This window comes from Mangrovivirga halotolerans (assembly GCF_026241165.1).
Lineage (GTDB): Bacteria > Bacteroidota > Bacteroidia > Cytophagales > Cyclobacteriaceae > Mangrovivirga > Mangrovivirga halotolerans.
Genome location: NZ_JAPFQN010000003.1, coordinates 1 through 115343, shown reverse-complemented (window position 1 = coordinate 115343; position 115343 = coordinate 1). Strand labels below are relative to the sequence as shown.

Annotated in this window: 94 protein-coding genes, 1 tRNA gene and 1 riboswitch (1 of these 96 running past the window's edge); of the genes, 39 read left to right on the top strand and 56 right to left on the bottom strand. The window is 35.5% G+C overall.

The window, feature by feature from the left end; all coding sequences use genetic code 11:
• The 5 genes from OO013_RS04345 to OO013_RS04325 form a co-directional block, all read right to left on the bottom strand.
• Nucleotides 1-1038, bottom strand: partial view of a sensor histidine kinase gene (locus tag OO013_RS04345; protein WP_266055451.1) — the 5' end (the start) only. Its footprint begins 2199 nt before the window's first position; the window shows 1038 of its 3237 coding nt (coding positions 1-1038); the start codon lies at nucleotides 1036-1038; its stop codon lies off the left edge, out of view.
• Between the two features lie 155 nt (nucleotides 1039-1193).
• Nucleotides 1194-1631: a hypothetical protein gene (locus tag OO013_RS04340; protein ID WP_266055450.1), complete on the bottom strand. Its 438-nt coding sequence runs from the start codon at nucleotides 1629-1631 to the stop codon at nucleotides 1194-1196.
• A gap of 47 nt (nucleotides 1632-1678) precedes the next feature.
• On the bottom strand, nucleotides 1679-9139 hold the full coding sequence (locus tag OO013_RS04335) for a S8 family serine peptidase (protein ID WP_266055449.1): 7461 nt from the start codon (nucleotides 9137-9139) through the stop codon (nucleotides 1679-1681).
• 18 nt (nucleotides 9140-9157) lie between these two features.
• Complete coding sequence (locus OO013_RS04330; protein WP_266055448.1) at nucleotides 9158-9307, bottom strand: hypothetical protein; 150 nt, start codon at nucleotides 9305-9307, stop codon at nucleotides 9158-9160.
• 299 nt (nucleotides 9308-9606) lie between these two features.
• Nucleotides 9607-11277: a tetratricopeptide repeat protein gene (locus OO013_RS04325; RefSeq protein WP_266055447.1), complete on the bottom strand. Its 1671-nt coding sequence runs from the start codon at nucleotides 11275-11277 to the stop codon at nucleotides 9607-9609.
• A 90-nt stretch (nucleotides 11278-11367) separates the two neighbouring features.
• On the opposite strand from OO013_RS04325, the gene OO013_RS04320 reads away from it, so the two are divergent.
• Nucleotides 11368-13416, top strand: a complete 2049-nt coding sequence (locus OO013_RS04320) for a TonB-dependent receptor family protein (RefSeq protein WP_266055446.1) — start codon at nucleotides 11368-11370, stop codon at nucleotides 13414-13416.
• Here OO013_RS04320 and OO013_RS04315 read toward each other — a convergent pair whose 3' ends face one another.
• Nucleotides 13417-14193: a hypothetical protein gene (locus tag OO013_RS04315; protein ID WP_266055445.1), complete on the bottom strand. Its 777-nt coding sequence runs from the start codon at nucleotides 14191-14193 to the stop codon at nucleotides 13417-13419. It lies immediately after the preceding gene.
• Nucleotides 14194-14357: 164 nt separating this feature from the next.
• Between OO013_RS04315 and OO013_RS04310 the strand changes: the two genes are divergently transcribed.
• From OO013_RS04310 to OO013_RS04290, 5 genes are all read left to right on the top strand, one after another.
• Nucleotides 14358-15125, top strand: a complete 768-nt coding sequence (locus OO013_RS04310; RefSeq protein WP_266055444.1) for an SDR family NAD(P)-dependent oxidoreductase — start codon at nucleotides 14358-14360, stop codon at nucleotides 15123-15125.
• Nucleotides 15126-15136: 11 nt separating this feature from the next.
• Nucleotides 15137-16342: an acyl-CoA dehydrogenase family protein gene (locus OO013_RS04305; RefSeq protein WP_266055443.1), complete on the top strand. Its 1206-nt coding sequence runs from the start codon at nucleotides 15137-15139 to the stop codon at nucleotides 16340-16342.
• Between the two features lies 1 nt (nucleotide 16343).
• The gene (locus OO013_RS04300; RefSeq protein WP_266055442.1) at nucleotides 16344-17405 is read left to right on the top strand and encodes a phosphotransferase family protein; all 1062 of its coding nucleotides are present in this window, start codon (nucleotides 16344-16346) and stop codon (nucleotides 17403-17405) included.
• A gap of 41 nt (nucleotides 17406-17446) precedes the next feature.
• Nucleotides 17447-18400 carry a YihY/virulence factor BrkB family protein gene (locus OO013_RS04295; RefSeq protein ID WP_266055441.1) on the top strand — a complete coding sequence of 318 codons (954 nt, stop codon included), beginning with the start codon at nucleotides 17447-17449 and terminating at the stop codon, nucleotides 18398-18400.
• A gap of 174 nt (nucleotides 18401-18574) precedes the next feature.
• Nucleotides 18575-19813: a hypothetical protein gene (locus tag OO013_RS04290; protein WP_266055440.1), complete on the top strand. Its 1239-nt coding sequence runs from the start codon at nucleotides 18575-18577 to the stop codon at nucleotides 19811-19813.
• A 90-nt stretch (nucleotides 19814-19903) separates the two neighbouring features.
• Here the strand turns inward: OO013_RS04290 and OO013_RS04285 are convergent, their stop codons facing one another.
• Nucleotides 19904-20095: a CsbD family protein gene (locus OO013_RS04285; protein WP_266055439.1), complete on the bottom strand. Its 192-nt coding sequence runs from the start codon at nucleotides 20093-20095 to the stop codon at nucleotides 19904-19906.
• Nucleotides 20096-20151: 56 nt separating this feature from the next.
• Nucleotides 20152-20715 (bottom strand): type 1 glutamine amidotransferase domain-containing protein, encoded by a 564-nt coding sequence (locus tag OO013_RS04280; protein ID WP_266055438.1) that lies wholly within the window; start codon nucleotides 20713-20715, stop codon nucleotides 20152-20154.
• 263 nt (nucleotides 20716-20978) lie between these two features.
• Between OO013_RS04280 and OO013_RS04275 the strand changes: the two genes are divergently transcribed.
• On the top strand, nucleotides 20979-21908 hold the full coding sequence (locus tag OO013_RS04275; protein WP_266055437.1) for a mechanosensitive ion channel family protein: 930 nt from the start codon (nucleotides 20979-20981) through the stop codon (nucleotides 21906-21908).
• Nucleotide 21909: 1 nt separating this feature from the next.
• Here OO013_RS04275 and OO013_RS04270 read toward each other — a convergent pair whose 3' ends face one another.
• The 5 genes from OO013_RS04270 to OO013_RS04250 form a co-directional block, all read right to left on the bottom strand.
• Nucleotides 21910-22869 (bottom strand): MlaD family protein, encoded by a 960-nt coding sequence (locus OO013_RS04270; RefSeq protein WP_266055436.1) that lies wholly within the window; start codon nucleotides 22867-22869, stop codon nucleotides 21910-21912.
• Nucleotide 22870: 1 nt separating this feature from the next.
• Nucleotides 22871-23623 (bottom strand): ABC transporter ATP-binding protein, encoded by a 753-nt coding sequence (locus tag OO013_RS04265; RefSeq protein ID WP_266055435.1) that lies wholly within the window; start codon nucleotides 23621-23623, stop codon nucleotides 22871-22873.
• A gap of 2 nt (nucleotides 23624-23625) precedes the next feature.
• Complete coding sequence (locus OO013_RS04260; protein ID WP_266055434.1) at nucleotides 23626-24417, bottom strand: MlaE family ABC transporter permease; 792 nt, start codon at nucleotides 24415-24417, stop codon at nucleotides 23626-23628.
• 88 nt (nucleotides 24418-24505) lie between these two features.
• The gene (locus OO013_RS04255; protein WP_266055433.1) at nucleotides 24506-24745 is read right to left on the bottom strand and encodes a hypothetical protein; all 240 of its coding nucleotides are present in this window, start codon (nucleotides 24743-24745) and stop codon (nucleotides 24506-24508) included.
• 16 nt (nucleotides 24746-24761) lie between these two features.
• Nucleotides 24762-25550: a DUF1206 domain-containing protein gene (locus OO013_RS04250; RefSeq protein WP_266055432.1), complete on the bottom strand. Its 789-nt coding sequence runs from the start codon at nucleotides 25548-25550 to the stop codon at nucleotides 24762-24764.
• A gap of 209 nt (nucleotides 25551-25759) precedes the next feature.
• Between OO013_RS04250 and OO013_RS04245 the strand changes: the two genes are divergently transcribed.
• From OO013_RS04245 to OO013_RS04205, 9 genes are all read left to right on the top strand, one after another.
• The gene (locus OO013_RS04245; RefSeq protein WP_266055431.1) at nucleotides 25760-26128 is read left to right on the top strand and encodes a hypothetical protein; all 369 of its coding nucleotides are present in this window, start codon (nucleotides 25760-25762) and stop codon (nucleotides 26126-26128) included.
• A 95-nt stretch (nucleotides 26129-26223) separates the two neighbouring features.
• Complete coding sequence (locus tag OO013_RS04240) at nucleotides 26224-27237, top strand: hypothetical protein (protein WP_266055430.1); 1014 nt, start codon at nucleotides 26224-26226, stop codon at nucleotides 27235-27237.
• Between the two features lie 78 nt (nucleotides 27238-27315).
• Complete coding sequence (locus tag OO013_RS04235) at nucleotides 27316-28230, top strand: carbon-nitrogen hydrolase family protein (protein ID WP_266055429.1); 915 nt, start codon at nucleotides 27316-27318, stop codon at nucleotides 28228-28230.
• 90 nt (nucleotides 28231-28320) lie between these two features.
• Nucleotides 28321-28905 (top strand): hypothetical protein, encoded by a 585-nt coding sequence (locus OO013_RS04230; RefSeq protein ID WP_266055428.1) that lies wholly within the window; start codon nucleotides 28321-28323, stop codon nucleotides 28903-28905.
• A 2-nt stretch (nucleotides 28906-28907) separates the two neighbouring features.
• Nucleotides 28908-29885 (top strand): glycosyltransferase family 2 protein, encoded by a 978-nt coding sequence (locus OO013_RS04225; RefSeq protein ID WP_266055427.1) that lies wholly within the window; start codon nucleotides 28908-28910, stop codon nucleotides 29883-29885.
• 135 nt (nucleotides 29886-30020) lie between these two features.
• Complete coding sequence (locus OO013_RS04220) at nucleotides 30021-30437, top strand: hypothetical protein (protein ID WP_266055426.1); 417 nt, start codon at nucleotides 30021-30023, stop codon at nucleotides 30435-30437.
• Nucleotides 30438-30501: 64 nt separating this feature from the next.
• Nucleotides 30502-31632, top strand: coding sequence for a chromate efflux transporter (chrA, locus tag OO013_RS04215; protein WP_266055425.1), 1131 nt, complete (start codon nucleotides 30502-30504; stop codon nucleotides 31630-31632).
• Nucleotides 31633-31674: 42 nt separating this feature from the next.
• A complete protein-coding gene (locus OO013_RS04210) occupies nucleotides 31675-32112 on the top strand; it encodes a hypothetical protein (RefSeq protein WP_266055424.1) in 438 nt (145 codons plus the stop codon).
• A 31-nt stretch (nucleotides 32113-32143) separates the two neighbouring features.
• A complete protein-coding gene (locus OO013_RS04205) occupies nucleotides 32144-32527 on the top strand; it encodes a VOC family protein (protein WP_266055423.1) in 384 nt (127 codons plus the stop codon).
• A gap of 2 nt (nucleotides 32528-32529) precedes the next feature.
• Here the strand turns inward: OO013_RS04205 and OO013_RS04200 are convergent, their stop codons facing one another.
• Nucleotides 32530-33873, bottom strand: a complete 1344-nt coding sequence (locus OO013_RS04200) for an adenylate/guanylate cyclase domain-containing protein (RefSeq protein ID WP_266055422.1) — start codon at nucleotides 33871-33873, stop codon at nucleotides 32530-32532.
• Between the two features lie 161 nt (nucleotides 33874-34034).
• A complete protein-coding gene (locus tag OO013_RS04195; RefSeq protein ID WP_266055421.1) occupies nucleotides 34035-36371 on the bottom strand; it encodes a TonB-dependent receptor in 2337 nt (778 codons plus the stop codon).
• A 344-nt stretch (nucleotides 36372-36715) separates the two neighbouring features.
• Here OO013_RS04195 and OO013_RS04190 point away from each other — a divergent pair, with 344 nt between their 5' ends.
• The gene (locus OO013_RS04190) at nucleotides 36716-37225 is read left to right on the top strand and encodes a hypothetical protein (protein ID WP_266055420.1); all 510 of its coding nucleotides are present in this window, start codon (nucleotides 36716-36718) and stop codon (nucleotides 37223-37225) included.
• Between the two features lie 4 nt (nucleotides 37226-37229).
• Here the strand turns inward: OO013_RS04190 and OO013_RS04185 are convergent, their stop codons facing one another.
• The 3 genes from OO013_RS04185 to OO013_RS04175 form a co-directional block, all read right to left on the bottom strand.
• Nucleotides 37230-38645, bottom strand: a complete 1416-nt coding sequence (locus OO013_RS04185; RefSeq protein ID WP_266055419.1) for an MBOAT family O-acyltransferase — start codon at nucleotides 38643-38645, stop codon at nucleotides 37230-37232.
• A 3-nt stretch (nucleotides 38646-38648) separates the two neighbouring features.
• Nucleotides 38649-39653 (bottom strand): hypothetical protein, encoded by a 1005-nt coding sequence (locus OO013_RS04180; RefSeq protein ID WP_266055418.1) that lies wholly within the window; start codon nucleotides 39651-39653, stop codon nucleotides 38649-38651.
• Nucleotides 39654-39841: 188 nt separating this feature from the next.
• Nucleotides 39842-40594, bottom strand: a complete 753-nt coding sequence (locus OO013_RS04175) for a PepSY domain-containing protein (protein ID WP_266055416.1) — start codon at nucleotides 40592-40594, stop codon at nucleotides 39842-39844.
• Nucleotides 40595-40911: 317 nt separating this feature from the next.
• Here OO013_RS04175 and OO013_RS04170 point away from each other — a divergent pair, with 317 nt between their 5' ends.
• The gene (locus OO013_RS04170) at nucleotides 40912-41592 is read left to right on the top strand and encodes a hypothetical protein (RefSeq protein WP_266055415.1); all 681 of its coding nucleotides are present in this window, start codon (nucleotides 40912-40914) and stop codon (nucleotides 41590-41592) included.
• Nucleotides 41593-41750: 158 nt separating this feature from the next.
• Here OO013_RS04170 and OO013_RS04165 read toward each other — a convergent pair whose 3' ends face one another.
• Entirely contained in the window at nucleotides 41751-42983 is a 1233-nt protein-coding gene (locus OO013_RS04165; RefSeq protein WP_266055414.1) for an APC family permease, read from the bottom strand.
• Nucleotides 42984-43262: 279 nt separating this feature from the next.
• On the opposite strand from OO013_RS04165, the gene OO013_RS04160 reads away from it, so the two are divergent.
• Entirely contained in the window at nucleotides 43263-44045 is a 783-nt protein-coding gene (locus tag OO013_RS04160; RefSeq protein WP_266055413.1) for a response regulator transcription factor, read from the top strand.
• A gap of 50 nt (nucleotides 44046-44095) precedes the next feature.
• Here the strand turns inward: OO013_RS04160 and OO013_RS04155 are convergent, their stop codons facing one another.
• The 4 genes from OO013_RS04155 to OO013_RS04140 all read right to left on the bottom strand — a co-directional run bounded on the left by OO013_RS04155 (nucleotide 44096) and on the right by OO013_RS04140 (nucleotide 51450).
• On the bottom strand, nucleotides 44096-45562 hold the full coding sequence (locus tag OO013_RS04155; protein ID WP_266055412.1) for a vWA domain-containing protein: 1467 nt from the start codon (nucleotides 45560-45562) through the stop codon (nucleotides 44096-44098).
• 160 nt (nucleotides 45563-45722) lie between these two features.
• The gene (gene thrA, locus OO013_RS04150) at nucleotides 45723-49127 is read right to left on the bottom strand and encodes a bifunctional aspartate kinase/homoserine dehydrogenase I (protein WP_266055411.1); all 3405 of its coding nucleotides are present in this window, start codon (nucleotides 49125-49127) and stop codon (nucleotides 45723-45725) included.
• Between the two features lie 106 nt (nucleotides 49128-49233).
• A riboswitch (SAM riboswitch) is annotated at nucleotides 49234-49335 on the bottom strand.
• A 108-nt stretch (nucleotides 49336-49443) separates the two neighbouring features.
• On the bottom strand, nucleotides 49444-50535 hold the full coding sequence (locus tag OO013_RS04145) for a chorismate mutase (protein ID WP_266055410.1): 1092 nt from the start codon (nucleotides 50533-50535) through the stop codon (nucleotides 49444-49446).
• Between the two features lie 300 nt (nucleotides 50536-50835).
• The gene (locus tag OO013_RS04140) at nucleotides 50836-51450 is read right to left on the bottom strand and encodes a hypothetical protein (RefSeq protein ID WP_266055409.1); all 615 of its coding nucleotides are present in this window, start codon (nucleotides 51448-51450) and stop codon (nucleotides 50836-50838) included.
• Between the two features lie 235 nt (nucleotides 51451-51685).
• Between OO013_RS04140 and OO013_RS04135 the strand changes: the two genes are divergently transcribed.
• From OO013_RS04135 to OO013_RS04125, 3 genes are all read left to right on the top strand, one after another.
• Nucleotides 51686-53464 (top strand): serine hydrolase, encoded by a 1779-nt coding sequence (locus OO013_RS04135; RefSeq protein WP_266055408.1) that lies wholly within the window; start codon nucleotides 51686-51688, stop codon nucleotides 53462-53464.
• A gap of 221 nt (nucleotides 53465-53685) precedes the next feature.
• Nucleotides 53686-54558: a glycosyltransferase family 2 protein gene (locus OO013_RS04130; RefSeq protein ID WP_266055407.1), complete on the top strand. Its 873-nt coding sequence runs from the start codon at nucleotides 53686-53688 to the stop codon at nucleotides 54556-54558.
• Nucleotides 54558-56012, top strand: coding sequence for a lipopolysaccharide biosynthesis protein (locus tag OO013_RS04125; protein WP_266055406.1), 1455 nt, complete (start codon nucleotides 54558-54560; stop codon nucleotides 56010-56012). Before OO013_RS04130 ends, OO013_RS04125 begins: the two co-directional genes overlap by 1 nt.
• A 762-nt stretch (nucleotides 56013-56774) precedes the next feature.
• Here the strand turns inward: OO013_RS04125 and OO013_RS04120 are convergent.
• Together OO013_RS04120 and OO013_RS04115 are read right to left on the bottom strand one after the other, a co-directional pair.
• A tRNA-Pro gene (locus tag OO013_RS04120) sits at nucleotides 56775-56849 on the bottom strand.
• A gap of 80 nt (nucleotides 56850-56929) precedes the next feature.
• The gene (locus OO013_RS04115; RefSeq protein WP_266055405.1) at nucleotides 56930-57391 is read right to left on the bottom strand and encodes a hypothetical protein; all 462 of its coding nucleotides are present in this window, start codon (nucleotides 57389-57391) and stop codon (nucleotides 56930-56932) included.
• 236 nt (nucleotides 57392-57627) lie between these two features.
• Here OO013_RS04115 and OO013_RS04110 point away from each other — a divergent pair, with 236 nt between their 5' ends.
• A complete protein-coding gene (locus OO013_RS04110; protein ID WP_266055404.1) occupies nucleotides 57628-58116 on the top strand; it encodes a DUF5683 domain-containing protein in 489 nt (162 codons plus the stop codon).
• Between the two features lie 83 nt (nucleotides 58117-58199).
• Here the strand turns inward: OO013_RS04110 and OO013_RS04105 are convergent, their stop codons facing one another.
• The 3 genes from OO013_RS04105 to OO013_RS04095 all read right to left on the bottom strand — a co-directional run bounded on the left by OO013_RS04105 (nucleotide 58200) and on the right by OO013_RS04095 (nucleotide 59838).
• A complete protein-coding gene (locus OO013_RS04105; RefSeq protein WP_266055403.1) occupies nucleotides 58200-58808 on the bottom strand; it encodes a hypothetical protein in 609 nt (202 codons plus the stop codon).
• 20 nt (nucleotides 58809-58828) lie between these two features.
• Complete coding sequence (locus OO013_RS04100) at nucleotides 58829-59215, bottom strand: nuclear transport factor 2 family protein (RefSeq protein WP_266055401.1); 387 nt, start codon at nucleotides 59213-59215, stop codon at nucleotides 58829-58831.
• An 89-nt stretch (nucleotides 59216-59304) separates the two neighbouring features.
• Nucleotides 59305-59838, bottom strand: coding sequence for a hypothetical protein (locus tag OO013_RS04095; protein WP_266055400.1), 534 nt, complete (start codon nucleotides 59836-59838; stop codon nucleotides 59305-59307).
• Between the two features lie 50 nt (nucleotides 59839-59888).
• On the opposite strand from OO013_RS04095, the gene OO013_RS04090 reads away from it, so the two are divergent.
• On the top strand, nucleotides 59889-62717 hold the full coding sequence (locus OO013_RS04090; protein WP_266055398.1) for a TonB-dependent receptor: 2829 nt from the start codon (nucleotides 59889-59891) through the stop codon (nucleotides 62715-62717).
• A gap of 39 nt (nucleotides 62718-62756) precedes the next feature.
• Here OO013_RS04090 and OO013_RS04085 read toward each other — a convergent pair whose 3' ends face one another.
• Nucleotides 62757-63296 (bottom strand): DUF1697 domain-containing protein, encoded by a 540-nt coding sequence (locus OO013_RS04085; RefSeq protein ID WP_266055397.1) that lies wholly within the window; start codon nucleotides 63294-63296, stop codon nucleotides 62757-62759.
• A 110-nt stretch (nucleotides 63297-63406) separates the two neighbouring features.
• On the opposite strand from OO013_RS04085, the gene OO013_RS04080 reads away from it, so the two are divergent.
• From OO013_RS04080 to OO013_RS04030, 11 genes are all read left to right on the top strand, one after another.
• Nucleotides 63407-64540, top strand: a complete 1134-nt coding sequence (locus OO013_RS04080) for an efflux RND transporter periplasmic adaptor subunit (RefSeq protein ID WP_266055396.1) — start codon at nucleotides 63407-63409, stop codon at nucleotides 64538-64540.
• Nucleotides 64541-64548: 8 nt separating this feature from the next.
• Nucleotides 64549-67725, top strand: coding sequence for an efflux RND transporter permease subunit (locus tag OO013_RS04075; protein WP_266055395.1), 3177 nt, complete (start codon nucleotides 64549-64551; stop codon nucleotides 67723-67725).
• Nucleotides 67718-69136, top strand: a complete 1419-nt coding sequence (locus OO013_RS04070; RefSeq protein ID WP_266055394.1) for an efflux transporter outer membrane subunit — start codon at nucleotides 67718-67720, stop codon at nucleotides 69134-69136. The genes OO013_RS04075 and OO013_RS04070 overlap by 8 nt, the downstream gene beginning before the upstream one ends.
• A gap of 179 nt (nucleotides 69137-69315) precedes the next feature.
• Entirely contained in the window at nucleotides 69316-70056 is a 741-nt protein-coding gene (gene fabG, locus OO013_RS04065) for a 3-oxoacyl-ACP reductase FabG (RefSeq protein ID WP_266055392.1), read from the top strand.
• A 12-nt stretch (nucleotides 70057-70068) separates the two neighbouring features.
• Nucleotides 70069-71058 carry a 3-oxoacyl-ACP synthase III family protein gene (locus OO013_RS04060; protein WP_266055390.1) on the top strand — a complete coding sequence of 330 codons (990 nt, stop codon included), beginning with the start codon at nucleotides 70069-70071 and terminating at the stop codon, nucleotides 71056-71058.
• Between the two features lie 4 nt (nucleotides 71059-71062).
• Entirely contained in the window at nucleotides 71063-72595 is a 1533-nt protein-coding gene (locus OO013_RS04055; RefSeq protein ID WP_266055389.1) for a sodium/pantothenate symporter, read from the top strand.
• Nucleotides 72552-74045: a class I adenylate-forming enzyme family protein gene (locus tag OO013_RS04050; protein ID WP_266055388.1), complete on the top strand. Its 1494-nt coding sequence runs from the start codon at nucleotides 72552-72554 to the stop codon at nucleotides 74043-74045. The genes OO013_RS04055 and OO013_RS04050 overlap by 44 nt, the downstream gene beginning before the upstream one ends.
• A gap of 73 nt (nucleotides 74046-74118) precedes the next feature.
• On the top strand, nucleotides 74119-75522 hold the full coding sequence (locus OO013_RS04045; protein ID WP_266055386.1) for a hypothetical protein: 1404 nt from the start codon (nucleotides 74119-74121) through the stop codon (nucleotides 75520-75522).
• A gap of 221 nt (nucleotides 75523-75743) precedes the next feature.
• Nucleotides 75744-76622 (top strand): alpha/beta fold hydrolase, encoded by an 879-nt coding sequence (locus OO013_RS04040; protein ID WP_266055385.1) that lies wholly within the window; start codon nucleotides 75744-75746, stop codon nucleotides 76620-76622.
• 41 nt (nucleotides 76623-76663) lie between these two features.
• Nucleotides 76664-79174 (top strand): TonB-dependent receptor, encoded by a 2511-nt coding sequence (locus tag OO013_RS04035; RefSeq protein WP_266055384.1) that lies wholly within the window; start codon nucleotides 76664-76666, stop codon nucleotides 79172-79174.
• 128 nt (nucleotides 79175-79302) lie between these two features.
• On the top strand, nucleotides 79303-80181 hold the full coding sequence (locus OO013_RS04030; RefSeq protein WP_266055383.1) for a PPK2 family polyphosphate kinase: 879 nt from the start codon (nucleotides 79303-79305) through the stop codon (nucleotides 80179-80181).
• Between the two features lie 3 nt (nucleotides 80182-80184).
• Here OO013_RS04030 and OO013_RS04025 read toward each other — a convergent pair whose 3' ends face one another.
• The 6 genes from OO013_RS04025 to OO013_RS04000 form a co-directional block, all read right to left on the bottom strand.
• A complete protein-coding gene (locus OO013_RS04025; protein ID WP_266055382.1) occupies nucleotides 80185-80706 on the bottom strand; it encodes a hypothetical protein in 522 nt (173 codons plus the stop codon).
• A gap of 73 nt (nucleotides 80707-80779) precedes the next feature.
• Nucleotides 80780-81829: an outer membrane beta-barrel protein gene (locus tag OO013_RS04020; protein WP_266055381.1), complete on the bottom strand. Its 1050-nt coding sequence runs from the start codon at nucleotides 81827-81829 to the stop codon at nucleotides 80780-80782.
• A 118-nt stretch (nucleotides 81830-81947) separates the two neighbouring features.
• Nucleotides 81948-83243 carry an ammonium transporter gene (locus OO013_RS04015; RefSeq protein WP_439651823.1) on the bottom strand — a complete coding sequence of 432 codons (1296 nt, stop codon included), beginning with the start codon at nucleotides 83241-83243 and terminating at the stop codon, nucleotides 81948-81950.
• A gap of 654 nt (nucleotides 83244-83897) precedes the next feature.
• On the bottom strand, nucleotides 83898-84362 hold the full coding sequence (locus OO013_RS04010) for a MaoC family dehydratase (RefSeq protein WP_266055379.1): 465 nt from the start codon (nucleotides 84360-84362) through the stop codon (nucleotides 83898-83900).
• Between the two features lie 664 nt (nucleotides 84363-85026).
• On the bottom strand, nucleotides 85027-85473 hold the full coding sequence (locus OO013_RS04005) for a hypothetical protein (RefSeq protein WP_266055378.1): 447 nt from the start codon (nucleotides 85471-85473) through the stop codon (nucleotides 85027-85029).
• Between the two features lie 104 nt (nucleotides 85474-85577).
• Nucleotides 85578-86915: an eCIS core domain-containing protein gene (locus tag OO013_RS04000; protein WP_266055377.1), complete on the bottom strand. Its 1338-nt coding sequence runs from the start codon at nucleotides 86913-86915 to the stop codon at nucleotides 85578-85580.
• Between the two features lie 209 nt (nucleotides 86916-87124).
• On the opposite strand from OO013_RS04000, the gene OO013_RS03995 reads away from it, so the two are divergent.
• Nucleotides 87125-88465, top strand: coding sequence for an ATP-binding protein (locus OO013_RS03995; RefSeq protein ID WP_266055376.1), 1341 nt, complete (start codon nucleotides 87125-87127; stop codon nucleotides 88463-88465).
• A 38-nt stretch (nucleotides 88466-88503) separates the two neighbouring features.
• On the opposite strand, the gene OO013_RS03990 is transcribed toward OO013_RS03995, so the two are convergent.
• The gene (locus OO013_RS03990) at nucleotides 88504-89250 is read right to left on the bottom strand and encodes a hypothetical protein (protein WP_266055375.1); all 747 of its coding nucleotides are present in this window, start codon (nucleotides 89248-89250) and stop codon (nucleotides 88504-88506) included.
• Between the two features lie 219 nt (nucleotides 89251-89469).
• Here OO013_RS03990 and OO013_RS03985 point away from each other — a divergent pair, with 219 nt between their 5' ends.
• Nucleotides 89470-91305: a DUF3857 domain-containing protein gene (locus OO013_RS03985; RefSeq protein ID WP_266055374.1), complete on the top strand. Its 1836-nt coding sequence runs from the start codon at nucleotides 89470-89472 to the stop codon at nucleotides 91303-91305.
• A complete protein-coding gene (locus OO013_RS03980; RefSeq protein ID WP_266055373.1) occupies nucleotides 91302-93293 on the top strand; it encodes a DUF3858 domain-containing protein in 1992 nt (663 codons plus the stop codon). Before OO013_RS03985 ends, OO013_RS03980 begins: the two co-directional genes overlap by 4 nt.
• Nucleotides 93294-93373: 80 nt before the next feature.
• Here the strand turns inward: OO013_RS03980 and OO013_RS03975 are convergent, their stop codons facing one another.
• From OO013_RS03975 to OO013_RS03920, 12 genes are all read right to left on the bottom strand, one after another.
• Nucleotides 93374-94036: a hypothetical protein gene (locus OO013_RS03975; RefSeq protein WP_266055371.1), complete on the bottom strand. Its 663-nt coding sequence runs from the start codon at nucleotides 94034-94036 to the stop codon at nucleotides 93374-93376.
• Nucleotides 94033-95181: a serine hydrolase domain-containing protein gene (locus OO013_RS03970; protein ID WP_266055370.1), complete on the bottom strand. Its 1149-nt coding sequence runs from the start codon at nucleotides 95179-95181 to the stop codon at nucleotides 94033-94035. Before OO013_RS03970 ends, OO013_RS03975 begins: the two co-directional genes overlap by 4 nt.
• 93 nt (nucleotides 95182-95274) lie before the next feature.
• The gene (locus tag OO013_RS03965) at nucleotides 95275-96033 is read right to left on the bottom strand and encodes a LytTR family DNA-binding domain-containing protein (RefSeq protein ID WP_266055369.1); all 759 of its coding nucleotides are present in this window, start codon (nucleotides 96031-96033) and stop codon (nucleotides 95275-95277) included.
• Nucleotides 96034-96042: 9 nt separating this feature from the next.
• Nucleotides 96043-96492, bottom strand: a complete 450-nt coding sequence (locus OO013_RS03960) for a hypothetical protein (RefSeq protein WP_266055368.1) — start codon at nucleotides 96490-96492, stop codon at nucleotides 96043-96045.
• 7 nt (nucleotides 96493-96499) lie between these two features.
• A complete protein-coding gene (locus tag OO013_RS03955) occupies nucleotides 96500-97210 on the bottom strand; it encodes a flavodoxin family protein (protein WP_266055367.1) in 711 nt (236 codons plus the stop codon).
• A gap of 247 nt (nucleotides 97211-97457) precedes the next feature.
• Nucleotides 97458-97907: a GNAT family N-acetyltransferase gene (locus OO013_RS03950; RefSeq protein WP_266055366.1), complete on the bottom strand. Its 450-nt coding sequence runs from the start codon at nucleotides 97905-97907 to the stop codon at nucleotides 97458-97460.
• A gap of 286 nt (nucleotides 97908-98193) precedes the next feature.
• The gene (locus OO013_RS03945; RefSeq protein ID WP_266055365.1) at nucleotides 98194-98727 is read right to left on the bottom strand and encodes a dihydrofolate reductase family protein; all 534 of its coding nucleotides are present in this window, start codon (nucleotides 98725-98727) and stop codon (nucleotides 98194-98196) included.
• Between the two features lie 6 nt (nucleotides 98728-98733).
• The gene (locus OO013_RS03940; RefSeq protein WP_266055364.1) at nucleotides 98734-99696 is read right to left on the bottom strand and encodes a polysaccharide deacetylase family protein; all 963 of its coding nucleotides are present in this window, start codon (nucleotides 99694-99696) and stop codon (nucleotides 98734-98736) included.
• A gap of 21 nt (nucleotides 99697-99717) precedes the next feature.
• Nucleotides 99718-100269, bottom strand: a complete 552-nt coding sequence (locus tag OO013_RS03935) for a metal-dependent hydrolase (RefSeq protein ID WP_266055363.1) — start codon at nucleotides 100267-100269, stop codon at nucleotides 99718-99720.
• Nucleotides 100270-100290: 21 nt separating this feature from the next.
• Nucleotides 100291-100968, bottom strand: coding sequence for a hypothetical protein (locus OO013_RS03930; protein ID WP_266055362.1), 678 nt, complete (start codon nucleotides 100966-100968; stop codon nucleotides 100291-100293).
• Nucleotides 100969-101106: 138 nt separating this feature from the next.
• Nucleotides 101107-102354, bottom strand: coding sequence for an APC family permease (locus OO013_RS03925; RefSeq protein ID WP_266055361.1), 1248 nt, complete (start codon nucleotides 102352-102354; stop codon nucleotides 101107-101109).
• Between the two features lie 60 nt (nucleotides 102355-102414).
• Entirely contained in the window at nucleotides 102415-102807 is a 393-nt protein-coding gene (locus OO013_RS03920; protein WP_266055360.1) for a DUF302 domain-containing protein, read from the bottom strand.
• A gap of 291 nt (nucleotides 102808-103098) precedes the next feature.
• Between OO013_RS03920 and OO013_RS03915 the strand changes: the two genes are divergently transcribed.
• Nucleotides 103099-104214 carry a fatty acid desaturase family protein gene (locus tag OO013_RS03915; RefSeq protein WP_266055359.1) on the top strand — a complete coding sequence of 372 codons (1116 nt, stop codon included), beginning with the start codon at nucleotides 103099-103101 and terminating at the stop codon, nucleotides 104212-104214.
• 33 nt (nucleotides 104215-104247) lie between these two features.
• Here the strand turns inward: OO013_RS03915 and OO013_RS03910 are convergent, their stop codons facing one another.
• The 8 genes from OO013_RS03910 to OO013_RS03875 all read right to left on the bottom strand — a co-directional run bounded on the left by OO013_RS03910 (nucleotide 104248) and on the right by OO013_RS03875 (nucleotide 114962).
• The gene (locus OO013_RS03910) at nucleotides 104248-105240 is read right to left on the bottom strand and encodes a 2-hydroxyacid dehydrogenase (protein ID WP_266055357.1); all 993 of its coding nucleotides are present in this window, start codon (nucleotides 105238-105240) and stop codon (nucleotides 104248-104250) included.
• Entirely contained in the window at nucleotides 105241-107280 is a 2040-nt protein-coding gene (locus tag OO013_RS03905; protein ID WP_266055356.1) for a S9 family peptidase, read from the bottom strand.
• A gap of 126 nt (nucleotides 107281-107406) precedes the next feature.
• Nucleotides 107407-108789 carry an alpha-amylase gene (locus tag OO013_RS03900; protein ID WP_266055355.1) on the bottom strand — a complete coding sequence of 461 codons (1383 nt, stop codon included), beginning with the start codon at nucleotides 108787-108789 and terminating at the stop codon, nucleotides 107407-107409.
• A gap of 241 nt (nucleotides 108790-109030) precedes the next feature.
• Nucleotides 109031-110575, bottom strand: coding sequence for a tetratricopeptide repeat protein (locus OO013_RS03895; protein ID WP_266055354.1), 1545 nt, complete (start codon nucleotides 110573-110575; stop codon nucleotides 109031-109033).
• A 92-nt stretch (nucleotides 110576-110667) separates the two neighbouring features.
• The gene (locus OO013_RS03890) at nucleotides 110668-111792 is read right to left on the bottom strand and encodes a pyridoxal phosphate-dependent aminotransferase (RefSeq protein ID WP_266055353.1); all 1125 of its coding nucleotides are present in this window, start codon (nucleotides 111790-111792) and stop codon (nucleotides 110668-110670) included.
• Nucleotides 111793-111863: 71 nt separating this feature from the next.
• Nucleotides 111864-112418: a pentapeptide repeat-containing protein gene (locus tag OO013_RS03885; RefSeq protein ID WP_266055352.1), complete on the bottom strand. Its 555-nt coding sequence runs from the start codon at nucleotides 112416-112418 to the stop codon at nucleotides 111864-111866.
• Between the two features lie 55 nt (nucleotides 112419-112473).
• Nucleotides 112474-113790, bottom strand: coding sequence for a WD40/YVTN/BNR-like repeat-containing protein (locus OO013_RS03880; RefSeq protein ID WP_266055351.1), 1317 nt, complete (start codon nucleotides 113788-113790; stop codon nucleotides 112474-112476).
• A 146-nt stretch (nucleotides 113791-113936) separates the two neighbouring features.
• Entirely contained in the window at nucleotides 113937-114962 is a 1026-nt protein-coding gene (locus OO013_RS03875) for a potassium channel family protein (protein ID WP_266055350.1), read from the bottom strand.
• Between the last annotated feature and the right edge of the window lie 381 nt (nucleotides 114963-115343).

The following is a 115343-nucleotide window of genomic DNA, read 5'->3' as shown; positions in this document are numbered from 1 at the left end:
ATCGTTATTAAAATACAGACCGGAAACATAATTAGTACTTAGGGCTTCGGTATTGTAAGGGTTATATAAAATTGTATTAATGGAAGACAGGTTTTTGTTGTATTTATTTAATCCAAACCCATTGGTACCAATCCAAACAGATCCATCCCTACTCACATAGATTTTGGTCAAACTATTATTTGATAATGACCATCTGTCAAGGTTATCATGTCTGATTCTTTTTAAATATTTAAAATCTTTATCAATAATTTCAATCCCCTGACCGGTAACCCAAATCCTATCCTGTTGATCAACCGTGATATCCATTCTTACGGTCTTATCCTTGGGAGCTAATCTTAAGGTGTCAAGCAAATTTAATCTAAGGTCGAACTTATACAAATCATTGTGATCTGCAGCATAGATAAATTCATTTCCTATGTAGGCTGACTTAACAAAGTTTATTCTGGAGGGTAATACTTTATCCAGTTTATTATCCTTATAAATATAGAGTCCGCTACTTGAAGAAATTAATACTCTACCATCGTCAGCAACATCCAGGGCATAAGTCCTGATGTCCTCTAACCCCTTAATCACTTCCCATGTCTGACTATCTATATAAAAAATGAATACACCTTTATGAGTGCCTACATATACCTTGTTACCTTTTACAGCAATTTGCTCGGTTTTCATAAAATCCTGTTCCAGTTCATCAGGATAAAAATTAAAAAACCGAGTTCTTTTAGCATTTAAATAACTAATCCCATCAGGAGTTGCTACCCATACTCTATCTTTATCATCTATAGCCAATGACCAACCACAACTATTGGCTATAGTTGTGGGATCAGATCTTTTATTTCTGAAAATTTCAAAATTCTCCCCATCAAATCTATTTAAGCCATCCCTGGTTGCGATCCACATATACCCATATTTATCCTGGGCAAAATCATGCACAGCAGACTGACTTAATCCATCATTAACTGATATATGATTGAACTTTACCTGTGAAAATGAAATTAAATGTGAAAATAAAAATACAAATGTTACGGTTAACTTGTACATGAACTCCCTTTAAGAGATTAATGCTTTTTGGAATAATTTTTTAAAAATTAATTAAATAATATTACCTATTAGATAAAAAGCTCCTCAAAAATAGTTAAAAAAATAAAAAAAAGCCCCCGAAGGGGCCACTCTCTAGTTAAAAAAGGCTCAACCTGTTATTTGTATTCAGTAAGATGAAATTCAAAATCCCCAAAACCTCCTTGCAATTTACCATTGGAAGGTTCAGGAATATTAAATCGAATAGTTAGTGTGTTATTCTCAAAATGTGTCTCCATGACAGTTCCATCAACATGTCTTACTATTTCTTCAAAATTCTGATCTGCGAAAGCCCATGTATCAACAGCAGCAGGGAAAGCATAATGGCCATTTGTCACATAATAAACCTTGTCAGCTTCTGCGCTTGAAAACCTGATTGAAAATTCAGAATAATCATATGAAATATCCTGGCTATTTACCAGCACATATCCATCAGAACCTAAAGACCAGGTTTTACTCAAGTTGTTGATCTGGACTTCTTCTTTACCAGGTTCATCATCTTTACACCCGACGAGAATTGCAAATGAAATAAACAATGCTAAATAATATCTTTTCATAATATAGTTTTTATAGGCAGGAGGTTTCCCTCCTGCCATTTTGAATATTACTCTTTAATAATCTTAGATGTTACTGAATCTTTTTCCCCATTGATCTCAATAAGGTAGATTCCACCTTCAAGTCCGGCGATATTTATACCACCACCATTTTGAGAAATCTCAACATTTTCAGATATATGAATTTTCCCATCAACTCCATAGATGGTAATTTGATAGTCACCTGATTGAGGAACCTTCACATTTATTACATCTCTTACTGGGTTAGGATAAATATTAAACCCACTACTTAACAGATCATCTGTTCCAAGAACATAGTCTACTGTAACCGTAAAGTTTGCAAACACTTCTTCTTCAATCATTCCGTCTGTAGCATAAATAGTAATAGCTGTTTGTCCCGGAGCCTTTGGAATAAATTCAAAAGCATTGCCAGTGATCGATACATCTACCAGGTCGGGCTGATCAACTACCACATTGTAGTACAGGGCATCATTATCAGCATCAGTAAATACTGTCGAACCATCGATCAGGTGATTATCTCCTCCTATAAATAAATTGAAATCTTCGATGTTTGCCACTACCGGAGTACGGTTCACATTCACAACATTCAATTCGACAGGATAATGAGAAATTCTACCTCCCGCATCGGTTGCCGAAATGCTCATGTTGTAAATACCAGCAGAGAAGTAATCAGCAACATATGAGATGTATGCTATCCCATCCAGCTCTTCGATAGTCATTCCCGAAGGAGCATTTTCAAGACCGAAATCAAACGTCTCTCCTTCTAGGTCAGTGGCTTTTACTGTGAATCCAATAGAATCAGTTTCCTGCATTTCATAGTATTGCTTACCATCTTCAAATACCGGTGCCTGATTCATATGCAATGATACCTGTACAGTTTCGCTAGGATTATATGGATCATTAGAAGAGATGATCACGTTGGCAATCACATCTGCAACATCCATGTTTTGAGCAGTTACATCAATATCAATTGTCCCTGTTTCACCAGCTGCTACAGACCCTGTACTTGTAATTGTCAACCATCCTGTTTCATTGTAAGTATCTTCATGAGCCTGTACATACCATCCTTGGTCTGCAAATACTGGAGAATCCTGAAGATCATACCAGAATCCACCTGACTGATACATGAATGTACCTGGAAGATCTCCAGTAATGTTAGTTCCCTGAGGATAGCTAACACCAAATGGATATCTGATTGAAACAAAGAATGTCTCATAAGGATATAATTTAACTACTTCCGCTAATGGAATAGTAACTAATCCCTGTAAGTTAGTTTCTGCTTCGTGAATATACTCTGTTTCAGCTATCTTAACAGCATCATAGATATCCTTACCAGCGAACACCTCAACTACCATTCGTGTAGAAGTATTATTTTCAGCAGAAATGTAAGTAGATACATGTGACAAGTTGAAACCTTCAGCTCCAGCATTAAACTTCGTTGAAGATTTAAAGGTTGAACTTTCTCCAAATCCAACAAATGTTTCTGCTACTTCATCTCCATATTTCAGATCTCTGTTAAAATTAGAAATACTTGAAACTGAAACAGCATTTGAGTTTTCTACTGATGCAATCTCACCTTTGATATTATTTGAAGCTGACTGTATTTGAGTTGCCATAGAGACACCATCTCTTATGTAATCGTACTCTATCGAGTAAGTCAATTCGTTCTGGCCTTCGGTATTATTCAAAGTAATTACATCAGATCCGGTGAATGTATTGTCTTCCGCTTCAAAGTGAAATGCATCATTGTCGATCTCCAAAACAGAAGGAAGGAAGACATTTGCATAAACAGGTACTTTCACTTCTGTAGCAAGTCCCAGGTCAAATGCAACAGTGTCTATCGCTTCATAAGTTTCCAACCTGGTATCAAGAGTCAATCTGAATTGTTGCTCAGCTCCAGGATCCAGGTTTAATGTGATTGCTCCGTCAACAGGAGTTAATCTTTCCCGGCAACCAAAGAATGAACAGAACACTTCAAGCATGTTTAATGAATAGTCTGTTCCATCAATTAACTCAGCAGTATTTACAGTTAACTGATCTGTCCCTGAATTTCTCAGTACAAAATCAATATCATGAGTTTCAGGATTACCATTTGGAAGCGTCTGTGCTACGATATCTCCATAGTATAAGCTATCGATTACATCAATTTCTCCCTGACCATTTACTGTCAATTTAGCAGGAACAAATGTGTTCAATTCTCCAGGAACATTTGACTGAATCTGAAGATTTGCATTATAAACTCCGCCGTTTGTATGGGTTGCATCAATTGTCATAGGAAGATCAACAGAAGAACCGGATTCAAGCCTTCTTTTGTTAGCAGGTGAGAAAATGATCGCCATTTCATCTTCAAGGTAGAAATCATAGCTCATCACCTGAACACCATCAGTCCCATCTATATTCTCTACCCCAACAACAGCTTCATGAGCTCTTGATCTGGTCCCGAAGTTATACTGATACTTTATGTTACCATTTTTATATATAATTGCCTGAACACTGAAAGGCATTCCCGTGAATCCTCTGTCCACAAGGTTTGCGTACTCAATGATCACGTATTCATCGTACTCTTTATAGAATACACCACTTACTTCTTTATCAGCATCTGTAACTACACCGTAGTATCCATTACCCCAGAAAGGAGCTATTGTATTGTTAACTAAGCCAGTATCAGGGATGGTTTGAGGACCACTAACAGGGCCTTCCATTACTAGATCAGTGTAATCATCAAATGATATAACACCATTTGAATGGATATAGATTGAGTCATATACATTTCCATAGAACTTAAACTCAAATGGAAGTGCTTTGGTATGCCATTCTGAAAGACCACCCTGATCAAGCTGCTCACCACCAGTATTCACGATCTCTTCCCAGTTATATCCAACTGATCCATCTTCACGATTGGTCTTATAAATATAAGTGTGCTCTTTTAATTGAGTAGCTGCAGTAGCAACTGTTTCATCATTAAAATATGCCCACTCAGTACCTGAAGTAGTGAATTCAAGTTCTGCTTCACCATTATTTTGTACAGTAACTGTATGTACAGCTGTTTCACCAACATTTAATGTGTAATCAACAGGATCAGTAGTAACAGTTATTGCCGGTGCTGGACCTACAGTGATTGAAAGATCAAGAGTTTCCTGAGAACCATCAGCAAAACTGAAAGTAACCTGATCTGTAAACGTTCCTTGGGTTACTCCATCATGTGAAGCAGAAAGGAAGAAAATTGTTTTAGACTGTAGATTTACTGGTAATGCATCATGTGAAAGAACAAAGTTTCCATTTGAAGAACTTATTCCTGTAATCTGTGTGGCCTTTGTACCAACATTTTCTAATTCAAAAATTCTACCTACAGAATCACCCTGAAAGATTGTACCAAAGTCGTAAGAATTTTCAGCTAACTGTGCATCAACAACACCGCCTGCATTTACATTTATATTTGCAGTGTATGCAGAAAGTGGATTTGACGGATCATTTGATGCTACTACCAATCTCTGATAAAAGTTTCCTTCAACCAGGCTTGCGGCATTTACATCAAAATTAATAGTTTGAGCTTCACCTACCGGAACAACTCCATGAGTCATTGAAATATTTTCAATTGCATCAACACCCGGAGAACTGATCTTTATAGAAGATCCATTGGTTAAACCGGCATCCGGAGTTTCAGTATAGCTTGATTTATCATAAATAACAAAACCAAATTCCTTATCAGGATCCTCTAAACCTACTTCAACAGTTCGGTAGAAAGAAGATGTAGGAACAGTTTTGTAATTGTGAACAATATCTCCATTGTTATAGATAATTGTCTGGAAGGTAAAAGCTGAAGTTGAAGAACCTGCTACCTGAACATTATCATATTGAATAATGATCTTACCAGACTTGCGCTGAATATAGATATCTCCACCGTATTCCAATCTTAACTTACGGTTCAATGCTGAAATTGGAACGTTTTGGAATTTATTCCCAGGACTCATTCCATTTCCTGCCCATCCAATATCATTATGAGTAGTTAATACACCATATTGAGTCAGGTAAAGTTTTTCAAATACTTGCTCAAAGTATGGGAACTGGAAACCAAGCTCCAATTCTAACAATGATCCATTTTGATCTCTCCAGAAAGCAGTTACATTCTCACCAGTCTGAGAAATATCTTCCCATTGGTAAGTATGTGTTGTTCCACCATTATTAGTGTTTTCCCAGAAGTACCCGAATTCACTTCCCTGAACGGGAACCTGAATAACATCTTCCTGAGATACTAATCTTGGGAAATAGAATTGCAATGGATAATTACCATTGTTCACAACTTCAAAGCTTCCTGATTGTACATCACCAATCGCCATAGTGAAGTCACTGCTGGCCGGATTGTATGCAATCTCTGATGGTTGAGTTCCAACTCCTGAAACATTGATTGTATGTGTATTTCCATTATAATCTACTAATTCGATCTTTCCTGAGATATTTCCCGCTGCAGAAGGAGTGAATGTAACAGTAAGCACATCACTATCTAATGCTTTTACAGAAGCAGGAATACCAGCCTTATTAGTTCCCAAATCAAAATCAGGATTTGAAGAAACACAGCTTGGATCATTAAATCTGAACACTCCTAAACCTGAGTTTTCAAGTGGAATCTCCAATGTAGTAGGAACACCCACAAATGAACTTCCGAAGTCAACAAGCTGACTTGAAGAAAGAACAGGCTGGTGATCTTTCACATTTATAGTAAGATCAACATCAGCAATTCTTTGATTGTCATCGTTACTGTAGAATACTGCTGATGCATAATAAGTACCATTAATTAAATTAGTGCCATCTGCGTCTATAGCAATTTCTTCCTGAGATAAACCAGGAGTAACGCCTTCAATTTCAGACAAAGTTAAATATTCATGGATTGGCTGAACAGTTTCCTGAAGCTCTTGTCTCCAAACCCAACGATCATCTCCAATTGCCTCAGCAAGAGGAACCCAGGTTTCTCCAACGTCAAAGCTCATGAAGCAATTTTCTGAATCAGAAGGATTAGATTCCAGACCGATACCCAATGGATATTTAACTCCTGCCGGCATGTGGAAAACTACCCAAAATGTCTCTCCCTGATCAAAAAACAACTGATAATCAAGAGATAAAACATTATCACGGCCACCTTCGCCCCAATTCCCATTGAATTCCTGAGCAAGAACAAGGTTATTCTTATCCATTGATTCACCTTGATAAATCTCAAGTACACCCTGTGGAAACTGTGTTCTGTCAAGATTCATAAACTGTGAAATTCTTGTCAGGTTAAATCCTTCCGGATCATCAACAGTATATTTCATTGCTGCAGAGTTCGGAATAGAAGTATCTTCTTCTCCGATTATATAGATAGAGCTGATTGGCTGACCGACTCTCCAGTATTTATTTTCCCAGTCGTTATTGTAATCCGAAGTTTCTGTATTTAGATCTTCTTTGGTTACTCCTGACACCTCAAGCTTTTCAACACCTTTTAGAGATGATGAAGATGAAATAGGATAGTTTAAATTCGTTGTAGAAAGTCTGTATGCTCTTGTCTGACGGATTTGGGCATTCCATTTCAAAGCACCTTCTGCGTTATTAACAACATTGAAACTTTCAGATGAAAGGTGTGCATTTGAATTATCCAGTGTGATGTTAAAATTGGTAACATCAAAGGCAATCTCCGGAGCATCCGTGGTGGTTGCTGAAATTACCTCTGACATGTTACCTTTATTACCCCACCTATCATATCCGCTAATCGCGAAATAATATTTTGTTTCCGGGATCAGGTCTTCAATTATCTTAGACAAAGCCACACCCGAAGCATTTTTATCTGTAATAACAATTGTTTCGTGCCCATTTTTCTGAGCAACTTTCATACTGTCATCACTGTAATAGATCTCGTATCCAAATACTGTTGCATCATCCTGATCAGCTACAGAAGTCCAGTTCAGCTCTATGAAATCCTGAGAAATATTTACCACTGTAAGATCAGCAACCTCATCTGGTCCGATACCTTCATTCTTTTTAACTGCCAGGGCAGCATCAATATAACCAGCACCTAGTAGTCCAGCATACTGTTCATCATTGTACTGATAAACATCCTGAACAGCTGTGATAAGATGTGTCCAAAGATCATCATTTGAAAAGTTTGATCCTCCATTAGCTGCCACAACTAATGCAGCAATACCTGAAACATGAGGACAAGCCATTGAAGTACCCTGATAAAAACCATAGGTATTATTTGGAAGCGTACTTAACACACCACCCTTGTTACCGTAAAGCTCAGACTGGTCTCCACCCGGAGCAGCAATATCCACCCAGGGAGCATAGTTTGAATAATATGCTTTCTTATTTGCTGGTCCCAATGAAGCTACTGCCATTACTTTTTCGTAGGCTTCTGGATAGTAAACATCATTTCTGTTGTAGTTTGCTGCTGCAAATATTACAATACCACCCTTCATTGGGCTGCCTGCATAATTTCCTGCTTCAGCAATAAAATAGTCTATTGCATCAAGTACTGCTTGTTCATAAACACCCGGCTGAGTGAATGTCCAGGAGTTTTGTGATATCACTGCACCATTATCTGCTGCATATACAAAAGATGCTGCCATGTCACCACCTACAGCTCTAAGAGCCATCAGGCGAGTACCATCACCAGAACCAGAACCTCCGGCAACACCGGCAACACCAATTCCATTGTTATTTACCGCACCTATAGTTCCAGCTACGTGTGTACCATGGTCTCCAGGAAAAACGTCTCCGGAATTGGTAACGAAATCATATCCATTAATATCATCGACATAGCCATTAAAATCGTCATCAACTCCAGGCTCTCCATTCAACTCTGCTTCATTAATCCACATATTAGGAGCAAGGTCTTCGTGATCAACATCAACACCTGAGTCATGGATTGATACGATCACCTCATTGCTTCCCTTTGTTGTATTCCATGCCTCAAACAAATTAATATCCGCTTCAGGAATACCGTTGTTTGAACCATCATTCTCATAATGCCACTGATCAGTTAATCCCGGGTCATTTACAGGACCGTCATTTGATAGGCTTGATACATCAACTTGAGTTGCATTTGATGGCTCGACAAATGTCTTTGCATAGATTGGCTCTGCCTGTGCGATCTCTGCAACATTATCAAAAGAACTAACTGAATTCATAACATTTGAATTCATGTCAATCGTTACTTCATACCAAAGGTGAAGCCCATGTCTTCTATGTGCTTCTTCTTTTCCTTTCTTTGGAATGAACATCGGCCTGATATCTATCGCCCTGTATTGCGAAGCAACAGCATCAAAACCGGAAAGTCCTATTTGGACTATCCCATCTGCAGTTCTCGAAACATTCATATTAGCCACCGTAGTCTCCATACCCGGCTTGAACTTAACATGAACCTTCCCCTGCTTTACCTGAGCAACACCATTCATGACACTAAAGCACATTAGCAATAGCGCAATCAAATGGGATCTCTTAAATTGTAAACGTTTAATCATAAAATGGTTGGTTTAGGTTTATTTATTACCACTATTTAATTTCTTCATAATCTTAATCAGCGCTAGCTGACGCGTCTTGTTTCTTTCCTGAATTTCATTGAGTAATTCTTCTTCAGAAGATTCTTCTTTCTTTCTCCCTTTACTTTTCTTGTCATTGCTTTTACTCATGTTGGTTATTGATTTAATCCATAACACTAACTTATTAACAAAACCAACACACCCTTTAATAAACACACTATACATCGCTGCTACAGTATCGATTATCATACTGCACAAATACTGCACAACAAGAACTTAAAAAGGCTTAAATAAACTTTAAACGCAGATTATCACTTTTTTTTAGTTACCAAAAAAATAGACGAATTAATGAGATAAAAAGAGTAGAAAAAAGGTTAATCAAGAGGTTTGATTCTTATTTAGAAAAAATAATTAACCCTGATAAAATACAATTTTTGATAAAAACTTCTTTAAATAGCAGATAAAAACTCCACGAGATTCACATCAGAATTTGTGAGTCCAAATTTCTTTCTTAAACGTGTTCTTGCGACATCAATACTACGTATCGATTGTCCTGTTAGAGAGGAAATCTCTTTGCTGGTCATGTTCAACTTAAGAAATGCACATAACCTTCTTTCATTTGGGGTAAGATGCGGATATTTTGATTCCAGAGAATTATAAAATTCCTGGTGCACTTCTGTAAACCTTAATTCAAATTCCTTCCAGGAATCTTCATTTAAAGCAACACCAAGATTTTTAATGACTTTTCGAAGGATTGGTTTATTTTCAGATTTGAGATCTTTGACAAGGTCTTTCAATTCTTTGATTACATCATCGATTAACTCATTCTTTTTAAAAAGGTATAACAGCTTGGTAGACATCTCTTTATTCTTATGTTCAAGCTCCATACTGAGGTTTTTCTTTTCCAGGTCCCAGGACTTTTGCCGCAACTCCAGAGTTTCAGCTTTAAGACGTGCTGCTCTGACCCGGTTTCTTTGAAACAGAGTTAATAAAGTCAAAATCACTACTATCGCTACAAGGGCCCCAACGATTAAGTACATCCGGAATTCCCGGCGTTTTTGCTCTGCTTCTGATTTTAATTGCTCTTTATCGTATAGATATTGACTTTCAATTTTAGCAAGCTCAGATACTCTTCTTTCATTGTACAAACTATCATTTAGCTGCTTATATTCTTTGAACTCATCAAGGGCTTTTTCTGTCTGCCCGATAGATTCAAAAACTTTCGCCAGACCTTCCTTAGAATCTACGTGTTCTTTTAAACTACCGACCTTCTTCGCTGCATCGATACTTTTATTAAAGTATAAGATAGCAGAATCAGGGTTGCCTGACTTAAAATGATAGAAGCCAAGGTTTCTGTATGACTGCGCCAGACTTTTAAAGCCTTTAAGCTTTCTTCGGATTTTCAAAGCTGAGTTCAGATTTTCATAAGCCCGATCAAAATCACCCTGATATAAATAAGTATTCCCAACATTATTGAGAATTATAGATATTAGTTGTTCATCATTTACTGCCCTGGCATGTACTAATGCCTTATCATAATAATCAAGCATCATGGTAGTATCTCCACGATTCCCATAAATGTTGGCCAGATTATTATTAATGTTAGCAAGGAATATCAACTTACGGGGAAATCCCTCTGGTATCTTCTTGTCTGCCAATTCAATTACATCAACAGCCTTTTGATAATATTCTTCCGCTTTATCAAAAGATGATTGCCGATCATGAACAGTACCGATATTGACCAGGAAAGTCGCTTCATAAACCGGATTTCCCATCTTTTCAGCATAACGAAGACCTTCGATCAGGTTTTCAATTGATTTATCGTATAATCCTTTGTAGTTATAAGCTGTTCCCAAAAGGTCGTAAATTCTGGCTTTGAGCGAATCGCTTGTGTTTTCGGAAATCTCTAAAGCCGTCTGACCATACATTATCGATGTATCTAAACTAGTAGACTGATAATGAACTCCTAAATAGATTAGTGTATTTATTCTCTCGTCAGCTGATATATCAGAAGACAAAACAGATTGCAGACTATCGATCTTTTCTTCCTGATTGCCCTGTGCAAAGCAGAATAAAGTTGAATTAAATAAACAAATATATAGAAATATAAGTTCCCTCATTTTGATCTCAATATTAGGAAATTTTCATTTCTTATGTTTTTATTAAATGTAAAGATTGAAAAGTAAAAAAATCAATTTATAACTTTAGTTGTGATAAAAAAAATTCCATTGAGGCCTATTGTTTTACTTTTAACTCAATTATTATTCTACTCTGTTTTTTCTCAGGATAATAATCAGGATACGTTGTCAACCCTGGAGTTAAAACCAGTTACTGTATCCTCAACAAGGATTAGAAGTATCGAGACAGATATTCCAGTTTCTGTTTCAACTATTCAGCCACCCCAATTTCACAACCAGCAACTAAGTGTTAAGGAAGTAATAGAAGGTACTCCAGGTGTATTTATTTTAAATGACAACAATTTTGCCCAGGATGTAAGAATTTCTATTCGAGGATTTGGCTCAAGAGCTTCTTTTGGAATACGGGGAGTAAAAATTGTATTAGACGGAATTCCTGAATCAACACCGGATGGACAAGGGCAAATTGATAATATTGACCCGGGATTTCTTGGATCTACCGAAATTATCCGAAGTCCGGTTTCAGGATTATACGGTAATGCCTCGGGAGGAGTAATCTCTTTCGAAACTAAGATGGCAGAAGAATCATTTTCTGAAATCAGATTATCAGGTGGATCATTCGGGTTTCAAAAATATCAGATGACTTCCGGAATAAAGAAAAATAAACTGAATAATGTGGCTTTTTTATCACATACAAGGTTAGCAGGATACAGAGACCACAGTAAGTTTAACACCACTCTCTTCAATAATAAATTAACCTTTAGTCCTGACGAAAAAAACAAAATTAATATTCTGCTCAACTATAATTACAGTCCGGAAGCGCAAGATCCTGGTGGACTAACATTGGATGAGGTGAATTCCGACAGAGATCAGGCCAGAACACTTAATGTTGAGCAAAATACGGGTGAATCAGTAGAACAAGGCCGGATAGGCTTTTCCTATATTCGTGAATTAGCAAGCAATCAATCCCTTCAATTAAGCAGTTTTTATACTTTCCGTGAATTTTATGGTCGGATCCCATTTGCTATCATTGATCTTAGAAGACACTTTTACGGTTTCAATGGGGCATATACTTACAATATCAATAAGAAAGCATTGATTAAAGCAGGCTTAGATCTTGAATTCCAAAATGATCATCGACGAAATTTTACCAATGAAAAAGGAATTGAAGGAACACTAATTATCGATCAGAATGAAAGATTTTATAATTCAGGACTCTATATAATAACAGAGTACAGCCCTTTCACTAAAATGCATCTCTTACTTAATCTTCGATATGATCTAATTAACATTAAAGGGGAAGATAATTATTTTGCAGATGGCGATAATTCAGGCGATCGATCATTTGACAGGTTAAATCCATTAATTGGGTTAAACTATTCACTTTCAAGATCTTTATCAATTTTTGCTAATTTCAGCACTGCTTTTGAGACTCCCTCACTAAATGAATTATCAAGTAATCCCTCGGGCTCAGGTGGATTTAATAACAATCTGGATCCTCAGTCTACTATTAATATTGAAACGGGAATAAAAGGCAGAGCATGGAATAAAATGCTATATTCTATATCCTTATTCAGAATTGAAACTAAAAATGAATTAATTCCTTATCAATTAGAAGACTTTCCTGATAGAGAATTTTATGAAAATGCAGGTTCTACAATTAGAAATGGAGTCGAGATTGGAGTCGATCTTGTGATAAATAATCATTTGAGAGGCAAAATAAATTACACATATTCTGATTTTAAATACAAGCAGTTCATAACTGATGGAAACAATTTCAGCGACAATCGAATTCCTGGCATTCCGCAAAATCTTTTTTATACTGAACTGAAATATTCTGCAAAATCTGGCTTCAAGTTATCTGCAGAGTTTCAGTTAATTGGTCAAATGTATGCTGAAAATGCCAATTCTGTAAAAGTAGAAAACTTTTCAATGTTAAATATAAGAGGAAGTCATACCCTTAGTTTTGAAAAGTGGGAATTAAACCCATTTTTGGGGATTAACAATGTGCTAAGCACTAAATATTTTAATAATATCAGGATCAATGCTTTTGGAGGTAGATTTTACGAACCAGCACCAAAAATCAACTTTTATGGCGGAGTTAAAATCAAACTAACTCATTGATCAATCAGCAATTTCCAGTTGAATTTGTGGTGTTTCATCAGGAACAATAACATCCATCGGCTCTGATGATGATGCAGGTACGGGTACATTGGAAAACAGAAACATTTCTTCATTAATATACTGTTCTGCATCAACAATTTTCACAGTAACAACTGGAAGCAAAGAAGAACCTCCGGAATTTTGTGATGACTTTACATTTTCTACAATAAAAGCTACAATGCCCAAATTCTCTCCCTTAATATTTCCCTCTAAAGGGGAATAATTAATATTGACATCACTGTCTAATACTATACCAAATACTAATTGACCCTCAAGCATTTTTAATCCCGTTGCTCTTAATGGAATAACACCAGGTACCTCTTCCAGATATACTTCTCTGTCAGTTGTTGGTTTAGGTGATCCGAGCCCTGGACCGGCTAAAACATAATTTTCTAACCCATTCGCCATTGGGCCAGTAAATCTCCATACTTCAGGAATGACTGTCAAAGCAAACCATCCTTCATCACCAACTTGACCAGTCAGCAGGTCAATTTGCATATCCGGATTTTCATCAAAAAACTTCAACTCTTGCCTGAATCCAATATCTGCGATATCTCCATTAATTTCAGAAGCAGAAAAATCATTCAAAGGAAGCCCTTCACTAATACTTTCTTCATCAATGACAAGAAAGACAGGCAAAGATTGTAGCTCAGAATCATCATTATCTTCACATGAAAACAACAATATGGAAAGGATAAATATCGAAAATAGGGAATGCGGAAAATCAGAAATTTTCATAATTAAATTTGATCTAAGATGTATTGTGGTATTTATTTAAACTAACGGGCACGAGCATGCAATAGTTTAATATTGAAATCAACATAGAAAATCAAACTTAAAGATCCCCTGGCTTTATTAATTGGATATCTATTTATAACTTATAAGCTACCAAACTAAATAACATGGAAAATCAACATCAACTTGACCTAAAAGGAAAAACAGCAATTGTGACTGGTGCAAGTAAAGGAATCGGCCGTGCAATTGCCGAGTCATTAGCCAAAAACGGAGCTAATGTAATTGTATCCAGTAGAAAACAGGAATCTGTTGATGAGGTAGCTGAAAATATTGTAAATACTGGAGGAAAGGCTATTGGTATTGCTGCACATGTCGGCAATAGTGAAGATATCCAAAACCTGGTTAAGCAGACCCTCGAAAAATTTAATTCAATAGACATTATCGTTAACAATGCAGCTATAAACCCAACGTATGGACCAATTCAGGATTCTACTGAAGACATTTTTGAAAAGGTGATGAAAGTGAATGTTTACGGACCCTTGGAATTAGCAAAATTGGCCTATCCGTCGATGAAGGAAAAAGGTGGGGGATCAATTATAAATATAGCTAGTATTGAAGGAAAAACCCCTAGTACAGGACTCGGACTTTATAGTGTTTCCAAAGCAGCTATGATCTCTATGACTAAGGTGCTGGCAAGAGAATGGGGAAGAGATAATATCCGTGCTAATGTAATCTTGCCTGGTTTAGTTCAAACAAAATTTAGCCAGGCATTAATAAATGATGAAAAAACTTTAAAAGGTGTCATGTACAAACAAGCTTTAAACAAACTTGCTGAGCCCGATGATATTTCGGGACTTGCTTTATTCCTGGCATCTGATGCCTCATCTTTTTGTACAGGTTCGGAGTTTGTTGCAGACGGTGGGTTTACGATATAACTCTACAGTTTATGATCGATATATATTCAACAGAAAGACTGAAAAACTTTCTTCCCAAAATAAAATCCTTTGTGGAGGATGAACTATTACCAATTGAAAACCATTTATTAACAACTTCTTTTTATGAACTGTCACCCCTATTAGAGGAAAAAAGAAAAATTGCTAAGCAACTTGGAATTTGGGCTCCATATTTACCTGAAAGAGAAGGAGGAAGCGGACTAAGTCTGACTGAATTTGCTCAGGTTAGTGAAGTACTTGCCTGGACCCTTTATGGCCATTACTGCCTGAATTGTCAAGCTCCGGATGTCGGTAATATTGAATTGTTATCAGATCATGGCACTGAGGAACAAAAAGAAAAATATCTTAAACCTTTGATTAATGGAGATATCAGGAGCTGTTTTTCGATGACTGAACCTGAAAATGCTGGCTCAAACCCGGTCATCCTGGATACCAAAGCAGAAAAAAGTGAAGATAATTATATCATTAATGGCAGGAAATGGTTCACTACAGGTGCCGATGGTGCATCATTTGCCATAGTAATGGCCGTAACAGATCCTGATGCCGGCAACTACCAGAAGGCGAGTATGATTATTGTCCCAACAGATAATCCTGGCTTTAAGAGAGTCAGAAATACACCCATAATGGGTGAACCAGGTGAAGGGCATGACAGTCATTCTGAGATCAAATACGACAACTGTAAAGTACCCGTAGAAAATATTATTGGCAAGGAAGGAGAAGGATTCTACCTTGCTCAACAACGATTAGGTCCGGGCAGGGTTCACCATTGCATGAGGTGGATCGGCACAGCAGAAAGAGCTTTGGATATGATGTGTCAAAGAGCTTCCAGCAGATCTTTAGGAGGTGATACGTTACTTGCTCATAAGCAAACCGTACAAAATTGGATCGCCGAAAGCAGAGCTTCCATTGATGCGTGCCGACTTATGGTATTAAACACCGCTCACATGCTTGAAACTGTCGGATCAAAAAATGCACGCAATGAAATATCAGCCATAAAATTTTATGTTGCCAATATGCTTCAGGAAGTTTTAGACAGGGCCATACAAGTTCATGGTGCATATGGTCTTACTGACGATTGCATTTTATCACATTGGTACAGACACGAAAGAGCTGCCCGAATTTATGACGGACCTGATGAAGTTCACAAATCATCGCTTGCGAGGCAAATTTTGAAAAATTACGGAGTTAACAAAAAATAAAATGAACGACTCAATAGATCAACCAACTTCATTAAAAAGCGATAAAGTTTCATTTGATAATCTTCAGAAATACCTGAAGGATGCCCTTGACATATCCGGAACCGTAGAGGTAAAACAATTCCCAAGCGGTTTTTCCAATCTTACCTATCTTATCAAAACTGAAGAAAAAGAATATGTTCTTCGAAGACCTCCTGTAGGAGCAAACATAAAATCAGCACATGATATGAGCAGGGAATATAAAGTTTTATCTTTGTTAAAGCCGGTATATGATAAAATCCCTGATCCTATTGCCTATTGCGACGATGAAAATATAATTGGAGCGTCTTTTTATTTAATGGAAAGGGTTAAAGGCATTATATTAAGGCAAAAACCACCAAAAGGGGTTGTTCTTAATGCAGAATTAATGAAAGAACTTTCTACGAAAACTGTAGATCTGCTTGCCGAACTACATTCTATACCTCTGGAAGGTGAACTTAAAAATTTCGGAAAGCCTGAAGGATATGTCCGGAGACAGGTAGAAGGCTGGATTAAACGATATTATAAGGCAGAAACAGATAAACTGGAAAGAATCGATGAAATTGTGAAATGGCTGGAAAATAATATGCCCGGTGATCTTCCTGGCACATTTATTCACAATGATTTTAAATACGATAACCTGGTATTAAATCCAGATGATTTGACTAATGTTCTGGCTGTACTTGACTGGGAAATGGCCACCGTAGGCAATCCTTTAATGGATCTTGGTACTACGTTAGGCTACTGGACAGAAATAAATGATCCCGATGCAATGAAATACAATCTGACCTGGCTACCTGGAAATCTTAACAGGCAGGAATTTGCCGAAAGATATTCTGAAAGAGCAGACCAGAGCATTGAAAACATTTTGTTTTATTATGTATTTGGTCTATTCAAGATCGGAGTAATTGTGCAGCAGATTTATAAAAGATATACACTTGGTCATACTAAGGATGAGCGTTTTGCAGCGTTACCTTATGTTTTAAAAGGCTGTACAGATATGGCAACAAGGGCAATAAACAAGAATAAGATTAGTAACTTATACTAATCATACAATTACCATAATACTGATAATCAACACCTTAAATTATGGCTAAAAAATTTAAACTTAAAGACATTTTCAAGTTACTAAAGCTGACTTATCAGGAATGGATGAAAGATGATGCTTTTGCCAAAGCTGCAGCGGTAGCATATTACGCCGTCTTTGCCCTACCAGGATTTCTCTTGCTAATATTATATTTCACCGGCCTATTTATTGATGAAGAGACTATTACCGGTGAGATCACGACACAGATCTCTAATATGATCGGACCAAAAGCAGCTAAAACGATAGAAACAATCCTAATGAAATCAAAACTTCAGGATCAATCATTTTCAGGGGCAGCAATAAGTATCGGATCCTTATTATTTGGTGCTACCGGATTATTCTTTCAGTTACAAAAATCATTGAATAGTATTTGGGAAGTTGAAAAAAAGCCTGATGCAGGGATAAAAAGAATGCTATTAGACAGAGCTACCTCTCTTGGAATAATCATTATTGTGGGTGTTTTAATGTTGATATCACTGGTTCTATCGGCGACTATCAGTATTCTCTCAGACTGGCTTTCCGATACATTTGGTTCAGATCTTATGTTTCTTACTGTTTCTGGTGAATTTATCCTTTCTTTATTCATATTAACCTTACTTTTTGCTGCAATATTTAAAGTACTGCCTGATGTGGAAATAAGGTGGAAAACGGTTTGGACAGGGGCAATAATAACGGCATTACTTTTCTCATTCGGAAAATGGTTGATAGCAGTTTATATCAGCAATGTCAATCCGGATTCTAATTTTGGAGCCGGGGGCGCTATAATTCTTTTTCTACTGTGGGTTTCTTACTCCTGCCTGATCATATTTTTTGGCGCAGAATTCACACAGGTCTTTGCAGAAAATTACGGATATAAATTTAAACCCTCAGAACATGCTCAGCGCACCGCTGAATATCGGTTGAAACACCACGAAAAATATGAGGAGATCAACATCGTACAAAAAGATCAAAAATGATTCAATTGATTTTAATCAAATACTAATATTTTAGAGGCCTTAACACATTCCAATTCCTGTATAGACACTTTTAATAATAATGTAGATCAGTTTTTTTTACTCTAAAATTAAAACGCAGACTATTTTCATCAGCGTATTATTAGTAATTTATATATAAATAGTTCCAGTGGTGCAATGAAATACATTATAATACTATTCATCTGTTTTCTGGTAATTAATGGATCCTGCTCCAGCAAAAAAGAAGGTAAAGATGATCTGTCATCAGACTCAATCCAGGTCAACGCGACATACACCTATCTTTCTGATGATGGTATGTATCTGTATGAATTAAATACCCTTAGAGGTGAACAAAAAGATAATGTAATTTTAGTAGAAAAAAATTTCAAGAAACATTATTCCCTAAAACAATCTCAATCAGCAAAAGGTATTGAATACAGAGGGGCTGAAGGATACCGTTTTCTCACATATGGCGATGAATTTATATTTTACGAAGTAGATGAAAAAATATCGTCTGGAAAGTTGGTTAAGACTATTCCCGAAGTAGTCAAAAGCAAAAAAAATACAATTTATGGAACTTATGTTAGTGAAGGATATCTAAAGAAATCTAAAGGAAATGATTGGGTGGCTATAATATTAACACCAATAAAAGAGAACAAGGTTAAGCTTTCTGTCAGATCCAGGGCAGATAGAAAAATACCAACCTGTACTTTTGATGGTCAGGTCCAAATAACTGGCCGTAATCAGCTTAAATTATATGAAGATGGTATTGATGTTACAATTAAGGTAGATGGAGATAGCTTATCAATACTCCCTCAAAATAAAGAATCTGCAGATCGACTCTATTTTTACTGTAACGGCGGATCCACTTTAAGTGGAAAATATAGTAAAATCAATGGGAAACCTGATTCCAGTCAAATCGATAACACTCAGTTTTTCAGATTTCTCAATTACGGCGATTATGCTTATTCAGTAACATTAAAAAATGATACCCTCAAGGTTTTCCCTATTGGCCTTGAGTTAAATGATATAATTGAAATACCCATACAAGGGGATATAAAAAAAGCCGAGATTGGTGACTTGAACGAAGACGGATATCCTGAATTAGTTGTTTTTGAAGTAACTAGAAATACAAATAATTTCAAAAAAATCCATGGTTTCTCAATTAACAAAGGTAAATCTTTCAGTATTACTGGTAATCTGCCGGATATTACCGATGTTGATTCTCTGGCTCAGGGATATCGGGGAGAAGATGAATTTTCAATAGTTGAAAACACATTAGTCAGACGATTTCCTGTTTATAAGGAAACCAATGAAGAATATAGCCAAACAGGGCTTATGAGACAAATTCAATATAAACTTGTCGATGGAGAAGCTATGAGACAATTTAAAATCGATAAGGTAGTAGAATTTTAAACACAAAATTTCAAATTACTTTTTAAAGAAACATTAAATAAAAAGAGACAGCTTTTCCAAGCTGCCTCTTTTAGCATTCTTTTTCAAAGATTAGATACTATCAATAAATTCTTTGACTTCTTGTTTGGTCTTACCGGTTTTTTCCTGAATTCGACCTAGTAATTCGTCTTCTTTACCTTCTTCATATACCAGTTCGTTATCGGTAAGCTCTCCATATTCTTCTTTAAGTTTACCTTTAACCTGGTTCCAGTTTCCTTTAATTTTATCTTCAGTTGCGCCCATAATATTTCTATTTTTTAATTTTAATGAATTGATTAATTGATGTTTATCTACAAACCTTAAATTGTCTTCTGTCTTTCGTGCTTTCCTTCGGCAAATTCCTCTATCATTTTATCAATGAATGCAGGAATATCATCAGGATTTCTACTTGTAGTAAGCCCCTGATCTACGACAACTTCTTTATCAACCCATCTGGCACCTGCATTTTTAATATCAGATTTTAATGACGGGTAAGAAGTCATTTCACGACCAGTTAAGGCTCCTGTTTCTATCAGTAATTGCGGAGCGTGACAAATTGCTGCTATTGGTTTTCCTTTTTCAAAAAAACCTCCCACAAACTCAACTGCTTTATCATTCATTCTTAAACTATCAGGATTCATTACTCCACCTGGTAGCATTAAAGCGTTATAATCATCAGAATTTACTTCATCAAGATTTTTATCAACATCATACTCACGACTCCAATGATCATGATCCCAGGACTTCACCTTCTTACCTTCTGGTGCAATAACTTCTACATCAGCACCTGAATTCATCAAGGCTTCCATAGGTTTAGTAAATTCAACCTCTTCAAATCCATCAGTTAATAAAACAGCTACTTTTTTATTATTTAAAACTTTCATATCGATATATATTTTAATTCATTAATTCTTCACTTATAAAAGTGGAAAAACCATGCCATAATAGAGGTTTCAAAAAGGCAGATAATGAAAATCAATTGAATGCGTTATTATAAAGTTCTATAACTTGTTTTTAAGATGATTTACTAATAATTTATCTGACAGATAATTTAGAGTTACATTTTTCGTGGAAATCTCGGGGTTTTTATGTGGATAGAATTGCACAGAAAAATGGCATTAACTACACTCTCACAAAAGAAACTGATATGGAAATTAAAATAGACAATGCATTAAGTGTAATAACAGATAAGCTAACCTCATGGCTCGAAGCACTGATCGATTTAATACCTAATATGGTATTGTCTCTTATTATATTAATTCTGTTCATTTTCCTGGCTAAAATGAGCAGTAAAGTATTTGATAAAATATTCAGAAAAACATCAACCAATGAAGTATTAAGAAATCTGTTTTCCACAATTTTATATTATACCATAATTGGGTTTGGGTTATTTATAATCCTCGGAGTTTTAGGGCTTGAGAAAGCCTTAACTTCTGCTCTAGCCGGTGTTGGTATTGTTGGTCTGGCATTAGGTTTCGCCTTTCAGGATATCGCAGCAAATTTTGTTTCAGGTGTTATTTTGGCCTTTAGAAGACCATTTCATGTAGGGGAAATCGTAGAGATTAAAGATATCATGGGTACAATTCAGCGAACTAACTTGCGTGTAACCGTGGTTAAAACCTTCCAGGGACAAGAAGTATATATTCCCAACAAAGACGTTCTACAGTCCAGTATTTATAATTATAGCATTCTTGGAAAAAGGCGTGTGGACCTGGCGGTAGGTATATCGTATGGAGATAACCTGCAAAAAGTGGAAGATCTTGTCAGCGATGCCATTTCGAATATGGAGGGGGTTATCGATCAGGACAATATGATTTTCGATTATTATGAATTTGGTTCATCGTCAATTAATTTCTATATCAGGTTTTGGGTAAAATATCCAGATCAACCAGGATTCCTATCGATGCGGCACAAAGCAGTCAAACTCATTAAGAAGACCTTTGATGAGAACGACATTACAATACCTTTCCCAATCAGAACACTGGATTTTGGTATAAAAGGCGGAGAAAAACTTTCAGAAATGCCAATATCAATAACCCGGGGATCAGAAAATGGAGAATCTAACGGAGAGAGTTAAATCACTCTCCCCTCTCCGGATTATTTTTATTCTTATTGAATAAATTTAATATCCAGCTTTCATTAATAATATCGATTGTTTTTTCAAGCTCAACACTCCGTTGTTTAGCTTCAATAATGGTTTTATTAAGGTTTTGAGCCATCGTCGTATCATTAACGAGCATTGCAGCAGCTCCTTCACCTTCATTCAACTTTTTACTGAATTCAGATAAATTCTTTAAAGTAAGATTTAGTTTATGCGTAGCATGATTCAAAGAATCCATCATTTGATCCATATCCTTGCTCATGGATTCATCATAAACCAGTTTCCCAAGAGTTCCCTGACCACTTGATATTTTATCGACCACATCTTCAGCTCCACGACTTACATCATGAAGGTTTCCGGCAACTAACTCCATTTCTGTAATAATTGATTCAATCCTCACTTCAGAAGTAGTATCAGTAAGAAGTTTACCTGCCAGACCTTTTCCCTGAAGCAGATCTTCACTAATCTTGGCAAGGTTAGCAGTGAATTTCTCTAAATTCTTACTGTTCTCCATTACACTTTCCATAATCGCTTCAACCTTCACTGGTTCTTTTGTTGAAAGCTTATCACCATCTTCTATATTATCTGATTTAGCAGAACCTGGTGTTATATTCACAAGTTTGTTTCCCATAAGGCCTTCGCTTCCGATTTGAGCAATGGCATCCTTAGTAATGAATTTTGCCTGATCTTCATCAATTCTCATCCGAAGACAAACAGTCGAATCATCAATTATATTAATTGCTTCAACTGAACCTACATGAATTCCGACAAACTGCACTTCACTACCTTTCTGAATACCTGCAGCATTCGAAAAACAAGCTTCAACTTTTAAACTGGAACTAAATAAATTTTCCCGGGCTCCTATAAAATATAATCCCAGGATCAGTATTAATACTCCTAGAATAACAAACAGCCCTAATTTAATTTTATCTTTCATTTTATTTCTTTTTATGGATCATAGTGAAATATGACCTGATATCTTTATCCTCTGAATTTGAGAGTTCCTCAAAAGTACCCTCAGCTAATGAAGTTCCTTCTCCAAGAATTATCACTCTGTCTGAAGTAAGTTCAACACAGGAGACATCATGAGTAATAATTATTGACGAAATATCATACTCTTCCCTCATTTTCAAAATGAGTTCACTAATTTCTGCAGAGGTGATCATATCCAGGCCCGTTGTTGGCTCATCATATAACATGATTTTTGGCCTCATGATTAATGTCCGGGCCAATGCTATTCTTTTTTTCATTCCCCCTGACAATTCTGAAGGATATTTTTTCTTTGTCTCCAGTAAACCGACGTTTTCTAATGTTTCATCTACCAGGTCTTTGATCTCAGACTCTGAAGGTTTATCAGGATGGCGACGCAATGGGAATTTCATGTTTCTTTCTACCGTCATAGAATCATAAAGAGCTCCACCCTGAAATAAATATCCCACCTGTCTTCGGATAACATCAATATCGTCATCATCCATATCAAGAATATTTTCTCCCAGGACATTTAATTTACCAGAGTCAGGCACTATTAATCCTACCAGGCTTTTAATTAGTACAGATTTCCCCGACCCTGAACGCCCCATAACTGCAAGGTGTTCAAGCTCTTTGAGATTAAAACTGATATCTTTGATCACCACATTATCTCCAAAGGATTTTTTTATATTTTCTGCCTCGACGACTATATTATCTTTCATAATTAATTAAATAGAAAGTTAACTATCTGTACCATTATTAAGTCAATAAGAAATATCAAAAAGGATGATATTACCACCGATGTATTGGCTGCTTTACCAACCCCCTTAGTGCCTTTATCAGCATAAAAGCCCTGATAACAAGAAACCATCCCAATAGCAAAACCAAATACAAAGGATTTAAATATTGAAGGAATAACATCCTGAAAGTCCAGAGAATTTAATACCTGATTTAAATACAGACTTAATGTAATATCTTTTTCTCTGCTCAAAGCAAAGTAAGACCCCATAAATGAAATCAAATCTGTATAAATAACTAATAAGGGTACTGCAAGAGAAGTTGCGATAACTCTCGTTACTACTAAATAATTTATAGGCTTTGTCCCTGAAACCTTCATCGCATCTATTTGCTCAGTGACCTTCATTGATCCTAACTCAGCACCAATGCCCGAACCGACTTTACCGGCAAAGATTAATGCTGTTATTAGAGGCCCTATTTCTCTTACAATAGATATCGAGATCATAGTAGGAATCCAGGAGGTTGCTCCTAAGGAAGCCATCGTAGGATAAGATTGCATAGTAAATACAGTCCCGACAATAAAAGCAGTAACACCAATTAACGGGAATGATTTATATCCTAATGTAAATGTCTGATTAAGAATCTCCTGCCATTCAAAAGGAGGGGTAAACAGGTCCTTAAAAAACCTGCCTGAAAAATGTACGATCTGACCTACCTTATCAAAAAATTCTACTAGATGTACATAGATAATTTTTTTAACCGAAAAAGGTACTTTCATATATCATTTTTAATTGACAAACAACCGGCATTGAGTTTGCCGGAAACTTGTAGATAAGCATCAATACTTATAATTTAATGATGAAAAATTAACTTTCCTTTAAAGAATACATATTTTTGCGATACAGAAGCTTTGCCAAACCTCCCAGAGCGGAGATTCCCACGGTCCAGATTATTGCTTGCGTAGCATCTATTCCGCTTTTCTCAGGATTATCAGGTAATTTTTTACCATATATCTTTTTGTAACCATATTTTAACCCTGCTTTTACTCCATAACTAACTAAAAATGCTCCTGCTGTATATATAATTTGATTTTTTGTGATTTTCATTTATAAACTTTTTTAATTAAACAGATACCATCCTTCTGTAACGAGCTTTGACGAACATAAATACTCCGTATGCAAATAACCCTACTGCTATCAAAATAAGTAAAAAGGTACCGAATTCATTTTGAATGAAATGAAAAGCCTCTTTAGTACTTCCAGCTTGTGATGAGCTTGCGGTTATTGCTGCTCTGAGTGTCATATATCCGATAATTGCTATAACAACACCTCTCGATATATAACCAATTTTACCCGAATTAATAAGCAGATCGCGGGCTTTCTGATCCAGGCCACTTTCCTTAACCTTACTTTTAAATTTATCAGAAAATGCTCGGTACCATTGATAAATTGCTTTCCCAAAGAATACTAAAGCTAATCCACCAACCAAATACTGACCAAACGATTGATTTAATAATTTAGCAACAATTGTTTCATTGCTTCCGGATCCACCGCCTGATTGTGAACCCATAAGAATTTCCATAGCAGTAAATGCCAGAAAACCATAAAATAATCCACTAAAAAAGTATCCCGTTCTTCTGGCTATCCCTTTAAAATCGGAACCCTTATTCTCAGGATCTTCAAAAGCCTGGATCATCCTCCAGAATATATAACCCAATAATCCCACAACTGTTATACCTAGCAAAATTTTCCCAAAGGTTCCTCCTGCTATCGACTCAAGAGCTCCGGACGACCCGGTAGCTTTACCACCCATTCCAATAGCTGCCATAGTTGTTAAAACTCCAATAAGGCAGTAAACAAATCCCTTTGTCGCTATCCCAAACCTCGCTAATTTTTCTTTTTTATCGTCCATCTTCGTATATTTTAATAGTAAATATTCTCCTATTATGGGAGTCATTACTTTGATATGCAAAAATCGATCACTTGCCTAATACATTAAATAAATGAAGATAATTAAGAATAATGGAGATTAACTGTAGAGTTATTTCTACAATTATGTAGACTACAAATAAATTTTTAAGAATTAAAAAACTTCTTTCTTTCTGATATGTTCCAAAATCAATGGCATATAAAAAGATAATTTTAAGTGTTCTGTGGTTAATCCTTGGATCTATGTATATCATTCAGGTACTCACCATTGTATTCAAAGATCCTCATACCAAAAATCTTATTGAATTCCCTGAATATGTGATTTTCACAAAAACACTATGTGGGATCACCGCTCTTATTTTTGCTTATTTGATTTTAAGTGGCTCTAAATATGTCTTGAAATATTTAATTGTAATTTTGATTTTAGTCCTGCTTTCTCTAGGGTATGACTTCTATTCTTATGGATATGTGATGTTAGTTCTTTCAGGAGAAAATTTTATTTTACTAACCTTGTTAATCATCAGCATTATTTCTCTTAAAAACACCTACAGAGTCAGTTAAAATCATTTTAAACCACTTATCAAATAAAGTTTAAAACCTTTCGCCTTAAATTCTTAACTGACTAATTTTATAAAGATCTATTAAGTTATTAAATAATGAGTCTAATCTTTAACCATCTAAGAATTCTTAAAATCTCGATACCATTTTTACTACTAATAGGTATTGTTATTTTAAGTTATAAAATTGATCTTCATAGCGCTGATTCAATTCTTTCAAAGGCAATTATTTTTGATCTGTTGATCACAATCCCTGTAGCTTATTTTTTTACAATAAGAAAAACAAAAATACCCCTAACTACTTTAGTTCCGGTTCTAATCCTTTGTACAGTCATCGGATTTTTGATAATACCTGAAAAGAACCAGTATTATTTACAGTTTTTCAAGGTTTATGCTCTTCCTGTTTTCGAAATAGTACTCATTTCCTATGTTATTTATAAAGTAAGAATAGCATTCCTTCAATTAAAGAAAAACACATCTGATACTCCTGATTTTTACGAAGCATTATTAAAAACATGTAAAGAGATCATTCCCAACCCTTTCCTTAAGCCTTTTGCAGCTGAAATAGCAATAATATATTATGGTTTTTTCAAATGGAAATCTCCTGAATTAAAAGTAAATCAGTTTTCTTTCCATAAATCTGGTGGTTCGATTGCCCTTTTATCAATCATTATTTTATTAATTATAAGCGAGACATTCATTCTACATATATTACTTGTCAAATGGAATGTTGCTGTAGCCTGGATATTATCGGCTTTGAGCATCTATAGTGGTATCCAAATATTTGGTCTTATAAAATCTATTCCTCAACGCCCATCTTATATTGATGAAGAAAAAATTGTTCTTCGATATGGGGTATTCAACGAAGCCGAAATACCTTTTTCAAACATAGAATCGATCGAAATCAGCAGCAGGGATCTTCCGGAGGAAAAAACGGCCAAAAACTTTTCTGTTTTAGGCAAATTGGATAGTCATAATTTAATAATTCATCTTAAAAAAGAAGCTGTCTTTAATGGGTATTACGGCCTGAAAATAAAATATAGGACTTTAGGTATTTTTATTGATCAAAAACAGGAATTTGTAAACGCAGTAAATGATAAATTGAATGTATAATTATAATGAAATAACAGAAAGGCAGACCTACTTGGCTTGTGTTACCTAAAAATTTATATAAACCTGACTAATACCCAAATGAAAATCCAAATTGCTACTAGTCAATTTCCTGTTAGCTCAGATATTTTGAGTAATAAAAAACACATTATTTCTCAAATTAAAGAAGCGTCAGAAAGTGGTTGTGATTTAATCCATTTTCCTGAAAATGCACTTTCAGGGTACCCTGGCATTGATTTTATTAATTTTAAAAATTACGATTGGAATTTACTCAAAGAATCGACCAGGGAAATAATGGAATTTTCAAAAGCAATGAAAATATGGGTAATATTAGGATCTTCCCACCCTTTAGCTTCAACAGACAAACCTCACAACTCCTTATATATTATAAATACAGCCGGGGAAATTGTTGACCGGTACGACAAAATGTTTTGTGCTGGCACTGACAAATTAAATGATGAATTAGCCCACTTCACACCGGGAGACCACTTCACTACTTTTACGATAAATAAAATTAAATGTGGTGTCTTGATTTGTCATGAATACCGATATCCTGAATTGTATCGGCAATTAAAATTAATGGGAGTGGAAATTGTATTTCATTCATACTATGCAGGAAATTTATCGTCGCAAAAATTAAAAGAGATTCAAAACCCTATTGATAAAAGCTATTGGGATTTAAATCCTGGCTCGACTTATCCAGAAATCACAATGCCTGCAACAATGATTTCATATGCAGCAAATAATCATATTTATATAAGCGCTAGCAATACCTCAGCACCTGAATCCTGTTGGCCCTCTTTTATGGTCAGACCGGATGGTGTTATTACAGGTAAATTAAATAAGAATGAAAAAGATATTCTTATTTCCAGGATAGATACATCAAAAGACTATTATGATTCTACAAAATATTGGAGAGAAAGGTCTATTAATGGCCAATTCCATAGTGGGGATCTTATAAGTGATCCCAGATCAAAAGATCGAAAATCACTATGACTCAATTTTTCAATAAGGCTTTTATTTTAGTATAGTTAACTGTACTTTTATTTCTTCACTTTCAGTCGTTTACTACTCTTTAAAATATTCATGGAGAAAATAAAGTACACTTTATTCGATTTTTTTGGATTTGTATTACCTGGATCATTCTTAATATTTTCAGCTACAATAATCCTAAATAAAGATGTCGAAAGCATCAAAGATTTAATCAAGCCTTTCAATGATGTATCATTATCAGTTTTTACCATTGGGATGATTGCAGCTTATCTGGTAGGAAACGGGATTCATAATCTTGGATACTGGGTTCACACTAAAGTCGGATTAAAATATTGGCAAGTACCCAAATCGTACTTAAAACCTAAATTAGCACCGGCTAAAATGGATGCTCTGATAAGAGAATTCAGTCCAAGAAACGCAGATACTCTCGATCTCTGGAATGCCCTCCGAGCTATGTCTCACAATTTATCTCTGGGATTTTTATTTTTCGGATTTACAGGCACTATAAAATTAATCGAACACTCAAACTTATGGCTTGAATGGACTGTTACAAGTACTATCGCTTTCATTTTTTCAATTCAATGCCTTAAAAGAGCTTTCTTTTATCATGTTTGGTACTATCGGGACAGGAAGGCAATATATGAAGCTCTAAAATTATCAGAAAAAGTAAATAGCTGATAATGGATGATTTGATTTCCATATTAATGCCTGTAAAAAATGCCGAAAAATTCCTTACTGAATCACTTGAAAGCATTCTTAATCAGTCAGAGAAAAATTGGGAACTAATCGCTGTAGATGACCATTCAGCAGATACTTCACGATCAATAATTGAAAAATATAAAAAAAGAGATCAAAGGATCAGAATCTTGTCCAACCAGGGCAAAGGAATTATATCCGCCTTACGAACTGGATACAAGCACTCTAAAGGAAGCCTAATTCATAGAATGGATGCCGATGATATCATGTCAATGAATAAGCTATATGAATTAAAAGCCAGGCTTACAAATTTGGGGAAAGGGCATATTGTAACTTCAATGGTAGAATATTTTTCCAGTGACGGGGTATCTGAAGGATATAAAGAGTATGAGAGATGGTTAAATCAATTGTGTGAAAATGATAAACAATGGGAGCATATTTATGAAGAATGTGTAATTGCTTCACCAAATTGGATGGTTTACAAATATGATCTTGATAAAGCAGGGGCATTTGATTTTGATCGTTATCCCGAAGATTATGATCTCATATTCAGATTCTACAAAAATAACCTGTCAGTAAAAAGTATTGCAAAAACTCTTCACTATTGGAGAGAACACCCTGATAGAACAAGTCGAAACAGTGATCTATATCAGCAAAAAGCATTTTTCGAATTAAAAACATACCATTGGTTAAAGCTTGAATATTCAAATGAGCATGTTATTATATTTGGAGGTGGTATAAAAGGCAAGACGATGTCACAAATACTTCAATTAAATAATATTGATCACGATTGGTTAAAAGAAAAACCTCGCCAGATCGATAATGATTTCATAAAAAAACTCACTCAAGAAAATTCAAAAATCATCATTACAATTGGAGATCTGAATGAAAAGAAAAAGATCCATCAACTAATGACACTTTTAAAACTGAAGCGAAATAAAGATTATTATTATTTTAGATGAAATAAGGAAATAATAGCATTCCATTATTATTCAGTCTTTTTATCCAAATTTTTTTTAAACAGATTATTTAATATCTTCATACAATCAACAATTATTTAATACAGGCAAAACCTCATAAACAAAATTTCACTACCAGTGCACACTAGCATTATTAAATACAAGATTTTTATAATAGGATTATTTTTAATTTTTTCCTGTGATCGAAATGATCCTGATGAGGTAATTGATTGTATTGAGGAAGATAAATATCTAGTTATCCGGGATACAGAAGCTCCTTCTTCTGCAAGGGTTGGTCAAACAATTCAAATAAATTTGAAGATAGTATTATCCAATTCATGTGAAACTTTTCAGGAAATAACGGACTCCAGAAATGGAGATATTACTTACATTAATGCTACAGGTATTTACGATGGATGTAATCCGTGCACACAGGCAGAATCCGTTGTTGAAAAAATATATGAATTCACACCTCAATCCAAAGGGACTTATAGTTTCATTTTTAATACTGAAATAAAGTCTGAGCAGTTCAGTTTTTCTATTTCTATCAATTAATTATTTCCAGAAATATTATTTTTGTTAAGAAATTCATTGAAGTTAAATTCTTAAATTTTTTGACATGACTCAAAAGCAAAACTTAAAGGAAGTTGCTTTATTATTTTTCAAATTAGGTTGTATTGCTTTTGGTGGACCTGCAGCCCACGTAGCAATGATGGAGGAAGAAGTAGTCAATAAAAGAAAATGGATGACCAGGCAACATTTTCTGGATTTGATGGGTGCAACAAATCTTATCCCCGGACCAAACTCAACTGAGATGACCATGCATTGCGGTCATGAACGAGCAGGAATTCCCGGTCTGTTTGTCGCAGGATTTTGCTTTATTTTCCCAGCTGTGATAATAACCGGAGTATTAGCCTGGCTGTATACCGAATACGGACAACTACCTGAAGTAGAGCCATTTATTTACGGCATTAAACCCGCTGTACTGGCAATTATAGCAGCAGCAATCTTTAAACTTGGTAAAAAAGCTTTAAAGAATGTGGAGCTTGCTGTGCTGGGCTTACTCGTTTTAATAGTAAGTGTTCTGGGCGTTAATGAGATCCTAGCCCTTTTAGGAGCTGGTATTGTCGGTGCTCTATATTTTTACATTAAATCAAAAGGCAGTACTCTTAATTCATTCATTCCACTGACATATATTTTTTGGTCATCAGATTCGTCAGAAAAAATCATTTCTGCTTCTCAAGTATTCTGGTCATTTTTAAAAGTTGGGGCAGTATTATATGGAAGTGGATATGTGCTTTTCGCATATCTGGATGCTGAGCTTGTTATGAAAGGTTGGTTATCAAGACAAGAATTGATCGACGCTATCGCTGTGGGCCAATTTACTCCGGGTCCGGTTTTGTCAACATCAACGTTCATAGGCTACCAACTGGCAGGCGTAAAAGGGGCTATGGCTGCCACTCTGGGTATATTTCTACCTTCGTTTCTCTTTGTGTGGATTCTTAACCCATTGGTGCCAAAAATGAGAAAATCTCTCTTCCTCCGTGGTTTTCTGGATTCTGTAAATATTGCAGCAGTTGCCGTAATGATGGCTGTTTTAATATCAATGGGAAAAGACACTTTAATCAATTGGGAAACTATTCTACTGGCTGCGCTTGGGTTGTTTTTCACTTTTGGACCAAAAAAATTAAACTCTATGTGGATTGTATTTGGCTCTGGTGTACTAGGATATCTCCTGACTTTAATTTAAATAATGGATTGATTTTTGTGTAACATTAACTAAAAACTCATTATGAAAAATCTTATCAACCTTTTTTTAACTGCTATATTAATTGTTGCCTGCAGCAGTAGCGATAATGTTGTACAAAATGAAACTCCCATTGAAGGAAAATGGGAACTGACCAAAATGGAGGCTCAAAGAACAAGAACTGAAATAACAAAAGAAGATATACCCTACGAAGAGTTCTACGTCTTTAATTCAGATGGTTCATTTACTAAAACAAGGATTACAAACGATGAAGTTGAATCTGCTTCTGGTAGATATACTAAGGAAAACACTAATGATTGGAAACATTTAAAATTAGTATATTCTGAAGACTCTCAATTAATTGATAATTGTACCGGAGAAGCTGTTGAGCATTTAGCTATTGAACAAAACGAATTAAAGGGAGGTTCAGCACCCTGCGATGGGCCGGCGCTCTATTATTCTCCTGTTAACAACAAAGATTAATACTTGCCCGGCACACTAAATTTCCTCAGCTATGGGAAAATCTATAATAAATATTTGCTTACTGGTTTATGATTATGATGAGGCTATTGATTTCTATGTCAAAACTCTAAATTTTGTTTTGAAGGAAGACACTCCTGTATCAGAAAAAAAACGATGGGTAACTGTATCACCTTCTGATGAAGGTGATTGTTCTATTGTTTTGAACAAAATTAATAATAATCAAAAGTCTTTGGTTGGCAACCAGGCAGGTGAGAAAGTATTATTTATTGTCCAGACTGACGATGTTGATAAAGATTATCAATCGTTTTTAGAAAAAGGTGTCTCTATCATTCAAAAACCAACAAAATTACCTCATGGAAAAGTGATGATTATCAAAGACATCTATGGAAATAAAATAGATTTTATAGAGAAATAAAATCAGCTAACGACTTTTTGATGGTTATAACTGCTAATCATTATTTCGGTAATCAGATCAATAGCATTACTCCAGGCCTTTACAATTTCTGGTTTATAAAACTCTCCAAGCCTTTCTTCAATCGTTTCGAGTAAGGCTTCTTTAAGTATTGCATAATGTTCTTTTTCTACCCCATACTTTATATGTTGCTTGCCCAGACTATACAATCCAAGCTGTAAGTTTTCAGGTCTGCTAAGTCCGTAGATAATACCACCAAGCATATGGGTAAGCATCCTTCCCTGTTCGAGCATATTTTTCTTAAATAATTCTCGAATTGCCGGAGCCCGTTGAAATAATTTATTGTAAAAGCATTCTGCAAAATCATCACTATCTTTCAACAATAGCTCCATTGAAGCCTGAATTTCAAGATTTGTATCAAAGTGATTGAATCCAAGTATCTCAATCAGATTAAATGTCTGTTCTTTACCCTTCAAATTGACACTCTCTTTAATGCCGGTCTTTAATGTATCTGGTTTTAAATTACTTATGAATTCTTCTGAAACCAGTAAATTGGTTTTCAAAGGCTTGTTCATATCCTGTATCCGACTGGCTACATTAACCGGATCTCCTAATACAGAAAACTGTTTATGTTTTGGATGCCCTAAATTTCCTACGAAAGCTCGCCCATAATGAATTCCAATTCCTACTTCGATTTTTTCATCAAAATCTCGAAATTCTAATCTGTTAAGTCTTTCCAGAGCATATTTCATGCCCAGGGCAGCTCTGATAGCATCCATGCAGGCACGTTCACCATCCAGGGAAGCAGTTCCAAACAATCCGATTATTTCATCTCCAACATACTGATAAATAATCCCATTATTCATCAGTATAGGATCACCCAGATTAGTAAATAGTGTGTTTAGCATATGAGCCAGATCATAGTTAGGATGATTAGAGGCTAATACAGTGAAATTTCTCATATCACAAAAAAGTATTGCCAATGATCTCTCCTCTCCAATATCTGGCGGAAGAGTTTCAAGTTGCAGTTTACTTATTTCTGCATTGGTCCATACAATGCGTTGAATAGCCACATCACCTCTAACATGCGCCTGACAAGCAAGCCGAATGGAAGGGTCCCAGTTTCTTTTTCTTATTAAGTCTTTTTCAAGTGGTGTAGCTCTGCTTAGATTTTCAGCTCCTTCTATTACTCTGATTCTACAGGTTGTGCATCGCCCATTTCCTCCACACTCATGTAAATGAGGGATTTTATTTTCAATTGAAACTTCTAAAATAGATTTATCAGGATCAGAGGTGTAAACCTCCCGGTTTATACTACAATACCTGACCTTAAAAGCAGGCCTTTCCATAATGGTGTGGTAATTATGACTCTAATAAATTTACTCTATTTTTTTGATTCCTATTGTAATTATGAAGTAAAATCAATATTTAATATGAAATCATTCAATCCAAAAGAATCACTATTATCAAATACTGCAGCTGCAAATCTAGTTAATAGGGACATTCTAATTTAGAGATCAAAATTATACCCCACAGTTAACAAAAAAATTTGTGTTTCACGTTTTCTTTCAAATCGCTGTTCAAAATCAGATCCAATATTTTCACCAGCAAATCGACGGGTATTAAATACATCTCTCATTGTCAGACTTACATTAAAATCACCAAACCCACGTTGAACGGTTGCGTCTATATAATATCTTGCAAGATCCCTGCCCTGAGCCTCAATCTCCGGAGATTCATAATTGCCGGTTAATTGTATATTTATATCCAGGGGAAGTTTAAAATCACTGGTGAATTTAGCATACCAGGCTAAACCACTATTGGTGAATCCTTCATCAATATTCGTCCCGTCAACCTCCGTTTGAAATAACGAGTAACTCATATTTAATGACCACCATTCAAGAACATTGGTTGTATTAATTATTTCAAACCCATAAGTCTGGCTGGAGACTAGATTTCTTGGGCCACGATAAGAAATCCCATCAACTACTTCTACTATCCAGTCAACCTGTCCGTCAACATTTCGGTAAAAACCATTAGCAGTAATATTGATTTTTCCGTTATCGAACATGTATCCCAGCTCAAAGGAATTGATATACTCTGGTTGAAGATTTGGATTACCTACTCTGACATTAAGTGAATCAGAAACATCAGGAAATGGATTTAACCTCCAACCACCTGGCCTGTCTATTCTTCTACTATAAGTAACTTTAAATGTACTTTTATTGGTCAAATTATAAGCCAGTCTTGCACTAGGAAATAAATTAAAGTACCGCTGGCCATTTGTTTCACCGGTAGTAAATAACTTAGTATCTACTATCGTACCTTCCCCCCTCACACCAAAGGAATAATCTATCTTTTTGATGTTGTTACTATAAATAAAGTATCCCGCATGAATTTGATCTTCATATAAAAAGCGATTTGTAATATCTACCTGATTGATCCATTCCTGTTCTGCATTATCATATATCTCATACTTGTAATCATTGTCAAAACTTCTGAAAGTTGACTTGTAGCCAGCTTCAAGTTTCCCATTGAACAATGATTGCTGATAATCTGCCTGGATTACAGATGTTCTTCTAAATTCGTCATTAATAGACCTCTCAAATGCATTAGGTTCAACTTCCGGATCAGTAGTTCCATTGTATACATCAATATCCTGCTCTTCCAACTGATCTCTGAAACTGCTACTTGCTAATGCTCTGAATGACTTAGTACTGTCTTCAAATAAATACTCATAAATAATCGCATTATCCATAGAAAAATTATCTTCTGTTTCATTATTATCACGGGTATAAGCATTAATCAAAGTACCGTCATCAAGGTCTTCAAGCCTGGTTCTCCGTCTCTCATAATCATCTTCGAATTCTTTATTAAAAGCTCCCTCGTAGCTTAGCTTATGCTTACTGCTAAAAATATAATCTCCACCAATGTTAAAAGTGTGTTCCCGGTCTTTCCTTTCATCTGTATTATCCTGGTATAAATACCTGTTGTCTGAATAAGTTATTCGCTCGGTCCAGGAGCTTCCCACTCTGGGCCAGCTACGATAGCTATATCCACCATAAATTGAATACTTGTTTGTTTTATGACTTATATTGATATTGGTATTAGTTCTCATCCTTGTCCCGATAGTTCCTTCGATCTTACCGGTTGTTCCAAGATCTTCTCCTTGCTTAAGTTTAATATTTATCACTCCACCAGCAGCTGCTGCATCGTATTTAGCATTTGGATTTGTTACGATCTCAATACTCTTTATAGCACTGGCAGGTATCTGTTCCAGATCTGAGGTCATGGCTGAATTTCTACCGTCAAGTAAAATATTTGTATTACTGCTTCCTCTTAAGGATACGGATCCATCAGAAGAAACCCGGACTGAAGGTGTATTTCTTAATACATCAAGTAAAGATCCCCCTAAATTCGTAAGAGTTTGATCGGGCCTTACTTCCAGGCCTTCTATGGTTGATTTTATTGGTTGATTAATCTTTGAGCCTTCAACAACCACCGCATCCATTTCTTTGGCTGTTTGTACTATTGCAATTTTGCCCAAATCAAGCCCGTCTGATGAAACCTCTAAATCTTTCAAAATTTTATCGTCATAGCCCACAAAAGATATTAACACATCATATTTTCCACTTTTTACGGGTATATTAAAACGACCATCATCGTTTGTAGTAGCTCCTGTAAATGGTGACTGATTGATATCCTCATAAATAGCTACCTGCGCATAAGGTAATACTTCACCTGAACTTTCATCGATTACTATTCCTTTAATAACACTATTCTGGGAAAACAGAAAATGGCTAGTGGAAATTAAAAGCAATGTGAATATTATCGTGAAGTATCGCATATATGATTAAAAACAGTTTGAACGTAACAGATGTTTAGGAAAATTAAAATTTGTTTAAACAGACATCTAAATATTGAGGTGTAATCAATGTTATTTTAAGATAGGCTACAAATCTGAACCAAATTTGAAGTTTCCTCATCTCATGTTTAACTGCATGTAATACATAAAACAGGAAAAACAAATCACAAAACAGAAGGAATTTCCTGGGAAATCAGCTTTTCAAGTGCCCAAAGATTTGAAGAATAAGTTTGATGGAAAACCAGAATAATACCCTATGAGGAAATTATTCTTTCACTAAAAGTTAAAAAAGAAAATATCATTATATTGTCTAAAAAATATTTGTCATGAAGCTAAAGACACTTTTAATTTCCTTATTTCTTATTATAAATTTAAAAGGGTTTGCACAGGATAATGATCATGTTAAATCACTAGACAACATTATAAAAACACTTTATTCTGTTATTTCGGGGGAACAGGGTGAAGCAAGAGACTGGGAGCTTTTTTTAGAACTGTTTCATCCGAATGCGAAACTTATCCCAACAACAGGACAACAGGCAGATACAATGGCTATGTATATGACTCCCGAACAATATGTAGAACGTTTTGGTATCAGGTTGGTTAGCAATGGCTTTTATGAAAAAGAAATTCACAGAATAACTGAATCTTTTGGTCACATCACCCACGTATTCAGTACATATGAATCTTTTCATAGCAGTAAAGATACTGAGCCATTTTCCAGGGGAATTAATAGCATTCAACTGATGAATGACGGGCATCGATGGTGGATTATAAATATTTTCTGGCAAAGCGAGAATAAAGAAAACCCTCTACCTGAAAAATACCTGCCTGAGTAATCCTTTAAAATTGAAAATAAATAAATTGTTTACCCGTAGTCTGGACTATAAAAAGTCCAAATATCATAATTCCCCATACAATAGTTACGAACCATCGCGGACTAGATTCGATTACTCCGACCAGAGATTTATTTCTCATAGCATAATGACCTGCAAATACTAACATCATAAAGCCGAAAACAAATACCAAACTCGATGTCCATAAAAGAGGCTCACCTTCATTTATAAAAAACATCGACCCGAGTAGGTTTATTGCCATTTCGAAATTCTGTGCCCGGAAAAATACCCAGGTGATATTTACACACTGAAAAGTCAGAAAAGCCAAGAATATATTCAATAAAATATTGGATGATTTAATAGAAACCTTATCCTTTAAAAACCTTTCAATGATAAGATAAAGTCCATGTAACAATCCCCAGAAAATAAAAGTCCACCCCGCGCCATGCCATAATCCACCAAGTAACATGGTTAACATCAAATTCACATAGGTTCTGCTCAATGTTCCCCTATTTCCACCTAATGGAATATAGAGATAATCTCTTAACCAACTGGATAAGGTAATATGCCAGCGACCCCATAAATCAGAAAATCCGATCGCTCCATACGGATACCTGAAATTATCCGGAAGTTTAAATCCAAGTGCCAGTGCAATACCAATAGCGCAGAGAGAGTACCCGGCGAAATCAAAGAATATCTGTCCTGAAAATGCTAGTACTCCCGCCCAGGCATCTACTGCAGGTAAATTACCATCTGTCCCAAATACGCGGTCTGAAACAGGTGCAAATAATGAATCTGCAAAGACTGTCTTTTCAAATAGTCCTATAGAAAGTAATAGTAGTCCCAGTACAAACTGATTCTGACTCGCTTTTTTAGGTTCGTAATATTGAGGTATCAATTCATCAGAACGGACAATCGGTCCGGCAACTAACTGAGGGAAGAATGTGACATAAAGCGCAAAATCCAGAAAAGTTTTAGCTGGTTTTATACGGTTTCTATACATGTCGATGGTATAAGACATGGTTTGAAATGTATAAAATGAAATACCCATTGGCAGAATAATGTCAAATTCCGGAGGGACATATTCTAATCCGAATAAATTGACAAACTCAATAAAATTATTAAGCAGAAATTCACCGTATTTAAAGAAACCTAAAAAACCCAGGTTTACACATATACTAAGTAGCAACCACAATCTTTTCTTTGACTTATCAGATAATTTATAAAGCTTATTTCCTGCAGTCCAGTCTACTAATGTGGATATCCAAAGCAATAGAATTAAAGGAGGATTCCACAAACCATAAAACAAATAACTGGCTATTAAAAGCATGATCTTTTTACCCTTCCAACCCAATAAAGGAGCATAGTATAGGATCAGGATAACAATGAAAAATAATATGAATCCAAGTGTATTAAATAGCATGGCTTAATCTTTAATCAGACCGTCTTCCTGTAGTTTCCTAACTAAAAACTGTGTAAACAGATCTCGTTCTTTTTTATTAAAATGAGACCATTCCGGAGGATCAAAATCTTTTATTTCCTCATGATCCAAAAAATGATACCCTCGACTTTCAGTTCTTTTTAATAACTCATCCCAGTATTTTTCCCGAGGGATCATATTCCTGTTTTCATAATAGATTCCTGTAACTGTCGGCCTGATAAATACAACCTTCCCACCTCTATCTTTAAAAATTTTGATCTTCCTGACGTATTGATCGATGGCCTCTTCACGGGTCGAATCATAATTGTATTGAGGCCCATTAGCAAACATGCTCCAGATATTTTTTTGCATGTTTTGAAGAACTGTATCGACTTCAAACTGATCTGTCATGCTCGAATTTCTATATTCATCAACATCGATCATATGAGGCCATTCCAAAGGCCCCCTGACAGAATCTCTATTGCCAAATTGAATACTTTCCAATAATGATCTAAGGGAATAATCCTCATTATTCACGTAGGCTAATTTGTGATCAAAGGGTTTATAAAGTATATGATTTAACTTTTGTGCGTAAGTCTGTTTATTGTAATAATCCACTGATTTTTGATATACCTCTAAAGATTGGGGATGATTAGCCGGCATGAAAAACAATCCGGGGGCGACTCCTATAATTAGGAGGCCATTATACTGACTATTATCAACTATATCTTCCAGTATCGGATAAGGCGGGGAGCCAGGCAATGCTAATTGTAATGGCCTTCTACCCGTTAAAGAATCCCATAAGTGTATATTAATATCCTGATGTGCTCTGGATGAACCGATGACCACCACATCATCCTCATCCAGATCATCCAATCGCCTTCTTTGATCTGCCCAAAGGTCCTCATTGTCATCATATCGAGGATTATCAATACTTCTAAAATAAAGCTCATACCCGACTAACAGTATAAAACCGATTAGTAAGGCGAATAGTAAGTTGGTGTATTTCAAGGCTCAAAATTTCAATCAATATATAAAAAAATACAAATGATTAAAATATATCTTTAAATAATACTATGAACGATTCGCTTTAGACGATTAAGGCGTTCATATTGACATCTAATTTCCAAGCTTTAAGCCTATAAATAATAAAAAAGCCGACATAAACTGTCGGCTCTGATTAATATTATAAACTATAATTACTTTCTAAGCTTCTTGATTGTCCTTGAAGACATAACAAAAAGTACGAATCCGCTGATTACAGTAAATAAACCGAATATCGAAAAGAGTTTCAGCAACCAATTATTAAAATCATCTCTACCCGCATAATCCATTGTATGGAACATCCAGAGGAAGTCGAAGACTCTCCATTGATCATGCCTGATAGTCTGAAAAGTACCCAATTCCGGACTGACATACACAGTACAATCAGGGTCGTCAAAATCTACCGCCCAGACAGGTAATCGCCTGCCCCTATACTCATGATGATCTCCTACTTCTGACAATAAGGTGGCATTTTTAAGTTTTGCTGGAGAAACTAGTTGTTCTGAAGCAACTTTTATCGCCATATCCTTATCCAGGGGTTCTCTCAACTCACCAGTACTGGCATTGACAAGCTTAAAACTGACATGTCCTTTATGGCCTGAATGGTCTTTTGAGTAATATCCTATTTGATAATATTGTTTATCAGTGATTCTTATTAGTTTAAAACTGTGCAAGGAATCAAACTGGTCTACAGATTCTATTCTTTTAAAGGCACTATCCGGAGAGATCATACCTGCTTCATAAGTCAGGGCTGGAACTTCTTTTCTCATATGGTCGCCATGTACATCATCGATGTTGTTCCAACTAAAATATAAACCACTGATAGTCCAGCCTATAAATTGTATTCCGATAAACAGACCAAGATACCGGTGAAGTTTCCTGGCATAAAATTGTTTGTTTCTTTTCATTGGGCTCAAAAAAATCAAACAACAAAAATAAAAAAAGACGGATGATTAATCCGTCTTTGTAATATTATAACGCTTTTTTAATTAAAAAAGGAGAGATCTCATTCAGTATTCTTGTTGTTACTTAATACATCTCTGATACCAATCAATCCTTTTGTTACCTCTTCAAATACTGACAAAATTATCCCCCGTAAAGATGACGGATTCACATTACTTTATATATATACTAGCTTAAAGACAAAATAAAATAATTTTATTTCAGATGACTTTTTAAGATAAATGCCTTTATTTTGATTCATAATCACCAAAACATTTTTTATATGAAATCACAAATTTTTGGAAGTGCTCTCTTTTTAATTTTTGCACTTATGTCATGTCAGGATGAAGGTTCTGAAATAACCAAACAATCACAATTGGAAGCACAACTTGAAACATCTGTTTCCAGCTATCTTGAAGCTGAAGATAATCAGTGGATTGAAATAACAGAAGATGAATATAATCTACTAAAAACAAAAATCAGCAACGCATCAGTTTGCGGAATGAATGATTCCTTATTTAATATTGCTGCGAGCACAAGTTATGTTTCAAATAGTGGGTTTACGAGAGCTAATTATATGAATAAAGCTAAACCACACATAGCTCCAAATAGCTATGTTTTCGCATTTAAATATGAAGCTGGAGGATCTACCAACGAGGGATCAGAAGGAGGAATGTATGTTAAAATATCAGAATCCACCAACAAAAGTGGGTTCAAATCACTAGGAAATGCACTACCAGCACATTCTGGTAAAAAAACTTACTATTTTACACTTAAAAATGGAAGTTCATTCCGTTTAGGTGACAATAAAGGATATCTGGGTGTTTACAATGATACGGATTTAGCCCATATTCCATATGGCGAATCTTATGCCGCTAGTGGTAATGTAGCTAATTTAGTTTTCATAAGTTATACTTCTGATAAGTATCAAGCCTTATGTACGACTTCAAATCCGTGGGAATAATTATGGATTCCTTTTAAAAATTATTCAGTTAAGAACTGTTTTTTATTAGTTCGTTACAAAGAAGTAATCTATCATTTGTAACGAACTAATAATATTATAGCATTTTTTATCTATAAGTTCTGATTGATAAAAGGGCATATATCTTAAATATAAATATATCAGTGCCCACTCCCAGTTACAAAAAAACTGGCTATTATTAATAAAATACTTATAACTAATGCTACCCACGGAACCCATTTTGGAGTATCAAAAGGAGCTTCAGGAGTCCTTTTTTCTAGTCTGATAAGTGCCAGATTTGAAGAAACAAAGACTAATAACATTATAAAGCTGGTAATGCTTGCTAAAGTTTTTAATGGAAAAAATAATGCGAGGGCAATTGTTACACTAGTAGCAACTATTGTAGCTATTAAAGGTGTTTTGGTTTTGCTATTGACTTCACCCATCCAATCTGGCGCCCCCTCTTCTTCACCCATGCTATAAATAACCCTGGTGGCCATGATAATCTGGGCTAAAGCTCCATTTAAAATGATAGCCAGACTTAAAATTGCCATTGGCCATACCTTATAACCTACTTTATCTATAACATCAACCAAGGGGGCCTGACTCTTGTTGAGCTCCTCGGGAGTTAATACATTTAATGATGCGGCAGATACAACTACATATAAAATCGCAGCCAAACCAATAGCAAAGGCTATAGCTACTGGCATTGATTTGGCGGGCTGTTTCACTTCTTCAGCCATGTGTACCATGTCTTCAAAACCTATAAATGAATAGACAGCCAAAAAGGTAGCACTTGCTACACCTGAGATAATCGCCATGTCAGATAGAGCCGGCAGTTCATTACTAAAAGTTATTAGTTCATCCTGACTATTATTAAACAAGCCTGCATAAATAACAATCCCTAAACCAATTAGCCCCATACTGGTAGTAATCGCCATAAATTTGGCAGACTCACTGACCCCAGCGGCGGCAACTCCCCCTAACAAGATCAATACTCCTAAGCGTACAATCCATTCAGGTACCTCTATGAAATGAGTCAGGTAACCTGAAAATCCAGCAGTGATAGTAGCTGCTGAAACAACACCTGTCGCAACTATCATCCATCCGATAACATGTGAAAACCATTTTCTGCCAAATGCTTTTTGGACATAGGTGCTTGGCCCTCCTGCACCAGGAGCTCTTGTTGAAAGTTCGGCATACACCATCCCATTTATACCTGCGGCAATAGCTGCAAGTAAAAATGCCAAAGGAGCCCAATAACCTGCGGTTCCTGCTACCTTACCTATTAAAACAAAAATACCAGCACCTAAAATTGTACCAGCACCATAAATGGCAAGCATGGTGCCACTCATTGATCGCTCCAGCTTTTCATTTTGCCTTTTATTAGACATGTAACTGTATTTGAGTGGATTTAAATTAAGATAGTAAGTATTTTGTCAAATAATAAACCTGAAGAATGATTATTGTTAAGTATTTAAATAAAAAAAGGTGTGATGAATCACACCTTTAAGCTCTTGAAACCCATAGAATTTTTTTACCCCTCTAAACTAGGGACTCTAATAATCTCATATTATATTCAAAAGTATCTTTATTACGATTAGTAGTCAATTACCATAAATGGGTATATTGTACATTTTATATTTAACGGAATTTTTTATAAGCCCAGTAAAATGAATCAAAAGGGAAAATCCATTTATGAGCAATATTTGGAAATCGTTTCAGCGACACCTGAAGTGGATACTTTGTTGCTTCAAAAACATGTAAAGAATTTAAGGGAGTCTGAGAAATATTTACCCATTGGTATGACTTTCTTATTTATAACTAATTCTGCAAATCAGAAATATGAATTTATTACTAAAAACGTCGAGCATTGCACAGGTCTTAAGCTTCAGGATCTTTATAGAGATGGGGTGAATTATATATTATCACGTATTCATCCTGATGAGACTGAACAATGGCATATGATCGTTGGAGAAATAGTCAATGAAATCATCAGATTACCAGAAAAACAAAGACTGAAAACTAATTTCCAGCTTCATTATAGACTTAAAAATGGCTCTGGTAAATATATTAACATTTCTGATGGCCATATACCTATCGCATTAAATAATGAAGGAATACCCTATTTATTCTTAAGCCAGGTGACTGTTTTAGGTAGTGGAGGCAAGTCTAAACCAAAAGGAATTTTAATGTGTCTGAATGAAAATAATGAGTACGACATAATATTTAAAACTCCCGACAAAGCAAGCAAAGAGGATTTGTGTTTAAGTAAAAGAGAGATTGAAGTTCTAAATTATGTAGGGAAGGGACTTACCAGCAAAGACATCGCAGAAAAAATTCACGTAAGTAAAGAAACAGTAGATAAACACAGAAAAAATATTATTAAAAAACTCGATGTTAATAATGTTGTTGAAGCCTACAGCAAAGCCAAAAGAGCTGAACTTTTAGATTAAAAAAGAAAGGAGGCATTAATACCTCCTTCCCATTCTTATCATCTGGCATTTTATTTTAAGCTTTTCGCTTTATCTACCAGCAAAGTAAATTCTTCTTTAAAATTATGCTGATCGGTTAGATTAGTGGAATTAACCCAAGTGTTAACATCATTAAAGGTAGCATTGCCTTTATATTGTGAGTTTCTTAATAGCATTGCGAAAGAAGCTACACCTGAAGTGAATTTCATATAATCACTTGCTTCCTGAAATGAATTACCCTCATCAAATATTTCTAGTTCCAGGGGAACACTAACATCTTCATCAGGTTTCTTATATCTGAAATCAATTGTAAATGTTGGCACAATCCGAAATTCAGGATTGCTTAGCGTTTTTATTTCATAAAGAGCTGTGATATTCTGATTTGCTCCAATCTCTCCGGCGTCTTTAGTATCATCTTCAAAATCCTCTTGATTTAATAGTCTGTTTTCATATCCTATCAAACGATATGATTCAACAACCAACGGATTAAACTCTACCTGAACCTTAACATCTTTGGCTACTGTGAAAAATTTACCATAATCATACACAAAGACTTTCAATAACTGTGAGACATTGTCAATGTACTCATATGTTCCATTTCCATTATTGGCTACCTGTTCCATCATGCCATCATTTAAATTTCCTCTTCCGACACCAAGAACAGTCAAAAATATTCCAATATCACGCTTGCCTTCAATTAAAGTTACTAATTCATCTTGTGAGGAAACGCCAACATTAAAATCACCATCGGTCCCTAAAATAACACGATTATTCCCTCCTTCGATGAAGTTATTCTGAGCTATTTCATAGGCAGTTTTAATTCCCTCGGCTCCTGCTGTACCTCCTCCAGCACCAAGAAGGGATATTGCATTCTTAATTTTTTCTTTCTCAATTGCCAGAGTTGATTCTAAAACCAGGTTTGAAGATCCCGCATAAGTAACTATTGCCACTCTGTCATTTGGAGACAACTCATCTAACAACATTATAAATCCGCTTTTTAAAAGGTCCAACTTATCCTCTGAAGCCATTGAACCAGATACATCAATTAGAAAAACAAAATTTGAAGGAGGTAATTCAGCAGGAAGCGGCTCTCCTTTCATGCCGATTCTAATCAACTTGTTATCTGTATTCCATGGACATTCACTTACTTCTCCATTAAGTGAAACCGGATGGCCTTCTGCTGTAAATTCATAATCAAATTCAAAATAATTGATCATCTCTTCAGTTCGGATTGCTCCTGAAGGAGGAATCATATTATCCTGCATTAAAAACCGTCGCACATTGGAATACGAAGCTCCATCGGCATCAATAGAAAATGTCGATACAGGTTGGTCTTTAACCAAAATGAATGGATTTTCCTGAACTTCATTATACCGATCTCCTTGTGCCGTTTGATCATAGCTAACTGGCATGCTACTACCAAAATCATTAAAAGATTCTTCACATGACATTATGAAGAAAATGGTAAACAGATTCAGAAATGGAATTAGCTTTTTCATAGTATTATAGGTTTAGGTTTTGATTTATAGGTTAATGATTATTAATAAAACACCAGAATACGCTATTTTATTATAATAAAGACCTATATTTTATTTAAATTAAATCTAAATAAAAATAATATCCAAAAATAATACTTGAAAAAACTTAAACTATTATCTGTTATAACTGATTGCCAATCTTTAAAATATCTGTATAAACTCCTCTTGCTGTCACCTCTGCCCCGGCACCAGCTCCCTGAATGATCAATGGGTGATCACCATATCCTGAAGTATATATCTCAAAAATTGAATCTGCATTTTTTATTCCACCAAGTGGAGAATTTTTATCTACCTTAATCAACTTTACATTAAGTTCATGTTTTTCAACATCCAGGTCTCCGATATATCTAAGAACTTCATTTTCTCCTAAACCTGATTTCAACTTATTATAATAATTATTTAATTCGTCTTTATTTTTCAGAAATGAATCAAAATTATCCTCACCTTGAAGCCCTTCAGGTATAAGATTCTGTATATCAACATCATCCATTTCTGATTCCAGTCCAATCTCCCTGGCTAAAATCAGCAATTTCCTTGCGACGTCCATTCCATCAAGATCTTCACGAGGGTCTGGTTCGGTATAACCGAGCTCTTTAGCTTTCAATAAAACTTCTGAAAATGAGACTTCACTAATAGAAAAATTATTAAACAAATAACTTAATGAGCCACTGAAAATTCCTCTTATCCTCGTAATTCTATCTGAAGATTGCTTCAGGTATTTTAATGTATCAATCAAAGGCAAACCAGCTCCGACATTAGCCTCGTAATAAAATAACTTAGACCTCCTTCTTAGTAATCTTCTTAATTCCTGGTAAAAAGCATAATCCCCCGAATTAGCTTTCTTATTAGAGGCAACAATATCAAATCCATGCTTAACTATAGTAGGATAGGCTTCAGTTATTTCTACAGACGAAGTATTGTCAGCTATTACTATATTCTCCAGGCCGGTCTCAAATAATTCCTTAAGTATCGAAGGAAGATAATTGACCTTTTGTGAACCAGATAATTTCTGCCTCCAGTCTTTTCCCAAACCTTTGGTATTAAGTATGTATTTTTTAGAATCGGCAATTCCAATTACATTTATTTTCAATCCCCTTTCTGCAACAAGGTCTTCGCCTGTATTAACCACCTGATCAATTAGGGTTCCTCCCACTACACCCTTACCCAGGGCAAACAAATTAATTGTTTTAATCGCTCCAAAAACCTGGGCATGGACAACATTCATTGCCTTTTTGATGTTTTTATTACTGATCACAAGTGATATATGCTCACCACTGATGCTATTACTGATCAGATACATCCATATTTTATTTTTCCTGAGCCCTTGAATTGCTCTTTCCAGGGCAAAATTATGCCTGCCAACAATGGCAATTATTGCCATATCGTGATTGACTCTAATTGATGAAATATCACCTGATTCTAATTCTTTTTGAAATTCTTTTGTCAAAATCAGCTCAGCTTCATTCGCTTGTTCACTATCGACGACAAACCCGATTCCTCTTTCTGATGAAGCCTGTGAAATCAATCTTACACTGATATCTTTTTTACTTAATGAATGAAATATTCTGGCATCGATCCCCACCTTCCCCAGCATGCCTTTCCCATCAATGCTCACTAATGAAACACCTTCTATTGAGGATACAGCTTTTACTCCTTTTTCAGCACCTGTTTTATCAATTAAGGTCCCGGTTTCCTCAGGCTTCCAGGTGCTTTTGATTCTTAGCGGAATATTATTAAAAAGTAAAGGCTGAATAGTTTTAGGATGAAGTACATTAGCTCCAAAATTCGCCAGTTCATTTGCTTCCCGATAGCTAATATGCTCAAGCTTCATCGCATGTGGAACATACTTCGGACTTGCGCTGAAAACACCTTCAACATCTGTCCAGTTTTGTATCTCAACTGCATTGATAAAGCTCGCAATTAACGTTGCGGTATAATTACTGCCATTTCTTCCAAGGGTCACTGTTTCACCATATTGATCTTTCGCAATAAACCCGGTAATTACAGGAATAGTATCTATATCCAGAGTTTCGAAAAACTCTTGTACGTTTGATCGTGAATTATGAAAATCAACATTCACTTCTCCATCATAGAAACCTGCAATCAGTAACTCCCTTGCATCTACCAGCCTGGCCTTTAATCCTTTCTTATTTAAATAATTAGCAATTACTTTGGCACTAATCAGTTCTCCTAAGGCCAAAATTTTATCCTCAACCTGTTTTGCTTTGTATCTTAATACCTTTAAAGCTTCTAATAGATTTGCCAGATCATTCGTTTCTTCCGTTATATCTAGTTCATAACCCGGGATTTGTTGATTTTCTACAAATTCTGCAAATAATCTTTTATAGGAATTACCATCAATTGCGGTTTGGTACAGTTCATATAATCTGTCGGTACTATCACCACGAGCAGAAACTACCAAGGCTACCGGATGTAGATCATAAGCTTGCTTGACTATATCAATTACATTATTTAAAACTGGTCCGTTTTGTAAGGACTTTCCTCCGAATTTCAATACAATACGCTGATCTTTTCTTACCGGCTCATGTTGCTTATAAAAAGTTTCAATCCGGTCTGTAATCTGATCGATCTCAATCAAAAAGCCGTCGTGACCATAGTCTGATTTGATTTCCCTGTAGATGGCATCCGGGATATGTTCAGCCATGAATTGTTGAAATCTTGTGGGAATAAGTGAATCAGTATTTATCCCAATAACCAGTGTAGGAATTTTTATTTCTGAAAGAGCTTTAGTTTCCCCTCCTCGGTTCCTTCCAATATTATGGCTGTCAAGGCATTTGGTTAAATAGAAATAGCTCAGCGCATTAAAGCGATTGATAAATTTCTCTCCCTGGTATTGTAAATAACTTGAAGATTTAAAATTATCAACTTTTTCATCCGTGTCTGTCTGCTTTTCAATAAAGGCATCCGAAGTACGATAAGTTAATAAGGCCATTGAACGAGCAGCCTTCATACCTGCTTTTCCTCCGTCTTTGGAGCCAAAGGTCGGATCTGACTGCATTGCCATTCTCTGTGATTCATGAACAGCAATTCCCCAGGCAGATTCTTTTGAACAAGAAGCGATCAATACCATATGATTGATCTTTCCTTTAAAGCCATAACCAAATTCTAAAGCCTGGTTTCCACCAAAGGAACCGCCGATTATAGTATGTATTTTATCGATCTTTAATTCTTCGGCAAGGCTAAAATAGGAGTTAGCCAGATCCCGAATGCTAAACTGTGGAAAATCCAGACCTTCAGGACGAGTAGAACCATAAGGAGATCCAATGGAATTTACACAGATAATAAAATAGTCTTTTGGATCGTAATAATTCCCTTCCCCAAATAACTTGGGCCACCATTCTTCTACATCTGAACTCCCTGAAATTGCATGAAAAACCCAGACAATATTCGATTGATCTTTATTGATCTCACCATAGGTATGGTAAGCTAATTTGAGATTATGAATGTATTCGCCATTTTCTAAAAGAAACGGTTCCTTAAAAGTAAATATCTTTTTTTTGCTCATGTATCTTTTTCTGCTTCTAAATAATTGGGCTTATCAGGAATGCAGAGAGCTAAAAAAGAAAAACCTCTTTCAACTGACGTCAAAAGAGGTTTGAATTTCTTCTTTTGACTTATCTCCCCCGGTATTCCGGGATGGAATTAGCACCTTCTTGTAAACAAGGGTTGCTAAGGTTTCAACGGGCCTGTCCCTCCACCTTTCTTGATAAGCTATGTAAATGAACTTATTGCTAAATAACTCTTACAAATATAGGCTTTATTTTGAAAATCCAATGAAAACGATTCTTTCTCTTAAGATAAGCCTCAATATTTACATGTTGCTATTTAAATGCATTCTTTCCAGCTTTATTCATCACTATATTCTGATGATCAATCGATTCCTGGTGAATAATTTTCAAGTAAGCTTTCATAAATTTCTCTGAAAGGCCATGGATTCCTCCTTTAACCAAAGATTTCTCAATTATCTCTTCCCACCTGTTTGGCTGCAGGATAGTAATTCCTTCATCATTTTTAACATGACCAATCTCTTCAGATGTTCTCATCCGGTCACCTAAAAGCTTCATAATATCTTCATCGATCATATCAATACGGCTACGCAACACGTCTAACTTTTCTCTGAAAGAAGCATCTTCAACAGAGGTGCTTCTAACTACAAGATCTGATATCAATTGGTCTAGCACCTCCGGTGTGATCTGCTGATCCTTATCACTTAATGCCACCTCGGGATTAATATGTGATTCAATCATCAAACCATCCATATTCAGATCTAAAGCTTTCTGGGAAACAGATCGAAGTAATTCGCGATTTCCACAAATGTGACTAGGATCGCATACCATTGGCATATCTGGAAACCTTCGTTTCATTTCAACTGCTAATTGCCATTTCGGCTCATTTCGATATTTCACCTTTTGATGCTGGGCAAATCCACGATGGATCAATCCTATCTTTGTGATTCCTGCTCCTTGTAACCGCTCAATTGCTCCAGTCCAAAGCTGGATATCAGGGTTTAGAGGGTTTTTAACAAATACTGTTGCGTCAGTTCCTCTCAAAGCATCTGCAATCTCCTGAACTGAAAATGGATTCACAGTTGTCCGGGCCCCAATCCACATTACATCGACATCATGTTTAAGAGCATCAAATACATGACTGAATTTGGCTACCTCGGCAGAAATTGGCAGACCAGTCTCTTCCTTGGCTTTCTTCATCCAGCTTAGCGCTTCTACCCCTACCCCTTCAAAGCTTCCTGGCCTCGTTCGTGGCTTCCATATTCCTGCGCGAAGAATATCCACTTTACCTGTCTCTGCAAGTTCTCTGGCTGTAGATAATAATTGCTCTTCGCTCTCAGCGCTACATGGACCCGAAATTACTACCGGCCTTTTCTGTTTGAATAAATCAATTACATTCGTTTTCATTGGATTGACTTTTTTATTAAAAATTATCAGACATAAAAAAAGCCTCCCGGTATGGGGAGGCTCTGTTAATACATTTATAAACTAAAACATACTAAGGCCTCCCTTTTATTCTATAATAAAAGAAAAAGAAGTAACCAATATATGCCGCTCTGTTCGTAATCATGTCCCACTAAGATAAAACAAATTATTTTTAACGATCAAATAATTTCTAATATTTTTATCAATTTTTTAAATAACAAGGCAAAACACTATCTTTTTGATTATAAAACAGGGGTATTTTTAAACGAACAGTTGTTTGGATTACTCCAAAACAACCTCTTCTGTGGTAATACTCAGGCTTCTCAAATTAGTTTCAATTTCAATTGTAAATACATGTTTCGAAGCTATAGCTGGAGTTCCTGTAATATATAAAGTCAATGGATCCTGTTGCAATCGGTTTAAGAAATATGCATCATTCAGATAATCAGCTGAAAAATCAATTCTTTCATTTCCAAGTTCAACCATTTTAAATATCTCTGCTAGATTTGCTCCTGCTGGATATTCGTTATTAAAATCATTATTTGAGGTTATAATCACACTTTTCACAGAATCTGCCATTGAATAATTTTCTGCTGGTGAACACGCAAATGCAGTATTTGTAAAAAATCCGTAATCTCTTGCATCTGCTAAATAATTCACATTAATATCCAGGCCTAACAGAAGAGCAAATTCATGTACTGCATCTAATGTATCAGTATTCTGATATTGCTCAAAACCTGAGCCAGTCACCTTATTTATAGAGGTACTTGCAAGATCATTAATGCTTACCTGCCCATTAACTGCTTCGACACCCCTGCAGTCATCACATGATGGGATACCAAAAATAAAAAAAGAAAAAACTGCGAGTTTAAGAGTTATAATTTTTAACTGTTTCATTGAATTTGAATAATGGGTTTAATTTTTTTGAAAGTAATTCAATAAAACTCAATGTTCATATAATTTATGTTAAAACACATGTAAGGCCTTCATTAAACTATATGCACCCTTAATAAAAGCTAATTTATGCCTTAAATAAGCTAATTTCGCAGAGATGACACTAAGGTGACATGTGTATGTCGTCTAAAAGGCTGATGTAACAGACTACTTTTACATCAAACAAAATGACAAAAAAATGACTAACTCATTATCCAAAAATTTAATCTACCAGCGAAAGCTTAAAGGACTAACTCAAAAAGAATTATCTGACCGAACAAATATAACTGTAAGGACAATACAGCGAATAGAGAAAGGAGAAACAGAACCACACTTACAGACAGTAAAGTTACTTGCTGTAGCTATGGATATTGATGTGGATGAATTATTACCACTAAATAATCCACGCGAGGAGGACATTCAAAAAAAGTGGTTACTTCTTCTACATGCCACTCCTTTCCTTGGATCCATGATTCCATTATTTAATATAATAGCACCAGTATTTATCTGGATTCATAAAAGAGAAGACAATAAAATCTATGACATCCATGGTCGGAAGGTTCTGAACTTTCAATTGACTATGACAATAATTTTCCTCATTGCTCTATCAGGAATGATGTTTATTGGGCATATATTTATGCAGGGAACTCCTTTAATGATTTTTCTGTTTTTTGGAGTCTTAATCTACACCTTTGTAGTAATGTCTGTGAACATCTATCTGGTCATAAAGAAAAGTAAATGTTATTATCCACTATCAATTCCATTTCTTAAGGTAAGCAGCAAACCCAGTAACAGAATGGTGACAATTGTCTTATTGATCACAACATTTATATTTTCAATCCCTGTGAAAGCTCAATCAGTTAGCAGGCTTGATGAATCCCAAATTGAAACAGACTCTTTAGATCAAAAGATCAGCCAATTGATGACCAATGCTAAAGTAACCGGAATGGCTATAACTATTTTTAATAATGGAAAGCCTGTTTACTGCAAAACTCACGGTTATAGCAATAAAAAAGAAAACTTGATTTTATCTGATTCATCAAATATCTATGGGGCTTCTTTAAGTAAGGCTGTTTTTTCGGTTGTTGTAATGAGATTAGTCGAGGAAGGAGTTATAGACCTGGATACTCCACTCGAACGTTACCTGGATAAGAAAATATATGAGTACACACCACAAACTAGATGGCATGATGATTATTCAAGTCTCAAGAACGACACACTCTATCATAAAATAACTGCCAGAATGTGTTTAGCGCACACAAGTGGCTTTCCAAATTGGCGGTTTTTTCTTCCGGATAAAAAACTAAAAGTTATTCAGGAACCCGGATCAGGATATTTATACTCAGGAGAGGGAATGGTCTATCTTCAAGTTGTACTCGAAAAATTAACAGGAAAAGGATATGAAGATTTAGCTCAGGAGATTGTATTTAAACCTCTTGAAATGACCAGAAGCAGTTATGAGTTTAAACCTTCTTTTGAAGGAAATATGGCTTATGGGCACAATGAAGAAGAAGCGCCATATCAGAAAGACAAAGATAATGAGCCTCGTGCACCAAGCACTTTAGAAACCACTCTAGAAGATTACACTAAATTCATGACAGCAGTTTTTCAAAGAAAATTAATATCTGAAAATTCATGGAAAGAAATCTTTAATCCACAGGTAAGAATCAAATCATTGAAACAATTTGGTCCTCTTTCTAAACAAACCGGACCATTTAATGATGATATCAAACTGAGTTATGGTCTTGGATGGGGTATATTTTTCACTCCGTATGGAAAAGCTGCTTTTAAAGAAGGAAATGGAAGTGGTTTTCAGCATCATTCTGTTATTTTTCCAGAAACAGGTAAGGGCATACTAATAATGACCAATAGTGTAAACGGAAACAGCATTTTTAGGGAACTGCTTGAGGTAACATTGAAAGACACCTTTACACCATGGGAATGGGAAAACTATATTCCTTTTGATAAAAAATTTTAAAGGTAAATCAATATTAGATTAACAGATAAAACATTATACAGGCAGGAAGAATGGATTAATTTCTTGAGGACATGGAAAACACAGGTCATTATTCATATTTTAGCAACAAAGTAAAAACCTATACTAAATAAGATACTTTTAGACCTGAATTGCTAAACTTTTATAATTCTCAGGCGAGTAAATAAATTAACATTCTTATTTTGGCCATTGATCGCGACATGATGAAAAAAAGAGTTTTTTTGATTTTAGTTACTTATAACGGTGAAAAATGGCTTAAGAAATGTTTGGATTCCGTATTTAACTCAACTTACCCTGTATCAGTAATTGCGATTGATAACAATTCTAATGATGCCACCTTGTCAATTTTAAATCAATACAATGAAATTGACATTATCGATTCCAAATCAAATCTGGGGTTTGGTAAAGCAAATAATATTGGAATTGAGAAGGCTTTAAATGAAAATGCAGATTACCTGTTTTTATTAAACCAGGATACCTGGATATTTCCCGATACAATTAAAAGCCTGGTTGATGCAGCTGAAAAGAATGAAAATTATGGTATTATAAGTCCGCTACATTACTCTGGTGATGAAAAAACTCTGGATAGTAGCTTCAAAACATATTGGGAACGAAAAACCAGTACTTTAGAAGAAAATATCGACGAAGTGCCTTTTGTTAACGCTGCAGCCTGGCTACTCCCGGCTCATGTAGTTAAAAAAGTCGGTTATTTCGAGCCAATGTTCGATCATTATGGTGAGGATAGAAATTATGTTGAACGAGTAAAATATCATGATTTTAAGATTGTTATCACCAATAATGCCAGGATATGTCACGACAGAATCCCTAAAAGAGTGTTTAAAAAAGATGTAATTCAATCCAAATACACTATTCAGGCTGAAATTTTAAACATTAACCACAACTTGATCTATAGTTATTGGAAAGGATTTATTTCTGTCTTTGGGCTTCCCAAATTCTTTTTAAAAATTTATCCTGTGAAAAAATCAATTTTGATGTTTTTTAAACTTATGGGCTTTTATATAAAATTAAATTTAAAGCTATTTAAAATCATTAAAATCAGAAATAGCTACAAATAATGAAAGGCGACAGGGCTCAAATACAGGCATTTTGGTTTACGGTTATTAATTATCTGGGAACAGCTATAGGCATATTTTCAACTATTTTAATATATCCTTATGGCAAAACTTTTTACGGTAAAATAGGATTTATTGATAGTGCAGCTCAAATACTTTTCCCGTTAATGGTATTTGGTGCCGGGCATGCGCTAATTCACTTTTACCCGACATTATCCCACAACTACAAATCTAAACTCATTAGCTTCAGCATTAGGAATATCCTGATTCTATCTGTTATAATTGGCGCTTTAATTTTTGCAGGAGGATTTTTATTTGATCAGGAAAAATACAAATACCTATACTATTCATTTCCAATGGCAATAGCTCTTGCTGGTATAGAATTATTTAAACGACAAGCGGCGAATATTCAAAGAATATCTATTCCTACTTTATACGAAAAGATCATTCCTAAAATAAGTTTGCCTTTAGTTTTCATCCTTGTAATCCTGGGTCCTTTTAATGAAACCTCCGGGTTGATTCTTCTGGTTGCTTCGTTTTTCTTAATTCTCCTTCTAAGTGCCTCCTATGTCTATAAGAAATCAGATTTTTCAATAGCCCTCAACCATCAAGAGCTTTTCTCTCAGATAAATAAGAAGGAATACTTCACATATGCTTTCTATGCATTCCTGGCAAGCTGGGGTTCGTTTCTTGCTTTCCGGCTAGACGGATTAATGATTCCGTTATTCCTTGATTTTAGCGATAACGGATCTTATAAAATCGGTGTAAACCTGGCCTCAGCGATTAGTGTCCCAGCCACAGGGTTGTTCACTATTTATGCTCCGAAAGTTTCTCAACTTGTTAAAGAAAATGATATTGACACCTTAAAAATAAAATACAGGGAAACTGCAAAATTATTATTTTTTATCGGTGCTATTTTATCTGGTTGTATTATCATCGGTATTAAAACATTCTTTGAAATTTTACCAAGTGGAGAGGAATTGATGGCATCTTTACCTGTTATTTATGTGATGTCAATTAGTGTTTTGATAAATATGGGCACGGGACTCAATTCTGAAATAATAGCCTACTCCAAATATTATCGCTTTAACATTGTCTCAGTATTAGGTCTTGTTTTGGTAAATATCATACTCAATTTATATATTTTAACCCAAACAGATTATGGTATAGCGGGTGTTGCATTTGCTTCACTGTTAGCTATGGTATTGTTTAATACTTTAAAACTTGGTTTTATTTACCGAAAATTCAAGATTCTCCCATTTGACATCGGTTATCTCTTCCTTTTTATCTCTTTAGGCCTGGTTTTTTCACTAACCAGTTTTATTCCTGATTTTGAAAATTTATGGCTGACTTTGATTTTTAAAATTGGGATAGCCATAGTTCTTTCACTTTTCATTGTCTATAAACTGAAGTTAATTCATGTTTATAACCAGTGGGTGGAAAGATTCATAGGCTGATTTTTCAAATTGAAAACTGCTTCTGGTTAAAGCGTTGTGCTTGGATCGTATGGATTAAACCAAATCTACAGCCCTGGCTTGTATATTCACGAAAAAGATTAAACATTAAAGAGTTTAGCGGCAGGTTTACCTGGCGGTGATCAAAAAACAGTAACAAGAGCGAAGAGTGAGTGTTGAGATGACTCCGATTAATCATTTCTGCGAAGCCCTGGTTCGTGTCTCCACGAAACAGATTAAACATCTGATCAGAAGCGACAGGATTACCTCGGTGATCCTGGTTTGGGGTCGGTGCTAATGAAAACCTTATCGCTATCGCGATATATTTTTTTGTTGTTTATAGCCGCCTAGCTCTTGTAAAAACTTGGTTAGTTAATCCAATGCCCTGGTTCGTGTCTCCACGAAACAGATTAAACATCTGATCAGTAGAGACGGGATTACCTTCGGTGATCCTGGTTTGGGGTCGGTGCTAATGAAAACCTTATCGCTATCGCGATATATTTTTTTGTTGTTTATAGCCGCCTAGCTCTTGTAAAAACTTGGTTAGTTAATCCAATGCCCTGGTTCGTGTCTCCACGAAACAGATTAAACATCTGATCAGTAGAGACGGGATTACCTTCGGTGATCCTGGTTTGGGGTCGGTGCTAATGAAAACCTTATCGCTATCGCGATATATTTTTTTGTATGCACTGGGCAAGTTCAAGCGAACTTGACTTGCCCAGTGCATACAAAAAAACCTTGCATTTTCATGCAAGGTTTTCATTGTCGGGGTGGCAGGATTCGAACCTGCGACCTCCTCGTCCCAAACGAGGCGCGATAACCGGGCTACGCTACACCCCGAAAAATTTAAAATACCCTTTTGGTATCTTTAACGGGCTGCAAATATAGGATGTTTATTCTTTTTCGCACGCCTTATCTAATTATTTTTTCACATTTTTATTTCCTGACCCCATAGTTTTAGATTTGCCTTCTTCACTCATCGCCATACTTTTTCTCCTTGTCATCTTTTTAATATATTCTACCTTCCTGAACCTCAAGGCACTCCAGTCTTCATCAACAGCTACCATCCGCACCGGCTCCAGTCCTGTATCACCCAATGACTGCCAGCCATTATCACGATTAAAATCACACGTATACTTTTTACTACTTCCTTTTGGATAACAAAACCAAACCAGAGCATCACCAACTAATAAACCTTTAATCTTTGAAAAATAGCTTTCAATTTCTTCTTTTTTCGTTACGAAAATTATTATAAATTCTATCGCTTCAGAGTGATCCAGCCCCTTTTTAACTACCATTTCAGAAGGCAAACTCTGAATATTTTTCTCAAAACTATCAGGAAAATTTATTACAAAGACCTCCTTATGATCTTTGATATTCATTTTTTTAAATATAGGATCCATATTATCGATTTAAACTTCTATTAATTACTATTTAAATATCAAAACTAAGCATTAATCGAATTGTCAAATCAACATACTCAGTTTTTGCGTAATGTTTAAAGTATAGAGAAGAGCCAATTTAATACCCAGGGATATTATTTACCGCAAATTTCATCTCGTCTGAATCACCTAAACCTTTTTGCGATAAGTATTACCACTATATACTAAAAAAGGTTATGAAACTTATCATTATTACCACGATCTTTGTGGCTTCATGTTGTTACATGAAAGCCCAATACCAGGTACAAAAACCTACGTCTCAGTTTAATGCCTATACTGAAATCAACAAAAGACATCCCCCGGAAGTTGCAGGAATACTTTCAGCCATTTTCCCCGGAGGTGGACAATTCTACAATAAACAACCTATAAAAGGTTTTGTATTTATGGCACTTGAAGCAACCTCATACTATTTCCTGTTTAAATATATTAACAAAGAGAATTGTTCTACAGGACAATGTGAAGTTTCTGCCAATGATGATTTATCTAAAGCCATTATTATATTTATCCCTGTGAAGTCCATTAGCATAGCCGATGCCATTTTCAGTGCTAGAAGAATTAATAATAAATTAGATATTTATCTATCTGGCCAGCAAAATAGATTATCAATGTTGCATCGGGGCGAATTTGATATGACACCTGTCTTACAAATTAAATTTAACTTTTGATAATTGATTGTTTAACCATGCATGCGATAATTAAAGAACTTTGTCTTTACGTCTTCAAGGATATTTTTAAGAACTAATGAAATTTATTTATTAATAGCAGGTTCTCGCTTTATTAAATTAGCTATCAAAGTTAAGTTTTTTGTAAGGAAATGCGGATCATTCAACTTATTCTCATCTAGCGGCAACATTACCGCGAGAATATTTCCATTATCAATTACTTTAAATTCTTTTTTTAATCGCTGAAAGGCAAAAGCCTTCCTTGCTCCCCCTTTAAATGTGGTTATTGGAATTATTAAAATTTTATTTTCTTTTTCATATTCGAGATCAAAATGTATATCAATCTTAAATGGCATATTTTGATAAACTCCATATAATCTTGGGGATAGATCTTGTGTGAGACTTCCCTGACCTTCCATTTGATACTCAAATCCTAATTGTGTGAAGGCTGGTTTTGAAAAATATTTTAATCGCTCTTTCAGGTTTGACCAGTTATGAGCAACCGCCGCAAAAATCAGGAATAAAGAAAATAATGCTGAGTATAATAAAGATGAAGGTATTCTATGGATTAAAATATTTAGTAAATCCCCATCTTTAAACAACACTGGCAAAAAAGTAAAAGGAAAAACAACCACTGTAACAAATAAAAATCCTTTGACCAGGGTTTTATATTCCAATTGTATTAATCTGATCATATATTCGGCATAAAGCTAAACTAAAACATACCATTATTATTTTTGGCTGTATCAGGTATCACCTGCAGCACATCCCAATGTTCTACAATTTTCCCGTTATCATCAAACCTGAATATATCGATACCCGCATAATCTTTATCACCCGGCCAATGTTGGTAGCAATGCAACACCACCATATTACCTTCAGCTATGGCTCTTTTAAACTCTACCTTCTTACCAGGATACTCCATGGCCATTCTCTCAAAGTACTCAATAAAAGCATTTTTACCATCGCCAACCTCAGGATTATGTTGAATATATTCTTTCCCTACAAAATTACTTACAGCGACAGCAGGAAGGCATTGATTGAACATCATGTCATAAAATGAAATAGCATTTTGTTTATTGTTTTCAGTAGGGGACTTCATAATTAATTGATTTTCATTGTTATTAAATATATAAAAAAAGCCCGCAAGTATCCTTGCAGGCTCTAACAATTTAAATCGCAATATCTAAATTATAGTGTGTCTTCTACGAAAGTTATATTCATATTAATTGTTACAAACCCATCCTGAGATCCAAAAACTGAACCAGGAAGTTGAAGCGTAACATCACCGTTTATATTCCCACCAGTTTCATCAAGACTATTTAATGTTATTGGAACACTGTTGTCTCCGATGTTTAAAGTTAATAAAAGCTGCGTTCTGGCATCGTTTACAGACCAGGTTCCTTGCTGTGACGGATCACTTCCTTCTCCTTTACACAAATAATTAACTAATCCTCCTTCTGTAAGTTGAACACGGATATTTTGATCATCAGTACAATTAACATCTGCAAGTAAAGCTCCAGCAATATAAGGTGTAATATTTGCTCCAGCTGGAATATCATCCATATCACTAATCACTACAGCTTCATTTGTAGTTGCATTTGTCAAAATGTACAATCCTACCAATGGATCCTGTGTGGGATCATCATCATCATCGCATGAAACATTAATAAAAAGCGCTAAAAATAATAGCGGTAACGCAAGTAAAATTCGGTTCTTTTTCATGATTGTCGTTATTGTTTTAATTATATTGACTACGATAATACAAATAGATAATGATAATTAAAAGTAAATATTGCATTTCCCCTCCCTTTTTTTGGACTTATTTATTAGTCTTTTTACTGTCGTTTAGCTCCCAGGCTCAGTCAATTATCGTTAAAGGAAACGTATCAGATCCGGAAGGAAATCCTCTACAGGGGGTTAATGTCTACTTCCAGGGAACATTTAAAGGTAATGGCACCTTAAATGATGGTTCTTTTACTCTGGAATCAGACCTCCCAACACCTCAAATCCTGGTTTTTAGCATGATTGGATATGAAACTGTTACAGACACTATTTATCTGCCCGGCACTTATACCAAAAGTATTACTCTGGGCGAAAAAAATATGCTGGGCGAAGAAATTGTCGTTTCTGCATCTAGAGTAGAAGAAAGCATTCTTGTTTCTCCTGTAACAATAGAAAAACTGGACATCGTTGACCTTAGATTAATGCCTCAGGCTAATTTTTATGACGGATTATATAAATTAAAAGGGGTGGACATGAATGTCCAGAGCATTACTCTTCGAAATGTTAACACAAGGGGATTTAATGGAAATACCAACTTTCGTTTTAATCAGATAATTGACGGTGTGAATAACCAGGCACCGGGACTTAGTTTTAGTGCTGGAAATCTTCTGGGACTTCCCCCGATAGATGTAGAAAGTGTCGAATTAGTAACTGGAGCCTCCTCTGTAATCTATGGTCCTGGTGGTTTAAATGGCACATTGGTTATGACCAGCAAGGATCCTTTCGAGTACCATGGACTCTCAGGAAGTGTTCAAACAGGCTTAATGCGGTTTGGTGTGGACGAAGCTTCAAGTCCTACTCCATATTATGACATCAATATTAGGTATAGTAAGGTTTTAAGTAAAAAACTTGCCTTTAAGTTTGCCGGAAATTACCTGAAGGCAAAAGACTGGATTGCTAATGATTACAGAGATAAAAACAATATAGATGATCCATCGAGAAACCGACATAACACAACTAATTATGATGGTGTAAATATTTATGGCGATGAAATAGCCATTGACATTGGCGCAAGAGCACCGGAAATTGCCGATCAGGCCGCCATATCGCAGGGAGCTTCACCTGGCACAGACGAATATGATCAGATCTATAACACAGTTTTTAATGCATTTACTGAAGATGGTCCTTTTAAAGTGACCAGAAGTGGTTGGGCTGAAAAAGATCTGGTTAATTATGATGCATACAATGCAAAAGGTATTCTGTCAGCTCATTATAAATTTAATGAAAATACGACAGCTATTTTGCAAGGGGGAATGGCAGAAGGTCAGGCTGTTTATTCTGCTCAAAACAGATTTTCAATCAATGATTTCAGACTTTACAATATAAAAGCAGAATTAAAAAACCCTGATTATGAGATACGCTACTGGTGGGTAAAAGAAAATGCTGGCTATACCTATGATGCAGGGGCAACTGCAGCACTAATTAATGAAGCCTGGAAGCCCAGCGAAGTCTGGTTCCAGGATTATATCCAGGGTTACCTTACAGGTAAACTAGGGTTTAACTTAGATAGAGAAAATGCTCACAGGTTTGCTTTATTAAATGCAGATAACAGAGACATTAATGGAAATATACAAGATCCCGAAAAACCAGCTAAACCACTCGGTGGAACGGATCAATTTAATCAATACAAAAATCAGATTACAGACCTTCCTATCGGTCAGGGAGGATCAAGAGTATTAGACTTTAGCTCCCTAAGTCAGTTTGAAGGAATTTATAATTTCTCACGCCTGGTTAAAAAATTCGAACTGCTGGCAGGGGTTCAGTATAGGTATTTCAATATAGATAGCGATGGGACTATTTTTCACGACACCCCCGGCAACCCCATCAGAACTTACCAATTTGGAGGATTTGTTCAGTTTATTGATTCTTATTTTAATGACCGATTAAGAGTGAATCTATCATCAAGATATGATAAAGATGAAAATTTCAAAGGTAGATTTACACCAAGATTTTCCCTAGTCGCTTCTCTTGGTAAAGACAAGAAACACAATATCAGGTCGTCAATTCAATCGGCTTTCAGATTCCCTGCTATTGCAGACCAATGGGTAGATATTCAAGTAGGTCCTATACAGTCTATTGGGGGACAGGATGTAATTCTTGATAAATATGGGGTATTTACCGAACCAACTTATCCATTAAATGGATCTGACCCGGTTACTTCTGAGCCGGATACAACCACGATGTATGATGGAAAGCCACCTTTCAGAGCTGAAACGGTAGTTTCATATGAATTGGGATATAAAGGGTTGTTACTTCAAAAAAGTTTGATGATTGATGCAGAAATTTTTGTAAATGAATACGACGGATTTCAAGGTAATTTGCTGGTCGTACAAGATCCTTATACGCCGGAAGAACAACGATATCAGACTGTGATCAGTCAGGATCAAAAAGTAATAAACTGGGGCTGGGCTATGGGCGTCGACTGGATGCTTCCTTCAAGTTTTATTCTTGGAGGCAATGTTTCATATAGCACTCTTGGTGATAATCAGGAATTCCAGCAAGGATTTCAAACAAGGTTTAATACCCCGGAATACCGATATAATCTTTATCTGAACAAATATCGCCTATGGAAACAATTTGGCTTTGGAATTAACTGGCATTGGCAAGAGGCTTTTGTCTGGGAATCATCATTTGGAACTGGAAACATACCTGCATATGGAAGTTTAGATGTTCAGGTAACCTGGCGCTTACCAAAAATCAGATCTGCAATAAAAATCGGAGGTTCTAATATTCTGAATGACTATTATGTAACCAGTTTTGGTAGTGCTCAAATCGGAGGCTTATATTATGTGAAGTTTATTTATGATCAGAATTTATAATTCTTTGTTTATGCTATTGAGAATACAAAGACTCATGGATTAAACCATGTCTAACAGTTTTTCAATTGTATTTTTATTTCTCGTAGTCCCTGTAACCTTTAGTTTATTCTCAAATAAATTAGTATTTAGCTTTCCTGGACTGATATGATCGGGAATGGAATAGTAGATAACATCATCGATTATCTTAAACCGCTCTGGTTCGTATGCCTTCGGATCTTTCAATAATGATAACCTATCTTCTGATGGAAGGGCATCGAGAATCATAAAGTAAATCTTTTTTGAGGATCTGCCGTCTTCAATTATTTCGGGCAAACCTGCTAAAATCTTTTCTAATTTCTCAGGTTCGATAACAAGACAGGAAACATCGTATCCATATTTGTCTGAAATTAAGCTCCTGATATCCTCAGCGATATTACTTGAATCTTTTTTCCTGGTTTCAAAGACAATATTTCCACTTTGAATATAGGTTGAAACATTTTGTAGTCCTGAAGATTCAAGATGATCCCTGAGATCTTTCATCTTAATTTTATTCTTACCACTCACATTAATTCCACGTAACAGACAAATCTTTTTTTCCATAACCAAATATAAGTGAATTAGCTTTGTTTTAACATTAGAATATTATAATTTAATATAGGAATTATTCATAATTCCTATTACTTTCATACCTACCCTAACGGAGCTTAAAGATGAGATTTTTACCCGTATTTTTATTAATAATCACAATAGTTTCCTGTTCTAAAAAAGAAACACAAACTACTACATTAATTCAAATTCCGGTTGTTGAGGTAAAAAAAGACAGTATTAGCCTGGAAAGGGAATTTGTGGGCCAGGTTTATGGACAGAAAGACATCCCGATACGTGCGAGAGTATCCGGGTTTCTTGATGGAATTCATTTTAAAGAAGGTTTTCCGGTCAAAAAGGATCAGCTTTTATACACGATAGACTCACAACCTTTTAAAGAGTCAGTAGTAGCCGCTGAAAGTGATCTTGCAGCAGCCAACACAAGGTTGGTAAAAGCCCGGAATGATCTTGAAAGGATAAAGCCCCTGGCTGATATGAATGCGGTAAGTAAAAAGGACCTGGATGCGGCAATAGCTTCCCGGGATGCCGCCGAAGCAAGTCTTAAAGCGGCAAAAGCACAAGTTAACATGCAGGAAATCAACCTTGGATACACCAGCATCAAATCGCCAATTGATGGAATAATCGGAAAAACCAATGTAAAAGAGGGAGAATATATCGGCAATGCGCCCGGCTCTATCAATCTGAATACTGTTTCCAGAATAGATACGATTCATGTTGAATTTTTTCTAACTGAAAACGACTACCTCCAGATAATGGGTCATCTGGAGAAAAACCGTGGAGATGAAAGTCCTAGAAAAAAGGTGCCTCTAAAATTAGTATTAGCTGATGGTTCGGTCTTTCCATATCAGGGAATGGTTAAATTTATTAACAGACAGGTTGACGCTTCAACAGGCGCAATCCTGGTTCAGGCAGCATTTCCAAATCCTGAAGAAGTTATCCGCCCCGGACAATTTGCAAAAGTACGAGCAACAGTTGCTAGTATAAACGATGCTCTATTAGTTCCACAAAGAGCTGTATCCGAAATGCAGGGAAGGTTTTCAGTCTGGAAGGTAAATGAGAATAACCAGGTAGAACAACAACAAATAGAAATTTTATCTCAATATCATGATTATTATATCGTGAAATCCGGATTAAAGGCCGGAGACAAAATAGTTCTTGAAGGTATCCAAAAGGTATCCAACGATGTTAAAATTGACCCGATTCTAACTGACTTTAATTCCCAGGTTACAAAAAACTGATCTGAAAAATGAATAACCTCGATGATAAGCACATCTTTTTTGTTAGAAGACCTATTGTAGCAATTGTCATTGCGATATTTCTGGTGATCATCGGTGGTGTTTCTCTTTTAGGTCTCCCGATCGAACAATATCCCAATATCACCCCTCCAGTGGTGAGAGTTTCAACTTCATTTACCGGTGCCAATGCAATTAGTGTGGAACAGTCTGTAGCTGCTCCGCTCGAACAGCAAATAAATGGAGTGGAAAACATGCTTTACATGAAATCCACCAACGCCAATGATGGTACAATGAGCCTGGAAATAACCTTCGACTTGGGAACCGATCCAGACATGAATACGGTTTTTACTCAAACACGAACTTCTGCTGCTACACCAAAACTACCTGAAGAAGTAAAAAGGCTTGGAGTAAAAACTGAAAAATCAATGCCTAATATCCTGATGTTAATTACGCTCTACTCCCCCGATGGCAGGTATGACCAGGAATTTTTAGGCAACTATGGAATAATTAATGTCCAGGATCAATTAGCCCGGATTAAAGGAATCGGCCGTGTCCAGGTTATGGGTGCGAGTGATTACTCGATGAGAGTCTGGGTAAAACCTGATATACTAGCCAAACTGGGCATAACCATTCCAGAGATTACCAATGCGATAAGGCAACAAAATGTCATCGTCCCCGGAGGTAAGTTTGGTGCAGAGCCTGCACCTCCAGGTACCGAATTCACCTATACAGTCAGGCTTCCTGACAGACTGGTTACTGAAAAAGAATTTGAAGACGTGGTGATCAGGTCTCATGCGGACGGAAGCCAGGTTAAGATTAAAGATATTGCTCGTGTTGAATTGGGCACAGAATCATATAATTCTTTTACAAGATTAAACGGGCAAGAGTGTTCAATTCTGGCCCTCTACCAGGCTCCCGGATCTAATGCAGTTGAGTTGGCTGAAAATGTCAATCAAACTATGGAGGAATTATCCAAAAATTTCCCCGATGGAATAGAGTATGCAGTATCTCTCGACGCTACAGAACCTATTGTGGCTGGAATTAACGAAATCATTGAAACACTGATCATCGCATTGTTACTGGTTATTTTGGTCGTCTTTATCTTTATACAAGACTGGAGGGCAACTCTAATCCCTACTTTGGCTATTCCGGTATCTCTGGTAGCAGCTTTTATGCTTTTTCCTTTGCTGGGATTTACAATCAATACTCTTTCGCTGCTTGGATTAGTATTGGCTATTGGTATAGTAGTTGACGATGCCATTGTCGTAGTCGAAGCTGTGCAGGTGAATATGGATAATGGTATGGACCCAAAACAGGCTACCAGTGCAGCGATGCGTGAAGTAACTGCACCGGTAATTGCAACAACCCTGGTCATGGTCGCCGTATTTATTCCAGTTGCTGCAATGGCTGGTATTACCGGTAGCCTTTATCAGCAGTTTGCCATAACAATCGCTGTTTCAGTGGTTTTCTCGTCAATTAATGCCTTATCCTTGAGCCCGGCGCTATGCTCTTTATTACTCAAACCAAAATCTGATAAAAAAGGTCTTTTGGATAAGTTCTTTGACAAATTCAATAATTGGTTTGACAGAAGCACCCAGTCTTATACATCATATGCCAGTGTAATTACCGGAAAGTTTAAGAGGGGAATTGTATATATTTTGATCACCGGTCTGGCAGCCTGGTTTGTAGGAGCTAATATCCCATCCGGCTTTTTACCGGAAGAAGACCAGGGATATTTCTTTGTTAACATTCAGTTACCAAACGCAAGTTCTCTTCAACGATCAGACCAGGTAGCAAAAAAAGTTGAAGACATTCTAATTGAAAATGAAAATGTTGAATATGTCACAACTGCAACGGGTTTCAGCATGCTGGCAGGTTCGTTCATTCCTAATTCAGGATTTATTTTCGTAAAACTTAAGAATTGGGATGAAAGAGACATAACTGTTAATGAAATGCTCAGGCAATTCAACGTTAAATTTGCGACGCTAATTAAAGAAGCCCAGGTATTTACTTTCGGCCCACCGGCTATCCCTGGCCTGGGAAATGGTTCTGGCTTCAGCATCATGCTTCAGGACAAAGAAGGCAAAGACCCTGGTTACTTAGCAAAAAACACTTATGCATTTATTCAGGCTGCTCAACAAAGACCCGAGATTGCATCTGCTTTTACAACATTTCAAGCCGGCGTACCTCAAAGGTCAATGGCACTGAATACCGAGAAAATCCTTAAAGCAGGTGTTAGCTTAAACGACATTTACAGTACTTTCGGAGCATTTTTAGGTGGCGCATATGTCAATGATTTTAACAGGTTTGGCCGCCTATACAAAGCCTATGTACAGGCAGAACCTGAATACCGACAGAGTGAAGAAGGACTTAATCTATTTTATGTTAAAAATAATAAGGGTGAAAATGTGCCCGTTTCCACCTTTGTTACTGTCAATAAAACTTCAGGCCCTGATTATACAAACAGATTCAACCTGTACAGGGCAGTAGAAGTTACCGGTGCACCCGCCCGGGGATATAGTTCAATTGATGCCTTGAATGCGCTGGAAGAAGTTGCTACAGAAACGCTCCCTGAAAACATGGCCTATTCATTCAATGCCATGAGTTACCAGGAGAAGAAATCATCTGGTCAATTGGGAATTATCTTTAGCTTCTCACTTTTCTTCGTATTTCTTATTCTCGCTGCTCAATATGAAAGCTGGTCTATGCCTTTTGCAATCTTGCTGGGTACTCCCTTTGCCGTATTGGGAGCACTCTTATTCCTTTATATTGCAAGGCTATTTAGTGAGTCTTTCCTGGTAAATATTTTTGCTCAAATATCGCTGGTAATGCTGATTGCCATGGCAGCTAAAAATGCTATCCTGATTGTTGAATTTGCCAAAATAAAATTTGATGAGGGGCTATCCTTATTTGATTCAGCAGTCGAATCAGCCAGGTTGCGTTTCAGACCCATATTGATGACGGCATTCTCTTTTATTCTTGGAATATTTCCTTTACTACTTGCAAGTGGATCGGGAGCTGAGGCCAGGAAAGTAATGGGAATGGCGCTGCTCGGAGGCATGACGCTAGCTACTATGCTGGGAGTCTTTCTTTACCCGATGCTATTTGTATTGGTCGGTAAAGTTGCAGGATATGAAAAGAAAAGAGATCTCATTTCTAAATCTGTAAACAGAACTGAAAATGAATAGATCAATCTTTTACATTTTTAGCCTGTTAATTTTATTCTCTTCCTGTAAAGTGGGACAGAATTATAAGGGTGTTGAAGTTGAAGTTCCCGATGAATTTCGTGTAAAAAACCCCGCTTTCTCAAATATTGATATCACTGTAAACACGGATACTCTTTTTACTGATTCGCTGATAGACATTAGCTGGTTTTCGATCTTCAATGATCCGGTGTTAGACTCATTGGTGAAATCTGCATTAGAAAATAATCAGGATCTTAAAATTGCTGCAGAGAATATTACTCAGGCTCAATTTAACCTGATCATCCAACGATCTAATCTACTACCTTACTTTGGGTATGAAGCAAATATTACCCGGGGAAATTTCTTAAATGGAAACATCGGCAGCACCCAAAACTTCGCATATGGCACAGGGTTTATGAACTGGGAACTAGATTTCTGGGGTAAATACCGGAGATTAAATGAGGCAGCCAAAGCACAGATTCTGGCTTCTGAATATGGCTACAGATCTATCCAAATTAGCTTATTAGCTACTTTGGCCGATGCATATTTCCAACTTCTGGAACTCAGAAAAAGACTGGAGATATCTGAACAAACTTTAACTCTTAGAGATAGCATGCTCTACATAATTGAAGCCCGGTTTGACCGTGGGATAATACCCGGCATCGATCTAAACCAGGCTCAAATACAACGAGCAATTGCTGCCAGTACAATCCCCGTTTTCGAAAGGGAAATAATTAAAACAGAAAACCTGATCAGTGTCCTTACCGGCACAAATCCAAAATCTATCCCAACAGGAATTGATATTTATAAACAAGACACATCAATAATAATTCCTGAGGTTTTACCAATTGAGTTACTTACCCGAAGGCCGGATATTATGGTAGCAGAACAAGAAGTAATCATTCAAAATGCACTTGTTGGAGTTGCTCAGGCAAACAGGCTTCCTTCACTCAGCCTAAATGGCGCTATTGGTTATGCAATGACCGATCCGCTAAGTTTTAGCAACGGGACAATGATCTGGAGTATAGGAGGATCAATCCTGGGGCCACTTTTTAATTGGAACAGACTAAAAAGAATTGCCGACTCTGAAAAAAGCAAAAGAGAACAGTCTCTATATAGCTATGAAAGAACGTTATTAAATGCGTTTCGCGATGTTGAAGATGTAACAATAGAAATTTCTACACTTGAAAAAGAACTTATTGCAAGAAGGCAACATGTAGAAGCGGCAGCCAGTGCACAAATGCTTTCTCAAAACAGATACGATCAGGGTCAGACCAGTTACCTGGAATACCTTGAATCTCAAAGACAATACTTTGAATCTCAGCAAAACCTGGCCGGTACACTTCGACAATTACTTTCCGCATACGCAAGTCTCTACAAAGCACTTGGTGGTGGTTGGGACATCAATGAATAAAACACTCCCTCCAAAATACATTTATTATCTTCAATAGTCAACCTACTAAAATTCAATTTTAAATACATAAAAATTAAATTCAGCCAAACAATACCACAAAAGTCAACCCTTTCAATTTCATTAAAAGTTAGATAAAAAATACACTACAATCCATATTTGAGATCTAACCGAATAAAAACATGAAATTAAAAAATAAAGTAGCAATCATTACCGGAGGTGCATCAGGTATAGGATATGCCACCGTTGAAAAGTTCATCAATGAAGGCGCCGATGTAGCAATCTGGGATGTTCAGGAAGAAAAAGGAAATAAGGCTGTTTCAGATTTCTCTGGTGGCGATACAAAAATCAAATTCTATAAAGTTGACACAACAGATTTAAAAGCTGTTGAGAATGCTGCTGAAGCTGTATATCAGGATTTTGGTAAAATAGATATCCTGGTTAATAATGCCGGGATCACTAAGGATGCAACCCTGGCGAAAATAACTGAAGAACAGTGGCAAAATGTAATTGACGTTAATCTTAGTGGTGTTTTCTATTGCACTAAAGCAGTAAGCAAATACATGATCGAACAAGGGTCAGGTAGAATTATCAATGCTTCATCAGTTGTTGGGCTATATGGAAATTTTGGTCAGACTAATTACGTGGCTACTAAGGCTGGAGTAATCGGCATGACCAAAACATGGGCTAAAGAACTTGGAAGAAAAGGAATTACAGTAAATGCAGTTGCTCCTGGTTTTATTGCCACTGAAATGATCGAGACGATCCCTCAGAAAGTGATCGATATGATCAATGGCAAAACTCCACTGGGACGATTTGGCAAACCCGAAGAAATCGCCAATGTATATGCTTTTCTATCCTCAGATGAAGCTTCTTTTATCAGTGGAACGACAATCAGTGTCGATGGAGCTGTAACCCTTTAAACTGAACTAACCATGAGAAACGCCATTATTGCAGGCACAGGATCATATGTTCCTGAGCTTACTCTTACAAATAAGCACTTTAACGAACAGCTGGGTGAAGATGTGGATACCTGGCTAGTCGAAAACTTAACTATTCGTGAAAGACATTGGTGTAAAGAAGATGAATCCACTGCTGATCTATGTGAAAATGCAGCAATTGAAGCATTAAAGGCAGCAGACCTGAATGCCGAAGATCTGGATATGATTATTGTATCTACCGATACTCCGGAATTTATTTCACCATCAACAGCTTCAGTTGTCCAGCACAGAATCGGAGCTAAAAGAGCCGGAACTTTTGATCTCAACACGGCTTGTGCAGGATTTGTCACTGCACTCGATACAGCTTCAAAATACATTAAAGCTGATGATCAATACAAAAATATTCTTGTAATTGGAGCTTACGCAATGAGTAAGCACCTGAATAAGGAAGACAAAAAAACGGTCACCTTATTTGCTGATGGCGCGGGTGCCGTAATCCTAAAATCTACAGAAGAACCCGACAGGGGCTTCATGAGTGCACATCAGTTCACTTGCGGTGAGTATCATGACTGGATGGGTATCTATTCCGGAGGCGCTAAACAACCGGTTACCACTGATGTACTGACTGACAGAACTCACCAACTCCAGTTCGTCAAAAAGTTTCCCAAAGAGCTTAATCCAACCAACTGGACAGAAATGGCTCAACGATTAATGAAAGAGAACGATCTCAGTCCTGAAGATGTGAAAATGTTCTTCATGACTCAGATCAATATAAGCAGCATCCATCAAATGCTGGACAACCTGGGGCTGCCACATGACAAAGCTCACTACATCATGGATCGATATGGCTATACCGGTTCTGCTGCAATTCCAATGGCTCTTGATGAAGCTGTCAAAGAAGGAAAAGTGTCAAAAGGTGATATCGTATTTTTTATCGGCTCCGGTGGTGGATTAGCATTCGCAGCGGCTGCATTTAAACTCTAAAAGCATGGAAATTTCATCATTAACCATATTATTATTGATTGGGTATGGTCTTTTCGTAGCTTTTCTCATTTTTAAGGGCTCCGGAAAAACTCAAAATATAAATGATTATGCACTAGGTAACCTTAGATTCTCCCCGGCATTCGTCGGACTTTCACTGGCAGCTTCAACAACTAGCGCTGCAACTTTCATAATTAACCCCGGGTTGATCGGTAAATATGGCATCAGCGGTTTCATCTCTTACGGGCTGGTGCTACCTGCCGCTGCTATCATATCTTTAATCATACTTTCAAAAAAATTCAGAAAATTCGGCGCTAAAGTTTCAGCAATTAGTCTGGCTCAATGGATTGGCAAACGATATAAAAGCGAAAATTTTAACTTGTTTTTTGCTTTCTTATCACTGTTGCTCATCACATTTATAGTGCTTATCTGTGTTGGAATTACCCAGGTACTGTCAGCAGCACTCAATACTGACCCTGTTTGGGTTCTTGCCGGGGTTGTGATCGTCGTTTTCAGTTATATGATGATCGGTGGAGCAAATGCTATGGTATATACCAATACTCTGCAGGCTTTTTCCATGTTGATCGTTGCTGTAATATTAATTTCTTCCGGCTTTGAATACTTTGGTGGTGGGATAGATGGTTTTCTTGGCAGACTAGAAGACATTAATCCAATATTAGCGAAACCTTTAAACCCCGAAAGCTATCTCTTCAGAGATTATTTCGAAATCATTTTTTGCCAGATAATGGTCGGCATAGCAGTCATCTGTCAGCCTCATATTCTGACAAAATCACTATTACTGAAAAGTGACAAGGAAGTAAATAAGTACCTGGTTGCCGGAACCATTGTTCAGACCATATTCTTCCTGGTTATCGTTGTTGGATTATATGCACGAATCACATTTCCAGACATGACCTATCAAGGTGAAGCAATCGCGCCTGATTCGTTAGTGTCTACCTACGTAATTAGTCAATTTCCAAAATACATCGTTTTACTTCTTATTTTCGGTTTGATCTCAGCGGGAATGTCTACATTAGAAGGTCTGATCCAGGCGCTATCGACAACAATAACTGCAGACCTAATTGGAGGTATAAAAGCTAAAACCCCAGGTAAAAAGAACTTTTCTGATAGGCAGAGTATCAGAATAAATAAAGCAGTTATTATAGTCCTGGCTATTTTATCATTCTTTTTTAGCTATCGTCAACTTATTGATCCGGATTTAAGTGTTGCAATTTTTGCTCAAAATGGAGTTTACGCTTATTTTTCAGCAGCGTTTGTGCCAGTGATATTCGGAATGTTCTTCAGGAATGTCCCAAAGGTCGCACCTGTTACAGCAGCAATTACAGCTGTAGTTGTGCACTTCACTATTTATTATCTTGAACTTACGCCCTATATGGATGCTCCGGTAAAAAATCCGGCTATTCCGTCTGCGATAGCAATTTTATCATCTGTCATAACAGGTGGACTATTTTTCATCATTTACAGAAAAAAGGAACATGACAACAGACTGGTTTCAAAAATGGAGCGGGTATCAGCCTGAAAAGACTGCTGTTAAAGTCGCAGATGGAAGTATTTCTTATACCTATGAAGAAATCAATAATTCTGCCTGTGAACTTTCGAATTATTTTATTGATGAATTAAACATCAGGAAAGGCGACCGCATATTAATATTATCAAGCTTCAATCCTGAATACATTTCTTTATTTAGCGTTGCGCAAAAAACCGGCATAATTTTGGTTCCTGTTAACTACAGACTATCAGCCGCTGAAATAGCTTACCTGGTTAAAAACTCAGACCCTTCATTGATTATTTATGAAGAACAATTTTCAGATCTTCTTAAAGATGTCAATAATAGTTTTCAGTCAGGCGCGATTAAATGGAGTGAACTAAAGTCACGGGTAGAAAAAAGCAAAAACACACTACAAGTCTTTAAAAACATACCTGTAGAAAGTGATCATCCTTGTTTGATCCTATATACTTCCGGAACCACCGGATTTCCAAAAGGTGCAATTTATACCCACGGCATGATGCTCTGGAACAGTCTCAATACGGCAATCAGGCTTAGACTTACCAGCGATGACACAACTCTTATGGTAATGCCGCCATTCCATACCGGTGGCTGGAATGTTCTTACCACCCCGGTATTACATTTCGGGGGCACCATAATATTGATGCCCAAATTTGACTCTGGCAGGACATTACAATTATTAGAAAGTGAAAAAATATCCATTTTTATGGCTGTACCGACCATGGTCAAAATGATGATGGAAGAGAACAATTTTACTTCTATTGATTTTTCCAAATTAAGATATATGATCGTCGGTGGTGAAGCTTTACCAGTTAATACAATCGAAAAATGGGCTGAATGTGGTGTCCCGATTAGGCAGGGGTACGGACTAACTGAAGCCGGACCTAACATTACTTCACTTGAAGCTGAAGATGCCATTAGAAAGAGAGGAAGTATTGGTTTTCCTAATTTTTATGTGAAAACAAGACTCGTCAAAGAAGATGGAACAGATGCACTGCCTGATGAAAGTGGTGAGTTATGGATCAGTGGCCCTGTAGTCACACCCGGATACTGGAGAAACAAGGAGGCTACTCGCAAAGCTTTTTCAGAAGAGTGGTTCAAAACTGGTGATATTCTTAAAAGCGATACAGATGGTTATCTATATGTGGTTGATAGAATTAAGAATATGTTCATTTCAGGTGGTGAGAACGTATACCCAGCAGAAGTAGAAAGAAGAATTCTTGAACACGACCTGGTTAGCGAAGCAGCCGTAATTGGAGTTCCTGACAAAAAATGGGGTGAGGTAGGTAAAGCTTATATTGTAGTCAGGGAGAACTGCAACTTATCCGAAGAAGAAATAAATGCATTTTGCAAGGATGGACTTGCTAAATTCAAAGTACCAAAGTTCTTTATTTTCCTCCACGAATTGCCAAAAAATGACACCGGGAAAATAGATAGAAAACAATTATCCATTTATGAATAATTATTTTAATCTCTTTCCATTTAACTTTTGAATTGTGTTATTTTAAGCCAAGAGCAATCTGAGCGGGAGTCAAATGAAGAAGCAGAAATTAAAAAAGTTCATCGATTTTGCATCGGGATTACTTCCCCATGAAATAAAATATCTATTAGATGTTCAGCAATTTGAAGACCCTGATAATCTTACTATACTAAATCAAACTAATGAATTTGTAAATAAGAATGCTGATAATAATATTTTCAGCACTCATATTGACAAAAGAAAGTTTTCGAGAATCATGCGCTGGATGCAGGAAAAACTGCGCTCAGCAGATGTGGATGCTGAATTTAGTCTCCTTATCGAGCTCGAAAATAATCTGATGAATGACAACTTATCTCAGCATCAGGAAAAACAACTTCTAAGACTAATAAATAATACCGAGCAAGATGAATATTATTTCATGAAACGGTATGAGTTGGGGTTGCACTTTCTAAACTTCCTGCTGGTAAGAATGCGGCACAAGGAATACCATATTATAGAAGACTTTATTAACAAATATAAATCTCAATACGACCACTGCCGCATGGTCTATATGAGAATACAAAAAGCGACAAATGATATTATTCAACAGTATACCTATAATGATATCGAATCGCGACAATGGGAGAGCTGGCTGTTGACTATATTCCGCGATCCGTTAATGGATGGAATGAACAGGTATTACGCATTGGTCAGACTAATATTTTTATACTTTAATTATAACCTTCAGGATAAAATGGAGGCCTTATTCGAAGAGATCGACCCTGTTCTAGCCTCAGGCAAATTTTACAGCCGACGAATTCTAATCAATTATTACGGAAACAGATTATTGTATCACTCAAAGGCAAACCGGTTAGACCTCGCTGAAAAATACGGATGGCTTTCGATCAGTGAGAAAAACAGCGACTACCTTCATTATGTTAATAATCTTTGTGCTGTACTCTTGAAAAAAGGAACATTAAATGATGCTCTGAAATTAATGCAGGATGTATTTCCTGATGTAAAAACGACCTCAAACTTTCATCATAAAACAAGCTTTACCGCTCAATATATTACAGCACTTACACAAAACGGACAATATAAAGAAGCAGCTCAACATGCAGAGATATTTCTCATGGCTAACAAAAATGAGATTTTAAGACATCGCTGGCATTTGTTTTTCAGTGTCTTTTTCAGGTCACTTTTTTTAAAGGGTGATTACAAAAAAATAATTCAATACGCTCAAAAATTAAATCTCATTGAAAAAGAAAGAAAATATTTGAAGAGAATAAAATCATTACCAACTATCCAATGGTATTACGAAGCTGCAAGGTATAAATCTGAAATAACTGAAATCAATGAACTAAACCATTCTCTGGAATTTATTTTGAATGGAAGCGAACATCCGGAAAAACAAAAACAAATAATCGAAGAGCTAAAAACGGAAATCAGAAAAAAAATCCCCGAGGCTAAAATAAAATAGTCGAGCCAACATTTTAAAAGAATAAATACTCCAATAGCTTTTTAAAACTATTTTTTGAAGTTTTAAAACACAAAAGTCAACCCTTATAGAATTTTTATTGGCATTTACTAAAGACCACACACTATTACATTAGTAAAACGATTAAATATAAAATTTTTAAAAGGACATTGAGACAATTCATAAAAATACTATCGGTAACCTATTTGATAATTCTTAATCCAATGAACACAAAGGCGCAAGATGCATTTATGGAATTACAATACCCCTACCCAATGAATGAACAGGAGGTAGTGAACGATATAAAAATTGCATTTGCTGACATTGGAAAAGGAGATCCGATATTATTTATTCACGGCATGGGCAGTTATGCACCAGCCTGGAAAAAGAACGTATCAGAACTTAAAAAGAATTTTCGTTGCATTGTTGTTGACCTCCCCGGATATGGCAAATCTTCTAAAGGGAAATTTGAAGCGAACATGAGTTTTCATAAAAAACATCTTTTTGCTTTGATGGATTCTTTACGTATCAAAAACTTTCACATTGCAGGTCATTCAATGGGTGCACAAATCGCAATCCATATGGCATTGGAAAATCCAGACAGAATAAAATCACTTATTTTATCTGCACCTGCTGGTATTGAAACTTTTAACGAGCCACAGAAAGCTATGTTCAGAGCAATTACTCCGGAACAAACAGCATCAGTAAGCGACGAACAATACAGAATCAATCTGGAAGCCAACTTTCATAAAATGCCTGATGATGCCGAATTCATGTATAACGATCGAATGATGATAAAAGAATCTCCAGACTTTATGAATTATTGTTACACGATCACGCAAGGTATAAGAGGCATGGTTAACGAACCCGTATTTGAACGGTTAGGAGAGCTTAAAACCCCTGTATTAATACTATATGGAAAACAAGACAAACTAATACCAAATAAATTCATTCACCCGAAAATGAGCACCGCAGATATTGCTCAAATAGCGGATGAAAAAATACCACAATCACAAACCGAATTAATTGAAAACGCCGGCCACTTCGTTCATTTCGAACAAGCTGAAAAAACCAACAAGCTTATCATGAATTTTATAAACTAAAAAAAATAAATGTAGAACCGAAAAACCCAACCCTTATAACCATGAAAAACAAATTACTAATAATCTGCCTGCTCTTAATAGCGGGCATCGAGCCAGTTCTTGCTCAATATACCGTCAGCGGAAAAGTAGTGGATGCTGATAATGATCAGGGAATGGCCGGAGTCAATGTATTTATTGAAGACACCCGTACCGGGGTAATCACAGAACCCAATGGCACCTTTTCTATTAAAATAGAGAACGATGATAGCGTTACCTTAATGTTTACTTTCATTGGATTTGAAACAATCACTAAAACTGTGCCTGGTGGATCTGATGTTGACCTTGGAACAATAACTATGAATCCATCTATTCAGGAAATGGATGAAGTAGTTGTTTCCGTAACAAGAAAACCGGAAAAAATCACTGAAGCTCCGGCATCAATTTCTGTAATTGATTCCGAAGACCTTGATCTAATGCCAACCTATAATATTGGCGAATTTCTAAACAAAGTTCAGGGTGTAGAAGCTGTAAGATCAGGTGTGATCGGCGTGGGTATCAACGCCAGAGGCTTCAACTCTGCTTTTAACGTAAGAATGCTGCAATTAAACGACGGAAGAAATGGAATGCTACCGGGTGGAACCGGACTCCCAGCAGGCATTTATAACACAATCATTAAAGAAGACATTGAAAGAGTAGAGGTTGTAGTCGGACCAGCTTCTGCACTATACGGACCTAATGCACATGCTGGTGTTATAAATACGATCACCAAAGATCCACGATCATCAGAAGGAACTACAATTGTATTGGGAGCAGGAAATCAAAGTCAGCTTTCGTTCAGAGGCCGACACGCTCAGGTAATCGACAATAGTCCGCTTTCATTTAAAGTGAACTTTGAATATACCAAAGGTGAAGACTTTGAGTTCGTTGATACTGTCTACACCCCATCTGCAGGGGCACAACCTGAACTTGATCCGGATTTTGATTTTGAAATCATCCGAACCAACGCAGCTTTATATTATGAATTGAATAATTCAACAGATATAATTTTAGACTATGGCTACGGACAAGGATCAAATATCGGCGTAACAAACCTTGGAAGAAACCAGATCGATGGCTGGACCTTCCAATATCTAAATGCACGACTGGTATCTGACCATTGGTATGCAACAGTATATAACACCTGGAATGACGCAGGATATACTTATCAAATAAATGGCAGAACTAATAATTACCATGCATTACTAGCTATGGGCGAAAGTGAAGCAGATGCTAAAAGAAAATCCCTCCTGCCTGCTGAGGAAGGTGGTATAGGATTCCCTGGCTTCATTGATAAAAGTCAAAGATTCAATGCTGAAGTTCAATATAACAACACCATCGGCGAAGACCTTTATTATGTAGTTGGAGCAAACTTCCAGAGAGACATCGCTGATAGTGAAGGAACTTACCTTTACGATGTTAACGGACCAATCAAAATTAATCAGTTTGGAGCCGTACTTCAGGTAGAGAAACCAATCGGAGAAATTTTCAAATTCGTTGGTGCTGCTCGAATGGACAAACACGATTACTACGATATTCAGTTTAGTCCAAGATTGGCTATGACTGCAAAAGCCGGAAAAGGTAATTTCCGATTAACTTATAGCCGTGCATATGCTGCGCCTTCAATCCAGTTCATGGAGTTCTTGTTTCCATTTGCAGGAGGAGCAATAATCGGTAGTGGAGAAGGACTTACTACACGTGAATTCACTCAAAGCTTAATCGACGGATCAATAACTTATGGTGATACCAGAACCATTGATCCCTTACAACCTGAAAAGGTAAATACATTTGAGTTTGGATATAAAGGAATGTTAGCTGAAAAACTTGCAGTTGATTTCACTTCGTGGTACTCAAAAAGCCGCGACTTCCTGAGCCCTGCAGTTTCTCTTTTCCAGGTAAACCCTGCAGAACTTACAATAACAGGTGAGCAAATTATTAAAAAAGGCGATACAGAAATCCCTGAAGAATATGGAAACTTGCACATCACTTACCTGAATTATGGTGAAGTAAGCTCCTATGGCTCTGATATAGGTTTAACTTATTTCATTAATAATAAATTTAGCTTTGGCGCCAAATATATGTTCTTCGATTCAGACATAACTGATGAAGATAAATTTGAAGATGATCCAGCTTTGGAAAATTTGTCTCCTGAAACGAGAGAGTCACTAAGAACTTTAAATGCACCAAACCACAGAGCGAACTTCAATTTTACAGCTGCGAACCTATTCGATAATAAATTCTCAGCGTCAATAAATGTTCGAATTGTTCCTGAATATGACTTCAGATCAGGACAGCAGATCGCTACAGCAGAAGGAGCTGGAACTCGAGTTCCGGGAACACTATATAACTATGGTCCTCTGGGCGGGTTTACTACCGTAGATCTTTCAGCAGGATATAAATTAAGTGATGTATTCCATGTTGGTGCATCAGTAACCAATTTATTTGATACAGAGCAAAGAGAGTTTGTAGGTTCACCAATGATTGGAAGACTTATAAATGCCGAGCTAAAAATAAATCTCGATTGGAATAAAAATTAATCCTGGGTAAATAAGAGGATTCTATTAGGTTATGCCCCGACGTTTTAGTCGGGGTATTTTTTTTATTGCCAGAAACCACCTAACGATTACGAATATTTATTTTATCTTAAATGGGAAATCATCTTAATATGAAGAAAATAAAAAGTAAAGACTTCAGGATTACCAAAAAGATCAGCCTCAAAGATATCCCGACATTAAATATGCTCGATTCAAATGAAGCCGAACTGGAAGAAAAACTTCTGGAGACAAGAGAAAAGCTGGGCGAGTTTCAGGATGTGCTGTATGCACATGGTAAATATGCTGTTCTGATTTGCCTTCAGGGAATTGATACTGCAGGAAAAGACAGCCTCATCAGAGAAGTATTTAAGGACTTCAACTCAAGAGGTGTGGTCGTTCACAGCTTCAAAGCTCCTTCATCAATTGAAAAAAAGCACGATTATTTATGGCGGCATTATCTGGCTCTACCGGCTAGAGGAAAGTTTTCGGTTTTTAACAGAACTCATTATGAAAATGTGATTGCTACACGCGTTCATCCTGAATACATTTTAAGTGAAAACATTCCGGGCATTGACTCTATTGATGATATCACGGATGAGTTTTGGAAAATGCGATTTGAACAAATTAATAATTTTGAAAAGCACATCTTTCAAAATGGCACCATCATTTTTAAATTCTTTCTTCACCTATCTAAAAAAGAACAAAAAAATCGTCTGATAAGAAGAATAGAAAAAAAAGATAAGAACTGGAAATTTAGTCCCGGAGACCTGAAAGAAAGAGAATTATGGGATGACTATCAAGTTTGCTTTGAAGAAGCTATCAATAACACCTCTACACCCTATGCCCCATGGTATGTAATCCCTTCAGACAGCAAGGATGCTGCAAGATTGATTGTCGCTGACATCATTTTTGATGAGCTTAAAGAATATAAAAATATTGAAGAACCAGAACTACCTGAAGAAATTCAATCAAAACTAAATGAATACAAAAACCAACTTGAAAATGAATAATTACTAACCAGAAATGATTGCAACCTTTAGTTTCTCAAGGTATTCTGTGGAAAATGATTCAAAAGAAGCAATGATCTCCTCCCTGACTTTCTCATCAAGTCTGCTTGTTGATAATTTTGAAAATGACATTTCCCTTCCATATTTAGGTTCCATTCTTCCAAAACGATTTTTTTCATATGGAAGAAAAGTTGGGTTATCTAAGTTAAGAATAATCTTATCATCGATCATTTTAAGAGTAACATGATACCTGATTGCACCAACTACTTTTTTTCCCAATAATATTTGAGATTTCAGATAGTACCCATCTATAAAACTGAAATAATCATTTTCTTTATCTGATACCAGAAATTTAAAATTATCAGACTCTTTTTTCCTGACCTTTTTAAAATCACTAAACTTCTCATTGAAGTCAAAGTTAATTTCAGATTTAATGTATACCGTATCAGATAAGGCCTTCTCCTTAAATTCTCGTACCTCTTTAAAAGGATTTAAGATCATTAGAGATGAAATCAATAAATAAAGCATAACAATATATAGTTAAAAAGGGAAATAATTGCGTGCAGAGTTAACACATCTCTGCACGCAATAAAGATTGTAATTAAAATGAGTAAACTGCTGCGAAAAGCAATTGTGAAGCAGACTGTGAAGGATCAGCATCACCATCAACAAACCACTCATTTTCGGCATTATCAAGCCTCACTTCGGTAATAAAAGTCATCGGCCCACTATAATAATTAAGTGTTAAAGTACTTGAGTAAACACTTTCAGAAGGAACAGTTATTCCTTCAACTTCATATTCCTTTACAGAGAAAAATTCTCCTCGATAACCCAGAGCAACCTTATCTGTAAATGAATATTGTGGATATAGAGCTACACCGGAATAACCTCCTGCGTCTTCCCCATCAGCTGAATAAGTTGCAGCATTCGCTCCGAGGTAGAAATCATCCGTAATTTGAAACCCGGTAGTTAAATCCAGAACTGATCCTGAAGGAGAACCAGACAAATAGTTTAGATAAACATCCCAGCCTTCAACAGGTGCGAGATATAACTGAGCACCAAAATCAGTAACACCATTTCCGTCTTCATAAACATTCCAATCATTGAACACACCCACCATCAAACTCACTTGATCAGAAAATGCATATTCAGCTTTTAAACCAGCATTTTGAAATGGTCCATTGGTAAATAAATATGAAGTACTGTAATTAAAATTTGCAGCTGGAGAAATAACCTCATAGCCAACAAAAGTACCCATATAACCTCCAGTAAGCGTTAGCTTATCAGTTAGAGCATAACTCATGTAGAGGTTTTGAATATTAATATAACGCTCGGTACCACCTCCATCAGTTAACGTTGGAATTGACTTAAAGCTTCTTGGACCAAAAGAAAACTCACCTACAAAAGAAACTTTTCCGGTACTATGGGAAAGACCTATATCCAGCATTCCAATTGCGACCGTATTTTGAGCATCGGCAAAACTTGTAGGAATATTTGATTCACCGGAGAAATCGTATTTATAATATATATCGGCAGATCCGGATATTTGTAATCCTGCAGACTTCATTTCTTCAACTACTTCTGCTTCCTGGGCAAATATGGCAGTATTCACCAGAAACAACGTTAAGATTAGTTTTGTTGCATTTTTCATCGACTTAGACGTAATTTGAATTGAACATTTGTTTTTCTGTTGTTGCAGCAGAACAACGTGTTTTATTGCCCGGCAGAGTGGCAGCTCTGCCGGGTCTTTTTACTCTTATAAATTGTAGTTATTCGAGAATTATAGTGTAACCTCTAATTCCGTGTTCGTGAGAATCCAGACCTTCTTTCTCATGTTCTTCTGAGACCCGGACCCCAATAGTATATTTTAAAGCAAGGAAGATTAAAGAAGCACATGAAAATGCTGCGGCACCACAGACTCCTACTCCGATTAGCTGAGGAAGAAATGGCATTGCACCATCAGCATTTGAACCAAATATTCCTACAGCCAGGGTACCCCATATCCCTACAGTGAGATGTACTGAAACCGCACCCACAGCGTCATCAAGCTTTAATTTATCTAAAAGCACAGCTGATAACACCACTAGGAAACCTCCAATAAATCCTGCTATCACGGCATCTGCAGTACTGAAGACATCCGCACCGGCAGTAACCGCTACAAGCCCGGCAAGAACACCGTTTAAGACCATACCCAAATCCATTCTTTTAAAAACAAAGTGAGCCATTATAAACGAACCCAATGCACCGGCGCACGCTCCCAGACTGGTAGTTACTAATACATAAGAAACCAATCCCGGATCAGCAGAAAGCACAGACCCTCCATTAAATCCAAACCAGCCAAACCAAAGCAGAAATACACCCATAGTCGCTAATGGAACAGAAGAACCCGGGAAATCATTTACTTTCCCATTCATATACTTACCAATTCTTGGACCTAACACAAGAATTCCTGCAAGAGCACCCCATCCCCCTACTGAGTGAACAAGGGTTGAACCAGCAAAATCATAAAAACCTAAAGCATCAAGAGCACCACCACCCCATTTCCATGAACCGATTACAGGATAAACGATTCCTACAAATAGAATAGTAAAAATAAGATAAGAACTCAGCTTTATCCTTTCAGCTACTGCTCCAGAAACAATTGTAGCTGCTGTCGCGGCAAACATTGCCTGAAACAAAAAGTCTGTCCAGTAAGTATATCCTCCTCCTGCATAATCTGCTGTAGATCCCCCGGCAGGACTTTCAATCCAAAAGCCTGAAAACCCAAACCAACCAGGAGTCTCAAAACCTGGATACATGAGGTTAAATCCCATTAACGCGAAAGTCAATATACCTATTACCGGCGTAAGGGTATTCTTAAATAGAATATTCACTGTATTCTTTGACTGAGTAAATCCGGCTTCCACACCAGCAAAACCCAAATGCATCAAAAAGACCAGGGCGGTCGCGACGATCATCCACAAGTTGTTAGTTGTTAATAACACATCACTTAAATCTTGTGCTGATGCAAAAACTGCAGCCGGATCAGTTCCAGCTGTAGTAACAGGCTCAGTCGTTGCTGTCATAACACTATCAGACATTACTTCTATAGTATCTTGCGATATACTTTCCTGAAGTAATGACTCTTTTGAACTCAAATTCTCCATTGCTTAATTAATTAGTGGTAAACGATTTGTTGTTGATGAACTTTCAATATTTTTTCCGCGGAAATTTCAAAAAATACTGAAAGATTATTTGCTTTATTTAATCTATAACCAAATAATCGATTTCGATATTAAACAAATGTAGAGAATGATTCTGAATTAAAAAATTATCAATAAATTTTTAGAGATACTTCAAATTAAGATATTTTTGGGCATTAATTATAAAATTATATTAATAAAAAAAGGCTATTATTAAATAATTGTTAAAGAAAACAGGTAGCAAAATGAAAATCACAAGAGACAAAAGTATAACATTTTATATAATTATTATAATATTTCAAATATTCTTATGATATCCAAATAAAATTTGGGCAAGAAAAGCAAAAAGAGGGTAAAATTTTAACCTAAAATTCAACGCAATTCATCTTTTGAAAAAAATTCGGTTTAAAAAAAGCCCTAAAAAATTAATTCGCATAAAGTTTTACATAAATGTGATTGAAAATTAAACCGAAACAACATAAAAAAAGGCTAACGAAAAACAAATCTCGTTAGCCCTGGATATAATTTGATTTCTTATTACTTAAAATGATATAAAAACACTAAAGTGCCTGTGAATGCCGGCTTAGGATTATCTTTAATTTCCATCTTGATATCCATTTCCGTTTTACTAATCCCTCGTAAATCAGTAATGGCTCTAAGCTTTACTCTTAATCTAACTTCATCATCTGATAAAACCGGAGCACCAAACCTAAATTTTTCAATTCCGTAATTAACGAGCATTTTGATATTCCTGATGTCAGCAATTTGATGCCATAAATGTGGAACTAATGACAAGGTTAAAAAACCATGAGCTACAGTAGATTTAAAAGGACTTTCTGTTTTGGCCCTCTCTTCATCTAAATGTATCCATTGATGATCAAGTGTTGCATCTGCAAACTTATTTATCTGATCTTGTGTAATCTGTATATACTCTGATACTCCTATCTCCTTCCCTACGTATTCTTCAAACTCCTTAAAACTTTCAATAATTACTTTTGCCATTCCAATTTAAATTAATTCTGCGGCAAGATAGTTCTTTCTTCTTTTATGGTAAAATAAAGTCAGAAAGAATCATCAGTTCACCAAATCCACTTTCTTTTATCTTTAAAAATATATTTGTGATTCATTTCCTGCATTAGCTTTTTTATAAAGCTATCAGAAGCATTCGTATTATCGCGGGAGATAATTATATAATCACCGGAAAATAAGTTCAAAAAATAGTTATCCTGTATTTCTATTACTTCGCTAATTTTATTTATCGGAAAAGATTGATTGATCTCATCAGATTCAATAAAGAGTACATCCCCTCGAATCCAAATTGACGTTTTCTTATTAATTCTATCTTTAAAATTCTGATCAATATATGATTTATAAAAGTTCTTGTAACGCCATTTAAAATAAAATGGATAGGTAAATAATAAAACAATGCACGAAACCAAAAAAAACAAAATCAAAGCTGAATCATTATTTAGATAAAGCAAAAACGAAAGACAGATTATGGTTACAATAATCATAATCAGGTTTCTCTTTTTACGGTTTAGTACAGACTTTGACTCTGAGGCACGGTATAATAAAAACCTTAAATAATCACTTTCCTGAAGAGAATAGGTTAACATAATAGATTAGTAAACTTTACATTCCCATAAATTGAATGGTTATTGAAATTTCACTCAAAGATTTTGTTAAAGCGTGCTTCAATCTCATTAACCAAAGTATCTGAATCTGGCTCAAAACAGCTAAAATTCTGTTTATCTCCAACTTTAAAATAAACATACTTATTCACTCCTCCTGCTATATCTATGTTTCGGGGCGTTTCATAGGCTTTACTATTTATCCGGCTACTCAAATCAGAAAGATAGGCTTTAAATTCTTCCAGTTTCTTCGAATCAATTTCTATACTTGTTTCTTTAGGACTTGAACTAAATACTTCTCCCTGGTCCGGAATTTCTTCGTTTTCAATTCTTCTAAATTCATTATCCCTATCCACTAAAAATATTTTATTGCCTAAATAATCTATTGTATCTCTTGCTATAACAGAGTAAAGAAAAAGAGTATTATCTGAAATATATCCTTCTAATTCATTTGGAAAACATGTGTTTGATTTTGTTTCCATGTCGTTTGATTTTATTTCACTGTTTGTTGTTTCATTGCTTGCGTTTTGGCAAGATATATTCACCAGTAGCAAAATAGATATTACAATTAGTTTCATTGATTAAATCAAGGTTTAAATTTCCATGAATTATCAGAAGTTAATTTTTGAAGAGCATCCAGAAAAGTAACGTAATGCTGTTTTTCAATAGAATTGCCTGCTGACATTATATCATTATTCTTTCCCTCAGTTAAAGTTTGACCTAATGCGGTCTTAACCATTGCGGCATGTGTAATGCCACTTTTCCCGTCATTATACTCATCTCCCAGCCCAATCATATGTCCAAATTCATGTACAGCCCCGACTTGCTTCTCAGCAGCTCCCTTATCCGTAAATTTTAAATCTTCAGAATCGAGTGTTCCGTAATGTTTATTCTTCTGACCTAAGGCATTACCCGAAGAATCGGTATAATGTGATATACTACTTCCTTTAAATCCGTTTTCAGGGATTTTAGTTACATTTAATTGATAGTGCCAGTTTGTATTAGATTCCTCGATCTCTACATCGGTATAGACAGTAATACCAGGCAGGTTAGGATTAATAAAATGATATTTCCCTCCCCATCTGCCTTCAATCAACTTCACGAATTTTGCTTTCCACGATTCTTTTTCAGAATCTGTCCAGGTCTTCGATTGTCCGGATAATCCGGCAAAATCAGCTGCAGTTCCATCGACAAAATTAAAATTCACAAATAATTGAATCACCAAACGTCCATTAAGTGGATTTAATCCCACATCAAAAAGACCGCGACCTGTAGCTGGGGTGAAATTGGTTTGATAATAGGTCTGGCTTTGAAATTCTTTCACCTTATCTGAAGGTGATTTGGCTTGAATGGAATTACTTTGAGCTCTTGTCAATAAATCAGGCGATATTTTTTCTCCTTGTGAAACTCTTTTACCCATTTCATCAGCTTCTTTTTCCAATGCCTGATCAGCATTAATGTTAAAGCCACCTTTGTTCTGTTGGGCATCAGGTTTTACCCTGCCCTGACGTTGCTGTACTACATGAGTTAATTCGTGCCCCAGTAGTTCCTGACCTTTTGAGCTAGCTGGATCATACTGGCCTGGAGCAAAATGTATATTATCTCCCTGTGTATATGCCAAAGCCCCTATATCAGCTGCTGACTTATCATTGGTATGAATTTTAACTCCTGAAAAATCTGCTCCAAAGGAATTTTCCATTTTTCCTTTTACATCTGCTGGTAAATTTACACTTGCCGGAGCATTGGATGTTTTCTTCTTTTGGGCCTGTCCCCCCTTCTGATCAACAGAACGTTGAATCATGTTTGAGCCAGGTGCAGGAGCTCTGGATTTAAGGGCTGCACAAATATTATTAGGCAGCTTACTTTTTACTGGATCACTCCCCTTATTTGTATTAGCATTTTTTGCTTTAGTTGATTGATACATGGTTGAATGAATGTAACTTATATTTCACCACCGGAAACATTTGAGATAATTTACTCCTCCCCTTATGGATTATCTAATTAAAAAGTTTCGTGTGCGAATGAAAAAATTAAACGCCAAAAAATACACTTTTTAAATTTTAACTCAAAAATATGACTTCGATTAATTTAATTTGAAGATTCAACCATTTTTTAAACCAGAATCTATCATTAATGGATTTAAATCAGATTTTTAAGGTTTATAACACTGTCTCTAATGTTTTTGGGTCTTTTTTTTCCTCTATCGACAACACTTCAGATAAGGAAAAATTTTGGAGATATCAGGGTATCGACAAGCAATCCATTGAAGATATTTTCTCAAATTCGAATTCCAAACTAATTTCTCAATTTGGCTTAAATGAATATGAGCAATTCATTATTGCTTTAACTATTCTGCCACATTATTACCCCGATACATTTAAAGGCATTCGAATTTTACAAAGTCACGATGAATATACTTTCTCAGTATTGGGGGGAGTTGTTAAAGGCGATCACAAACTTTGCTACCCAACTGGAGAAACCATTCTCTTCTTAATGGGAGGAAATGACCCCATTTGCAGGTTAGAGATCCGATCGTTTCTTGAACCAGACAGTAAGTTAATGCGTCATGGCCTCATTCAAATCTTGCCTGCTGAGCCAGGGACCCCTCGTTTGTCGGGTCAGCTATATCCAAGCGATGAACTACTGGCTATTATAAATGGTGAAACTTATGTGCCTGAGTATAGCTCTTCTTTCCCTGCAAAAAGAATTACCACTCAAATGAAATGGGATGATTTGGTACTGCCCTACGATACATTTGAAGCCATGGAGGAACTAAGAATCTGGATGGAACATGGAAATAAATTACTGGGCCATTCGGACCTTAAACGAAGACTCAAGCCCGGATACCGAACACTTTTTTATGGACCTCCCGGCACTGGCAAAACCTTGACTGCCTCATTAATAGGCAATGAATTTGATATTCCTGTATATCGGGTTGACTTAAGTTTAGTAGTATCGAAATGGATTGGAGAGACTGAAAAAAATCTCAAACAATTATTTGATATGGCTGAAAATAAACGTTGGGCACTCTTTTTTGATGAGGCCGATTCATTATTTGGTAAAAGAACCCAAACTTCAAGTGCAAACGACCGGTATGCAAATCAGGAAGTTTCGTATTTACTTCAGCGAATAGAAGATTTCCCAGGATTAGTAATTTTAGCATCAAACCTTAAGAATAATATGGATGCGGCTTTCACAAGAAGATTTCAAAGTACTATTTTATTCCCAATGCCCGATGCTGAATTGCGTTATCAATTATGGAAAAAGGCATTTCCTGAAGATTTCTTAATGGATGAAGCAATAGACTTTAAAAAAATCGCCAAGCAATATGAACTTGCTGGTGGTGCCATCACCAACATTATCAGATATTGCACATTAAAAGCTTACTCAAGAGATAATAATGAAATATACCTAAGTGATCTTGAACGAGCTATTATTCGCGAGTACCAGAAAAACGGCAAGATTGCGGGGTAACAGAAAATTTAAATTCAAAGAAGATTAATTTAAAGTCTTTAATCCTTTTCAGAAGTAGGTAACTTATCATTCCACTTAGAAGCCAATGTATTTAAGTCGGTATCTAGTGCTTCAAAATGATCAAGTCGTCGATCCATATTATTAACTTCGAAGTTATCTTCAACCCCTAAATATTCGGTGCCAAATCGAAAATTATAAGCCCTTACGTTTTCTTGATTTAAAAGTGTCTCCGGATAAAAAGTAAAGACCAGATCAAAGGTTAGATCAGGATAATCTTTCAAATAATCAATTACAGGCGTTAACTCCTTCCAGTTAACCTGGTCCTTAGTAGAATTAGAAAATAAGTAAATATGTAATCTTAGTTTAGTGTCATCATATTTATTAGATAATTCCTTGAGACTTATATTTTGATAATCAATATTTCTATCGGTCGCAATAGCATCAATGTAAGCATTTACAATCGCTTTATCCTGGCCAACTAACTTCTCTATTTCATGTCTATACCGCGAATTGAAAAGAATAAAACCCATAGAAACATTGGTTATATCATCCTTTTTTGAATTATAGATACCAGAAAAACCTCCCAATTCATCATCTTTTAAATAAGCATAATACCGATATCTGTTTTCACCCAGATTCTTTGCCCTTTCTACCTTTTCGATTTCCACTTCAACACCGTGCTTTTTATTCAATAGGTGTTTTACCCTTTTTTCTATTTTGTCATTACTAATGACACATGCCGTTAATAATAAAGCCAAATTTATAAACGCTATCAATTTCGTCATTAGAAAAGGGTTTTCTTACAAATTCTACAATTGCTTTTTTTACTGCGTTCGGATGAAAGTTAAATTTTTCAACAAAGAATTTTCAAACATTTCTTTCCCAACTGTTCCTTCATAGTAACTATCAGGATAAAAGAATTGAATTGTAAAATAAATTTAATTTTTTTAATAAAATCGTTATCTTTCGCGAAATTTTTTTCAACTATATTAGGTTAAAGAGCTGTGTATAATTTTTATAATTGGCTGATTATATTAATCTGCTATCCTTTTATATCCTATAGTCAGGTCACTGAATACCATACAACGGTAGAAGTCAAAAACAATAAGGTAGAAACTACCTGCGAAATCAAAATAAAAATTAATAACCGAAAAGAGTCAGAAAAATACTCTAAGATAGAAATACTTCATTCTGACCAAATGGAATTAAAAATTCATGATGCTTATCTCATTGAAGGATATGGAGAAAAAGTTAGAAAATTAAAAAAGAAAGATTTCCTAGAGAAATCAGCAAAATTCAGTGGCTCTTTTTTCATGGATTATAAGGTCACAAGCTTCGATATCAAACATAGCACATATCCATATTATATATATTATAAATATACAATTACAGAAGCATCTACTCTAAATTATGCTTCCTGGCGTCCCTACCTTTTTCACGAACTACCTACTTTCAATGCGACATTAAAAGTCATTGTGCCAGCTGAAGAAACTGTCAAAATATATAATGATCATAATATACCTGTAGAAAAATCTGTAAATAAGGGTGAAATCACCTACCTGTGGAAGGTTAAAAACTTTGAGCTTCCCGAAAAAGAATCCTACGGAGAATCTCCAACTGAACTTTCAGCTGAAATCACTGTATTACCTGAAAATTTCGAATACATCAAACATGGAAGTTTTGAATCCTGGAAATCAATTGGCAATTGGCAATACAACATAATAAAAGACCGTAATGACCTTCCTGAATCCGATAAAGAAATAGTCAGAGAAATTTGTCAAAATAGCAATAGCAAAAAAGAGATCATTTCCAAACTTTATAATTATTTACAAAAGAACACCAGATACATAAATATTTCAATAGATAAAGGTGGCCTTGATCCTTACCCAGCCTCCTATGTATCAAAAAATAAGTACGGCGACTGTAAAGCATTAACAATTTACATGAAATCGTTGCTTGAAGAAGCTGGAATTGAATCATATTATACTCTTGTTAATGCTGGCAAAGAAATTCACCCAATAAATAGAAGCATCCCCAGCCTTCAGTTTAACCATGTGATTTTGACTGTACCTGTTCAATCAGATACTATTTGGCTGGAAAACACTACCAACATATTACCATTCGACTACAATGGATCTTTTACGCAAAACCGCTATGGTTTCTTGATCGACAAAGATCAAAGCAAATTTATCCGAATACCCAAACTAGCCGGTGAGGATAATAAAGTGATCACTACTTACAATTTTGAATTGAATCAAAATGGAGAAGGAAAGGTATCCATTCACAAAACAGCTAAAGGAATTGAATTTGAAGAAATGGCTTATTTAAATTCAATATTAGACAGAACAATAACTGATGAGTATATAAGTGATTTTATTCATCTGAGAAATTTTGTTGTGAATAATTGGATTATAGAAAAAAACAGCGAGGATAATCATAGCCTGATCCTATCAGCAGATCTTTCTATAAAAAAAGCCTTGAGAAGAATTGGACCTTATCTTATTCTAGAGGTTCCTCATTATACATTTAAAAAATTAGACAAACCGTCAGAAAGAAAAACGAAGTTAAAGTTTGATTTTCCAACCTGGGAAGTTGATCAATATACCTATAGTATCACCAATATTGACCTTAGTAAAATCCAACTACCTGAAAATAAGGTTTTATCCTCAAAATTTGGAGTGTACGAACAAAATTTCAGGATCGATGGTAAAAAATTGATTATTTATAAATCACTTAACGTTTACTCAGGGGTATACGATAAGAAAAGTTATCAGGACTTCTATGAGTTCACAGATCAGATCAAAGAAATACAAAACCAATCTATAATAAAATTGAAATGAAGCATTTACCAATTATTTTTTTAACTCTTTTCACAATAAACATTAGTATTGGCCAGGAATTAGCAAGTAATAACGTACCAATAGACATCCTTAAGCAAAAGAAAGATTCTGTCTTTCCTGAATCGGATGCCGTAATCCTATTTGATATCGGGAATTCAAAATTTATTGATACTGATGATGGATACAACATACAATTTACCAGGTCAAAAAGAGTAAAAGTTTATACTAAAGCAGGAGCTGAAAATGCTGAGTTTTCGATCGATTATTATGTAGATGGTTATGGTAAAACTGAATACGTAAAAAAAATAGAAGTAATTAGCTATAATCTCGAAAATGGAAACAAAACATTCACTTTGTTGGATAAAAACTCAATTTATGATGAGAAAATCAACGAAAGATGGAGAGCAAAAAAATTTGCTATACCAAATGTAAAAGCCGGAACTGTTTATGATATAAAATACGTGCTGGAAACCCCTTTTCATTTTAATTTACCAGACTGGACCTTCCAAAGCTTTTATCCGACTCGATACAGCGAATACACTGTAGCAATGATCCCTTTTTATGAATATATTTTTGATTCACAACAAATATCTGAATTCGATATAAAAGAGAAAAAAATTGATGATGTAGAAAGACAATTTGGCAACATTATCGATGTTTATGGGGTAAACAGAGGATCTGGATCAATATTCAATGATGTAATTTTTAAATTTGGGTTAAAGAATGTGCCGGCTTATAATCCTGACAAATATATCAGCTCTCCTACAGATTATATTAAAAAAATAGATTTTCAATTATCGAAATTCCACAGTCCATACACTGGAACTAAAGAAATAATAACTACCTGGCCTGCCTTAAGTAAAGATTTAAGTAACCATGATGATTTTGGAAAATACATTAAAAAGGCAAAAAAGGAAAGCAAGGACATTTTAGCCAAATTAGATTTAAAGGGTAAATCAGACTCGGAAAAGACCAAAATCATAGTGGACTTTTTTAAAAAGTTTATGCATTGGAATAAATTTTATTCATTCTATGCTTCAGAAAAGCCTAAAGAAGTGATTGATAATAGAACCGGTAATTCAGCAGAAATAAACCTTTTATTAACTGCTCTTTTAATTGAAGCCGGAATAAATGCAAAACCTGTAATCATCTCAACCAGAAATCACGGTAAAATCAAGAGTAATTATCCTTTTAAACACTATTTCAACCATGTGCTGATCTTTATTGAGAATCCTGGTATACTAATAGATGGTATTGACCCAACTTTAAGGTATAACCTAATACCAACAAACAGCATAAACGGGGTTGGACTAATAATTAATGATGAAGAGCCAAGATGGCTGACTCTTTCTAATAATATACCCTCTATCGATAAGCATATATTTATAATTGAACCAATTAATGCCAATCGCCTTGACATCCAATTTGTTAATGTGAGCTCATTCTACGTTGCCTCTCAAACAAAAAAAACTTTTGATAATAATGAAGATAAAATAAAGGAATACGCTGAAAAAAATGGTATTACAGAAATTAATACAATAAGAACAAAAGGATATGATAATCCTGACATGCCGTATTCTATTATAATAAAGGGAGAAAAAGAAGCTTCAACTATAAATAATGATCTGATAATAAAACCTTTTTTAAATTTCCCTCTTTCAGAAAATCCTTTCAAAGAAGAATCACGATCATATCCGGTTGATTTTATTTATCCTTTCGAACAACAATATATATCAAAAATAAAAGTTCCTGAAGGATACGAAGTCAAGTTTATACCAGAACCTTTTGAGCTTTCCAACAACTTAATTGGAATAGAAATTGAATATATACAACTAGCCAATATAATTAGCATTAATGCCAATTTTAATCTCAAGCAAAATGTATATTCTCCTGAGGATTATCCTAAACTAAAGAGATATTTTGAAATAATGATAGAAAGATTCAATAAGGAGGTAATTATTTCAAGAACAACTGTTTCCGAATTATAAAAAGCTCTTTAAATAAAATTATAATAACATTACTAATAAAAGGAGAAAGAGTCAAATGACCTTTCTCCTTTTTATTTGCTTTAATTGCTTTTGACATAGGTAAGCACATCACCTTTAACCTCTTCACTAACTCCGGTTAAAATCAACTTATCGTCTTCAAATTCAACTTTATAATACTTATGAGGCTGCGATTGATCATGGCTAATAAATCCTACTTCTGGTTTATGAGCATTCGGAATCCAGTACCCGGTTTCCTTTTCTTCATCTTTATCTATGACAAATATTTTATCCCATCTGAAAAATATTGAATGCGATTCACCGTCTTTATCTTCCGACTTCCACTTTCCGGTTATTTTATCTGCATGACTCCGAGGAAGCTCATTTATTCTTTCCCAGAATACTTGAACTTCCATTCCTTCTTCCATCCTCGACCAGACCATAGAATTACCTTTATAACTTATATCAAATGCACCAAAGGGATCTTGAATCCCATATTTGTCTTTTGTGGAAATCGTATTTTCACTTTGATTAAACGACCATAATCCCGCACCATTTTGTAACCATCCGTTACCTGTTTCATACGTTCCATCACCATGAATTCTGGTCCATTTTGCTATCGGAGTCATATCCCGATCTCCCACGACTACCTTTTCTACCTGCCAAAGTCCGGCTATATTCACATTTTGAGCAGTTAGTAGAGCACTTGTAATTAAAAATAAAAGTATCCCGAATTTCAGTTTCATGATTTATTTGATTTATATGTTTTAATAATAGTAGCAGCCATCGTCAAAAGATCTGATTTACCACCTATGTTTGATAATATTGATATTATAATTTCCCCATTATTCACATTTACTAATAGTGATCTGTACCCCCCGGTATTACCTCCGTGAATAACATAGTTATCATCAATCGAAAGATTACCAAATGAATATTGATGCTCACCATCGAATATCGCCCAGCCATATCCGTATGAAATATCGTCCCTTATCTCTTTCAAATAATTTGTCTGAATTAGTTTAACAGAGTTTTTAGATAATATAGATAAATCATCAAAAGATTTTGCCCACTTATAAAGGTCTTCGCTGGTGCTAAAAATTCTTCTCCCGAGGGTAAGATCAATGAAATCATTTGATACAAATTTTCCACTTGAAGGGTCGAATTCATATGCTCTCACCACATTTCTATGAACAACTTTATTATTTGTTTCAGAATAAGTATTCGTGAGTTTCAATGGTTCACAAATCTTTCTTTGAAGTAATTCATCAAATGTTACACCATAAATATTTTCCAGAATAATTGGCAACAGGTGATAAGCAAAATTGCTATAATGAAATTTCACTCCCGGACTAGCAACCGTATCAAGGTTACTGATAAAGTCAACATATTCGGAGTTTTTAAAGTTTGATCGTTTAAATTTTAGAAAATTTTCCTTTTTCAAATCCTCATCTACCCCATCATAATTAGGAAGTCCGGAAGTATGAGTAAGCATTTGATGTATTGTGATTTTATCAGAAAATGCACCTGAATAATCAAAATCACTTAAATGATCTGTTAGTTTATCTGAGGTTTTGAGTTTGCCTTCTTCCTGGGCAATAATGATCAATGCTGCAATAAAGCTTTTATTCAGGGAGGCGATATCAAAAACAAAATTTCTTTCCATAGCTATTCCCCAATTCCGATCAGCGATACCTACAGCTTTTTCAAAAGTTTCAATATTTTTTCCGCCCACTACGATTGTCCCATCAAACTTTCCAGCTTTATTTTCATTAATAATTAAGCTTTCCAGATGATCATTAAGATTTACAACCTCCTTAATTTGATCATTTTCTCTTTCACAATTCGTAAAGAATATTGCAATCAGAGTGATTGATAATAATACTTTCATATAAAATCTTTTTGCAATAAAGCAGTGTCTCAGCCTATTTCACAAGGTTTTTTAATCAGTTTGGGATGAAAACAACCTATTTGTGGTCAAATTTCAATTATTCAAATTAGCAAATTCCTCCTGATACCTTGGAGATACCGGAACAGTTAAATGATGAGGATAAACTAAAGTAGTTTTTTTCCCTGAAGTTTCGATATATTGGAATGTTAGGGGGTTAACTAAATAGCTCCTTTGACTCCGAATAAGGATATCCTTGAATTCATTCTCAACGTTTTTTAAAGAATTCCTGATCAGCTTCTTTTTTAAGCTGCCATTGGATTCAAAGTATACAATCACATAATTATCATCGGATTTTATAAAATATAATTTATCAGGGTTTAATGATAACTGGGTTTTCCCATTTTCTGCTTTTAAAGCAATTATTTTATAGTCTGTTGAATAATTATTCTTCATTATAAGATTTACCAGCCCCACTGGAATAATCATTACTATAAAAAACTCGAAAATCATTAAAAAATAGGCGGTAAAATTAAATTCCGTCCAATTCCAGAAATAATTAAACAATAGAAAGGATGCAGTAGCTGCAGAAAATATTTCCCACAATCTCCAGGCTATCTGTTTTTTGATATTATTGTGAGTAACTGTTGGAGCAATAATAAATTCATTTAAAAAAAATGTTATTGAAGTTAAAAATCCAAAACTGGATGCTCTGAATAATAACCCATGACCTGATAATGATTCATTAGTTTGAATTCCAAAAGATCTGTATAAATACAATACTACAAATAAAAAAACACCCGTAGAAATAGAAAGCCACAGCTGCTTTTTATATGAGTTTATATCAAACCTCATTTGAATAAATTATGAAATCCTTAGAATATTTATCAAGGCAAAAGCCGCAGTAATAACAAGAAAGCCGAATTCATTTCGCATTCTGGTAGGATACTTATAAGAAAGGTAAGCAACTCCTACTATCGGAAGTACTGCTAATTTGCTAACAAGTTCCACAAAAGGCAAATGCAAATATTTAAAGAAATTACCAATCAATAAAATTCCGGAAAGAGCAACCATAATCCATTTCTTCCAGGGATTAAAATGCTCCCTGGTAAAAGCATAAACTAAAATCAATACCAATGAAATATTAAATAAAATAAAACTGACAGTTGTAGTAGTTGAATCTTCAAAGCTCAATAATCCAACAAATAAAACCTGGAGTCCCAAAATTACTTTTGATAATATATCATCAACCCTGAAAAAATTATACAATGCATAAATACAGGTTAGGATTATTATTATTCTGAATGTGATCATAAAAAAATTAATTAATCTTCGGAGGCTCAAATTTCCACCGCTCTCCCTTTTCCCACAAATCTACAGAATTACCATAATTATTAATGCCATTGTTGGATTTATATAAAGAGGCAATATTTAATAAATTATAGGTCATAAAAGTTGTATTACGGTTGGTGAAGTCACTCTCAGGTCCACCTGAACCTTCTTCTGCATAACTTGGCCCAGGACCTGCTTCTCCTATCCAACCAGCATCAGATTGAGGTGGTATCGTATAGCCTACATGCTGTAAACTATATAATATCCCCATAGAACAATGTTTAACGCCATCTTCATTTCCTGTAATTATACAACCTCCGGCTTTTCCGTAAAATACATACTGACCTTTATCATTTTTCTCCCCACTCATAGCATATATCCGTTCTATAAGCTTTTTCGTTTCAGAAGACATCTCTCCTAACCAAATAGGGCTACCTACTACTAATATATTAGCATCTGCAATTTTCTTGTAAAGTTCTGGCCACTCATCTTTTTCCCATCCCTCATCTTTCATGTCGGGTAAAACACCAGATGCAATATTATGATCTACAAACCGTACATAATCTACCTGAACTCCCTCCCTTTTCATTATTCCCATTGATACTTCCATAAGCTTTTCTGTATTGCTTAGTCTGGGAGATTTCTTTAGAGTGCAATTAATATAAATGGCTTTAAGGTTACTGAAATCTGGTGTACTCATTGAAGTAATAAATTGTTCGGTTATATATATAATTACACCAATTTCGAACAAAGAAGCAAGCAAACTTCAGCTAAGCTTCTCTTTAATGTTTCAGAATATATTATACAAACTCACTGTTTAATAGCTACTTAGGATTATAAACTAAAAATAAACAAAATCAATCTTATCGATTGGCATCTAATTTGCTTTTTATCTATCAGGTTTAGAAAAAGGTTTAGGTTTAACAAGTGTAGTGAATTAATATTTACTACACTTTTTTTAAATCTATCTGCATACGATACAGATCAAATCCTACAGCCCAGTAATCTTTTACCATTTCAATAGACCTAAAGCCAAATTTATAATAGAAAGAATTTGCCACCTGTGAGGTCCAAACTTCAATGGAAGAGACATCTTCATCTTCAGAAATAAGATTTAAAATAAAATTCACCAGTTCGCTCCCTTTACCTTCTCCATGGTAATCAGGATGGATTATATCCCAGCTTAAACGGGCTACATCATTATTATTCATAATGTGATACCCACCACAGCCTTTAATAACTCCTGATTCTTCTATAACAAAATAATTATTATTATTGGTATCGAGATAATTTTCAAAATTAGGTAGTTCTTCCGGGTCAAAATGAACCGGGGTATTCAACTTAAAGATCTCAACTACTTCTTCATAATCGGATGTGGGATCGTACCTTCTTATCATTGAAGTCATCTTTATACCTCAAAATACAGAAAATAATTAACAATTAAATGTTAATTCTATCCCGTTTAATTTATCAAGAGATAATATTAAATAATATAATATATAAACAACAGACATGTTAAAAGTAAAAAAGCGATGAAATTAATCGATTAATTTTATTGGCACATCTAATTCAGATCTACTTAATACATAAATGAATAAACCCTATTTAATTTCTTTTAAAAAGAACTTTTTAATGATGTTGAAAAGTACAGACTTTTAGTTTTTGTATGAAATCTATTAACATCTAATTCTTTATGCGGTAATGAAGTTCAACTACTCCATTTGAATAGGTTTTAGAATCGAGTAATTCCAGAGAGCTAATAGTTTGATTCTCGCTAAATATTTCAATACCATCATCGATTATAATTGGCATTACAAATACTTTTAGTTCATCAATCACACCACCTGAAAGAAGCAAAGTATTTGTTTGTCCTCCACCAATTACCCAAATAATTCCACCTGCCTCATTTTTGAGCTCCTTGACGAATTTTACCGGATCTTCATTTACATAATTGACGTTTTCATCCTCTTTCAAATCCTTTCTCCTTGTAAAAACATAATTTTTCTTTCCTTTATAAGGAAATTCAGTATCAAATCCTAAAACCTGATCATAAGTAGTATTGCCCTGGATGGTAATCTCAACCTTGTCATAAAATTCGGAATAACCATAATCCAGTCTTTTAGGATTTGGTATTTTTTCGAGCCAGCCTACAGAACTGTTAGAATCAGCAATCTTACCATTGAGACTAATAGCTATATAGGAAACAACTTTTCTCATTTTATTTTACTTTAGACGTACATTTTCATATTCCTCATACACATCGACTATGCCTGGCTCTTTCTTCATATATTCTTTTCTTAATTTATCATCCTCCATCCATCGATAAATCCAGGTTATACCATACTTCAAATAATAATGATCTATTTGATCGTAAACATCATCCTTTACTGCCTCTTTTAATGAAATGAAATTATAATCTAATAAAGCCAGTCGGGAGATTATTTCTGCTAAATAATCTGAATTAATTTTATTATCATGACACAAATAAATATGTGGTATTTCCCTCTCATACTCTTCTGCTATTAACTCTTCAAAGAATTTAAACATTCTTATAGTATAATTTACATAACGATCTCCAATTCTCTGTGCATTTTCTAAATCTCCTTGAGAAAGATAGTACTCATATAAGTAATTGAACATCCAGTCACTGCTTTCAACTGTAAATGGTGTGATATTATATCCTTCTTTTTCTAAAAATAATTTAATCTCTAAATGCTGTAATGAATCTTTACCTAGATCATTAAATGGGAATCTAAATTCTTCTAATTCTTTACCGTACTTAGTAGCTAAACGACTGGTCAAAACTTCCCCCTTTAAAACCTCCTCAGAAAATAATTCTAGTCCTGTAGTAGAATATCGAGGGTGACTAAAACTATGATTACCCGGTGAAACATAAGGTTTACTCATCCAGGCATCCAGTATCAGTAATTTAGAACTATCTATTTCACCATCTGTATATACTTTAGCTTCATTAATAAAAATGGAGACCGGAATTTGAAGACTATCTAATTTCGACAACAAATTCGACCGGGATCTATTGGTTTGAGGAACATCGTCAATGGTAATAACTACTCGTTTTTCAGTTTGGGCGAACATTGCCATGTTTATGATCGCCATGATAAAACCGATCATCATTGCCTTTTTATAAATCCCCATTTTTAATTGTATCAATAAATAATTAGTCATTTCTCATTAAAATAAAACCTTTTAACTCTTTGCTTTTGACTTCTTCCATAGTTGACTAAAAAGAGACAAAATAATAATTAATGTTCCCGGTATTCCGATCCAGATAAGTTCACTTTTAATAACATTCAAACCTCTGTCAGTAAAAAAATTCCCAACACCAATAGGAGATACTTTTATCGGCCTGACTGGCAGGAAATACCTTTGGGTATCGAATGGAGCAAAAACTGCAACACCCAATCCCCCTGTTGTCATTGCATCAAGAATAATATGAGATGCAGAACATAGGAAAAAATAGAACCCAAGTGCTAATCCTGCTTTATTATTCAAAAATTTCCGATAAAAAAGACCGACTAGAATTACTCCGATTAAAAATGAAAAAAATAATGAATGTGTTATACCTCGGTGTCCCCATAGGTTTTCATAAGGAATCCCAAAACTAAAGGCTAATACATCAATATCCGGGAGAACAGAACATATAATCCCCAATAAAATAACCTTAAATGTTTTAATTTCTGGTGGAAAAACAGATGCCAGTGAAGATGCAGCAAATGCATGCCCAAATAATGATGCCATCGATTAAGTAAATTTAAAAATTTAGAACTTATTTATTATGGACTGCCGAATTGAAACAATATGATAAAAAATCGCTAATGGCAATAGTAGACCCGGCAGCAAAATAAATGGAAATTCTGTTAATAACTCCCGACTCACATCAGAAGAGAATTCTGGGTGTATATAATAGGTTGAAACAAAAGAATATCCAGTAAAGGTTAATATTATAAGTGCGCCTATATTCCATGCAAGGACCCATTTTCTGGTAATTTTATCCCTCATAAATAAAACACCTATAACCGGAGCAGTTAACCCCACTAAGATGTCATAATTTGTTCCATCAAAGCTTACACCCTCGGGAAAATAGCCATATAATATCGCTCCTAAAATCAATAATTCCACAGCAATTCTATATGCCTGAACATTAATCGGAAAATTTGGGGAAAACTGATTCAGATTCCGTTTAAAAATTGGTTGACCGGTCAGTAAAATAGATAGTAAAATCGATGGTAAAATTATTAAGAGAGGAATTCTGGGAGGTAAATCAAAATTTAGTAATACACCCGAAAAGCTTAATCCCAACACATATACTAACCAAAGAAATATAATGATAATATAACGCTTGATTAGTTTAAGTTTGTCATCCGTAGCTTTTAAAAATAATACAATTGGGCTGACTATCATTAATAAAGAGAGAAGAATAAATCCTGCTTTTATCATTGGGAGGGGCATTTTTAAATAATAAAAAGTTTAATATATAATATTACCCCATTGATAAATAAGAATCAACAATTTATTAGTTTTGAAATAAATAAATTGTTGGAAAGGTCAGAATCAAATATTAATGGATTTAACGTATTATGATAAATCCTGTATGAACTGAAAAACAAGAACAGCAAAACTCAAAATCGCCCCGAGAATAGGAACAAATATAGGGTAAGTTTTTATCCCTTCAGGATGCTTATCTTCTGTTTTGATTTTCCAAAGAGCAAGATTGATCATGATGAATACTACGATCAAAATATAATTTGTGGTTTTTGCTAAAGATTCCAAATTAAATAAAAGAGCCAGTACTAAAATAACTATAGTTGATATAACCGTAGACCATATCGGGGTACGGGTTTTTTGATTAATCTTCCCGAAAAGCTGTGGGGCCATATCCTTCTCCGCCATTCCATATAATACTCTGGCGATCATCACTATTTGAACTAAAACCCCATTGATTATAGCGATTAAACTAATTCCTGAAATAATCTTTGGGTAGCCACTACCTTCTTTTGCAAGAATATCAGCCAAGGGTGCATCACTTTTACCGAGTTCTTCCGGACTTAATCCCAAAGCTGCTATGGTAGCTACAAGCATATAAAGAACCACAAGGATGCTCAGGGAAATAATTATAGCCCTTGGCATATCCTTTTCAGGATTCTTTGCTTCTTCGGCTACATTAACCATATCTTGAAAACCGATAAATGTAAAAAATGCAAGAAATGCCCCAAGCATTACTGCTTTAAAGTCAGTTAGATTAAATCCTGGTACGATCTCCTGCCACCTGTCGGGAAATGAAGATAAGTTATCACCTGATATAAATATGACGATCAAAATACCACATATCTCAATGATAGTAATAATTGTAATGGTAAGAGCAGACTCGGTAATACCCCAGATAGCTATGCCTCCCAGAATAAGAACAATTGCTGTAATTATTACCCAATCAGGTAATTCTTCAATGAATACATGCACATAACCTGTATACCCATTGACTACTGTGGCTGTAGATACTATTGCTGATAAAACAATAAGCCAGCCAACTATTGAAGAAACTATTTTGATATTAAAGGCGCGGTCGACATAATTAACCTCTCCGGCACTTTTGGGAATCCTTGCAGATAGTTCACCATATGATATTCCGGTAAATGTCGCCAGGACCGCTGCTATCAGAAAGGATACTGGAGCCATCATTCCTGCTTTACCCGCTACCTTTCCTAAAAGGACATAAATTCCGAGCCCCAAAATTGTACCGACCCCGTAAAAAACAAGCTGAGATAGTGTCAGACTTCTTTTCAGTCCGGTATTTTCGTTATTCGATGTATTTTCTGAGTTACCCATGAGAGAATAATAAGCTAACAAGAATTATTATCTTCTCAAAAGGTATAATCAGCTAATCGACTAATTTAATTCCTTTATGACTTTTTGAAGTCTAGACCTCACCTCTCCAGCAATATTATTTAGCTCATCATTTTCAACAGCACCCATAGAAGCAACCGGATCTACTGCTGAAACTTCTATTGAACCATTATCATTTTCTTCAACAATAACATTACATGGTAAAAACACTCCTATTTTATCCTCAGCTTGTAAAGCTTTATGAGCAAATTCAGGATTGCAAGCTCCTAATATCCTGTACTTTTTAAAGTCGACATCTAATTTCTTTTTTAGTGTTGATTTTACATCAATTTCAGTCAGTACTCCAAAGCCTTCTTCTTTTAAATGTGCTGTAACAAGATCTATGACCTCATCAAAACCCTTATTTTCTACAGTGGTGTTATAATAATATTTCATGACGTTTTGTTGATTATATTTGCTTTCTTCAATTTAGCATTTTTAGTTGAGCCAGACTGTGACTTTAAACACTTAACCAATAGTAGCGATTCTCCTAGGTCTATAATTCTGGTTATAAGGTTATAGAATTACATGGTATTTTTCTACCATAGGAATTAAATTAGGTATCATGACATCTAATAGTTAAATTTGACGTTAGGAATAAAAGAATATCTCTTTTAAATAGTTCAATCCGATATCTACAATCAAAAAAAGGATAAAAATTATTTAGAAGAACCAATTAACCCTTTTATGATTAGATACAAATTTTCAAGAACAATTAACAAGGAGTTTTCTGCCGAGATTAAAAAACAAGTCAACGAATACTTCAAAAAGAATCAACTAAAGAAAACAGGTAACAACACAGTTCTGTTCAAAACCATTTTTGCCTTATCTGTTTATCTGGCTCCCTTTATTTTAATGCTTACCGGAGTTATTCAAAATCCTATTTTGATGTTCGGCGCATGGATTACCATGGGATTAGGTATGGCATTTATTGGTACCTCAGTAATGCATGATGCTTTACACGGATCTCTATCAGGGAAGAAAATGTTAAATAACCTGCTTGGTCTTACCGCGCCGCTTATGGGTGTAGATGGAAGGTTATGGCAGTTACAACACAATGTGCTTCATCATACCTATACCAACATCGAACATGCGGATGAGGATATACAACCAAGATATGTATTAAGGTTCACTCCAAATCAGCCAAGAAGATGGTTTCACAGATATCAGCATATTTATGCGATATTCCTTTATAGTATTTCGACCATTCAATGGATGGCAATAAAAGATTATATAAAAGTATTTAACTACCGCAAAAAAGGACTTATCAAGTCTAACAAGGAAGTTGCTACCCGAATGTTTAAAATTATTATTTCAAAATTATTTTATCTTGGAGTATTTCTGGTATTACCGATTTTAGTATTAAGCACTCCAGTATGGATGACTGTTTTGATGTTCATCACCATGCATGCTGTGGCAGGCTTATCACTTAGCTTGATTTTCCAGCCGGCACACGTGGTACCAACTTCAGATTTTGTAATGCAGGATGAGCAAATGATTGAAGAAAACTGGTCTGTACACCAGATTTTAACAACTTCAAATTTTGCAATGAACAATAAAGTCCTTTCATATTTTATCGGAGGTCTGAATTATCAGATTGAACATCATTTATTTCCTTATGTATGCCATGTTCATTATCCTGAAATATCCAGAATCATCCAAAAGACAACAAAAAAATACAACCTGCCATATTTCTATGAGGCAAGTTTCACCTCTGCTTTAAGAAGTCATTTTAAACTTCTTAAAACACTTGGAAGGCAAGATAAAATTAAGCCTGACTATGAATTGAGAATGGCAGCATAATATAAAATTAAGGGAGGTTCATCCTCCCTTTTTTTATACCTTTATTTCATTCTTCGAGCCTCTACCTTCTTCAATATCAGTTAAGTTCTTCAATGTAGTACTCGCTATTTCCTCTAATGCTTCTTTGGTAAAAAAACCTTGATGTGAAGTAATTAAAACATTTGGGAAAGTCATTAACCTGGAAATCTCATCATCTTCAATTATTTCTTCCGATAAGTCTTTGAAAAATAGTTTTTCCTCCTGCTCATAGACATCTATTCCTAAGTAACCTAGTCTACCCGATTTAAGTGCAGCAATCGCATCAGTGGTATTGATCAGAGCACCTCTTGATGTATTGATCACCATAACGCCATCTTTCATCTTATCAAATGCATTTTTATTAAGCAGATGATGGGTGGCAGGAATCAATGGGCAATGCAAAGAAATAATATCTGAATTTTTAAATAATTCATCCAGACCACAATACTTAACTCCTGCGTCAACTAATTCCTTATTTTCATTCACATCATATCCGATCACATTACATCCAAAGCCAAGGACAATTTTCGCAAACAATGCTCCTATATGACCTGTTCCAATTATCCCAACTGTTTTCCCATGAATATCAAATCCAGTAAGCCTTTCAAGAGAAAAATTACTTTCCCTGATTCGATTATACGCTTTATGGGTTTTGCGATTTAATGTTAAAATTAAAGCCATCGCATGTTCAGCAACCGCCTGAGGAGAATATGTTGGCACCCTTACTACTGCAATTCCTTTGTTTGTAGCCTCATCGAGATCCACATTGTTAAATCCGGCACATCTCAGTGCAATTACTTTTACCCCCTTTGATGACAATTCATCAATAACCTCTTTATTCAAATCATCATTTACAAAAACACAAACAGCCTCATACCCCACAGTTAAATTCACTGTGTTTTTATTTAACGGAGCTTCAAAATAAGTCAATTCATGAGAATGACTTGAATTAAACCTGTTCAGATATTCCCTGTCATAAGACTTTGTACTAAATACCGCTGTCTTCATTTATTTTTCAGTATTTAAATTTTCTTCTGAAACATCAAACTTATTAAACCACCCAAGAATATAAACTACTTTATTTATCAAATTACTCGGTTTAGCTGCTATACCGTGACTTGCCTCCTGAATTCTTACCAATGCAGAAGGTACCTTATTAAGCTTTAATGCTGCATAATACTGTTCCGATTCTGATATCGGCGTTCGGTAATCATTTTCTCCTGTCAATAACATAGTTGGAGTTGTTACATTTCCAACAAGTGAAATCGGAGATCTCTTCATATACTCTTCAGGAACCTCCCACGGCTTACCAGGGAACCAGTATTCGGTAAAAAATACGGGGTTATCAGCACTTAAAGTATGACTATACCAGTTGATTACTGGTTTCGCTACTACAGCTGCTCTGAATCGATCTGTTTTTCCTATTATCCAGGCAGTCAGAACTCCCCCGCCACTACCACCAGTAACAAACAAACGATTTTCGTCCACATAACCTTTTTCGATCACTGCATCAACACCTGACATCAGATCTTCATAATCATTACTTGGATAGTTATGGTGGATCTCATTAGCAAAATCTGCTCCGTAACTTGTACTTCCCCTTGGATTGGTATACAACACTACATATCCTGCAGCAGCATAAAGCTGGACTTCCGTAGAAAATCTGTCTCCGTAATTTGCGAAGGGACCTCCGTGAATCTCTAATATTAACGGATATTTTTTCGTAGAGTCAAAATTTGGAGGCTTACAAATCCAACCCTGTATCTTCTTTCCGTCATGGCTTGATTCATACCAAATCTCTTCCACTTCTCCAAGCTGCTTATAGTTAAACAGATCTTCATTCAGCCTGGTAATGCGCTGTACTTCTTTATCATACACTGCAAGGTCTGCTGGATGATCTGGTGTAGTATGAGTAAAAGCAACAACTCCATCGTTTGACACACTAAAGTCTCCACCACTATAGGGACGACCTAATGATAAACCTCCAACATTATTGATCTCATCTCGGTACTTGCCATTAAGATTAGTCGATGCCACTTTTGTATTTCCCTCTTCATCATATAAAAAGAAAATCCTGTCATTGCCTGACCATTGAATGTTATAAATGGAATTATCTATATTAGTCTCAATCTTCTCAGAAGAACTCCCGTCAATGTTCATTACATAAATTGACGAATTATGATACCCTAGTTTTTTGTCATCAAAACCCAGATAGGCTATTTTCGAACCATCCGGAGAAACAATTGGACTGGAATCTGGACCATATCGCTCAGTTAAAGCAGTATTTGAACCATCTGATACACTTATTCTATATATTTCTGAATCCAATGGATTAAACTCTCTGTCATCATCGTGGTTAGCACTCAGAAATATGTATTTTGAATCTTTACTCCAACTCATCATCCCAACATGATCTACCTCTCCTGAGGTAATTTGACGAGGAGTTCCGCCATTCGTACTGATTACAAAAACCTGGGAATTGCCTGGTTTAACATAACCTGAGCCATCTCTCCGATAAACCATTTCATCTATATATACAGTTGGATCAGCCCAATTTGCACCTTTTGGCTTTGCTGGTAAATTAACCAGGCTTTCGGGCTTCTTATCTACAAACATTTGAAAAGCGATATACTTCCCATCTGGCGACCAGGTAAGCTGAGAAGGGGATTTTTGAAGATTCGTTAACTTAAATTGAATGCCTTTATCAAGCCACATCAAATGTATTTGCTGTTTTCCTGATTTATTAGAGACATATGCCAGCTTATTTCCATCCGGGGACAAAGAAGGAGATGAATTACTATAATTACCTGTAGTAAGCGGGTAATGATTTGATCCGTCAGGATTAACTATCCATAAATTGGAGGCTCCCTTATCTGACATAATATCTTTAGAATTTCTCACGTAAATAATCTTTTCCCCATCTTCAGAAATCGTCGGATTAGAGATATATTCCAGATCAAAAATGTCAATTGGTTCTAAAGTTGAAGAACTTTGTCCCAACACTGTCAGGGCTATTAAAAGAAATAAAGTTGTATAAAGTAATTTCATGGCAAGGTTTAGATTAATTGTTTGACTCTTAATCAATTTAATAAGTCCATTGGATTATTTATAACTATTAATTAAAAAAGGACCGACATGTGCCGGCCCAGATAATATAACCTAAATCATGTTATTTCAATTTGGACTCCAAACTGAATAACTATTAGGAGGGCATTGGATTTTAACCCATCCATTACCCTGAGTGACAGGTTGCCATCCTGAATTACCTGTGTAATCCTTAATTCTTATCGAATTCCAGTTTGTTTGTACCCATCTTTCAACCCATGCTCCGGAATCATTAAGATAAACTACTATTCCAGGATTTCCGTTCCTCCTTGCGATGTACTCATCCTTATCTGAAAATAAAATACTGGTATTACCAACTGCAAGATTTCGATGGATCCAAATCAGGTTATTGAGTTTGTCTTTATCAAGCCATTCTTCATAATCCCTGTAAAATATAGTTGGATAACCTTCATGAGTCAGTATATATGCATAAGAATGCATCTTATCCCAGATTATATCTGTATCGTGATTAGCAACAAAGGTTACAGCTTTTGAAGGATCTCGCTTCCAAAGCATATCATCGTTTAATTTTGTCAAATCATTCCCATCGAAAGCCTCATCCAACTTATAATAGCAGGCAAAATCAAATGCTGAAGCCCTTCTGCTGGTACTATTAACCCAATTTTGTAGCGTATTAGCATTTCCATCCCAGTTTTCTCCTACTGCAAAACCACCGACTTCATCGACCCAGTCTTTAACTACCCAGCCTCCGAAGCCTTTAACATAATCAAACCTCCAGCCATCAAAGCCAATCACATTTTTATAATATTTCGCAACGCTATTACTGTTTTTCCATAACCATCCCTGAACATATGGAACAGAATGGCTTAAATCCGGAAAACCACCAAAGACTCCTTCATCTTGATATACATAATTATTAGGGTGGAAGTCACTGGCTGAGCGATAAAACTTTCCTGAAGCAGGGTTAAAATCAGTATAAGTATAAGTTCCGGTATATGGATTAAATTCCGATTGCGCACCGCTATTGTGGTTAATAACTATATCCGCATACACCTGTATATTTTGATTATGCGCAGTATTTATCAGGCTAATTAATTCATTCTTAGATCCAAACCTGGTTTCGACAGACCCCATCTGGTTGTATTCTCCCAGATCAAAATAATCAAATGGATCATATCCCATCGAATATGGACCATTCATGGCTTTTGATACAGGGGGTAGCCAAATAGCACTTATTCCTGCTGCATCCCAATCAGCAATTTTACTTTTAATAGTATTATACCAATTACCTCCGGCAGGGACATCCCAGTAAAAAGCCTGCATTATGACACCACCTCCTAAGCCAGCCTGACTTTCTGTTTCCGGGTGTGAGGGAGTCACTTCTATAACATCCTGATGTTTTGGTTTTAAAGACTGTTCATCCACATCTGAGCAGGCAAACAGCAATCCTGTTACGCATAAAAATGCGCCATGTTTAATTTGGGTAAACATAATATTTAGTTTTGGTTTTAACCTAAACTAACTATAAATCAGACATTTACAATAGAAAAGAAAAAAGAAATGTGCGCAAACGTTAGCACAAACGATTGCAAGAAACTACAGAAAAAAGGGCAACACAAAAATTAAGCTTCATCAAAAAGGTTTGCACAAAAAAAGGCCGGTCTTACCGGCCTTATCCAGATGTTTAAAATTACTTTAACATCGGCTTATATTATTACTACGTAAACAGCATTCACATGGTTTTGATGTAACCAAGTTTTTGCTGAGAATTTACAGTTTTCATTCGGTTTGGATGTCTCTTTAAAGTTTGTTCATAATATAAAAACGCTTCATCAATTCTTTTTTGTTCTACTAACCAATCAGCAAGCATTTCATGCGATGGTTTTTGTATTACAGGAGGCCCGTAGTTATACCCGGCCTTTTCTTCTAATTCGACAGCTTTTAAAAGATGTTTCTCAGTCTTTTCAAGATCTCCATCCAGCTTTGCCAATAATGCTCTTAATTGAAATTCCATAGACCTGGCTGCATCAACATCACTTTGTCTTACCATATCACTACTTTCTCCACTACAAATCGTCACCCCTGTATCATTAACTTTCACTTTTTCTTCATTAATCTGATTTTGCATTAAATTAATGACTGCTTCCAGAGTTTGTCTACTTTTGTTTTTATACGCTTTCATTCCTTCAATAAAATCATATTGAGCGCGTTCAGAAATATTTAATCCTTCAGTTTCAATATGTATATCTGCGATATCAGAATCCCAGTTTTCAGTTTCAACCAGGTAAGTTCCTTTTAAGTAAACTAAGTGAGCCCTTGCCCTGACTGAGGGTTTTTCTTTAGTGTACAAGGCCATGTTTTCTACCATTTCTTTAGCTTTATCTTCTTTTCCCTGTTGCAGATATCCATACTGTAGCCAATGGTATGAATGGTAGCCTCTTGCGTCATTATCTAGATCTTTTCTTAGTTTTCTATCAACGCTTGCCTGGTAAGATCTTTCATTCGCTTCAACTACGGCATCCCACATTCCCATGGCAACATAAATATGGGAAGGCATATGCAATGCATGGGCGGCATCAGGAGCTATTTTACCATAGCTGTTGGCTGCTTCTATAGCTAAGCGGGCATGATCCGGATCATCATATGAATGAATCAAATAATGTAACGCTCCAGGATGCCGGGGATTTTCTTTCAACACCTCTTTTGCAATTTCAGCTGCCTGACCAAAAACCTCATAGTTTCTTACAGTTTTAACTTTGCCTAAAAGTGATAATGAATAAAATGAGGCTACTTCCTGATTTCCAGGATACTTCTCAGTCATCTTTTGCAAATACTCTGAGTATAATTCATCTCTTTCGGCTTTACTATTTCCCGATCTGTATAAAACACCAACTGAAGTGATAAAATCTTTTTCAAGTTCCGTTAATGACTGGAAATTCTCATTTTTTAAAGCTTTTGATATTGCCTCAGATCCTGCTTCGTAATCCTGATTACGCCATAGAGTATGATTATAAGTCATTGCTTCACCCCAATAAGCCATTAATAAATTTGGATCTTCTTTCTGAACTTCAATAAACTGTTCCCTGGCATCAACATATTCAAAGCTATGTAGCAAAAGCAACCCTTTAATAAACATCTGTGAAGCATACTTTTCACCGGTGACATCTAACTCTACCTGTCCCAGTGAATATTCCTGATGATTATTATCCTGATTTTGACAAGAAAGAAAGAGAGTAAATGATATTAATAAAGCAGATAATAATTTAATTCTATTCATGGCTCCGATGGTTTGAACTCAATGGGTTATATAATTTAATCATTAATCCTTTTAAGTGTATAAAAATCTAGCATAAAAGACTCCAGGTGATTTTAACCTAACACACTTTTTAATTCATCACAAAACTTTTTAGTGTCCTCAATCTTTCCGGTACTTATTCTGCACCAGTCATAAAAGGGAGGAAATGGTCTTCCTATCAGAATTCCTTTATCAATAAATTGTTTTCCCAGCTCATCTATATGCCTGCCGGATTTGAAGAAAACAAAATTCGTATGCGAATTAACATACTCCAATCCCAGATCATCGAGAGTTTTATATATCATTGTTTTAGCTTCCCTGTTTTTATCTAAAGACAACTGATAAAAATCTTGATCTTCAATTGCAGCCTCTGCAGCCTTAATAGCAGGAACATTTGTAAAAGCCATTAAGTGTTCTCTTAAACGTGAGGCAATATCAGGCCTGGCAATAAGGTAACCAATTCTGAATCCAGCTAGTCCATATACCTTGCTGAAAGTTCTCGAAACAATAACATTTTTATCTTCTTTAACCAATTCTACCATTGAAGGGTAATTTTCTTCTTCAATAAAATCATAATAAGCTTCATCTGAAAAAATGATTGTATCTTCTGAAACTTCTTCACAGAATTGCCTCAATTTTCCTGAAGGTAGGAGGGTAGAAGTAGGATTATTTGGATTACATAGAAAAATGAGGTTTGTTCGAGGGTTTATTCTTTTCTTCATTTGATCAAGATCAATACCCATATTTTGATCAACATCCACCCAGTTTACTCTCCCTCCGAATAGTTTTGAATAATCCATCATTGCAAGAAAGGTAGGTTTTGGAGCCAAAATCTCCCCTCCATACATACCATATACTGCCCCAGTAGCTTTCAAGCCCTCAGTAGAGCCACCAGTAATAACCAGATGGTCAGGAGTAACCCCTTCTTTCTCAGCTATTTTCTCACTTAATTTTTTAATATAAGCCCATGGATATCTGCAACCATCGTCAAATGAATCAATTACTGCCTTTCTAACTACTTTTGAAGGACCGTAGGCATTCTCATTTGAACTTAACCTGATTATCCCTTCTGAATTATTAGCTTTTGCTATGTTTTCACTCGATGAATTATTACCCAGGGAAGGGTATTGTCCAAGAAAGGCTGCGGCTCCTATCAGACTTGAGCTTTTGAGCCAATCGCGTCTGTTTATTTTGCTCATAAGAATAAATGAAAGTTATTCTTATAAGTTAACTATTAATAAAATTTAAAAAAAATAAATCTATTTCAGGTTTAAACTATTTCTATTTGGTATTTATCCAATAATCCTGGTAAACCCATGAAAGAAAATTTACATCCCTGGATCTTATTTTTTTCAGGATCGATTGAATATCCTGAGGCTGATGAAAAATCAGAATTCCTAAGATCACAATTATCAAAGGTCGCTCCATTTAATTTGCAGTTTATAAAGCAACTTTTTGCGAGGCAGGAGTCTGTAAAATCAACCTCACTTAGATCACAATCTGTCGCTTGAAAATTTTCAAGTGACAAGGCATAATAAGAAGAAAAGTTCAACTGGCAATTTTCGAATTTTACAGAAAGTAGAAAAGAATTACAGTAATCGAACCTGATTCCTAACATTTTACAGCCTTGAAAAAGAACATTTTGAAAGGAAGTATTACCCGTGTTAATATTACTGAGATCGGAATCTATAAATTCACAGTCAATAAATTTATAATCCTTCAGGTTTTGTTCTGCCAACATACAACCTTTGAAAGTACAATTTTCATATTCACCAGCATAGATTTCAGTTTTACTTGAAAAATCTTGTCCCTCGAAGTATTTCATTGGTATTGATATAAAATTAAAAGATCCCGTAAATTAACGGGATCTGATAAAATAATTAGTTCTGTTTTATATAGATATTACCACTTGCAAATAAAACATAATCGTTATTTCCATTTATATGAAAATCCATTCCAGAATTAAAGAAAAAATCCTGTAGATCTAGTTTTCTTAAAATATAATTATCTGCATTATTATCATATTCGACTAATTGCATAGAAGAAGTAAGCCCCACAACTTTACCATCGTAATAATCCATTACCTCAAGGTTTTCTCCAATAAACAAACCGGAAATATCGACGGCCTTATTCCAGCTAACCCCTTTGTCTTCAGATTTCCATATCACACATGGGTCTGAAGAAATCCATTCATCAAAGCCAGCTAAAGGAGCTTTCATTGAGTAATTTCCAGGATACCCTGCAGCAAATGAACTATTCTCAGTTATAATCACAGGAGCATCATCTCTGATAAGCCTGGGTAAATTGATATAATAAGATGTGTCAGAGAGAATTTCATAGGATTTTTGGTAGTAATCACTAACCAACCAATTTAATTCTCCTGAATTACTAAACTTAGAACTACCTAGTGCTATTTCGGGAGTACCAGGAATTAATTGCCAAGAATCCCCTCCATTAATTGTATGATAAACTTTAAAATATAACTCATTTTCATCCCAGGTTTCTACAAATGCAAACCCTTCATTCTCATTTTTAAAAGAAAGATCTATGACTTCATAATTTTCTAATGGAAAAGAAACTAAATCCCAACTTAACCCGCTATCGGTACTTTTGGCAAATTTAGATTGTACCACATTGCTATATAAAAATAAAACCTCTTCAGAAGCAGCTACAACCTCTTTAATTGGATTACCACTCAAAGTTGGTGAACTTATTTTTGACCAGTTTAATCCTCCGTTTATAGTCTTATACAATTCTCTTCCGTATAAAAAGCCAATTTGACGATTTCCGGGAACGAATGTCAATCCTTCTATGTATGCATTTTGAAGTCCCGAAACCTTATTCCAACCTACATCTCTTATTTTTACTGAATAGCCATATTCAGATTCTTGTCCTTTTACTTTCAAATATCCAGTACTCGCATTTTGAGGTATATTAATTTTCACCATTGTAGAAGACACAAATTCAGCAACCGGTATTTCAAGGTCATTTAATAAGAAAATAGTTGATTCTGTAAATCCCTGGCCAGTAACTGTAATCAATTCATAAGGCAAGATATAATCCGAATTGATTGATCTTACACCTGCTATTTTAGGTTTAATCTTAACTACTTCATCTTCTCTACAAGAAGTGCTTATTATTATAAGAGCTAATAAAAAGACAAAAGCTTTATCAGAAAGTAATTTAAAGTTGGTCATTGGTTGATAGTGATTAAAATTTAATAAAAGCAATTTCACTAATAAAAACCTCAATTACCATACCGTTTATCAAAAAATCTATATAATTAATTACAATAATTACATACAATTTAAGAAGAGATTCAATAAAACTTATTTGAGATTATTTATTGTCCCTCAAGAACTCCAAAGAACTTTTCTAGTTCAGATTTAACCTTTCCGGCAGAAATAAGGATCAAATAATCACCGGATTTAACTAGATGATCATTATCAGGGTTCTTAAGCAGACCTTGACCTGAAACCAATCCAATAGCGACAGCATTGAAGCGTTGTTTGATCTCATAAAATATTTCTAAATATTCTTTATTGGCAAATTCGTTAGAATCAATAATTCGATATTGCTGAATATCACTTTCTAAATCACTTTTACTAGTTGTGATTAAATCCTCTGTGTATTCAGCAACCTGAGGTTCGAAAATGTAACTAGCAACCAATCTTGAAGCCACTTCTGATTGAGGAACTACGTAGTTTACACCAGCACTCATAAAAGTATCCTTCAGACTGGCATTTTTACAGGTAGCGATAAATGAAAGGTTAGAATATTTTTTCTTAAGATTTAATATAAAAACTAAAGTCTCCGTGTCATCAGAAAGGTTTACAAAAATACTCTTTGCTTTTTCAATGTTTACTTTTTTAAAACTATCATAGTTTTGAATGTCAGAATATAAAACAAAACAATTATCAGTTTCAAAAATGGATTTGATTAGATCAAGTTTTTCTTTAGAATCGACTACAATTGCAATTTTTTTGCCTGAATTAAGAATTTGCTGCGCAACTGAACGACCAAATTCATTCCATCCAATCATCACATAATGATCAGTAAAATCTGTACCCCAATAACCTTGATTTTTCTTTTCCATATAGTCATTAATTTTAGCCATTATCTCACCTATTACATACCCAAGAACTCCCACGCTACTTATGATAATCAGTAATCCAACTATTTTACCCATCGGAGTTACCGGATAAAGATCTCCATATCCCACAGTAGTTAGGGTTACTATAGAGTACCACAGTGCATCTGAAAATGATTTGATATTCGAACCATCTGCATTACTCTCAAAAAGAGTTAAAACACTCACAACAATGAAATAAATGACAAGAGCAAGAAAAACGTAAATCCATTTTTTCATATTAGCCTTTAGATAAAATTAGCTCTAGATCCAATACCCTTATAAAAGATTGTTGAAATTGAATCTAATTTGGTTGAATATAAACTGTTAAGCTAATTAATGATAAGGGATAAACAAATTCTAATTTCGAAATTCTTTATGATAATGGGAAAGGTAATGAAGAATGAAAAGAGTGAGAGTGAAAGAAGAACTTAGATTGAAGAGTGCAGGACTATGGAGTGAGAGTGAGTGTGGAGGGGCAGTTGTCTTAGTAGGGTTCAGCCATAAAAAAACCCTGACGATCTAACGATGTCAGGGTTATAATAATAAAATGGCGATGACCTACTCTCCCACATTTAACTGCAGTACCATCAGCGCTGAGGGGCTTAACTTCTTTGTTCG

Excerpts from the sequence above, each read along its gene's own strand:
- OO013_RS04140 (WP_266055409.1), bottom strand. The coding sequence starts at position 51,450 with ATGAAACAGTTAAAAATTATAACTCTTAAACTCGCAGTTTTTTCTTTT.
- OO013_RS04275 (WP_266055437.1), top strand. The coding sequence starts at position 20,979 with ATGGAAATTAAAATAGACAATGCATTAAGTGTAATAACAGATAAGCTA.
- OO013_RS04035 (WP_266055384.1), top strand. The coding sequence starts at position 76,664 with ATGAAAAACAAATTACTAATAATCTGCCTGCTCTTAATAGCGGGCATC.
- OO013_RS04010 (WP_266055379.1), bottom strand. The coding sequence starts at position 84,362 with ATGGCAAAAGTAATTATTGAAAGTTTTAAGGAGTTTGAAGAATACGTA.
- OO013_RS04135 (WP_266055408.1), top strand. The coding sequence starts at position 51,686 with ATGACTAACTCATTATCCAAAAATTTAATCTACCAGCGAAAGCTTAAA.
- OO013_RS03920 (WP_266055360.1), bottom strand. The coding sequence starts at position 102,807 with ATGAAATATTATTATAACACCACTGTAGAAAATAAGGGTTTTGATGAG.
- OO013_RS03940 (WP_266055364.1), bottom strand. The coding sequence starts at position 99,696 with ATGACTAATTATTTATTGATACAATTAAAAATGGGGATTTATAAAAAG.
- OO013_RS04260 (WP_266055434.1), bottom strand. The coding sequence starts at position 24,417 with ATGAAAGTACCTTTTTCGGTTAAAAAAATTATCTATGTACATCTAGTA.
- OO013_RS04070 (WP_266055394.1), top strand. The coding sequence starts at position 67,718 with ATGAATAGATCAATCTTTTACATTTTTAGCCTGTTAATTTTATTCTCT.
- OO013_RS04030 (WP_266055383.1), top strand. The coding sequence starts at position 79,303 with ATGAAGAAAATAAAAAGTAAAGACTTCAGGATTACCAAAAAGATCAGC.
- OO013_RS03975 (WP_266055371.1), bottom strand. The coding sequence starts at position 94,036 with ATGAAACTGAAATTCGGGATACTTTTATTTTTAATTACAAGTGCTCTA.
- OO013_RS04240 (WP_266055430.1), top strand. The coding sequence starts at position 26,224 with ATGAGTCTAATCTTTAACCATCTAAGAATTCTTAAAATCTCGATACCA.
- OO013_RS04280 (WP_266055438.1), bottom strand. The coding sequence starts at position 20,715 with ATGAAAGTTTTAAATAATAAAAAAGTAGCTGTTTTATTAACTGATGGA.
- OO013_RS03880 (WP_266055351.1), bottom strand. The coding sequence starts at position 113,790 with ATGACCAACTTTAAATTACTTTCTGATAAAGCTTTTGTCTTTTTATTA.
- OO013_RS03945 (WP_266055365.1), bottom strand. The coding sequence starts at position 98,727 with ATGAGAAAAGTTGTTTCCTATATAGCTATTAGTCTCAATGGTAAGATT.
- OO013_RS03960 (WP_266055368.1), bottom strand. The coding sequence starts at position 96,492 with ATGATCACATTCAGAATAATAATAATCCTAACCTGTATTTATGCATTG.
- OO013_RS04265 (WP_266055435.1), bottom strand. The coding sequence starts at position 23,623 with ATGAAAGATAATATAGTCGTCGAGGCAGAAAATATAAAAAAATCCTTT.
- OO013_RS03910 (WP_266055357.1), bottom strand. The coding sequence starts at position 105,240 with ATGAAGACAGCGGTATTTAGTACAAAGTCTTATGACAGGGAATATCTG.
- OO013_RS04225 (WP_266055427.1), top strand. The coding sequence starts at position 28,908 with ATGGATGATTTGATTTCCATATTAATGCCTGTAAAAAATGCCGAAAAA.
- OO013_RS04005 (WP_266055378.1), bottom strand. The coding sequence starts at position 85,473 with ATGGAAACAAAATCAAACACATGTTTTCCAAATGAATTAGAAGGATAT.
- OO013_RS04235 (WP_266055429.1), top strand. The coding sequence starts at position 27,316 with ATGAAAATCCAAATTGCTACTAGTCAATTTCCTGTTAGCTCAGATATT.
- OO013_RS03895 (WP_266055354.1), bottom strand. The coding sequence starts at position 110,575 with ATGAATAGAATTAAATTATTATCTGCTTTATTAATATCATTTACTCTC.
- OO013_RS04300 (WP_266055442.1), top strand. The coding sequence starts at position 16,344 with ATGAACGACTCAATAGATCAACCAACTTCATTAAAAAGCGATAAAGTT.
- OO013_RS04055 (WP_266055389.1), top strand. The coding sequence starts at position 71,063 with ATGGAAATTTCATCATTAACCATATTATTATTGATTGGGTATGGTCTT.
- OO013_RS03885 (WP_266055352.1), bottom strand. The coding sequence starts at position 112,418 with ATGAAATACTTCGAGGGACAAGATTTTTCAAGTAAAACTGAAATCTAT.
- OO013_RS03995 (WP_266055376.1), top strand. The coding sequence starts at position 87,125 with ATGGATTTAAATCAGATTTTTAAGGTTTATAACACTGTCTCTAATGTT.
- OO013_RS04170 (WP_266055415.1), top strand. The coding sequence starts at position 40,912 with ATGAAATCACAAATTTTTGGAAGTGCTCTCTTTTTAATTTTTGCACTT.
- OO013_RS04255 (WP_266055433.1), bottom strand. The coding sequence starts at position 24,745 with ATGAAAATCACAAAAAATCAAATTATATATACAGCAGGAGCATTTTTA.
- chrA (WP_266055425.1), top strand. The coding sequence starts at position 30,502 with ATGACTCAAAAGCAAAACTTAAAGGAAGTTGCTTTATTATTTTTCAAA.
- OO013_RS03935 (WP_266055363.1), bottom strand. The coding sequence starts at position 100,269 with ATGGCATCATTATTTGGGCATGCATTTGCTGCATCTTCACTGGCATCT.
- OO013_RS04015 (WP_439651823.1), bottom strand. The coding sequence starts at position 83,243 with ATGACAGCAACGACTGAGCCTGTTACTACAGCTGGAACTGATCCGGCT.
- OO013_RS03875 (WP_266055350.1), bottom strand. The coding sequence starts at position 114,962 with ATGAAAAAATGGATTTACGTTTTTCTTGCTCTTGTCATTTATTTCATT.
- OO013_RS03905 (WP_266055356.1), bottom strand. The coding sequence starts at position 107,280 with ATGAAATTACTTTATACAACTTTATTTCTTTTAATAGCCCTGACAGTG.
- OO013_RS04050 (WP_266055388.1), top strand. The coding sequence starts at position 72,552 with ATGACAACAGACTGGTTTCAAAAATGGAGCGGGTATCAGCCTGAAAAG.
- fabG (WP_266055392.1), top strand. The coding sequence starts at position 69,316 with ATGAAATTAAAAAATAAAGTAGCAATCATTACCGGAGGTGCATCAGGT.
- OO013_RS04020 (WP_266055381.1), bottom strand. The coding sequence starts at position 81,829 with ATGAAAAATGCAACAAAACTAATCTTAACGTTGTTTCTGGTGAATACT.
- OO013_RS04315 (WP_266055445.1), bottom strand. The coding sequence starts at position 14,193 with ATGAAAATTTCTGATTTTCCGCATTCCCTATTTTCGATATTTATCCTT.
- OO013_RS04325 (WP_266055447.1), bottom strand. The coding sequence starts at position 11,277 with ATGAGGGAACTTATATTTCTATATATTTGTTTATTTAATTCAACTTTA.
- OO013_RS04335 (WP_266055449.1), bottom strand. The coding sequence starts at position 9,139 with ATGATTAAACGTTTACAATTTAAGAGATCCCATTTGATTGCGCTATTG.
- OO013_RS04330 (WP_266055448.1), bottom strand. The coding sequence starts at position 9,307 with ATGAGTAAAAGCAATGACAAGAAAAGTAAAGGGAGAAAGAAAGAAGAA.
- OO013_RS04075 (WP_266055395.1), top strand. The coding sequence starts at position 64,549 with ATGAATAACCTCGATGATAAGCACATCTTTTTTGTTAGAAGACCTATT.
- OO013_RS04305 (WP_266055443.1), top strand. The coding sequence starts at position 15,137 with ATGATCGATATATATTCAACAGAAAGACTGAAAAACTTTCTTCCCAAA.
- OO013_RS04230 (WP_266055428.1), top strand. The coding sequence starts at position 28,321 with ATGGAGAAAATAAAGTACACTTTATTCGATTTTTTTGGATTTGTATTA.
- OO013_RS04250 (WP_266055432.1), bottom strand. The coding sequence starts at position 25,550 with ATGGACGATAAAAAAGAAAAATTAGCGAGGTTTGGGATAGCGACAAAG.
- OO013_RS03890 (WP_266055353.1), bottom strand. The coding sequence starts at position 111,792 with ATGAGCAAAATAAACAGACGCGATTGGCTCAAAAGCTCAAGTCTGATA.
- OO013_RS03955 (WP_266055367.1), bottom strand. The coding sequence starts at position 97,210 with ATGAGTACACCAGATTTCAGTAACCTTAAAGCCATTTATATTAATTGC.
- OO013_RS04310 (WP_266055444.1), top strand. The coding sequence starts at position 14,358 with ATGGAAAATCAACATCAACTTGACCTAAAAGGAAAAACAGCAATTGTG.
- OO013_RS04210 (WP_266055424.1), top strand. The coding sequence starts at position 31,675 with ATGAAAAATCTTATCAACCTTTTTTTAACTGCTATATTAATTGTTGCC.
- OO013_RS03925 (WP_266055361.1), bottom strand. The coding sequence starts at position 102,354 with ATGGGTAACTCAGAAAATACATCGAATAACGAAAATACCGGACTGAAA.
- OO013_RS04115 (WP_266055405.1), bottom strand. The coding sequence starts at position 57,391 with ATGAATATCAAAGATCATAAGGAGGTCTTTGTAATAAATTTTCCTGAT.
- OO013_RS03965 (WP_266055369.1), bottom strand. The coding sequence starts at position 96,033 with ATGAGGTTTGATATAAACTCATATAAAAAGCAGCTGTGGCTTTCTATT.
- OO013_RS04155 (WP_266055412.1), bottom strand. The coding sequence starts at position 45,562 with ATGAAAAAGCTAATTCCATTTCTGAATCTGTTTACCATTTTCTTCATA.
- OO013_RS04200 (WP_266055422.1), bottom strand. The coding sequence starts at position 33,873 with ATGGAAAGGCCTGCTTTTAAGGTCAGGTATTGTAGTATAAACCGGGAG.
- OO013_RS03915 (WP_266055359.1), top strand. The coding sequence starts at position 103,099 with ATGATTAGATACAAATTTTCAAGAACAATTAACAAGGAGTTTTCTGCC.
- OO013_RS04100 (WP_266055401.1), bottom strand. The coding sequence starts at position 59,215 with ATGAAGTCCCCTACTGAAAACAATAAACAAAATGCTATTTCATTTTAT.
- OO013_RS03990 (WP_266055375.1), bottom strand. The coding sequence starts at position 89,250 with ATGACGAAATTGATAGCGTTTATAAATTTGGCTTTATTATTAACGGCA.
- OO013_RS04185 (WP_266055419.1), bottom strand. The coding sequence starts at position 38,645 with ATGCTATTTAATACACTTGGATTCATATTATTTTTCATTGTTATCCTG.
- OO013_RS04195 (WP_266055421.1), bottom strand. The coding sequence starts at position 36,371 with ATGCGATACTTCACGATAATATTCACATTGCTTTTAATTTCCACTAGC.
- OO013_RS04125 (WP_266055406.1), top strand. The coding sequence starts at position 54,558 with ATGAAAGGCGACAGGGCTCAAATACAGGCATTTTGGTTTACGGTTATT.
- OO013_RS03970 (WP_266055370.1), bottom strand. The coding sequence starts at position 95,181 with ATGAAAGTATTATTATCAATCACTCTGATTGCAATATTCTTTACGAAT.
- OO013_RS04285 (WP_266055439.1), bottom strand. The coding sequence starts at position 20,095 with ATGGGCGCAACTGAAGATAAAATTAAAGGAAACTGGAACCAGGTTAAA.
- OO013_RS04295 (WP_266055441.1), top strand. The coding sequence starts at position 17,447 with ATGGCTAAAAAATTTAAACTTAAAGACATTTTCAAGTTACTAAAGCTG.
- OO013_RS04095 (WP_266055400.1), bottom strand. The coding sequence starts at position 59,838 with ATGAAAAAGAACCGAATTTTACTTGCGTTACCGCTATTATTTTTAGCG.
- OO013_RS04085 (WP_266055397.1), bottom strand. The coding sequence starts at position 63,296 with ATGGAAAAAAAGATTTGTCTGTTACGTGGAATTAATGTGAGTGGTAAG.
- OO013_RS04040 (WP_266055385.1), top strand. The coding sequence starts at position 75,744 with ATGAACACAAAGGCGCAAGATGCATTTATGGAATTACAATACCCCTAC.
- OO013_RS04145 (WP_266055410.1), bottom strand. The coding sequence starts at position 50,535 with ATGAAAACGAATGTAATTGATTTATTCAAACAGAAAAGGCCGGTAGTA.
- OO013_RS04090 (WP_266055398.1), top strand. The coding sequence starts at position 59,889 with ATGATAATTAAAAGTAAATATTGCATTTCCCCTCCCTTTTTTTGGACT.
- OO013_RS04130 (WP_266055407.1), top strand. The coding sequence starts at position 53,686 with ATGAAAAAAAGAGTTTTTTTGATTTTAGTTACTTATAACGGTGAAAAA.
- OO013_RS04175 (WP_266055416.1), bottom strand. The coding sequence starts at position 40,594 with ATGAAAAGAAACAAACAATTTTATGCCAGGAAACTTCACCGGTATCTT.
- OO013_RS03980 (WP_266055373.1), top strand. The coding sequence starts at position 91,302 with ATGAAGCATTTACCAATTATTTTTTTAACTCTTTTCACAATAAACATT.
- OO013_RS04190 (WP_266055420.1), top strand. The coding sequence starts at position 36,716 with ATGAAGCTAAAGACACTTTTAATTTCCTTATTTCTTATTATAAATTTA.
- OO013_RS04290 (WP_266055440.1), top strand. The coding sequence starts at position 18,575 with ATGAAATACATTATAATACTATTCATCTGTTTTCTGGTAATTAATGGA.
- OO013_RS03900 (WP_266055355.1), bottom strand. The coding sequence starts at position 108,789 with ATGTTTACCCAAATTAAACATGGCGCATTTTTATGCGTAACAGGATTG.
- OO013_RS04245 (WP_266055431.1), top strand. The coding sequence starts at position 25,760 with ATGGCATATAAAAAGATAATTTTAAGTGTTCTGTGGTTAATCCTTGGA.
- OO013_RS04045 (WP_266055386.1), top strand. The coding sequence starts at position 74,119 with ATGAAGAAGCAGAAATTAAAAAAGTTCATCGATTTTGCATCGGGATTA.
- OO013_RS04025 (WP_266055382.1), bottom strand. The coding sequence starts at position 80,706 with ATGCTTTATTTATTGATTTCATCTCTAATGATCTTAAATCCTTTTAAA.
- OO013_RS04060 (WP_266055390.1), top strand. The coding sequence starts at position 70,069 with ATGAGAAACGCCATTATTGCAGGCACAGGATCATATGTTCCTGAGCTT.
- OO013_RS04110 (WP_266055404.1), top strand. The coding sequence starts at position 57,628 with ATGAAACTTATCATTATTACCACGATCTTTGTGGCTTCATGTTGTTAC.
- OO013_RS03950 (WP_266055366.1), bottom strand. The coding sequence starts at position 97,907 with ATGATAAGAAGGTACGATCCCACATCCGATTATGAAGAAGTAGTTGAG.
- OO013_RS03930 (WP_266055362.1), bottom strand. The coding sequence starts at position 100,968 with ATGATAAAAGCAGGATTTATTCTTCTCTCTTTATTAATGATAGTCAGC.
- OO013_RS04340 (WP_266055450.1), bottom strand. The coding sequence starts at position 1,631 with ATGAAAAGATATTATTTAGCATTGTTTATTTCATTTGCAATTCTCGTC.
- OO013_RS04160 (WP_266055413.1), top strand. The coding sequence starts at position 43,263 with ATGAATCAAAAGGGAAAATCCATTTATGAGCAATATTTGGAAATCGTT.
- OO013_RS04270 (WP_266055436.1), bottom strand. The coding sequence starts at position 22,869 with ATGAAAGATAAAATTAAATTAGGGCTGTTTGTTATTCTAGGAGTATTA.
- OO013_RS04165 (WP_266055414.1), bottom strand. The coding sequence starts at position 42,983 with ATGTCTAATAAAAGGCAAAATGAAAAGCTGGAGCGATCAATGAGTGGC.
- OO013_RS04080 (WP_266055396.1), top strand. The coding sequence starts at position 63,407 with ATGAGATTTTTACCCGTATTTTTATTAATAATCACAATAGTTTCCTGT.
- thrA (WP_266055411.1), bottom strand. The coding sequence starts at position 49,127 with ATGAGCAAAAAAAAGATATTTACTTTTAAGGAACCGTTTCTTTTAGAA.
- OO013_RS04205 (WP_266055423.1), top strand. The coding sequence starts at position 32,144 with ATGGGAAAATCTATAATAAATATTTGCTTACTGGTTTATGATTATGAT.
- OO013_RS04105 (WP_266055403.1), bottom strand. The coding sequence starts at position 58,808 with ATGATCAGATTAATACAATTGGAATATAAAACCCTGGTCAAAGGATTT.
- OO013_RS04000 (WP_266055377.1), bottom strand. The coding sequence starts at position 86,915 with ATGTATCAATCAACTAAAGCAAAAAATGCTAATACAAATAAGGGGAGT.